The sequence below is a fragment of the Dermacoccus sp. PE3 genome (assembly GCF_001021715.1).
Classification (GTDB): domain Bacteria; phylum Actinomycetota; class Actinomycetes; order Actinomycetales; family Dermatophilaceae; genus Dermacoccus; species Dermacoccus abyssi.
In genome coordinates, this window is record NZ_LDCM01000001.1 from 515,478 (window position 1) to 630,201 (window position 114,724).

At 69.3% G+C, this 114,724-nt stretch carries 101 protein-coding genes, 2 tRNA genes and 1 pseudogene (1 of these 104 running past the window's edge); 46 read left to right on the forward strand and 58 right to left on the reverse strand.

Features of this window, described 5'->3' with window-relative positions; translation table 11 throughout:
- Positions 1-298, forward strand: the 3' end of a protein-coding gene (locus tag AA983_RS14560; protein WP_052946791.1) for an FAD-linked oxidase C-terminal domain-containing protein. 359 nt of this gene lie to the left of the window's left edge; 298 of the gene's 657 nt are visible here — the last part of the coding sequence; its start codon lies beyond the left edge, outside the window; the stop codon is at positions 296-298.
- On the forward strand, positions 295-1,191 hold the full coding sequence (locus AA983_RS02390; RefSeq protein ID WP_047310588.1) for a diacylglycerol kinase family protein: 897 nt from the start codon (positions 295-297) through the stop codon (positions 1,189-1,191). Before AA983_RS14560 ends, AA983_RS02390 begins: the two co-directional genes overlap by 4 nt.
- Positions 1,192-1,211: 20 nt before the next feature.
- Here AA983_RS02390 and crtI read toward each other — a convergent pair whose 3' ends face one another.
- The 8 genes from crtI to AA983_RS02430 form a co-directional block, all read right to left on the reverse strand.
- Complete coding sequence (gene crtI, locus AA983_RS02395) at positions 1,212-2,693, reverse strand: phytoene desaturase family protein (protein ID WP_047310589.1); 1,482 nt, start codon at positions 2,691-2,693, stop codon at positions 1,212-1,214.
- Complete coding sequence (gene idi / locus AA983_RS02400) at positions 2,690-3,409, reverse strand: isopentenyl-diphosphate Delta-isomerase (protein ID WP_231579502.1); 720 nt, start codon at positions 3,407-3,409, stop codon at positions 2,690-2,692. Before idi ends, crtI begins: the two co-directional genes overlap by 4 nt.
- A 55-nt stretch (positions 3,410-3,464) precedes the next feature.
- Positions 3,465-4,673 carry a polyprenyl synthetase family protein gene (locus tag AA983_RS15075; RefSeq protein WP_156170130.1) on the reverse strand — a complete coding sequence of 403 codons (1,209 nt, stop codon included), beginning with the start codon at positions 4,671-4,673 and terminating at the stop codon, positions 3,465-3,467.
- Entirely contained in the window at positions 4,670-6,409 is a 1,740-nt protein-coding gene (locus AA983_RS02410; RefSeq protein ID WP_047310590.1) for an FAD-dependent oxidoreductase, read from the reverse strand. The genes AA983_RS15075 and AA983_RS02410 overlap by 4 nt, the downstream gene beginning before the upstream one ends.
- Positions 6,406-6,723, reverse strand: a complete 318-nt coding sequence (locus AA983_RS02415; protein ID WP_255352605.1) for a lycopene cyclase domain-containing protein — start codon at positions 6,721-6,723, stop codon at positions 6,406-6,408. The genes AA983_RS02410 and AA983_RS02415 overlap by 4 nt, the downstream gene beginning before the upstream one ends.
- 1 nt (position 6,724) lies before the next feature.
- Positions 6,725-7,195 carry a lycopene cyclase domain-containing protein gene (locus tag AA983_RS02420; RefSeq protein WP_047311128.1) on the reverse strand — a complete coding sequence of 157 codons (471 nt, stop codon included), beginning with the start codon at positions 7,193-7,195 and terminating at the stop codon, positions 6,725-6,727.
- 31 nt (positions 7,196-7,226) lie between these two features.
- Entirely contained in the window at positions 7,227-8,252 is a 1,026-nt protein-coding gene (locus tag AA983_RS02425; protein ID WP_197078920.1) for a DUF5914 domain-containing protein, read from the reverse strand.
- Between the two features lie 80 nt (positions 8,253-8,332).
- Entirely contained in the window at positions 8,333-9,292 is a 960-nt protein-coding gene (locus AA983_RS02430) for a phytoene/squalene synthase family protein (RefSeq protein WP_052946908.1), read from the reverse strand.
- 327 nt (positions 9,293-9,619) lie between these two features.
- On the opposite strand from AA983_RS02430, the gene AA983_RS14565 reads away from it, so the two are divergent.
- Together AA983_RS14565 and AA983_RS02440 are read left to right on the forward strand one after the other, a co-directional pair.
- Entirely contained in the window at positions 9,620-10,834 is a 1,215-nt protein-coding gene (locus tag AA983_RS14565; protein ID WP_052946792.1) for a glycosyltransferase, read from the forward strand.
- 37 nt (positions 10,835-10,871) lie between these two features.
- Complete coding sequence (locus tag AA983_RS02440; RefSeq protein ID WP_047310593.1) at positions 10,872-12,500, forward strand: glycosyltransferase family 39 protein; 1,629 nt, start codon at positions 10,872-10,874, stop codon at positions 12,498-12,500.
- 115 nt (positions 12,501-12,615) lie between these two features.
- On the opposite strand, the gene AA983_RS02445 is transcribed toward AA983_RS02440, so the two are convergent.
- Complete coding sequence (locus AA983_RS02445) at positions 12,616-13,338, reverse strand: DUF998 domain-containing protein (RefSeq protein WP_047310594.1); 723 nt, start codon at positions 13,336-13,338, stop codon at positions 12,616-12,618.
- Positions 13,339-13,573: 235 nt separating this feature from the next.
- Between AA983_RS02445 and AA983_RS02450 the strand changes: the two genes are divergently transcribed.
- Together AA983_RS02450 and AA983_RS02455 are read left to right on the forward strand one after the other, a co-directional pair.
- A complete protein-coding gene (locus AA983_RS02450) occupies positions 13,574-14,989 on the forward strand; it encodes a tryptophan-rich sensory protein (RefSeq protein ID WP_047311131.1) in 1,416 nt (471 codons plus the stop codon).
- Positions 14,989-15,711, forward strand: a complete 723-nt coding sequence (locus AA983_RS02455) for a CPBP family intramembrane glutamic endopeptidase (RefSeq protein WP_047310595.1) — start codon at positions 14,989-14,991, stop codon at positions 15,709-15,711. Before AA983_RS02450 ends, AA983_RS02455 begins: the two co-directional genes overlap by 1 nt.
- A 205-nt stretch (positions 15,712-15,916) precedes the next feature.
- On the opposite strand, the gene AA983_RS15745 is transcribed toward AA983_RS02455, so the two are convergent.
- A complete protein-coding gene (locus AA983_RS15745) occupies positions 15,917-16,558 on the reverse strand; it encodes a DUF3253 domain-containing protein (protein ID WP_231579503.1) in 642 nt (213 codons plus the stop codon).
- 322 nt (positions 16,559-16,880) lie between these two features.
- Between AA983_RS15745 and AA983_RS02465 the strand changes: the two genes are divergently transcribed.
- Positions 16,881-18,065, forward strand: coding sequence for a glycosyltransferase (locus AA983_RS02465; RefSeq protein WP_052946793.1), 1,185 nt, complete (start codon positions 16,881-16,883; stop codon positions 18,063-18,065).
- Positions 18,066-18,273: 208 nt separating this feature from the next.
- Here AA983_RS02465 and AA983_RS02470 read toward each other — a convergent pair whose 3' ends face one another.
- Complete coding sequence (locus AA983_RS02470) at positions 18,274-19,323, reverse strand: GNAT family N-acetyltransferase (protein WP_052946794.1); 1,050 nt, start codon at positions 19,321-19,323, stop codon at positions 18,274-18,276.
- A 168-nt stretch (positions 19,324-19,491) separates the two neighbouring features.
- On the opposite strand from AA983_RS02470, the gene AA983_RS02475 reads away from it, so the two are divergent.
- The gene (locus AA983_RS02475) at positions 19,492-20,079 is read left to right on the forward strand and encodes a GNAT family N-acetyltransferase (protein ID WP_047310597.1); all 588 of its coding nucleotides are present in this window, start codon (positions 19,492-19,494) and stop codon (positions 20,077-20,079) included.
- A 229-nt stretch (positions 20,080-20,308) separates the two neighbouring features.
- On the opposite strand, the gene AA983_RS02480 is transcribed toward AA983_RS02475, so the two are convergent.
- The 10 genes from AA983_RS02480 to AA983_RS02525 form a co-directional block, all read right to left on the reverse strand.
- A complete protein-coding gene (locus AA983_RS02480; protein WP_052946795.1) occupies positions 20,309-21,181 on the reverse strand; it encodes a glycosyltransferase family 2 protein in 873 nt (290 codons plus the stop codon).
- Complete coding sequence (locus AA983_RS15750) at positions 21,181-22,704, reverse strand: glycosyltransferase (RefSeq protein WP_052946796.1); 1,524 nt, start codon at positions 22,702-22,704, stop codon at positions 21,181-21,183. Before AA983_RS15750 ends, AA983_RS02480 begins: the two co-directional genes overlap by 1 nt.
- The gene (locus AA983_RS02490) at positions 22,704-24,098 is read right to left on the reverse strand and encodes a glycosyltransferase (RefSeq protein WP_052946797.1); all 1,395 of its coding nucleotides are present in this window, start codon (positions 24,096-24,098) and stop codon (positions 22,704-22,706) included. Before AA983_RS02490 ends, AA983_RS15750 begins: the two co-directional genes overlap by 1 nt.
- On the reverse strand, positions 24,095-24,898 hold the full coding sequence (locus AA983_RS02495) for a glycosyltransferase family 2 protein (RefSeq protein WP_047311137.1): 804 nt from the start codon (positions 24,896-24,898) through the stop codon (positions 24,095-24,097). The genes AA983_RS02490 and AA983_RS02495 overlap by 4 nt, the downstream gene beginning before the upstream one ends.
- Positions 24,895-26,157 (reverse strand): glycosyltransferase family 2 protein, encoded by a 1,263-nt coding sequence (locus AA983_RS14575; RefSeq protein ID WP_197078921.1) that lies wholly within the window; start codon positions 26,155-26,157, stop codon positions 24,895-24,897. Before AA983_RS14575 ends, AA983_RS02495 begins: the two co-directional genes overlap by 4 nt.
- A 41-nt stretch (positions 26,158-26,198) precedes the next feature.
- Positions 26,199-27,380 carry a hypothetical protein gene (locus tag AA983_RS02505; protein WP_052946799.1) on the reverse strand — a complete coding sequence of 394 codons (1,182 nt, stop codon included), beginning with the start codon at positions 27,378-27,380 and terminating at the stop codon, positions 26,199-26,201.
- An 83-nt stretch (positions 27,381-27,463) separates the two neighbouring features.
- Positions 27,464-28,435 carry a WcbI family polysaccharide biosynthesis putative acetyltransferase gene (locus AA983_RS02510; RefSeq protein WP_047310598.1) on the reverse strand — a complete coding sequence of 324 codons (972 nt, stop codon included), beginning with the start codon at positions 28,433-28,435 and terminating at the stop codon, positions 27,464-27,466.
- Positions 28,432-30,141, reverse strand: coding sequence for a PIG-L family deacetylase (locus AA983_RS02515; RefSeq protein WP_047310599.1), 1,710 nt, complete (start codon positions 30,139-30,141; stop codon positions 28,432-28,434). Before AA983_RS02515 ends, AA983_RS02510 begins: the two co-directional genes overlap by 4 nt.
- Positions 30,141-31,127, reverse strand: a complete 987-nt coding sequence (locus tag AA983_RS02520; protein ID WP_227484355.1) for an acyl-CoA dehydrogenase family protein — start codon at positions 31,125-31,127, stop codon at positions 30,141-30,143. Before AA983_RS02520 ends, AA983_RS02515 begins: the two co-directional genes overlap by 1 nt.
- Positions 31,124-33,205, reverse strand: coding sequence for a catalase (locus AA983_RS02525; protein WP_047310601.1), 2,082 nt, complete (start codon positions 33,203-33,205; stop codon positions 31,124-31,126). The genes AA983_RS02520 and AA983_RS02525 overlap by 4 nt, the downstream gene beginning before the upstream one ends.
- A 245-nt stretch (positions 33,206-33,450) precedes the next feature.
- Between AA983_RS02525 and AA983_RS02530 the strand changes: the two genes are divergently transcribed.
- From AA983_RS02530 to AA983_RS02545, 4 genes are all read left to right on the forward strand, one after another.
- Entirely contained in the window at positions 33,451-34,461 is a 1,011-nt protein-coding gene (locus AA983_RS02530) for an SDR family oxidoreductase (protein WP_052946801.1), read from the forward strand.
- 78 nt (positions 34,462-34,539) lie between these two features.
- Complete coding sequence (locus AA983_RS02535; RefSeq protein ID WP_006946673.1) at positions 34,540-35,034, forward strand: pyridoxamine 5'-phosphate oxidase family protein; 495 nt, start codon at positions 34,540-34,542, stop codon at positions 35,032-35,034.
- A 112-nt stretch (positions 35,035-35,146) separates the two neighbouring features.
- Positions 35,147-36,343 (forward strand): zinc-dependent alcohol dehydrogenase, encoded by a 1,197-nt coding sequence (locus AA983_RS02540; RefSeq protein ID WP_047310602.1) that lies wholly within the window; start codon positions 35,147-35,149, stop codon positions 36,341-36,343.
- Between the two features lie 209 nt (positions 36,344-36,552).
- Complete coding sequence (locus AA983_RS02545) at positions 36,553-37,194, forward strand: HEAT repeat domain-containing protein (protein ID WP_047310603.1); 642 nt, start codon at positions 36,553-36,555, stop codon at positions 37,192-37,194.
- Between the two features lie 489 nt (positions 37,195-37,683).
- Here the strand turns inward: AA983_RS02545 and AA983_RS02550 are convergent, their stop codons facing one another.
- The gene (locus AA983_RS02550; RefSeq protein ID WP_047310604.1) at positions 37,684-38,166 is read right to left on the reverse strand and encodes a hypothetical protein; all 483 of its coding nucleotides are present in this window, start codon (positions 38,164-38,166) and stop codon (positions 37,684-37,686) included.
- A gap of 146 nt (positions 38,167-38,312) precedes the next feature.
- Between AA983_RS02550 and AA983_RS02555 the strand changes: the two genes are divergently transcribed.
- From AA983_RS02555 to AA983_RS02565, 3 genes are all read left to right on the forward strand, one after another.
- Complete coding sequence (locus tag AA983_RS02555) at positions 38,313-39,008, forward strand: response regulator transcription factor (RefSeq protein ID WP_156170132.1); 696 nt, start codon at positions 38,313-38,315, stop codon at positions 39,006-39,008.
- Positions 39,009-39,171: 163 nt separating this feature from the next.
- Positions 39,172-40,602, forward strand: a complete 1,431-nt coding sequence (gene gntA, locus AA983_RS15080; RefSeq protein ID WP_082128634.1) for a guanitoxin biosynthesis heme-dependent pre-guanitoxin N-hydroxylase GntA — start codon at positions 39,172-39,174, stop codon at positions 40,600-40,602.
- Positions 40,595-41,263 carry a DUF1989 domain-containing protein gene (locus tag AA983_RS02565; RefSeq protein WP_082128635.1) on the forward strand — a complete coding sequence of 223 codons (669 nt, stop codon included), beginning with the start codon at positions 40,595-40,597 and terminating at the stop codon, positions 41,261-41,263. Before gntA ends, AA983_RS02565 begins: the two co-directional genes overlap by 8 nt.
- A gap of 283 nt (positions 41,264-41,546) precedes the next feature.
- On the opposite strand, the gene AA983_RS02570 is transcribed toward AA983_RS02565, so the two are convergent.
- From AA983_RS02570 to AA983_RS02580, 3 genes and pseudogenes are all read right to left on the reverse strand, one after another.
- Positions 41,547-41,858, reverse strand: a complete 312-nt coding sequence (locus AA983_RS02570) for a hypothetical protein (protein WP_047310605.1) — start codon at positions 41,856-41,858, stop codon at positions 41,547-41,549.
- A 20-nt stretch (positions 41,859-41,878) separates the two neighbouring features.
- Positions 41,879-42,342: pseudogene (locus AA983_RS02575) on the reverse strand (pirin family protein); the annotation flags it as partial.
- Between the two features lie 516 nt (positions 42,343-42,858).
- Positions 42,859-42,943, reverse strand: a tRNA-Ser gene (locus AA983_RS02580).
- A 195-nt stretch (positions 42,944-43,138) separates the two neighbouring features.
- On the opposite strand from AA983_RS02580, the gene AA983_RS14580 reads away from it, so the two are divergent.
- Both AA983_RS14580 and AA983_RS02590 read left to right on the forward strand, forming a co-directional pair.
- Positions 43,139-43,513 carry a YtxH domain-containing protein gene (locus AA983_RS14580; RefSeq protein ID WP_052946805.1) on the forward strand — a complete coding sequence of 125 codons (375 nt, stop codon included), beginning with the start codon at positions 43,139-43,141 and terminating at the stop codon, positions 43,511-43,513.
- Positions 43,514-43,695: 182 nt separating this feature from the next.
- The gene (locus AA983_RS02590) at positions 43,696-43,971 is read left to right on the forward strand and encodes an HU family DNA-binding protein (protein WP_047310606.1); all 276 of its coding nucleotides are present in this window, start codon (positions 43,696-43,698) and stop codon (positions 43,969-43,971) included.
- An 88-nt stretch (positions 43,972-44,059) separates the two neighbouring features.
- Here the strand turns inward: AA983_RS02590 and AA983_RS02595 are convergent, their stop codons facing one another.
- The 3 genes from AA983_RS02595 to cysK all read right to left on the reverse strand — a co-directional run bounded on the left by AA983_RS02595 (position 44,060) and on the right by cysK (position 47,101).
- Positions 44,060-45,421, reverse strand: a complete 1,362-nt coding sequence (locus tag AA983_RS02595; protein ID WP_047310607.1) for an FAD-dependent oxidoreductase — start codon at positions 45,419-45,421, stop codon at positions 44,060-44,062.
- 63 nt (positions 45,422-45,484) lie between these two features.
- Positions 45,485-46,036 (reverse strand): serine O-acetyltransferase EpsC, encoded by a 552-nt coding sequence (gene epsC / locus AA983_RS02600; protein ID WP_047311146.1) that lies wholly within the window; start codon positions 46,034-46,036, stop codon positions 45,485-45,487.
- Positions 46,037-46,171: 135 nt separating this feature from the next.
- Positions 46,172-47,101, reverse strand: a complete 930-nt coding sequence (gene cysK / locus AA983_RS02605) for a cysteine synthase A (RefSeq protein ID WP_047310608.1) — start codon at positions 47,099-47,101, stop codon at positions 46,172-46,174.
- 198 nt (positions 47,102-47,299) lie between these two features.
- On the opposite strand from cysK, the gene AA983_RS02610 reads away from it, so the two are divergent.
- The 4 genes from AA983_RS02610 (at position 47,300) to AA983_RS02625 (ending at position 52,024) form a co-directional block, all read left to right on the forward strand.
- Positions 47,300-49,624: a (Fe-S)-binding protein gene (locus tag AA983_RS02610; protein WP_047310609.1), complete on the forward strand. Its 2,325-nt coding sequence runs from the start codon at positions 47,300-47,302 to the stop codon at positions 49,622-49,624.
- 188 nt (positions 49,625-49,812) lie between these two features.
- Positions 49,813-50,175 carry a hypothetical protein gene (locus AA983_RS02615; RefSeq protein WP_047310610.1) on the forward strand — a complete coding sequence of 121 codons (363 nt, stop codon included), beginning with the start codon at positions 49,813-49,815 and terminating at the stop codon, positions 50,173-50,175.
- Positions 50,172-50,558 (forward strand): hypothetical protein, encoded by a 387-nt coding sequence (locus AA983_RS02620; protein ID WP_047310611.1) that lies wholly within the window; start codon positions 50,172-50,174, stop codon positions 50,556-50,558. The genes AA983_RS02615 and AA983_RS02620 overlap by 4 nt, the downstream gene beginning before the upstream one ends.
- Positions 50,555-52,024, forward strand: coding sequence for an alpha/beta fold hydrolase (locus AA983_RS02625; RefSeq protein WP_047310612.1), 1,470 nt, complete (start codon positions 50,555-50,557; stop codon positions 52,022-52,024). The genes AA983_RS02620 and AA983_RS02625 overlap by 4 nt, the downstream gene beginning before the upstream one ends.
- Here the strand turns inward: AA983_RS02625 and AA983_RS02630 are convergent.
- The gene (locus AA983_RS02630) at positions 51,982-52,893 is read right to left on the reverse strand and encodes a dienelactone hydrolase family protein (RefSeq protein WP_052946806.1); all 912 of its coding nucleotides are present in this window, start codon (positions 52,891-52,893) and stop codon (positions 51,982-51,984) included. The genes AA983_RS02625 and AA983_RS02630 overlap by 43 nt on opposite strands.
- 3 nt (positions 52,894-52,896) lie before the next feature.
- On the reverse strand, positions 52,897-53,472 hold the full coding sequence (gene dcd / locus AA983_RS02635; RefSeq protein WP_047310613.1) for a dCTP deaminase: 576 nt from the start codon (positions 53,470-53,472) through the stop codon (positions 52,897-52,899).
- A gap of 150 nt (positions 53,473-53,622) precedes the next feature.
- Between dcd and AA983_RS02640 the strand changes: the two genes are divergently transcribed.
- Positions 53,623-53,696 (forward strand) — tRNA-Gly (locus AA983_RS02640).
- Here AA983_RS02640 and AA983_RS02645 read toward each other — a convergent pair.
- Positions 53,697-54,215: a Fur family transcriptional regulator gene (locus AA983_RS02645; protein WP_047310614.1), complete on the reverse strand. Its 519-nt coding sequence runs from the start codon at positions 54,213-54,215 to the stop codon at positions 53,697-53,699.
- 111 nt (positions 54,216-54,326) lie between these two features.
- Here AA983_RS02645 and AA983_RS02650 point away from each other — a divergent pair, with 111 nt between their 5' ends.
- Positions 54,327-56,174 (forward strand): acyl-CoA dehydrogenase, encoded by a 1,848-nt coding sequence (locus AA983_RS02650; RefSeq protein WP_047310615.1) that lies wholly within the window; start codon positions 54,327-54,329, stop codon positions 56,172-56,174.
- A gap of 68 nt (positions 56,175-56,242) precedes the next feature.
- On the opposite strand, the gene AA983_RS02655 is transcribed toward AA983_RS02650, so the two are convergent.
- The 6 genes from AA983_RS02655 to aroQ all read right to left on the reverse strand — a co-directional run bounded on the left by AA983_RS02655 (position 56,243) and on the right by aroQ (position 62,002).
- Complete coding sequence (locus AA983_RS02655) at positions 56,243-56,788, reverse strand: GNAT family N-acetyltransferase (RefSeq protein ID WP_047310616.1); 546 nt, start codon at positions 56,786-56,788, stop codon at positions 56,243-56,245.
- 28 nt (positions 56,789-56,816) lie between these two features.
- Positions 56,817-56,999: a hypothetical protein gene (locus tag AA983_RS02660; protein WP_047310617.1), complete on the reverse strand. Its 183-nt coding sequence runs from the start codon at positions 56,997-56,999 to the stop codon at positions 56,817-56,819.
- Positions 56,983-58,116: a hypothetical protein gene (locus tag AA983_RS15365; protein ID WP_047310618.1), complete on the reverse strand. Its 1,134-nt coding sequence runs from the start codon at positions 58,114-58,116 to the stop codon at positions 56,983-56,985. Before AA983_RS15365 ends, AA983_RS02660 begins: the two co-directional genes overlap by 17 nt.
- A 119-nt stretch (positions 58,117-58,235) precedes the next feature.
- On the reverse strand, positions 58,236-59,444 hold the full coding sequence (locus tag AA983_RS02670) for an acetate/propionate family kinase (RefSeq protein ID WP_047310619.1): 1,209 nt from the start codon (positions 59,442-59,444) through the stop codon (positions 58,236-58,238).
- Positions 59,441-61,516: a phosphate acetyltransferase gene (pta, locus tag AA983_RS02675; RefSeq protein ID WP_047310620.1), complete on the reverse strand. Its 2,076-nt coding sequence runs from the start codon at positions 61,514-61,516 to the stop codon at positions 59,441-59,443. Before pta ends, AA983_RS02670 begins: the two co-directional genes overlap by 4 nt.
- 27 nt (positions 61,517-61,543) lie before the next feature.
- Entirely contained in the window at positions 61,544-62,002 is a 459-nt protein-coding gene (gene aroQ / locus AA983_RS02680; RefSeq protein ID WP_047311148.1) for a type II 3-dehydroquinate dehydratase, read from the reverse strand.
- 173 nt (positions 62,003-62,175) lie between these two features.
- Here aroQ and AA983_RS02685 point away from each other — a divergent pair, with 173 nt between their 5' ends.
- Complete coding sequence (locus AA983_RS02685; protein ID WP_047310621.1) at positions 62,176-63,357, forward strand: hypothetical protein; 1,182 nt, start codon at positions 62,176-62,178, stop codon at positions 63,355-63,357.
- 135 nt (positions 63,358-63,492) lie between these two features.
- Positions 63,493-63,852: a nuclear transport factor 2 family protein gene (locus AA983_RS02690; protein ID WP_047310622.1), complete on the forward strand. Its 360-nt coding sequence runs from the start codon at positions 63,493-63,495 to the stop codon at positions 63,850-63,852.
- Between the two features lie 96 nt (positions 63,853-63,948).
- On the opposite strand, the gene AA983_RS02695 is transcribed toward AA983_RS02690, so the two are convergent.
- Positions 63,949-65,775 (reverse strand): NHL domain-containing thioredoxin family protein, encoded by a 1,827-nt coding sequence (locus AA983_RS02695; protein WP_047310623.1) that lies wholly within the window; start codon positions 65,773-65,775, stop codon positions 63,949-63,951.
- A gap of 125 nt (positions 65,776-65,900) precedes the next feature.
- On the opposite strand from AA983_RS02695, the gene AA983_RS02700 reads away from it, so the two are divergent.
- Positions 65,901-66,824, forward strand: coding sequence for a DUF559 domain-containing protein (locus AA983_RS02700; RefSeq protein WP_052946809.1), 924 nt, complete (start codon positions 65,901-65,903; stop codon positions 66,822-66,824).
- A 28-nt stretch (positions 66,825-66,852) separates the two neighbouring features.
- Here the strand turns inward: AA983_RS02700 and AA983_RS02705 are convergent, their stop codons facing one another.
- The gene (locus AA983_RS02705; RefSeq protein ID WP_047310624.1) at positions 66,853-67,674 is read right to left on the reverse strand and encodes a carbon-nitrogen family hydrolase; all 822 of its coding nucleotides are present in this window, start codon (positions 67,672-67,674) and stop codon (positions 66,853-66,855) included.
- A 4-nt stretch (positions 67,675-67,678) separates the two neighbouring features.
- Positions 67,679-69,790, reverse strand: coding sequence for a cytochrome c oxidase assembly protein (locus AA983_RS02710; protein ID WP_082128640.1), 2,112 nt, complete (start codon positions 69,788-69,790; stop codon positions 67,679-67,681).
- Positions 69,791-69,939: 149 nt separating this feature from the next.
- Between AA983_RS02710 and AA983_RS02715 the strand changes: the two genes are divergently transcribed.
- From AA983_RS02715 to AA983_RS02725, 3 genes are all read left to right on the forward strand, one after another.
- Positions 69,940-70,437: a MarR family winged helix-turn-helix transcriptional regulator gene (locus tag AA983_RS02715; RefSeq protein WP_047310625.1), complete on the forward strand. Its 498-nt coding sequence runs from the start codon at positions 69,940-69,942 to the stop codon at positions 70,435-70,437.
- The gene (locus tag AA983_RS02720) at positions 70,434-72,407 is read left to right on the forward strand and encodes an MDR family MFS transporter (protein WP_047310626.1); all 1,974 of its coding nucleotides are present in this window, start codon (positions 70,434-70,436) and stop codon (positions 72,405-72,407) included. Before AA983_RS02715 ends, AA983_RS02720 begins: the two co-directional genes overlap by 4 nt.
- A gap of 105 nt (positions 72,408-72,512) precedes the next feature.
- On the forward strand, positions 72,513-73,463 hold the full coding sequence (locus AA983_RS02725) for a hypothetical protein (protein ID WP_052946810.1): 951 nt from the start codon (positions 72,513-72,515) through the stop codon (positions 73,461-73,463).
- A 19-nt stretch (positions 73,464-73,482) separates the two neighbouring features.
- Here the strand turns inward: AA983_RS02725 and AA983_RS02730 are convergent, their stop codons facing one another.
- The 5 genes from AA983_RS02730 to hisC all read right to left on the reverse strand — a co-directional run bounded on the left by AA983_RS02730 (position 73,483) and on the right by hisC (position 79,934).
- On the reverse strand, positions 73,483-74,829 hold the full coding sequence (locus tag AA983_RS02730) for a TrkH family potassium uptake protein (RefSeq protein WP_047310627.1): 1,347 nt from the start codon (positions 74,827-74,829) through the stop codon (positions 73,483-73,485).
- 80 nt (positions 74,830-74,909) lie between these two features.
- Positions 74,910-76,385 carry a dihydrolipoamide acetyltransferase family protein gene (locus AA983_RS02735; RefSeq protein WP_047310628.1) on the reverse strand — a complete coding sequence of 492 codons (1,476 nt, stop codon included), beginning with the start codon at positions 76,383-76,385 and terminating at the stop codon, positions 74,910-74,912.
- 11 nt (positions 76,386-76,396) lie between these two features.
- Positions 76,397-77,425 (reverse strand): alpha-ketoacid dehydrogenase subunit beta, encoded by a 1,029-nt coding sequence (locus AA983_RS02740; RefSeq protein ID WP_082128641.1) that lies wholly within the window; start codon positions 77,423-77,425, stop codon positions 76,397-76,399.
- The gene (locus AA983_RS02745; RefSeq protein WP_082128642.1) at positions 77,422-78,624 is read right to left on the reverse strand and encodes a thiamine pyrophosphate-dependent dehydrogenase E1 component subunit alpha; all 1,203 of its coding nucleotides are present in this window, start codon (positions 78,622-78,624) and stop codon (positions 77,422-77,424) included. The genes AA983_RS02740 and AA983_RS02745 overlap by 4 nt, the downstream gene beginning before the upstream one ends.
- A 215-nt stretch (positions 78,625-78,839) precedes the next feature.
- Positions 78,840-79,934 carry a histidinol-phosphate transaminase gene (hisC, locus tag AA983_RS02750; RefSeq protein ID WP_047310629.1) on the reverse strand — a complete coding sequence of 365 codons (1,095 nt, stop codon included), beginning with the start codon at positions 79,932-79,934 and terminating at the stop codon, positions 78,840-78,842.
- Positions 79,935-80,680: 746 nt separating this feature from the next.
- Between hisC and AA983_RS02755 the strand changes: the two genes are divergently transcribed.
- Positions 80,681-81,142 (forward strand): phage holin family protein, encoded by a 462-nt coding sequence (locus AA983_RS02755; RefSeq protein WP_082128643.1) that lies wholly within the window; start codon positions 80,681-80,683, stop codon positions 81,140-81,142.
- Between the two features lie 7 nt (positions 81,143-81,149).
- Here the strand turns inward: AA983_RS02755 and AA983_RS02760 are convergent, their stop codons facing one another.
- Genes AA983_RS02760 through AA983_RS02775 form a run of 4 tightly spaced genes read right to left on the reverse strand, consistent with a single transcriptional unit; the run spans position 81,150 to position 84,016 of the window.
- Positions 81,150-81,749 (reverse strand): NUDIX hydrolase, encoded by a 600-nt coding sequence (locus AA983_RS02760; RefSeq protein WP_052946811.1) that lies wholly within the window; start codon positions 81,747-81,749, stop codon positions 81,150-81,152.
- Positions 81,749-82,330, reverse strand: a complete 582-nt coding sequence (locus AA983_RS02765; RefSeq protein ID WP_047310630.1) for a DivIVA domain-containing protein — start codon at positions 82,328-82,330, stop codon at positions 81,749-81,751. Before AA983_RS02765 ends, AA983_RS02760 begins: the two co-directional genes overlap by 1 nt.
- A 37-nt stretch (positions 82,331-82,367) precedes the next feature.
- Complete coding sequence (locus AA983_RS02770; RefSeq protein ID WP_047310631.1) at positions 82,368-83,333, reverse strand: NADPH:quinone oxidoreductase family protein; 966 nt, start codon at positions 83,331-83,333, stop codon at positions 82,368-82,370.
- Between the two features lie 41 nt (positions 83,334-83,374).
- Positions 83,375-84,016 carry a TetR/AcrR family transcriptional regulator gene (locus AA983_RS02775; protein ID WP_197078922.1) on the reverse strand — a complete coding sequence of 214 codons (642 nt, stop codon included), beginning with the start codon at positions 84,014-84,016 and terminating at the stop codon, positions 83,375-83,377.
- A gap of 40 nt (positions 84,017-84,056) precedes the next feature.
- On the opposite strand from AA983_RS02775, the gene AA983_RS02780 reads away from it, so the two are divergent.
- The 6 genes from AA983_RS02780 (at position 84,057) to AA983_RS02805 (ending at position 89,773) form a co-directional block, all read left to right on the forward strand.
- Positions 84,057-85,334, forward strand: coding sequence for an acyl-CoA dehydrogenase family protein (locus AA983_RS02780; protein ID WP_047310633.1), 1,278 nt, complete (start codon positions 84,057-84,059; stop codon positions 85,332-85,334).
- Positions 85,331-86,449, forward strand: a complete 1,119-nt coding sequence (locus AA983_RS02785) for a phosphotransferase family protein (protein WP_231579505.1) — start codon at positions 85,331-85,333, stop codon at positions 86,447-86,449. Before AA983_RS02780 ends, AA983_RS02785 begins: the two co-directional genes overlap by 4 nt.
- On the forward strand, positions 86,446-87,183 hold the full coding sequence (locus tag AA983_RS02790; RefSeq protein ID WP_047310634.1) for a histidine phosphatase family protein: 738 nt from the start codon (positions 86,446-86,448) through the stop codon (positions 87,181-87,183). The genes AA983_RS02785 and AA983_RS02790 overlap by 4 nt, the downstream gene beginning before the upstream one ends.
- A gap of 99 nt (positions 87,184-87,282) precedes the next feature.
- Positions 87,283-88,098, forward strand: a complete 816-nt coding sequence (locus AA983_RS02795; protein WP_047310635.1) for an alpha/beta fold hydrolase — start codon at positions 87,283-87,285, stop codon at positions 88,096-88,098.
- Positions 88,099-88,143: 45 nt separating this feature from the next.
- The gene (galE, locus tag AA983_RS02800; protein WP_047310636.1) at positions 88,144-89,163 is read left to right on the forward strand and encodes a UDP-glucose 4-epimerase GalE; all 1,020 of its coding nucleotides are present in this window, start codon (positions 88,144-88,146) and stop codon (positions 89,161-89,163) included.
- A gap of 7 nt (positions 89,164-89,170) precedes the next feature.
- A complete protein-coding gene (locus tag AA983_RS02805; RefSeq protein WP_047310637.1) occupies positions 89,171-89,773 on the forward strand; it encodes a bifunctional 2-polyprenyl-6-hydroxyphenol methylase/3-demethylubiquinol 3-O-methyltransferase UbiG in 603 nt (200 codons plus the stop codon).
- Positions 89,774-89,893: 120 nt separating this feature from the next.
- Here the strand turns inward: AA983_RS02805 and AA983_RS02810 are convergent, their stop codons facing one another.
- Both AA983_RS02810 and argS read right to left on the reverse strand, forming a co-directional pair.
- Positions 89,894-91,510: an HNH endonuclease signature motif containing protein gene (locus AA983_RS02810; RefSeq protein WP_047310638.1), complete on the reverse strand. Its 1,617-nt coding sequence runs from the start codon at positions 91,508-91,510 to the stop codon at positions 89,894-89,896.
- Positions 91,511-91,708: 198 nt separating this feature from the next.
- Complete coding sequence (gene argS / locus AA983_RS02815; RefSeq protein WP_047310639.1) at positions 91,709-93,496, reverse strand: arginine--tRNA ligase; 1,788 nt, start codon at positions 93,494-93,496, stop codon at positions 91,709-91,711.
- A 165-nt stretch (positions 93,497-93,661) separates the two neighbouring features.
- Between argS and AA983_RS02820 the strand changes: the two genes are divergently transcribed.
- The 8 genes from AA983_RS02820 (at position 93,662) to AA983_RS02855 (ending at position 102,542) form a co-directional block, all read left to right on the forward strand.
- The gene (locus tag AA983_RS02820) at positions 93,662-94,393 is read left to right on the forward strand and encodes a hypothetical protein (protein ID WP_047310640.1); all 732 of its coding nucleotides are present in this window, start codon (positions 93,662-93,664) and stop codon (positions 94,391-94,393) included.
- Positions 94,394-94,400: 7 nt separating this feature from the next.
- The gene (locus tag AA983_RS02825) at positions 94,401-95,237 is read left to right on the forward strand and encodes a hypothetical protein (protein ID WP_047310641.1); all 837 of its coding nucleotides are present in this window, start codon (positions 94,401-94,403) and stop codon (positions 95,235-95,237) included.
- Positions 95,238-95,326: 89 nt separating this feature from the next.
- Positions 95,327-96,145, forward strand: a complete 819-nt coding sequence (locus tag AA983_RS02830; RefSeq protein ID WP_156170133.1) for a hypothetical protein — start codon at positions 95,327-95,329, stop codon at positions 96,143-96,145.
- 100 nt (positions 96,146-96,245) lie between these two features.
- On the forward strand, positions 96,246-96,986 hold the full coding sequence (locus AA983_RS02835; RefSeq protein WP_047310643.1) for a hypothetical protein: 741 nt from the start codon (positions 96,246-96,248) through the stop codon (positions 96,984-96,986).
- A gap of 114 nt (positions 96,987-97,100) precedes the next feature.
- Positions 97,101-98,609, forward strand: coding sequence for a cytochrome ubiquinol oxidase subunit I (locus AA983_RS02840; protein ID WP_047310644.1), 1,509 nt, complete (start codon positions 97,101-97,103; stop codon positions 98,607-98,609).
- Positions 98,610-98,624: 15 nt separating this feature from the next.
- A complete protein-coding gene (gene cydB / locus AA983_RS02845) occupies positions 98,625-99,716 on the forward strand; it encodes a cytochrome d ubiquinol oxidase subunit II (protein ID WP_047310645.1) in 1,092 nt (363 codons plus the stop codon).
- A gap of 170 nt (positions 99,717-99,886) precedes the next feature.
- Positions 99,887-100,726, forward strand: a complete 840-nt coding sequence (locus AA983_RS02850) for a FitA-like ribbon-helix-helix domain-containing protein (protein WP_047310646.1) — start codon at positions 99,887-99,889, stop codon at positions 100,724-100,726.
- Positions 100,727-100,880: 154 nt separating this feature from the next.
- Positions 100,881-102,542 (forward strand): dihydroxyacetone kinase family protein, encoded by a 1,662-nt coding sequence (locus AA983_RS02855; protein ID WP_047310647.1) that lies wholly within the window; start codon positions 100,881-100,883, stop codon positions 102,540-102,542.
- Positions 102,543-102,605: 63 nt separating this feature from the next.
- Here AA983_RS02855 and AA983_RS02860 read toward each other — a convergent pair whose 3' ends face one another.
- The 5 genes from AA983_RS02860 to AA983_RS02885 all read right to left on the reverse strand — a co-directional run bounded on the left by AA983_RS02860 (position 102,606) and on the right by AA983_RS02885 (position 107,853).
- Entirely contained in the window at positions 102,606-103,229 is a 624-nt protein-coding gene (locus AA983_RS02860; RefSeq protein WP_047310648.1) for a hypothetical protein, read from the reverse strand.
- Positions 103,230-103,697: 468 nt separating this feature from the next.
- The gene (locus AA983_RS02870) at positions 103,698-104,381 is read right to left on the reverse strand and encodes a type 1 glutamine amidotransferase domain-containing protein (protein WP_047310650.1); all 684 of its coding nucleotides are present in this window, start codon (positions 104,379-104,381) and stop codon (positions 103,698-103,700) included.
- Between the two features lie 107 nt (positions 104,382-104,488).
- Positions 104,489-104,947 (reverse strand): hypothetical protein, encoded by a 459-nt coding sequence (locus AA983_RS02875; protein ID WP_187036279.1) that lies wholly within the window; start codon positions 104,945-104,947, stop codon positions 104,489-104,491.
- 39 nt (positions 104,948-104,986) lie between these two features.
- Positions 104,987-106,357: an NAD-dependent succinate-semialdehyde dehydrogenase gene (locus tag AA983_RS02880; RefSeq protein WP_047310651.1), complete on the reverse strand. Its 1,371-nt coding sequence runs from the start codon at positions 106,355-106,357 to the stop codon at positions 104,987-104,989.
- Positions 106,358-106,530: 173 nt separating this feature from the next.
- Complete coding sequence (locus AA983_RS02885; protein WP_197078923.1) at positions 106,531-107,853, reverse strand: sodium:proton antiporter; 1,323 nt, start codon at positions 107,851-107,853, stop codon at positions 106,531-106,533.
- 120 nt (positions 107,854-107,973) lie between these two features.
- Between AA983_RS02885 and cydD the strand changes: the two genes are divergently transcribed.
- Complete coding sequence (gene cydD, locus AA983_RS02890) at positions 107,974-109,569, forward strand: thiol reductant ABC exporter subunit CydD (protein WP_047310652.1); 1,596 nt, start codon at positions 107,974-107,976, stop codon at positions 109,567-109,569.
- A complete protein-coding gene (cydC, locus tag AA983_RS02895; RefSeq protein WP_047310653.1) occupies positions 109,566-111,257 on the forward strand; it encodes a thiol reductant ABC exporter subunit CydC in 1,692 nt (563 codons plus the stop codon). Before cydD ends, cydC begins: the two co-directional genes overlap by 4 nt.
- Positions 111,258-111,348: 91 nt before the next feature.
- Here the strand turns inward: cydC and AA983_RS14590 are convergent, their stop codons facing one another.
- Complete coding sequence (locus AA983_RS14590) at positions 111,349-111,750, reverse strand: DivIVA domain-containing protein (RefSeq protein WP_052946812.1); 402 nt, start codon at positions 111,748-111,750, stop codon at positions 111,349-111,351.
- Position 111,751: 1 nt separating this feature from the next.
- On the reverse strand, positions 111,752-114,376 hold the full coding sequence (locus tag AA983_RS02905) for a DivIVA domain-containing protein (protein ID WP_197078924.1): 2,625 nt from the start codon (positions 114,374-114,376) through the stop codon (positions 111,752-111,754).
- Between the last annotated feature and the right edge of the window lie 348 nt (positions 114,377-114,724).

Here is a 114,724-nt window from a genome sequence, read left to right on the forward strand (position 1 = left end):
CGGCGCCTCGCTCTACTACACGTTCTTCTGCCGCGAGGAGAGCGACCCGCTCGCCCAGTGGCGCCGCGTCAAGACGGCCGCGAGCGACGTCATCGCGGCACACGGTGGCACGATCACGCACCACCACGCCGTCGGCACCGACCACCGCGCCTGGGCCGCTGACGAGATGGGCGAGCTCGGCGCGCGCATCCTGCGCGCGGTGAAGAACGAGCTCGACCCGGCCGGAATCCTCAACCCCGGCAAGCTCGTTCCGCCGGTCGACGACGCCCCCGACGCGTGCGAGGCCGGGGCCTCATGACGCGGCCCGTCACCCTGGTCGTCAACCCGGCTGCGCGCAAGGGTGCGACGCTGCGCATGATCGATCCGGTGACGGACATCCTGCGCGCGCACGGTTGGCGCGTCGACGTCGTGGTCACGCGGTCGGCGGACCACGCGTCGCAGGTCGCCGCCGACGCGAGCGTCGACGACCTGCTCGTCACGCTCGGCGGCGACGGGCTCTACGGGCGGGTGGCCGCGGGCGCCGTCGTCAGCGGCTGCCTCATGGCGCCGTTGCCCGCGGGGCGTGGGCACGACCTCGTCCGCGCGCTCGGGGGCCCGGGCGACGTGCGGCGCGCCGCGCAGCTGCTCGCCGTCGCGCGCGAACGCCGCCTCGACGTCGGACTGGCCGGCGACGGCGGCCCGTCGACCGCCCCGGTCTTCCTCGGCGTGGCGACGCTCGGCTACGACTCGATGGCGAACACGTACGCCAACGACGCTCCGCGCGCGGTGCCGAGTTCGCTCGTCTACGCCTACGGCGGCGCTCGAACGCTCGTGCACGCGCTGCCGCGACCGTTGACGCTCGTCGTCGACGGGGTGACGCACGAGTTCACCGGGTGGAACGTCGCGATCGGCAACTCGGGGCGATTCGGCGCCGGGATGCGCGTCAACCCCGACGCGTCGATGAGCGACGGGTTGCTCGAAGTCACCGTCGTCACCGACATCCCACGCTGGCGCTACCCTGCGATGCTGCCGCGCCTGTTTCGCGGCACCCATGTCGACGGGGTACGTGTTCGAGCGCTGCGCGGACGCGACATCCGCGTCATCACGCCCCACGTCGGGGATGTCTATGCCGACGGCGACCTGCTCGAGGCGTCGCCGACGACGTTCCGTGCGCTGCCCGACGCCCTGCGCGTCATCGTGCCAGCGCCCTGAGACGCCTGAGCGTCGAACCGTCAGCGCCCGACGTAGGCCTCGACGCGCGCCGCGGCGAGTTTGCCGCTGACGAGCACCATCGGCACGCCGACACCCGGCACGGTGCCGGAACCGGCGAAGAATACGCCGGGGCGGCGGCGTTCGACGTTCGGCGGGCGGAACGGGCCGGTCTGCAGGAACGTGTGGCTGAGCGCGAACGGCGTTCCCGCGGCCATACCCTGCGCCTGCCAGCCGGTGGGATCGACGAACTCGTCGGTGACGATCGTCGTCGGGTAGCCGGCGTCATCGAGGAAAGCGAGCAGCTCCTCCTTCATGCGCGGCCGCTCGGCCGCCCAGTCGACACGCCCGACGGCGAGGTTGGGTGCGGGCTCGAGGACGTACAACGTCGAACAACCCTCCGGCGCGGCGGTGGCGTCGTCACGAGACGGAATGGTGACGAGCCGCGACGGATCCTGCATCCGCGTGCCGCGCACGAGCAGATCGTCGAACGACTCCTCCCACGCCGTGCCGAAGTGGATGTTGTGGTGCGCGACGTCGCTCGGCACACCCTCGACCCCGAGGTGCCAGACGACCGCGGACGGCGAGTACGTCGCACGCTTCAGGACGGCCGGCGGTTCGAGGTCGTCGAGCAGCGTCCGGTAGGCGATGGGCAGGTCGGTCGTGCAGACGATCGCGTCACACGGCAGGCGCTCGTCACCACTCGGGCCGGACATCTCGACCCCGGCGACGGCGCCGTCAGCGCGGGTGAGGATGCGCGTCACCGTCGTGTTGTAGCGCTGCTCGACGCCTGTGCGCCCGAGCGCACGCGCCATCGCCTCGGGCACCTCGCGCATGCCGCCGGCCGGGAACCAGACACCCTCGATCGAGTCCATGTACGTGATGACGGCGTACAGCGCGAGCGCCTTCTCCGGCGCGAGACCTGCATACATCGCCTGGAACGAGAAGATGCGGTGCAGGCGTTCGTCGTCGAAGCGCTCGCGGATGACGGGCCCGAGGTGACGGAACCCGCCGAGCCTCACGAGCCGCGCGGCTGCAGCCGGGTTGCGCAGCAGGTCGAGCGGTGAGTCGAAGTTCGCGTCGATGAAGTGCGGCATCTCGACCTCGTACAGCCGCCGCAGCCACGCGACGAAGTCGTCGAACGCCGCCGCGTCCTTCGCGCCGCACTCGCGCGCGATCTCCTCGCGCATCGCCTCGTGGCCGTGGCGGACGAAGATCGTCGAACCGTCCGCGTAGCAGGCGCGGTAGGCGGGGTCGAGCAGCGTCAGGTCGAGCACATCGTGCACGCCCACGCCGATCTGCGCGAGGGCTTCGTCGACGAGGTCGATCATCGTCAGGACGGTCGGGCCGGTGTCGAACGTGAACCCGTCCCGCTCGAGGCGGATACCGCGCCCACCCGCCTGCGTCTGCTTCTCGACGATGACGACGTCGTGCCCGGCGCCGCGCAGATGACAGGCTGCGGCCAGGCCGGCGAGGCCGGCTCCGATGACGACGACGCGACTCATGCGAGATCCTTCTCATCGAGGGGTTCGTGTTCTTCATGCTGCGTGTGCTCGTGCGCGGTCTCATCGTGCGGGAGCGCGAGCGGCGAGAGTCCGTTCTCCCCCAGCTGCTCGGCGAGCAGCACGATCTGCTCGGCCGCCCACGGGCTGAGCAGCGCCGGAGTGCGACGCGCGAGGTGGACCGCGTCGGGCCAGGCGATCCAGGCCCACTCGCATACCTCGTCGGGGTGCGGTTCGAGCTGCACCGGGTCGATGCGCCCGACGAGCACCGGGCAGATCTCGTGCTCGACGATGCCGGACGCGTCGACCGCGCGGTAACGGTAGCTCGGCAGGACGACACGCAACTGCGTCACATCCAGCCCGAGCTCTTCACGCACGCGCCGGCTCACCGCGTCCTGCGTGGGTTCGTCGGGGCGCGGATGCCCGCAACAGGTGTTCGTCCACACACCCGGCCACGCGACCTTCGTCAGCGCGCGACGGGTGAGCAGCAGGCGACCCGCGTCGTCGAGCAGGTAGCTCGAGAAGGCGCGATGCAGCGGCGTGTCACGGGTGTGCACCTCGGCGCGCGGGCACGTGCCGATCGCGGCGCCGTCATCGTCGAGCAGGACGACGACGTCGTCGGTCGCGGCCGGCACACCCGTAGTAGGAGCGGCGGGCGCGGCACCGAACGTCGCTTCCGCTGGCTTGTCGGGTGCGTCGATCATCGGCGTCTCGCGCATCGGGGGTGCTTCTTTCGAGTCGTCGGCGTGAGGTGCTGGATGATCCTGATGACGTTCACGCATCGCGCACCGCCAGTTCGTCCGCGAAACGCGTGAGTTCGTCACGCACCGCGCCCTGCGGCAGCGCCGCGAGAGCATCGAGGGCGTCAGCGTGGCGCTCGGCGATGCGGGCGACGGCCTGCGCGCGCACGCCCGCCGCGTCGAGGCGCTGCAACCAGGCGTGTGTCTCGGCCTCGTCGAGTGGTTCGCGACCCGGCGCCAGGCGTCGCGTCAGCTCGCCGTCGAGGGCCGAGTCGGCGAGGCCGAGGACGGTCGTCGGCTTGCGTTCGCGCAGATCCTCGCCCGCCGGTTTGCCCGTGACGGCGGGTTCGCCCCACAGGCCGATGATGTCGTCGGCGAGCGCGAACGCCTCACCGAGCGCGGCGCCGAATCGGCTCAGCCACGCCGGTGGCGCGCTCTCGCCGGCGAGCAACGCGCCGATCTCGAGGGGGCGCTGCACCGTGTACGCGCCCGACTTTGCGTGCGCGACGCGGCGTGTGCTCACCTCGTCGAGGCGTGCCTCGGCGGCGAAGACGAGGTCGAGCCGCTGCCCGGTGACGAGCTCGACGACCGCTGCGTCCCACGCGTCGGCCACGTGCTCCGGCAGAGCGCGGACGAGGCGGTTCGCGAGCGCGAACGCGAGATCACCGGCGAGGACGGCGACGCTGTCGCCGAGGCGCGCAGCGTCGGGGCCGTCGGGCTGAGCTGCGGCGGCTCTCACCCGGCGGTGCGCGGTCGGAGCGCCGCGTCGCGTGTCGGAGGCATCCATGACGTCGTCCTGCAGCAACCCGAACAGGTGCAACAACTCGAACGCCGCAGCGACACGAACGACAGCGTCGGTGGTCGCGGGGTCGTCGTCGGGGTTGGTGCACTCGCGCGCCGCGAGGTACCCGAGGCGGACGAGCCGGGGCCGCACGAGTTTGCCGCCGGCTGCGAGAAGATCACGCACGAGCGTCTCGAGCGACGATGCCTCGACCAGCGCTGACGAGGGCAGTCCGGCCGTCACCACACCGCCGGCGTCGGCCGCGAAGGCAAGGCTCTCGGCCACGCGTGCCTGCACGGCGTCGAGAAAGCTGGCGGCATCGGTGAGACGGCACGCGTCGCTGCGGCGTCCTCCATCTCGATTCTCGGTGTCGCAGCGTCCCGCGGCGCGCCGCTCACGCCCGAGTCCTTCGAGCCCGGAACGTCCGGCGTCGAGGGCGACGTCGTTCTGCCGTCCGCTCATCGGCCACGCCCTGACGAATCGCGACCTACCGTCGCGAGGCCACGCTCGCGCAGGCGCAGCGCCGCACGGGCGGCGCGCAGCGAGCGCGGGAACCGCGCCCGCGTCGGCACGCTCCACAGCTCGTGCCCGGGCAGCCCCCAGTGGCGCAGCAACGCGTTCGCGGCCTGGAAACCGGTCGTCGCCGCCCGCTCCATGAGCGCGACGGGCAGCTCGCAGCGCACGCCGTCACCGGCGAGGACGAGCTTCGGCTGCGGCGTGACGACGCCCGGGCGCGCGGCCCACTCGTCCGTACCGGCGAGGGGGCAGTCGGCCTCGACGAGCACCTCCTCGTGCACCGGCTCGCACCCGGTGAGCTCAGGGTGCAGGCGGTCGAGCTGATGTCGTAGGTCGGCGAGCACTTCGTCATCGGTGACGTCGTTGGGCACCGCGTAAGCATGCAGTTCGACGACGCTGCCGCCGCACCGCTTGGCCCACTGCGCGGCGCCGTCCTCGAGGTCGTGGACGAGCGAGACATTGTCGAGATGGCCGTACGCGGCCGTGCCGACGAACGGCGCGCTGCCCGCCGCGACGGGGCGGTCGAACCACAGTCGCTGCACGATGAAACGAGGCGCCATCTCCCCGGTCAGCACCGACGCACGCCAGGCCTCGTCGCCGAGGTCGGTGCCGTCGACGAGACGCTGCAGCACGTCACGGCTCGTCGCGATGACGACGGCGTCGGCGCGGAGCGAGCCATGGGCATCGTCACGGTCAATGGCGAAGTCAATGCGGCCGCGACTCGCGTCGTCGGCACCCGCAGCAGCCGCGCCGGCGCTGACACGGAAACCCTCGCCGTCGCGCTCGATCGACTCGACGCGACAACCCGTCACGGCGTGCGCGCCGAGGCCTTCGAGATAGGAGCGCAGCGGTCGCCACATCGTCGTGTCGAAGTCGTCGCGGCTGACGTCGAACAGCAGCCCCTCGCCGGAACCGAGGAAGTACATGTGGAACATGGCGACGAGTTCGCCGGCGGAGAAGTCGCGCGGGTCGGCGAAGAAGCTGCGTGCGAACACCTCGAGCGCGAGCGAGCGCATGCGTTCGGGGAATCGCAGCGCGTCGAGGGCGTCGGCGGCGCTCACCCCGTCGTAGCGCGAATACGTGGCGGGGAAATCGACGTCGAGCAGGTCGAGGGCGCGGTGGGCGTCGACGCGCGTGAGGTCGCGCAGACCGAACGAGGGGCTGCGGGCGACGAATGACAGGAAGTTGAGCGGCGGCCGCGTCGCGATCTGCGTGAACGAATCCTGCGTACCGTCCGCGTGACGTAGCGGGTAGTCCGCGACGGGGCGCAAGCATTCGAGGCTCGGGTCGACGCGGCGCAGCAGCGCGCGCAGGTTGTAGTACTGGCGGAAGAACGCGTGAAACCCGCGGCTCATCGTCGCTCGATCGTCCGGGGCGCCCGACGCGTCAGCGCCCGGGGTCGGCACGTCGACGGGCCAGCTGCGCACTCGGCCACCGAGGCTGCTCTCTGCCTCGATGAGCGTGACGCGCACGCCGCGCTCGGCCAGCCCGACGGCAGCGCTGATGCCGGCGATCCCACCACCCACGACGACGACGTGGGGGGCCGCGGCGTCCGGCACCCTCGACGCAGCAGGGCCGCCCCGACCGTCAGGCTCATGCCGTTCGGCCGCCGCATCACGTCCGGGGCGCCACGGCGGCACTCGTCGCAGCCCTGCCGTGAAGGCCTCGATCGTCGCGCTCATCGTGCGTTCTCCTTTCGACGACGGCCGTGGTGTTCCCACAGCAGGATCGTCAGCGTCACCATCGAGAAACCGAAGCCGAAGTCCTCGATCGGGATGTCCCACGGAAAGCGGATGCCGAGGAACTGATCACGCCCGTAGAGGACGATCGGGTCGCTCAACTTCGTCAGCCAGCCGTCGACGAGGATCTGGAACGTGAACACGATGACCATCGAGCACCAGTAGCGCGCCGAGGTGAAGATGCCGGTGCGCCAACGCCCTTCGAGAGCGACGACGCCGATCATCGACGCGACGGTCAGCACGGTGTACTCGGGCACGTCACACCTCCCCCGACGGGCGATGATCGCCTCGTGCGGACGAGCCATCAGCCGCCACATGGCGTCCCTCGCCCGCCCGCCCGTCCGAATCGACCCGGGCGAGAGCACTTCTCGCGCTCCCGCTCGAGCGCCACGCGGCGAGCAGGCGCAGGCAGAACCCGACGGCTCCGTACGTCAGCAACCCGCAGATCGGGATGACGACGAAGAAGACGAGTTCCTCGATGGGCATGGGTGTCAGCGGCACATCCCAACCCGACGTGAACCGCGGCGAGTACGACCAGTGATCGCGCACGATCCCGACGATGTCCCACGCACTGAACAGCACGATGACGGGCAGCAGCGCCGCGAGCAACCGTCGCGGGCGTGAGTACACGCGGGCGCGCAGGACGAGTTCGAGCGGCAGCGTGATGAGCAGGCATCCACCCATGAGCAGCAGGTACTGATAGGGATCCCAGGACGCGGGCAGGCTCATGTCGCCCACCCCACCACGACGTCGGCCGCCGTCACGACTGCCCGTCCCGCGCGAAACCCGAACGCAGTTCGTAGCGACGCTCCGCGTACTCGAGGTCGTCGACCCACAACTGGCCCTGCGTGCGCAGCACGAGCGGGCGGATGAGCGGCGCGAACGCCCGCGCTGCACGGAAACCGGGGCGCTCGGAGTGCGCGATCGTCGCCTCGTGAATGACGCTGTGAGCCGGCTGCTCGGCGCTCGCCGGCTGCACGCACGTCGCGTGAGTCTCGACGGTGCTGCCGACGCCCTCGCCGTCGATGATCGTCATCGTGATCGTGCGGCTGTCGGCGCACGTGAACGCCGCGCGCACCGGCACGCCGTAGGTGTGGTTGAGGCGGAACGTCACGTCGGTGACCAGGCAGTCGTCGTCGCTCGCGTCCTCGTCGACGACGAGGTGGCTGAACGCGTAAGGGTGGAACCAGGCCCCGTGCCACGGGTCGAGACGGTTCGCGATGACGTCGGACGTCTCGCACCGCGCTTCACGCGTGTAGACCGCGACGAGCGCCTCGTCGAGTGGAGCGCGCGCGGGCAGCACCGGCGCGGCGCTCGGCGTCTCACCGTCGCTGGGCAACCGCACCCAGAACAGGACGCCGTCGTCGTGCGCGGGGTAGGTGAGCCATTCGCCCGGCCACTCGCTCGGCAGCCGCAGCCCGTGCCAGCGGCACAGCACGTCGCCGTCATCGGTGTGGCAGTTCTCCAGCAGCGCACCCATGTGCGGGCACGCGCCCGGTCCCGCGAGCGCCGAGCCGTCGTCGTCGCGCCACAACGCGATCTCGCGTCCGAGGATCGTGCGCACCGTCGAACGCCCCGCGACGACGTCCGTGCTCGCCGCCGCGACGTGCCAGCCACCCGCGTCCTGGGCGAGGGCGCGCGCCAGCATCCGCTCGATGCGGGGCACCGCAGCCTGACGCCACGTCGAGCGGATCTGCTCCTCCGGCGGCTGGGGGACGCGTCGGATCGGGTTGCGCCGCGCGATCTCGGCACGCAGCTCGGCGCGGTTGCGGGGCGGGCGTCTCAACTGCGGCTCCTTCGGCGAGTTTGGGTGGGCGAGGGGGGTGCGGTGGGTCGAGTCGGTCTCCATCGTCGGGTGCGCCTCGCTCATGACGCGGACGACGTCACGCCTGTCCTGTCGACCGCGGCCGGTGACGAGGGCACGACCGGCGCCGCGGTCCGAGCGCGTCCGGTGACGACTACGGCGCCCGCGATGGCGCTCTTGCGTGCGGCGGAGACGCGGTGGCGCGTGCTGAACACGTCGTAGTCGGCCGCCTCGATGAGGCACAGGATGCGTGAGTACATCGCGAGCGCCGCGCCGACGCACCGTCGCGACGAGGCCGGCAGGTGCGGCAGACCGGCTTCGGCGTCGTGGAACAGCGCGCGGTTTCGGGCGATCTGCTCGGCCATGAACGAGCGCCACTGCGGGGTGACGCGGCGCAGCCACGGGTCGGCGCCGTGCGCGGCGAGTTCGTCGGCGGGCAGGTAGACGCGACCGCGTTCGAGGTCTTCGCCGACATCGCGCAGGAAGTTCGTCAGCTGGAACGCGAGCCCCAGCGCGCGGGCCGGAGCGAACGCGGCCTCCCGCGAGCGCGGGCGCAGCACAGGCAGCATCATCTCGCCGATGACGGCTGCCGAGCCCTCCATGTACTCGTCGCGCAGCTGAGGCCACGACGCCCACGACGTGCGGACGAGATCGAGCTGCATGGCGCCGAAGAAGCGGTCGTAGCAACCGGAATCGAGGTCGAGACGCCGGGCGGTGTCGACGATGGCGGCGAACAACGGGTCGTCGCTGCGCCCGGCGGCGAGGTCGGCCTGGAAGCGCTGTTCGAACTGCGCGAGACGCTCCCCCGGCGGCAACGATGCGTCGAGGCCGTGCCCGGTGGCCTTCTCGGGCTCGTCGACGATGTCGTCGGCCAGGCGGCACAGGGCGTACAGGCCGTAGACGTCGCGGCGCTGCTGCGGCGGCAGGAACAGCGTCCCCCAGTAGTACGTCGTGCCGTGCATGCGGGTGATGTCGCGCGCCTGGCGGTAGCCATGCGTGAGGAGGGCCTCGGGGTCTGTCACGAGTGCCTCCACGGGTGGCGGGGTGTGAACGTCCATCGGCCGGTCGCAGGTGAGGGGGGCCTGCCCGCGGGTCCGAACCATGAGCATAGCCGCCGACGCGCCGATGCGAGCGCCCCGGAGGCGCTGGAAAATCACGGAATTCGACCATGGGGGTTGGCGTTCGCGACCGTGCCGCGGCGACTCTGCGGGCCCGTTCGTGCCGTCGTGGCGGCACTACGATGAGGGCACCCGTCCGGCTATTCGAAGGTGTGCCATGCGATTCCGACGCCCGCGCGAACGCGACGCGAGCACCGAAACCCCGTGCGTTCACCCGTCGGAGCGGGCTGCATGAGGGTCGTCATCGCCGCCGCCGGCAGCCGCGGCGACGCCGTCCCGTTCGGGGTGCTCGCCGCGCGACTCGTCGCCCGCGGGCACGACGTCACCGTCGTCACCCACGCGTCGCTCGCGCACGTCATGCCGGACGGCCCGCGCGTCGTGACGGTGGCGAGCGATCCGGGTGCCCTCCTCGCCGGCCCGGCGGGCACCGCACTGCGGCGTGGTGATCTGCGCGCGCTCAACCGCACGCGCAACCTGTTCGCCGAGTTCCTGCAGTCGTTCGGGCCGACCACGCGTGAGGCGCTCGCGGGCGCCGACGTCCTCGTCGCCTCAAGCTTCGCCATCGCCGCCGTCGACGAGGCGATGCGCGCCGACGTCCCCGTCGTCCGCGCGCACCTGTGGCCCGAGTTCGACACGCTCGACGGGCCGATGCCGCTGCTGCCTTACGCGTGGACGCTGCCCACCGGTGTGCGGCGTCGCGCGCGTGGAGCGCTGCGGCGCGTCGAACCGTACTTCGCGGGCGTCGACGGCGGATGGGCCGACGGCCGACTCGACCTGCGCGCCGCCCACCCCACGGGCCTGACGACGGCGACTCTTGGCTCGCTGCACGCGTACAGCCCGCTGCTTGCCGAGCCAGTGGACGACTCCCGCACTGTCGTCACGGGGTGGTGGCGCGAGGCGCCGCACGAGGGCTTGTCGGAGCGCACCCGGGCGCTGCTCGCCTCCGGCGACGAGTGGATCGCCGTCGGGTTCGGCTCGATGCACCAGAACTCACCGGGCCGCGTCGTCGACGTCGTCACCGAGGCGTGCCGGCGACTCGGCGTGCGCGCTCTCGTTCAGCTCGACGGTGCGCCGCGCGAGGCGGATGGCGTCGTCGTCGGCATCGATGACGAGCCGCACCACGCGCTGTTCGCACAGGTGCGCACCGTCGTCCACCACGGCGGATCGGGCACGACGGGTACCGCGCTCGCCGCGGGCGCGCCCAGCGTCGTCGTCCCGCACTTCGCCGACCAGTACCACTGGGCGAACCGCCTCCACACGCTCGACCTCGCACCCGCGCCGCTGCCGCGCCGACTGCTTACCGCGGGGTTGCTGACGCGCCGGCTGCGCGGGGCGATGAGTGCTGGAATGCGCGAGCGTGCAGCGGATCTCGGACGTCAGGTGGCGACCGAGGACGGCGCGGGCGTGGCCGTCGCCGCCATCGAACAGTTCGTCGGCGGGGCATGACGTGACGCTGTCCGCGTCGAGTTCATCGAGGTGGCGTGTGTCGGCGCGGTTCGTCGAGGCGCAACCGTGGTGGCGCCCCGGTGCTCCGGCAGCGCTGGCCGTCATGATCGTGCTGCTCGCGACGGCTTCGCGCCACGGTTTTCACGGCGACGAGCTGTACTTTCGCATGTTGCCGCCCGCGTGGTGGTACGACGATCAGCCGCCGCTCACCGTCTGGCTCGCGCACGCAGCGGCGTCGGTGAGTGACGCGGTGTGGGTGCAACGGCTGCCGGCCGCGCTCGCGGCGGGGGCGGGCGCGCTCGTCGCGGGGCTGTTCCCGCGGCTTCTCGGCGCTGATGTGAGGGTGCAGCGCATCGCCGCGTGGGCGCATGCGTTCACCGTCTATCCGCTGCTCATGGGGCACGTCATGCTGACGGCGAGCCTCGATCTGCTCGCGTGGCAGCTCGTCGTGCTCGGTGTCGTCGCTGCGCTGACGGGGCGTCGCCATGCGCTGACGTGGGCCGGCGCGGCGGCTGGGGTGGCATGTTGGAACAAGCTGCTCGTCCTCGTGCTCGTCGCCGCGGCCTTCGTCGCGCTCGCCGCGTGCGCCCGGTGGGTGCTGCGCACCCGTGACGCCTGGTGCGGCGCCGCGTTGCTCGTCGCGGTAGGCGGGTTCCAGGTGGGGGCGCAGATCGTTCACGGCGTGCCGATGCTCGACGTCTCGGCCGACCTCGTCGCCCGCCATGGCGCGCTCAACCGATGGCTCGTCGTGCCACTGCTCGTCGTGTTCGTCGGACCGCCGTTCGTCCGGGTCGCATGGCGAGGGTTGTGGTGGCACCCGGGAAGTCGTCGCGCCGCCCACCCCGGAGCTGACGACGGCCACGACGACGGTCGGCACGTCGAGGCGGACGGCTGGCGCAGCGCTCCCGCTGACGACGCCCGCGTCAAGGCGTTCGGCGGCGTCACGAACGCTCCATTCCCCACCGACGACGGACACGCTGGTCGCATCGCCCCGGACCCACCACAACAGCGCACCGGGCCGGTGCTCGCCGTCATGGCCGCGATCGTCCTTGTGTTCGCGCTCGTCTCCCCTGCACAGCCCTACTACGCGGTCGCGGTGTTCTTGCCGCTTGTCGCGGTCGGCTGGGCGCGGGCGGCTGCGGACGAGGAGCACGTGTGGCGACGCGCGCCCATCGTCGTGACGGCGAACGCCGTCGTCGCAGCCCTCATCTGCCTACCGATCGCGCCCGTTTCGTCACCGGCGTTTTCCATCGTCTCCGCCCTCGACCCCATGCAGCGCGACCAGACCGACTGGCCGTCACTCGCCGCTCAGATGGCGACAGCCCGTCCGACGGGTGCGGCCATCGTCACCGATTCGTATGCCCTCGCCGGAGCTGCACATCAGTACGGCCCTGCGCTCGGGGTGCCGCGTGCCGACGTCGCCTCGTGGCACAACGCGCTCTGGAGCCTCGGGCCGCCACGCAGCGGCGGGGGCACGCGTGACGTCCTCGCCGTCGGCGGGGACGAGCACCGTATCCGTGCGGCGTTCACGCGCTGCGACCCCGCCGGGCGGCTCATCGCGCCGCACGACTCGTTCGGCCTCGACGGCACGACGATGCTGCGATGTTCCGACCCTCGAGGAGGATGGGGCGCCGTCTGGCCGACGTTGCGCCGCCTCGGCGGTTGAGGCGCACTCCCCTGCTCCTCGTGTCGCGCGGCGCGCGTCCAAGGCCGCGATGTTGCCCGCTTCTTGGGGCGCGAGCGCCGTGACACCCGGGCAACATCGAGGGAGGCGGGGTGTGTCAGGGTGCGGTGATGTCGCGCGGGCGTCGCAGCAGGTCGAACGCCACGACGACGAGGGCAACTGCGAGCGCCAGCAACGAGATGCCCTCCGCCACCCCGCGCGGGATGGGCGCCGGCGCCGGCATGACGTGGTCGAGACTCATGAGCGACGACACGGCACCCAGCGCCCCGAGCACGCGCGTCAGCGTGTGACGGGGCTCGCGCCCGCTCGCGAACCGCTCGTGATCCCCTCGTGAGCCGGCCGACCGCACCCCCACCAGCCCATGTGCGAGCAACAGGACGGACGGCGCCGGCAGCGCGAGCACGCCGCCCACCATGTGCACCCCGATGGCTCCGTCAGCGGGAAAGACCGCGACCCACACGAGTCCGACACCGAGGCAGACGAGCGCCGCCGTCACGAATCGTCCGAGTCGATCGCGCGTCAGAACGCCCGCCGCCAGGATGCAGGCTCCTGCGACGCCGACGGCGACGTTGAAGAGGTCGGCGCGCGGCGAGCAGACCCAGAATCCGTGCCAGTCGCGGCAGATCGTGCGTCCGAGGTCGCTGATCATCGCGCGCCGCCAGGAGAACGACGCGCCCCGAGCATGCACCGCCGCGACGTACGCGCCCACGCACAGCACGAGCCCGAGGACGAGCAACCCAGCCGCGAAACGCTCGAGCCGAGCGCAACGGCGCTCGACTCGGAGCGGCGGGTGCGAGGGCTCGCCCTGAGGTTCGGACACGTCGAGGAGTGTAGGCCGCAGCCGCCCAGCCCCCTCTGGGCGCCGGCAGGCTGGAATGACGGCGAGCCGTTCCCCACGCACCGCGGCGCTCAGGTGCGCCCGCATGAGGGGCGCAGCTGACGCCCGCGCTGAGCGACCCCGCTGTGACCGGCGCCGCTGACGCCGACGTCAGGTACGACTATCCTGGAATTCCAACGTGATCCACGCGCATTCCTCGATGAAACGGATGGACTTCATGACCTCTCGCCTCGCCCTCGTCACCGGGGCCACCGGATACGTCGGCGGCCAGGTGGCCGCTGAACTCGTCGAGCGGGGATGGCGCGTGCGCGTGCTCAGCCGCAGCGAGAAGAAGGTGCGTGCGCTGCCGTGCGGCGAGCACGTCGAGGTCGTCGAGGGTGACGCGTCCGAGGCCTCCGACGTCGCGCGCGCCATGGAGGACGTCGACGTCGCCTGGTACCTGCTGCACTCGATGAGCACGTCCGACGACTTCGTCTCCGAGGAGAAGGAGATGGCCTCGACGTTCGCCGACGCCGCCCGCGACGCCGGCGTCTCGCGCATCGTCTACCTCGGTGGCCTGCACCCGGACGACGAGGACGTCGAGCAGTTGTCCGACCACCTGCGCTCGCGCGTCGAGGTGGGCCACGTGCTCATCGACTCCGGCGTTCCGACGGCGGCGCTGCAGGCGGGCGTCGTCATCGGTGACGAGTCGTCGTCATTCATCATGCTGCGCAACCTCAGCGAGCGGCTGCCCGGCGCGATCGCGCCGAAGTGGATCAAGAACCGCATCCAGCCGATCGCCGTCGCCGACGCCGTGCACTATCTCGTCGGTGCCGCCGACCTGCCCGCCGACGTCAGCCGCACCTTCGACATCGGCGGCCCCGAACCGATGCCGTACGGCGACATGATGAAGCGCTACGCGAAGGCGACGAAGCGCTGGCTGCCGCGCATCGTGGGCACGGCGCCGGTGACGACGGCCGGACTCGCCGGGCACTGGATCGGCCTCGTGACGCCCGTCTCCAGCAGCCTGGCGGCGCCGCTCATCGGCAGCCTGCAGCACGACACCGTCGTCCACGAACGCGACCTCGACGACCTCGTCGGCGCACCTCCGGGCGGTCACACGTCGTTCGAGGATGCCGTGCGCGCGGCCGTGAAGGACCTCGACACCTCGCGCTGGGTACGCACGCTCGGGCTGACGTCAGCCGCCGTCGCCGCGACCGCCGTCGCCGGCTCGCTGCTGACCGACCCGAAGTCGACGTGGTACCGCACGCTGCGCAAGCCGGCGATCCAGCCGCCGCCCGCCGCGTTCCCGATCGTGTGGAGCGCGCTCTACACCGATCTCGCGCTCATCTCGAGCCTGACGATCGCCGACCTCGCCGAGACGGGCCGCACCAAGGAACAGCGCGCGTACATCGCGGCGCTCGCCGCGAACCTGGCCCTCAACGTCGGCTGGAACGGCACGTTCTTCGCCGCGAAGAAGCTGCGTCCGGCGGTGCTGGAGGCTGCGGTGCTCGCCGCCAGTTCGGCCGACCTCGTGCGCCGCGCGCACAAGGCGTCGCCGGAGAAGGGCGTCGTGCTCGCGCCGTACGCGGCGTGGACGGGGTTCGCCACCGTCCTCAGCGCCGTCATCGCCCGTCGTAACCCGGGACGCTGATGGCGACATCGCACCGCTCACCTCGCCACGTCTTCGGCGCCGCGCTCGCAGGGGCACGCGACGTCGAACTACGTGACGCCGGGGCCGATCCCGTGCCCGAGCATCGTCTCGGGGCGACGCGGGTCATCATCGGCGCGACGGGCGTCGCGGCCGCCGTCGCCCTCTCGTGGTCGCTCAATCTCGAGCCGGGGCAGGCCCTGTTCTACCCGGCGACGTTCCTCGTCTCCGTCATCTACGGAGCGGGGATCTTCGCGGCCGGCCGGGTCGGCGCGACCAGGCTGCGCTGGCGCGCTGACGGACGCGAACTGCTCGAGGCGTTCGGCATCGGCATCGCGCTGGCGCTGTTGTTCGTCGTCGGCGCGTTTCTCGTGCGCTTCATCCCGGCGCTGCGCGACCCCGTCTCGCACCTGCTCGACCATGCCCGGAAGGGCAGCCTGCCGATCGTCGCACTGACGACGGCCGTCAACGGCATCGCCGAGGAGGCGTTCTACCGAGGCGGGCTCTGGCGCGTGCTGTCGCCGAGGAAGCGCGTGCTGTGGACGACGGTCGCCTACACGGCCGTCACGGCCCTGACCGGCATTCCGCTGCTCGCACTCGCCGCGGCGATGCTCGGCTTCGTCGTCGCCGTGCTGCGTCAGCAGTCGGGCTCGCTCGCGGGGCCGATCGTCACGCACCTGACGTGGTCGATGCTCATGCTGTTCGTCCTGCCGCACGTCGTGTAGTGAGATCGGCAGCCCGACGCCCTTGACGTGGGGTGTCCCCCCGCTGCGATCTACGGTGGAAATCAACCTGTGGTGCCAGGCTGGCACTCAGGGCGGCGTCGGGGGACGGTCGCGGCGGATCTCGAGCGATACGCCCCCGTCGTCAGACTGAGCGTCAGCGATTTTCGCCGACATCGCGTCGGCAGCGACGCGATGTCGGGGAACATCACGACGAGGGGCGCTCCCCAGCGTCAGCACGAATGTCATCGTCAGCGCCACCGTCGGCAAAGATGATCCTGACGGGCCCGCGAGCTGTCTCGTCGACGGCCTTGCCCTTCTGGGTGACGAGCACCTCGCCGGCCGCTCGCATTCGATGCGCCACGGCGCGGACGGCGGGCATGAGGTCGCGCCACCCGTCATCGCCGTTCGTCGCATCGCTGCCCCCGGTGGTGGTCGACTCGCCTCCGACTTGGGTCTCCGTCTCGTGGCCACTCGCCTTCGAAGTACCGTCGCCATGGATGTCAGTGTGCGCGCCGCTGCCGACCACGCGCGCGACGTCGCTGGGGCAGATGCTCTTGCCGGCGCGATGACGCAGCAGCGCGCGGATCGTCGCTTCGATGCGGACGTCGCGTTCGTCGTCGGACGGAGTAGTCCACCATTCGTAGCCCCGCTCGCCGAGAGCGATCTTGGCCTCCTGCACGCGCGGTCGGGCGTGCTCGGCGTCCGTGCGCACGAGGCGACGGGCGGCCATCAGTTCGTCGACGAGTTCTTGCCGTAGCTTCGGCGGGATGCCGGGGTCGGACGCGCGCCAGCGTCGACCGTTCACGACGATGTAGCGACCGTCCGGGGTGCGCTCGGGTTCACTCACCCACCCACTGTGACGGCCCACGCCGCCGCGTGTCCACCGGAGCACGTCTGACATGCCCGAGCCGACGAAGACGGGTCTGCCTCGCTCCGCCTCCCCGGGGCCTGGCTCCTGTCGGCGGCACCGTCTGACTGCACATGCGCGATGCACTTGTCAGGCCGAGGGACGATCGTTGCCCGGATTCGCGTCGAACATGACGCGAATCCGGGCAACGACGATCCGTCAACGGGCGAGCCTGCGGGTAGGGTGACGGCGCCCGCCCTCGGTCGCGTTCACTGTGTCGTGCTCAGTGTCGTAGCCGATGAGATCGCGTCCAGGAGAAGCCATGATTCGTGTCGCGTCGGTTCCGGCCGATCACCCCTACGTCGCGCACCTCTCCCCGACCGGCGAGACACCAGGCGACGGGTGCGACGAGGTGATCTGCCTGACCGACCCGCCCGTCATCGCTGACGACGGCTCGACGCGCTGGTGGCCGCCGCGCATCCTCGATCCGGCCTGGCTACGCGAGCATGCCGGCGAGTTCGACGTGCTGCACGTCCACTTCGGGTTCGAGTCGTTCAGCCCTGAGCACCTGCGCGAGGTCGTCGACGTGGCGCACGAGCTGGGCAAGGGCGTCGTCGTCACGGTGCACGACCTGCGCAACCCGCACATCAAGGACCCGGCGGCGCAGCTCAGCCGACTCGACGCGCTCGTGCCGGCGGCTGACGCCGTCATCACGCTGACGCAGGGCGCGGCTGATGCGATCCAGGCTCGCTGGGGTCGCGACGCCGTCGTCGTGCGCCACCCGCACATCGTGCCGCTGGACGTCATGGCCGCGCTCCTGCTCGATGACACTTCCTCTCGGACGAACCGCGCCGACGCGCGGTCGAGTGATGACAGCACAGCGGCGCCCGCGCGAAATGATCGTCGGCGAATCGGCTTGCACCTCAAGAGTCTTCGCACGAACGTCGACGCAGCGGGAGCGCTCGACGCGCTCGCCCTCGTCGCCGATGAGCGGCCTGACGTCGAGATCGTCGTGACGATGCACCGCGACGTGGCGGACCCAACCGATCGCGGTCACGACGCCTGCGTCGTCGAGCGCGCCGAGGCGCTGGCGGCGCGCGGCGCCATCACGCTCGTCCTGCACGAGCCGATGGATGACGCGACGCTGTTCGCGTTCGTCGGCGGCCTCGACGTCAGCGTCATGGCGAACGTCTGGGGCACCCACTCGGGGTGGATCGAGATGTGTCACGACCTCGGCGTGCGCGTCGTGGCACCGAACATCGGGTTCTACGGCGAACAGCACGCGCCCGTCCTCTACGATCTCGCGGGCCGGGACGATGAGGCCGAGGACGGTGCGGCCGCGAGTGAGGACGCCACCGTCGACGCTCGCAGGCTTGCCGACACGATCCTGGTCGCCGTCGACCAAGGGAGCGCCGCCCCGGCCGACGTCGCTGAACGCCGCGACGAACGCGATGCCGGAGCACGCGTTCACTCCGAGATCTACCGCGCCAGCATTCCCACTCGTTGAAGCGACGTCGCCCCTGGCGCGTCTGTGAGCGACATACGTCGTGTGCCTGAATGTGCACGAAATTCGCGATCTTCGTCCACCTCTGCGAGCCGCGTCCCGGTCTGCGAATCCTCGTCACATCGGCGATGTCGTGGTCACCACCGCTGCCCCGTCGCCCCCCGCGGACCCTACGACGCCCCAGTCGCGCCGTTGACCCGTCGGCCAATCGTCAGTGCGGCACCGAGCTGTTCTCCGCTGACGCCGTCGTCGCCACGGGCGCCGACGAGTCCGTGGTGGCCTCCGGGCCTCGAGCCCGCTGCGTCTGACGACGTTCCGCGAGATGCTCGCGGGCTTCGAGGGCACGTCGCGCTCCGGGCACGATGTCGCGTTCCCAGGTGCCGAGGTGGGTGACGTCCTCGCCACCGAAGGAACGCTTGAAGGCGCTGAATCCCGCCCAGGGATGGTTCGGCTCGTCCGGTGGTGCGAGGCCGAACAGGTCAGCGGTCCGAATGCCTGCGTCGTGGGCGTCGAGCAGCGCGCGCGTGATGAGGGGCTGGTTCGGACGCAGTTTTCGATGCTCCACGGGCATCGCGGCGTGGGCGAAGAGCCGCTGGGTGGGGCTGTCGTAGACGAGGGTGGCGCACAGCGGGGCGCCGTCCTTCCACGTCGAATAGAGGGTCGCCGCGTCCACCGGCATCATCGCGGAAGCCACCGCATGCAGGTAGCTGGTCGAGCGGACGACGATGTGCTTGTGCCCAGCAGCCTGCGACAGGAACGCGGCGAGGATGGTGACGTCGTCCGGGTTGCGGCTCGTCCGCACCTCCAGGCCCTTCTTCGCGTGGTTGCGGTGAATCGTGCGGATGCTGCCCGTCGCCGCGGCGAGGATGGCGTCCGGGCCCGCAGTCAGGTCGATGAGGCGAGTGTGCTTCGGTTGGTGATCGTGCAGCGCCGGGTGGAATCTGTCGGCCTCGAGCACGTCCCGCCACAGCGGCAGGTCCGACCAGAGGGCCTCGCGTTCGCTGCTGCGCGGCTCGACGCGAACCCACCAGGCTCGCCGTCGACGAGCATGGGCGTGGATGGCACGCAAGGCGTCGTCGAGTGCGCCCGCGTCACGGCAGATCGGCCCGTACGGCACGTACAGGTAGGAGCCGACCGCGCGCTTCTCCTCGACGCACAGTGCCGACCACCCGTCACCCTGCAGTGTCGACGTCGGCTTGCCGAGCTTGCGTTGGACCTTGGCCCATGCGTCGGTCTGCAGTGGCGATTCGAGCGAGAACATTCGAGGTTCCGATCATCGGGGCGATAACGCTCAGGCGATGTGCAGCACGGACGAAGACCGCGAGGCAACTTCCCAACCGTATCGCGAGACTCACCCCCTGACCGCGCATCCTGAGCCTTCGCATGTCACCCGGTTGCCGCTGATCGCCGATGGGGAGAGAGTGAGACCATGCTCCCCGCCGAACTGCCGAACCTGGGGGACGGACGTGTCACCCTTCGCGCTTTCGTGAACGATGACGTGGATCTGGTTCGCAGCGTTGCCCGCGACCCGCGGATTCCCCTCATCACGACCGTCCCCGCGAGCGGTTCCCATGACGACGCGCTGAGTTACACAACGCGTCAGCACGAGCGACTACGGACCGGCGCCGGGTACTCCTTCGCCATCACCGACCAGCACGATCAGTGCATCGGCAACATCGGCCTGTGGCTCAGCTCCATCCACCAGGGGCGTGCCTCGACGGGGTACTGGCTGGCGCCGGCGTTCCGGGGACGCGGCTACGCGAAGCGCGCACTCGCCATCCTGAGCGGTTGGGCCGAGACGCTCGAAGATGTGGCCCGCCTCGAGCTCTACGTCGAGCCGTGGAATGAGGCGTCATGGCGTTGCGCCGAGGCCTGTGGTTTCGAACGCGAGGGGCTGCTGCGTTCCTGGCAGCAGGTGGGCGATTCGCGCAAGGACATGTTCATGTACAGCCGCATCCGCGTCGATGAAAGCGCCCAGGCTGAGGCCTCCCCGCCCAGCGGCGGCGACGTCGCGTAGCCGGCCCGTCCGCGCTCTTCGTCTCGGTGGCGCTGCGCCACCCCGCGGTACGAATATGGACGGGGTTCGCGAAGGTGGACGGGGTTCGCGAAGGTGGACGGGATTCGCAGATGGGGACGTAGATCGCAGGATGGCCCCGGCGCGCCGTGTACAACTGCAATTTTCGTCCACATTCGCGATTCTTGGACACGCCTGCGAATCCTGTCCACATTCGGGCACACCGCAAGGCTCAATGCGGCGACGCCAGGGACAACGACGTAGGGGTCCACTCGACGAGGCCTTCGTCGGCGAACGCCTGCAACCAGCCCTCCATCGGCCAGGTGCCCCACCGCTCGCGGTAGAGGTTCGCGTTGCGCACGATGTCGACGACGTGATGGCGCGGCGGGTTCGCGCTCGGATGCCACTGATGCAACGCGTGCGCGCCGCCGACCCACGCCATCCGCAGGCCCGCGTCACGGGCCCGCATGCCGAAGTCGGTGTCCTCCGCGCCGTACCCGACGTACCGCTCGTCGAAACCGCCGCACGCGCGCCAGGCGTCGGCATCGAGCGCAAACGCGAGCGACCACAGGAGACGATGGTCGTCGTCGACCTCGACCGCACCCGACGACGGCGCGGGGCGCGCAGCATGCGGAGCGACGAAACGTCTCGCAGCCGCCGGGAATTCACCGTCGAGACGATCGTCCTCCCCCAGATACGTGACGATGCCGTTGAGCACGGCACGCTCGCCGCGAGCATCGAGCTGACACTGCGCGTCACGCGACGCATCGACGAAACCGGGCAGGGGGACGCAGTCGACATCGAGGAAGACGATGAGTTCCGTGCCATCATCGAGTGCCGCCGTCGCGCCGACGTTGCGGGCCCGCGCGGTCGGCATGCCCAGCGGGTGATCGTCGAGGGGCACGATGCTGACGCTCTCACCCATGACGCCCGCCGCGCGCAGGTCGTCACCCAGATCAGGCATGTCGACGGCGACGATGACGTGTCGTACGTCGGGCGCCACCTCGTCGAGGAACCGTCGCTGATTGACGAGGTGCTCCAGACGCCCCCGCACCGGAGTGACGACGGCGACGGGCAGCGTCCGGCCCGACCCCATGTCGGTCATCACTGCAGCGTCCCATCTCCGAGTGCGGGCGCCTCGGCGCCGGTAGCGGCTGGCCAGCCGGAGCCGCCCTCGACGACTCCACGCGCCGCGCCGCCGGCTTCGCGGACGCCTCGCTCTGCGACACCTGCGCGCGCAACATCGTCGATGCCGTGCCTGCTCCCACGCACAGCACCTTCCAGATCGTCGGCGTCAGTTCCAGCAGCTAGGTCAGCGACGCCCCCGCGCGCTGCGGCTTCGATGACGTCAGCCGCGCGGTCAACAGCGCCGTCGACGCACCAGCGCGCCCACGCACGTCCTGTCGATCGCTCGTCGTCCCCGGCGAGGAGTTCACGGATGCCGGCAGCGACCTCGTCAGCGGTCGCACCCAGAGTCAGCCCGCGCGCGATGCCGGCGTCGTCAAGAGCACGAGCCATGTCGGCCTGCTCGTCGAACGGACGCTCCTGCGGCACGACGACGGCAGGAACACCGAAGGCAGCGACGTCCGCAAGAGCGTTCTGCCCCGCGTGGGTGACGACGACGTCAGCCGTCGCGAGCAGAACCTCGACGGGGTGGTCGGCGTCGGGCGTCCGCCAATGGATCTGCGGCACAGCGCGTTCGACGGCGCCCGGAAGCTCAGCGTCGTCCCAGCCCTCGCCGCCGACGAGGAGCACGCCACGCAACCTTGGTATCTCTTGCGCGACCCGCGATCTCGCGTCCGAGAAGGCCCCTCTCGGCATGCCCGCCGAAAGGCCATCCGGAACGTTCACCGCAGCACCGTCAGAATCGGTGCCCGCCAAGGCATCTGACGAGGCCCCTCGCCGTGCGCCCAGCGAAGGGCCTCCCGCAGCGTCTATTGCTGCACCGCCGGATCCGGCGCCCGGTGCAGTGCTCTGCGAGACGTCCGCCGCGACGCCGCAGCCGCCGGCATCGCGGGAACCGGCCGCCCGCGGGCCTGACGCAACACTTTCCGAGGAGTTCGGGGAGGGACATGCCGACGAACCACCGCCCGCAGCGTTCGGCCCCGCAGCATGACCCGCGAAGCGCGACAGGCCACCGACTTCGACCGTCTTGTCGCGATGGCGTTCGAGGTGCGGCGCGACGTCGAGCCGCGCCGGCCAGGGCGCCAGCACAGCCGCCGCCAGGTCGAACGCCAGCGCATGCGGTGCGTCGTCGCGTCGCCCGGGCTGAGCCACGACGACGACGGGGACGCCGAGCAGCCGCACGAGAGCGGTCACCTCGACGGAGACGTCGACGACGACGACGTCCGGGCGCGCCTGCGTCACCCACGCCGCGATCTGCGCCGAACGCTCGGCGTAGCCACCGCCGAGCGGAGCCCAGTGCAGACGCCCACCCGCATCGGGGTCGACGAACGGTGCATCCGCTTCATCGGCATCCGACGCGAGCGCGACCTGATCCCCGTCGGGCAGTGCGCCGCTGCCGAGATAGGTGATGACGTGCCCGCGCCGCGTCAGTTCGGCGCCGATGACGCCCGCCCGCGTCGCGTGCCCCCGCCCGTGATGGTGCACGTAGTAACCGATGCGCATCACGACATCGCCCCTGTCGCGTCCGGTTGGGCGCCGCCTGAGACGCTGTCGCCCGAAAGGCTCCCCGGGAGCAACGGACGGTCCGCAACGTCACTGCCCGTGCCGTTCTGCGCGCTCACGCCCGGACGAACCCCGGCTGAAGGCTTCATGTCCTCACGGATGACGAGCCGCCGCGCGTCGGCGTCGCTCGGGAGCGGGTCCAGCGGTGTGTAACGTTCGACAAGTCGCGCGCCCGACGCAGGCTGCGAACGGCGCGCCGCGTCAGCCGCCTCCGTCAGCACCGCGAGATGCCCGTCGATGCAGGCATCGAGAGAGAAATGGCGGACGGCGCACTCGCGCACCGCCGCGCGGTCGAGAGCGTCGAGTTCGGTGACGGCAGAGGCCAGTCGGGCGACGAGCACGTCGTCGGGCGCCGCCGTCATGGCTCCTGCCGGGAGCTCAGACGAATCCACGACCGGATTCGTCGACGCGTCGACGAGGACACCCATGTCCGGTCGCACCACCTCGACGAGACCACCTCGTGCGAGGGCGATGACGGGCGTCCCGCACATCGCGCCCTCGACGGCGACGAGGCCGAACGGCTCATCCCATGCCGGTGTGACGAACAACGCGTCGCTCCGCCCGACGACCTTCGCGACCTCATCTGGCCGCACCGCGCCGAGATGCTCGACGTCACCCCCGAGCCGCGGCGCGATCTGCGCCTCGAAGTACGCCGCATCGCTGACCGGCCCGATGAGAGCCAGCCGTCGCCCGGCCATCCGCGCCGCATCGATCGCGAGATGCGGCGCCTTCTCCGGCGTGATCCGACCGACCCAGGCGAGACGGCCGTCGTCAGCGCCCGGCCCGAGGACGAAACGCGACTCGTCGACACCGTTCGCCACGACCTGCCGCGTCACCGTCGACCATTGCGCCGCGAGGGCTTTCGACACCGCGACGAACCGCGACGCCGGCGAGGCGAGGGCAGCGCCGAGCTCCATCCACGGAAACGGCGGCGTATGCAACGTCGTGACGACCGGCGCGTCGTAAGCGCGCGACAGCGACATCGGCAGGTGGTGCAGGCTGTGGTTGGCGACGACGTCGAGCTCACCGGCACGATCCCGGCGCGCCAGTTCGGCGGCCGCGAACGTGAACGCGTGATGGTCGTCGAGAAACGGCTTCTCCGGCAGCTGCGGGTCGAGCGCGGCAACCGCCGAGAACCGCGGCAGCGCCGGGTACGCCACGACCTCGTCGGCCACATCGGCCGGCGTCCCCTCGGCCGCGAACAGCACGACGTGGTGGCCGCGCCGACGGAACCCGGCGACGAGCGCCGCCGTCAGCGATTCCTGGCCGCCGGCGAACGGCTCGCTCAACGGGTTGCGGTTCGTGGCGAGCACGGCGATGCGCAGCGACGTCATGCGACTCCTCCTCGCAGGTTGGCCAGATACGTCGCGAACCCGCCGACAGCTCGCCCGTCGAGACGGCTCGACGTGACGACGCGCGCGTCATCGGCCGCCCGCACGAGGCGCTCGTCCTCGGCGCGCAGCCGCTCGACGAGGTCTACGTCCTCGTGCAGCGACAGCGGCGCGAACCCACCGACCCGCAGGTACGCAGAAGCGCGCACACCGAGATTCGCGCCGTGCACGTGAGGATGCCCCTCCCGCAGATGGTGCCGCTCCATCCACTCTGCGCGCCGCGCGCCGGTGAGAGCCGCGTCCGGTTCGACGGTGCCGACGTACGCGTCGGCGCCGGCGTTGGCCGTCGCGATGTGGGCGCTCAGCCAGTGCGGCGGGACGTGCGTGTCGGCGTCGGTCGACGCGAGCCACAGCGCGTCGGCATCGATTCCGTCACGTTCCGCCCATTCGAGCGCGCAGCGCACTCCCGCGGCACGCGCTCGCCCGACGCTCCCCGCCGTGACGACGAGCGGCTCCACGCTGAACTGCCCGCGGTGCGCCGCCGCGCCCGCGAAGGCACGCACGATGGCCTCGCTGTCGTCGGTGCACGTGTCGAGGACGATGCACGCACGCAACGTCATCGCCGGCGCGAGATGAGCAACCTCGACGAGCGCTCGTTCGAGCGCCGTGAGGCAGTGCGGAAGCGCCTGCTCTTCGTCACGCGCAGGCACGATGACGGTGGCGCCGGCGAGAGCAGGGCGAGGCGAACCGTCACGGCTGCGAGTGAGCGCACGTGTCACGCACGGATAGGTGCGCTCGCTCATGACCACCTCCGTCGGCCCCAGGCCTCGAGGTCGAGGGGCCCGCCTGCGGGCACGGTTTCGACGATCGGTGACGCATCCGCGGGCGATTCGACCGGCCCAGCGACCCTGTCACTTCTGCGATTTTCGTCCACATTCGTCCGATGACGGGTGCGCGCCGCCGTCACGCCGCCGCCCACCCATGGCGCGCCGTCGCACGCTGCGAGCAGACCCTCGGCATCGCGCAGAACGCACGGCTGCATGACGTCGACGATGAACTCAGCGCGCTGCAGAACGTCGTCGGACGGTTCGCCGGCGCACACGCGAGGGTCATCGGCGAGCACGTCGGGTCGGCGTTCACCGCACCAGATCCCGACGTCCGCGAGCGCGAGCCACGACTCGAGGGCGGCGTACTCGCCGCTCGGTGCCACCGTTCGCGCCGGCCGCCAGAACACGACGACGCGCGGGGCGCGCCAGATACCGTGGCGCCCCCGCACGTCTGGCTGTGGAATGCGGGCAGCGAGCGCGAGTTGCTCGCCCTCCTTGAGCTGCGCGAGATCGGCTCGCTCCCCCGCGTCGGGGCCGTCGTGCCAGCCCACCGCGGCCGGCGCATGACGCAGGGCGACGCCGGTGTTCCAGGCGCGATAGGCGAGATCCCAGTCTTCACCGCCGTACCCGACGAGGCTCTCGTCGAACCCGTCGAGTCGTTCGAACGCGTCGCGCGTCATGCCCATGACGGCGCTGATGACGAGTCGCCAGTCGCCGTCGCCGGCGTCACGCAGGTCGTTCGTGCGCGCGTAGCCGTCGCGCAGCCACTGGGGTGCGGCGAGGACGTCACCGTCGGCCGGCGCCTCAGGATCGGTTGCCGCACACCAGGACACGACGTCGTCACCCCGCGCAGCGACGGCACTGAGATCGGCATGCCGACGGGCTCCGACGACGAGGGCGCCGGCGCCCGGCGCCTCTCGCAAGGCGTCGACCATCGCGGCACAGTAGCCGGGCGTCGGCACGGTGTCGCCGTCGAGGAAGAGGACGACCGGTGACGACCCGGCGCGCGCGCCGAGATTGCGCACCGCCGCGGCGCGGAAGCCCTCGTTCGCCTGTCGCAGGAGCGTGACGCCGTCGGGGACGCTCGGCGGGGTGGCTGAACCGTCATCCGCGACGACGATGTGGAGGCGCAGCGACGAATCATCCTGCGCCGCCAGGGAATCCAGAACCCATCGCAGACGCTGTGGGTCCTCGAAATGCGTGACGACGACGTCGACGTCGTGTCCGTCACCCACGCTCAGGTCAGCCCCTTGCTCGCCCGCGCGAGCGTTCGCGTTCACCCGACACCACCCAGGGGCGTCAGGTGCGCGGCTAGCAGTTCGCTCTGGCGACGCGCGGCGTCCGGCGTCGTGAGCAAGCCGGGATGCGACGGGTTCGTCACGGTCACCATCGGGTCGCTCAGCGCCGCCCGGGCGGCATCGACGAGCACATCGATCACACCATCACGATCGCCCGATTCGCCTGCACCAGTAGAAGCTTCGACGACCGCCACCGACCCGGGTGCCGTCGTCGACAGTTCGGCGACCCACGGCGTGGCCAGCGTGATCGGCCGGCGACCGGCGGCGATCCATCGGCCGATCGAACCCGACGCGGAGATGTGACGGTAGGCCGCGAGCGGCACGGCGATCGTCGCGATCGCGGCGTCCATCTCGTCCTCGCTCAGGTGCCCGAGAACGCGCAGTTCGATTCCGCGCGCGTTCGCGGCGCGGCGCAAGTCATCGACGAAGTCCTCGTGCCCCTCGACCACCGCGCCGAGCATGACGAGGTCGCGACCCAGCGCCGCGGCAACATCGAGCGCCAACTGCGGATCCTTGCCCGGATGGACGAACCCGAGGACGCCGACGGGCGCGTCATCGCGCAGGGCGAGCACCGCGTCGCCCGCCGCAGTTGCACTCGGTCGTGCATCGACCGGCAACGTGGCGACACCGACGCCAGCGACATCGGCGTCGCCGAAACTCCGAGCGGCGCTGTCAGCGTCACCGGCAGGCGCCGCGACGACGTCACCCAGCATCGCGCGCTCGGCCTCGCTGCACACCTGAACAGACGCGGCGGCCGCGACGATGCGCGCATACAGCGCAGCGCGACGTTCGTAGCGCGCCTGCCCCTCGGCGGGCTGCGGAATGTCGTGAAGCGTGACGTGCACGGGCCGTGCGGCGCCCTCGATCGCGCGCACCCCGGCTTCGATCGCCCGGTGGTCGGCGCCGAGCAGCGCGTCGGTGAGGTGAACATGCACGGGCCCGGCATCGTCCGCGAGGTACGCCGCGAGGTCACGCGCGCCGGTCCCCACGTCGAGCATCGACGTGCGGCGCGCACCGGCGAGAGCCGCCCCGTGGCGCGTCACCCCGTGCTCGGGCGGGCCGAGCAGGAGGTGGTCGACGGTTGCAGCCGCATCACCCGATGCAACGTGCGCGCTGCGGGGGTCCTCAGCGGCAGTGCTCGCCGGGCGCGTCGTCGTCATCCTCGTATTGTCATGTGCGACGGCGCTTCTCGTCATCTTGACGTCTGTCGGATGTTCGAACGCATCGCCGCTCGGTGCGGCGCTCACACGTCACCGTCCACGATCTCGAGCAACGTCGCATGTCGACGCACCGCGTCCGCGAGTGCCTGCGGGTGCTCGGCGTACCACGCGGCGTGGGCGGCGACGAGCTCGTCCTCGCCCACCGCCTGACCGCGCACCTGCCACACGCGGGCGACGTCGTCATCGCTCATCGGCACCTGCGCGAGCGCGGCGGCGCGCTCGTCCATCGGCGCGACGAGGGCGCCGAGCAGCGACCGGCCAGGGTCGTACTCGCGGGGTGCGCCGAGGTCGAGGGCGGCCGCGATGCGGTCGGCGACCTCGACGAGGACGTCGTTCGTCGGGTGGTTGATGACGTGGACGCTGCGCCGTCCAGGGCGCGTGAGGGCATCACGAATGTCGACGGCGCCGTGCGCCTCGATGCGCCGCGTCAGCTCGGCGAGGGATGCGTCGCGCAGGGCACCGACGGCGCGCTCGTCGAGCTGCGGCAGGTCGGCGCTCGTCACACGAGCCGCGTGGTCACCCGCTCGGCGGCACGCCGCGATGACGCGCAGATCGTGATACGGCACGATCGGCGGCTCGCCCGCGGGCGTGCGGACGATGACCTGCGCCGGGTGCAGCCCCGCCCACCGCATGACGGGCACGATCGTCGACCTGACGTGCGGCGCCGCCGTGAGCAGTTCTTCCGTGCCGACGGGCAGGCCGCGATACCCGGGGGCGACGGGTTGTGTGACGAGGTACTGGGCCTGCGCGAGGGTGCGATGCAGGTGCGGCACGTCATCGGCGACCAGTTCGTGCGCCGGGACGAGGCGGATCGTGCGGATGCGATCGCCGTACCGACCGTCGAGAAGTACGCGCAGCGACTCCGCCTGGCAGTTGCCGTGGACGACGAGCACCGGGCGGCCGTCAGGATCGGCCGTAGGCACGGGGTCGGTGAGACCGTAGAACTCGCCGTAGTGCAGGTTGCGAGGCGTCGCCTCGACGGCAGGCACTGTCATGAGGCCTCTCCTTCGACGTCATCTCTGGCACTTTCGCCGCTGACGACGCCAATGCCGCGCTCGCCGTCAGTCGACGAATGTGGACGAAAATCGCCGATGTGGACAGGATTCGCCGATGTGGACGGGATTCGCAGGACGGCGCGGGTGTCGCGCGACACGGGGGCCGTTGCGGCGGTTGGGGCATCGCCGTTGCTCGGGCGAGCGACCACGATGGCGACGTCGTCGTCTTCGTAACGCGCGAGCGTCGGCCACACGAGGCGCACCTGCTCATCGACGAGACGCCCGTCGAGGGGGATGTCACGCGTCGGGTGCAGCCAGTTCGCCACGACGACGACACCGTCATCGCGCAGCAGTGCGTCGATGCCGGCGAGGGTCGCCAGCAGCGTCGCGCCGTCGAGGAAGTAGCCGATCTCGCTCAGCACGACGGTGTCGAACCGCTGCCCTTCGTCGGCGAGTTCATCGAGCACAGAAGGCAGTTCGGCGTGGCGCCAGTCGACGCCGTCGACGTCACGTCGACGAGCGCGCACCAGCGCCTGGGCGCTCCCGTCGACCGCGACCACGCCGTCGGCGCGCTCGGCGAGCACCTGCGTCAGGACGCCCGTGGAGCATCCGAGATCGAGCACGCGCCCGAGATGCTCTTCAGGCAGCATCGCCTCGATGAGGGCACGGCGACGCCGCTCGTACCAGCGCGTCTCGACACCCCACGGGTCGTCGCTGCCCTCGAACATCGCGTCGAAGGATGCCGCCGGCGTGCGTCCATCATCGGACGAGGCGACGCGGGGCAGCGCGCCGTCGGGGTCGAAGAGTGTCTCGACGAGACGTTCGAAGTGGGCGAGGACGCCGGCGTCGAGCATCGCAGGCTCGGCTGCGGGGCGCGCGAACGTCCCGATCTGTGACGAGTACGCCGCGATGGCTGCGCGTTTGCGCTGGAGCGAGGCGACGTCGGGGACAGCGAGAACGCTTCTCTCCCAGACTGTTTCGGCAACCGACGATGGGTCGCCCCAGTGCCACCACCACAACGGATAGCTGACGCACGCCGCCCCGAGCTGCGCCGCGACGTCACGCGCCACGGCTCCGCACGTGTCGTGGTCAATGTGCGCATCGGCCTCCGCCGGGGCGACGACGAGCACCCGCTCAGTTCCCGACCCACGCACCGGCGTCATCGACGGCGCCACCGTCGAGGTCACATCGGTGGCTGCGTCATCGCAGCCGACCGCTCTCGAGGGCGACTGGTCCGACACCGTGGATGCCTCCGCCGCAGTTACCCGCACGACGCGCTCCAGCGCAGCGGCCAGCTCGGCACGGTGGTCAGCGACGCGGCCGTCAGGTAGCGCAAGGCGCTCAACCCGCCCGAGCGCGCCGCCGAGCAGCACACCGAGAGCGTCGTCGAACTCGCGACGACGGACTTCGCGGACGACCTCGAATGTCAATCCCGTTGCCGCAGAGTGCGATCCCTCGCCGTCGGTGACGAGGGCGACGTCTACGGCCAACCCCGCGTCCGCGAACATCGCCAAGAATGCGCCGACGGCGAGGGTCTCGTCGTCGGGGTGAGCCGCGACGACGACGACGCGGCTGTACCGGGCAGCGAGGGCTTCGACGTCGAGGTGCCCGAGCGACGCCCATGGCGTCCCTCGCAACCACGTGCGTTCGCTCGTGCCGGGCTCCCGCGACGACCACGAGGCCGGCGCGGCGGGCATCCCGCGCATCAGTGACGCTCCAGCGTGGCGGCGCCGATGGCGGCGAGGTCGCGTTCGGCGTGGTGCTGACGCACATAGACGCCGAGGTCGGCAACGCGCCGCGCGTGGGTCTCGTCGCTCGTCAACGGGCCGGGGCCGAGCGCGTGGCCACAGATCGTCAGCGCCTGCTCCACCGCATCGGCGACGACTGCTCGCACGCGCGACGACAACGCGAGACCCGCTGCACCGCAAGCGTTTCCACCGTCGATCGCGCGGGCTGCGTCGGCGAGCACCGCGTCGAGCAGATACGCGATGACCTCGAACCGGCCCAGATGCATGAGCGCGATCTGATCGGGTTCACGCCGCCCCGCAGCCGCACGAACCGCTGTGACGAGGCCGTCCACGCCGCCCGCCCAGACGGCGGCGACACCGATGCCACCCCACGCGAAACCGTCACGGCCGAGATAAAAACCTGGCTCCCCGACGGGCGTCGCGGGCATCGCGTCAAATGTCAGCGACGTCGAACGGATCGCGACGAGCCCACGCGACACCCAAGGCTCCTCGGCGCCACGCACCCGCGCATCCGTGAGGTCGACGGCGAACAACCGCTGTCCTTCAGGCGTACCGGCCGTCACGAGCGCATGCGACAACTGCTCACCGAGCGAGCACCACGGCTTCACCCCGTCGAGCACCCAGCCGTCACCCTCGCGACGCGCGGCGAGGCCCGGCGCCCGCGCCGCGAACACACCCCAGGCGCCGTCCTCACCGCCGGGCAGCACGTCACCCGGCGCAACCCCCGCCTCGGCGAGGATCGCAAGCGCGTCGAGGTGCGGTTCGATGACGCGCGCCGTCGTCAGGTCGAAGGCGCCGAGCGATCGGAGCGTGTCGAGATACACCGCGCTGTCGCGGCCCAACGCCGCTGCGGCGGAGGCGAACTCACCGGCAGCGGCAAGCGCCGCCCCGACGTCCCCAGCAGGGATATCGGGGCGGCACAGCACGCGAGAGGGTTCGCTCAAGCGGAGAGCTCCCGCTTCCAGAAGCGCAGCGCACGGCACGTCTCCACGAAGCCCTTTGCGCCGGCCGCGTCGCTGACGTCGACGAACCCGTCGTCCTTCTTCGACGCCACACCCGCGGCTTCGATGAGACCCGACGCGTCCGGGCCGAGGGCCAGGAACTTGTTGTGCGCGACGGCGTCCGTCACGAAGTCACGAGCCTCGGCGACCTTGCCGAGCGTCGCCGCACCGTCAGCCGACGGCAGCAGCGCGACGGCGTCGAACAGCACCGACGGCGCACCGGCGATGGCGTGATCGGCGGCGAGCTTCTCACCGTTCGACAGCGTGACGCCACCGACGGCCTTCGCGACGATCTCGACGACCGTGCCCTCGGCCTCGGCGGCCGAACGCACCGCGGCGAGCAGGTCGGCGTCGGTTCCGTCGCTGACGACGACGCCGATCTTGCGGCCGGCGAAGCTGTCGGGTCCGTTCTTCACGATGCTCAGCGCGTTGGAGACGGGCAGGTCGTGACGCGGCGCCACCTTCGCGGGCGAGGCCTCCGGCAGCTCCATCGCGAGCTCGTCGGCGACGCGCTGCGCGAGCGACTCGTCGACGTTGCGCAGGTTGCCGAGCATGCGCGTGCGGATCTCGGGGATCTCGCACTTGCCGAGCTCGAACGCGAATGCGTCGACGATGTGCTTCTGCTCGACCTCCGTCTGGCTCTTCCAGAACTGGTTGGCCTGGCTGTAGTGGTCGGCGAACGACTCCGCACGCAGACGGCGCGCCTCACCCTCGACCTTCGTCGGGTACGTGTCCGGCTGGAACGTCGTCAGCGCACGCGGGCCACGGTCGTCACCCGAGAAACCGTTCGGCTCATAGTTGGCGCGGCCCCTCTGGTGCGCGAACTGCATGTGACCGTCACGCTGGAAGTGCGCGACGGGGCACTTCGGCGCGTTGACGGGCAGCTGCGTGTGGTTGGTCGAGCCGAGGCGCGACAGCTGCGTGTCGAGGTAGCTGAAGTTGCGGCCCTGCAGCAGCGGGTCGTTCGTGAAGTCGATGCCGGGCACGACGTTCTGCGTCATGAACGCGACCTGCTCCGTCTCGGAGAAGACGTTGTCGACGACGCGGTTGAGCGTCATCTTGCCGAGCGGGCGGATCGGGACGATCTCCTCGGGGATGATCTTCGTCGAGTCGAGCACGTCGAAGTCGAAGCTGTCGGCGAACGCGTCGTCGAACACCTGGACACCGAGCTCGTACTCGGGGAAGTCGCCGCTCTGGATCGCGTTCCACAGGTCACGACGGTGGAAGTCGGCGTCGGCGCCGTTGATCTTGACGGCCTCGTTCCAGACCACCGACTGCATGCCCTGCGCGGGCTTCCAATGGAACTTGACGAACGAGCTCTTGCCGTCGGCCGTCACGAAGCGGAAGGTGTGGACACCGAAGCCCTCCATGAAGCGGAAGCTGCGCGGAATCGCGCGGTCGCTCATCGCCCACAGGGCCATGTGCGTCGACTCGGGCATGAGGGAGATGAAGTCCCAGAACGTGTCGTGCGCGCTCGCCGCCTGCGGCCAACCGCGGTCCTGCTCCTCCTTGACCGAGTGCACGAGGTCGGGGAACTTGATCGCGTCCTGGATGAAGAAGACGGGGATGTTGTTGCCGACGAGGTCCCAGTTGCCCTCCTCGGTGTAGAACTTCGTCGCGAAGCCACGGACGTCGCGCGCGAGGTCGGCGGAGCCCATGTTGCCGGCGACCGTCGAGAAACGAACGAACGTCTCCGTCTGACGGCCCTTCTTGCCGAACAGGTAGGCGGCCGTGAGGTCGCTGTGGTCGTCGTAGCTCTCGAACACGCCGTGCGCGCCGTAGCCGCGGGCATGGACGACACGCTCCGGGATGCGCTCGTGGTCGAAGTGCATGATCTTGTCGCGGAACGCGGCGTCCTGCAGCAGCGACGGGCCGCGGTCGCCCGCACGCAGCTGGTTCTGGTCGTCGGTCATCGGAATACCCTGCGACGTCGTCATGGCGTTGCCACCGCTCACCCCCTGGTGCAGCTCGTCCCCGGTGCCGCGCGTGTCGGGGCTCGTGGTGCGCTCGTTGTCGCTCATGGCTCTCCTCATGCTGGTGGTCGTTCGATCATGGCCTCTCGACCCTATGTCGGAGAGTAAGGCCACCGCCCCCCTCTCACCACGCCCCTACGGATGTGGACGAAAATCGCAGATGTGGACAACAATCGTAGGGAGGCCCAGGGCGCTGACGGGACATGAGCGGCCGGGCACCCGTGTGGGTGACGACTCGGTGTGAGAGGCGAAACCCATGGGAAAAATTAGGGATCGACTCTAGGGTGAGACTCATGGAGACGTCGCGCAGCCAGTCGGATCACCCGGTCAGTTTGCCGAGCCAGAATGCATCGGCTTCGTCAGAGAAGCCCTTGGCACTCGTCGCGGGAGCCTCGCGCGGGCTGGGTTTTCTCGTCGCCACCGCCCTCGCCGACGCCGGGCACCGCGTCGTCCTCGCATCTCGCTCCGCGGACGCCCTGACGAAGGCCGCCGACACGCTTGTCTCCCACGGCCACGCGCGCAGTGCCGTCTCGACGATCGTCATGGACGTGAGCGATCGCGACGGGGTGGCTCGAGCCGTCGCCCAGGTCGAGGGCGAGCACGGCCCGATCGACGTCGCCATCCACGTCGCCGGTGTCATAGAGGTCGGCCCGGCCGAGAACACGACGCACGAGCACATCGAACGCGCGATGAGCATCATGGCGTGGGGGCCGATCAACCTCTCCGACGCCGTCATCCCCGGCATGCGCGAACGCGGGCGCGGGCGCTTCGGCGTCGTCACCTCCATCGGCGGCCTGCTGAGCGCACCGCACCTGCTCGCGTACTCGACGGCGAAGTTCGCGGCCATCGGCTACACCGAGGGCCTCGCCGCGTCGCTCGCCGGCACGGGTGTGAGCGCCACCGTCATCGCCCCGGGGTTGATGCGCACCGGCTCGCACACGGCCGCACAGTTCTACGGCAACGCGCAGGCCGAATACGCGTGGTTTGCGCCCGCCGCGTCGCTGCCGTTCGTCAGCATGGACGCCACGAAGGCCGCGCGACGCATGGTCGACGGCGTCCTCGCCGGCAAGCCGTACGTCATCCTCACGCCCGCCGCGAAGCTCGGCGCGCGCGTCCACGGCGTCATGCCGGGTGTGACGACGCGCGTCATGGGCCTCGTCGGGCGTGCGCTGCCCGGGCCCGTTCCCGGTGCGACGACGCCTGTCCCCGGATCCAAGCTCGCACCTAGGGCCGGACGATTCGTCAAGCTCCTCACGACCCTCGGTGATCGCGCGTCGCGCAGCAACCTCGAACCCGAGGGTTGAGCGGCCCCGGGTCGCGCCACCCGAAGATTTGAACCCAACCACCCGACCATCCGAGGCCCCCGACGAAAGGTACGCACCATGTCTGCTGGAACCCCGAAGTCCGACATCTCGCAGGAGCAGGTCGTCGAGATCATGCGTGGTGAGCGCTTCGTCATGCTCACCTCGATCGCAGTAGACGGGGCCCTGCACAGCCACCCGATGACGCCGCAGGAGGTGACGGACGACGCCGACGTGTGGTTCTTCGTCGGCCTCGGCACCGAGCAGGCGCAGGCGCTGCAGAGCAACCCGCAGGTCAACCTGTCGTTCGCGCACCTCGGTTCGTGGCTGTCCGTCGCGGGACGCGTCGAGTTCGTCGACGACCGCGCTAAGATCGACGAGCTGTGGGGCGACGACGTCGCCGCTTGGTACGACGGCGGCAAGGACGACCCGGACCTCGGTCTCGTCCGCGTCGTCAGCGAGTCCGCGCAGTTCTGGGGCCAGCCCGGAGGCAAGGCCTCCGCGCTCGCGAGCATTGTCAAGGCGCGCGTCAGCGGCGAGCGTCCGAAGGGCCAGAGCGCCACGACCGAGCTGTGACGAACCCGGGAGCCGAACCGACGCGCGGCGGCTCCCGGCGCCACGCTCCCCACCACCCCATCCCCACCACCCGATCGCCGCACGTCGCGGTGATCCTCTCGAGGAGAAACTGATGCGAGCACTCACCTGGCAGGGCCAGGGCAAGGTCTCGGTCGAGCAGGTCGCCGGCCCGAGCATCCAGGAGCCCACCGACGCGATCGTGCGCGTCACCTCGACCGCGATCTGCGGTTCGGACATGCACCTCTACACCGTCCTCGCGCCGTTCCTGACGAAGGGCGACATCCTCGGCCACGAGTTCATGGGCATCGTCGAGGAGGTCGGCTCGGGCGTCACGAACCTCAAGCCCGGCGACCGCGTCGTCGTGCCGTTCAACATCTCCTGCGGCCACTGCTGGATGTGCAGCCGAGGCTTGTTCGCGCAGTGCGAGACGACGCAGAACGTCGACCAGGGCACCGGCGCGAGCCTGTTCGGCTTCACGAGCCTGTATGGTGCGGTGCCCGGCGGCCAGGCGGACTACGTCCGCGTGCCGCACGCCGATTTCGGCCCCATCAAGGTGCCTGAGGCCGGCGAGGACGAGCGCTACCTCTACCTGTCCGACATCCTGCCGACCGCATGGCAGGGCGTGCAATGGGCGAACGTGCGCCCCGGCGACACGCTCGCCGTCATGGGTGCCGGCCCCGTCGGTCAGCTCGCCGTCGCGAGCGCGCAGTACCTGGGGATCGAGGACGTCATCGTCGTCGACCGCGTGCCGGAGCGCCTCGAGCGCATGAAGGCCCGCGGCGCCCGCACGATCAACCTCGACGACCTCGACGGCTCGCAGGTCAGCGCCGTCGGCGACGCGGTGCGCGACCTGACGGACGGGCGCGGTGCGGACGGCGTCGTCGAGGCCGTCGGCATGGAGGCACACGGCAACCCGGTTGCCGCTGCGGGCCTGTCGGCCGTGAGCAAGCTGCCGTCGGCGATCTCGGAGCCGCTCGCGAAGAATGCCGGCATCGACCGTCTCGCCGCGCTGCACGCCGCGATCGACAGCGTCCGCCGCGGCGGCACCGTCTCCGTCTCCGGTGTCTACGGCGGCGCGCTCGACCCGATGCCGATGATGCAGATGTTCGACAAGGGCATCGCGATGCGCATGGGCCAGTGCCACGTCAAGCAGTGGACCGGCGAGCTGCGCGACGTGCTCGTCGACGCCGACCCGTTCGGCGTCGAGCAACTCGCGACTCACCGCGTCAGGCTCGACGAGGCGGCGACGATGTACGACGTGTTCCAGAAGAAGCAGGACGGCTGCCAGAAGGTCGTCCTCAAGCCCTGACGCACTGACGGCCTGGGATCGGGTCGGCGTCCACCGAGACGCTGGGCCACCCGGCCGCCCGGCCACCACAGGATGGCGGGTAACTCACTGGTAGGCGCGCGGTTAGGCGCCGACCTGTGAGTTACCCGCCATCGTGCGTTCTACGTCCAGGCGGCGCCGCCTGGAATGGTGCGCGGAATAGTGCGGGCGCGACGGGCGCTGCAGTGAGCATGACGCCCGAGCAGTACGCCGCGAACATCGCCCGCGCCCTCGACGTGCAGGATCAGTCGGTGCGGTTGCAGGCCGCGATGGCGGCGGGCACACATCCGCATCCCGATCTGTTGGAGACGCTCGTGCGTCGCTGCGGCGTCGAGCCCGACTTCTTCGTCCGCGAGACCCTCGCCTGGGCGCTGACGCGCCTGCCGGCTGACGACGTCCTGCCGCGCGTTCAGCGCGAGCTGGCGTCGAAGAACATCCAGGCGCGCACGCAGGCGTTGCACGTGCTGTCGAAGGTCGGCGACGAGCGCGCATGGCCCTGGATCACGCCCGAGTTCCTGCACGACGCCGACGACGATCTCGCCCGCACCGCCTGGCGCGCGGCCGCCGCGCTGGCCCCGGAGAGTCAACATGGCTCTCTCGCTGACGAATTGGTCAAGGAGTTCGGCCGTGGTGACGCCGGCACGCAGATGGCGTTGAGCGTCGCATTGCTTGGTCTCGGCGACGCCGCCGTCCCAGCGGTCACGTCGGCAATCCGGAGCCAAGACGCGGCCGTCACCGAACATGCTCGCGCGACCGACCTGCTGCGCGCCCGCCCCGAGCTCGCGTTCGACGGCGCCGTCGAGGAAGCCAAGCGCATCGTCGCGATGGGTTGAGCGCGTCGGCCCCGCCCCCGGCCATGCGACGGGAGAGCGGGTAACTCACGGGTAGGCACGCAACGACGCGCCGACCCGTGAGTCACCCGCCCTCCCATCGACGAAGGTGACGCAGCGGCCGCCCCATCCCCCAGAGCTTGCAATCACAACGCCTGGGGCCGCTCAGCACCAGGCCGGCCTGTCGCCGTCGGTGCGGTGCCTCGCCGTCGATGACATTGCACAGCAGGGTGCTGATGAACTTCACCTCGAATGTCGCGGCGGCATGCAGTGTAGTGAGCGCCACACGTGAATGATCCTTGTTCTTTTTGGCCCGTAGGTGGCGCCCATGAAAGCGCCTCGGGAGGGACGCCACACATGGCGGACACCACCGACCAACCTGGACAGCTGGGGTCAGGCCGCGTCAGGGCGATCAGGCAAGGCGAGGCGCCCGAGCGGTCCAGCGGGGCGACTCGTCCGACGGCTCACCAGCGGAGCGCAGCGAATGTCAGTTCAGCGCAGCGTCGCGGCCGCTTCGGCGTGGGCGGCGACGAGGCGTTCGAGCTGGCTGTCAGCGCGCACGATGAGGTCGTCGAGTTCGGCGACGTCGATGCGCGCATCGTCGGTCGCGAGCACGCGCAGGCCCTCCCAGCCGGCCCGCTTGCCACGAACGGCCGACAGCAGCGCCTCGAGTTCGAGCACGTCGCTCAGCGGGGAGCGGCGCACGAAGCGGCCGTTGAGTTTCACGCGGCTGACGGTCTCGCCGACGCTCAGCGCGAGCTGCGCGAGCCGCGCCTCACCCACCCCGAGCGCGTCGGCCATGACGCGCAGGCGTGCGCGGTCCTCGGCGATCTCCCGCGTCAGCGTCGCGAGCACCTTCCGCGTGCGCGCCGAACTCTGCGAGCGCGACGCGCGCTCGAACAGGTCGAGCCCACCCTTCGATGCGGCCCAGTGATGAGCGACGTAGCTGGTGACGAACTTGTCGCGCGATTCCATGATCTACCTCCTGCAGGTCTGCGAGAACGGGTGCCACCGTCAGCCTAGGAGGTCACCGTGCGCGACCAGCCCCACGCAACACGGTCGATGTCGGAATTTCGTCATGGTTGATTTCCTTGTTCGCGACATGTTGGCAAGGTATCCGCATGTCGTCCCACCCGAGCACCGATGGAGCCGCACACCTCCGTCTGGCGACGGGTGAGGAGTCGAGGGGCGCGCCCGCACCCCGCGCATTGCGCGTCACCCTCGTCGACGACGACGCCCTCGTCATGGCCGGTTTTCAGGCACTCCTCTCGCCCTACACTGCACGCGTCGAGGCGACGTGCAGCCGCGGCGTACCCACCGAACTCACCGACGTCGCGCTCTTCGACTGCTTCGCCGCCCCCGAGCCGGGGTGGGCGACGCTGGCGCGCCTGCGCGACACAGCCACCGTCACGCGCCTCGTCGTCTACACCAACGACCCTCCGCAGGCGCACGTCGGCGCGCTCACCGACTTCGGCGTCGCGGGCATACTGACGAAGCACGCGACGGCCGACGAGCTCGTCACCGCACTCGAACGCGTCGCCCGCGGCGAGCGCGTCGTCGACCCCGCGTTCCCCGTCGAGCTGGGTGACGACTGGTGGCCCGGGCGCGCCGAGGGGCTCACCGAGCGAGAGGCGCAGGCCGTCACGCTCATCTGCCGCGGCCTGCCCAACGGCGCGATCGCGAACGAACTCAACGTCTCCCTCAACACGCTCAAGAGCTACATCCGCTCCGCCTACCGCACCATGGGCGTCGCCTCCCGCAGCGAGGCGGTGCTGTGGGGCGTCGCGCGCGGACTGCACGTCGACGGCCGGTCCTGACGCGCTCACAACTTTCCAGCATGGCGCCGCGCACCGGCGGTCCATCAGGCAGCCGACGCTTCACCTCCTTGCGGGTGTGGCGCGAAACACGGTGAGCGACAACACTTTTCATCACCACCGACACCTCACGACCCTTGATCGTCGGATCGCTCGAAGGAGAGCTGTGCCCCGCCTCACGGTCGCCGTCGTCGCACGTAGCGAGCTGTTCGGATGCGGCGCGATGGCGGCTCTCGACGCGTTCGGCGTCGCGACACGCCTCGTGCTCGTGCGTGGCCCGGGCCTGCGCGCCGATTTCGCGCTCGATGCCGACGTCGCCGTGCTCGAGTGGAACGAACCCAACCGCAACGCCTGGGATCAACTGCGCGCGCTGCACGCCGCGAACCCGACGACGAAGCTGCTCGTGTCGTCGCTGCACACCGACGATGCCGCCATCAGCCGGCTCCTCGCGCGCGGCGCGTCGGGAGTCGTCGGACGGTCGGCGAGCGCCGCCGATCTGCGCGCCGGGGTCGATGACGTGGTCGCGGGTCGAATCGTCCGCCCCGCGGTGCTTCGACCCTCTCCCACGGACGCGCGGCCGACCGTCCCCTCCGACGGGCTGACCGCACGTCAGGCGCAGATCGTCGATCTCATCTGCTCGGGCATGCCGAACGCGCAGATCGCCGAGCGCCTGCACCTGAGCGTCAACAGCATCGAGTCGCACATCAGAGGCGCCTACCGCGCGATGGACGTGCAGACGCGCCCTCAAGCCGTGTTGTGGGGTCTGGCGCGCGGCTACGGTGGTCATGTGTCTGACCATCACTGGCCGCCAGCCGCGGCCCCCACCTCATCATCCGGCTCGTCGACGCACCCAACCGATGACGACGAGTCGCAGGCCCGTGACCTCGCCGAGTGGCTCGCCGAACAAGCCGACGCGGGCCTCGAGGGCGCGGACGAGGCAACCATCCGCGACGTCATCGGCGCGATGATCGAGCACCCTCGGTTTCCGTGCCTCGGAGCGCGTTCGGCGCTGAAACGCGACGGCGCGCTCGTCCGCGTCTTCGACGACATGACCGATGACGCGTGTCTCTCAACGCTCAGCGCTGAGCTGGCTGACTTCGCCGCGATCGAGCGTGGCCCGCGCGAGTTCGGCTCGTTCATCGCCGTCTTCCGTCGCCCGCGGGCGGGTGACGAGCGGGAGTTCGAGAACCTCCTGTGGGGCATGCTGCAGCGATTGCACGATCGTGACGACGCGCCGTGGGCCGAGCGCGTGTCGCCCGACACGACGTCACCGCACTTCAGTTTCAGCCTCGGCGGCGTGCCGTTCTTCCTCGTCGGGTTGCATCCGCAGGCCTCGCGCATCGCGCGCCGTGCTCCGCTGACGACGGTCGTGTTCAACCTGCACGATCAGTTCGAGCAGCTGCGAGCTGACGGCGGCTTCGACCGGATGCGCGACGCGATCCGCCGCCGCGATGCTGCGTTGCAGGGTTCGATCAATCCGGTCGTCACCGATCATGGACGCTCGTCGGAGGCGCGTCAGTACTCTGGGCGGCACGTGGAGGACGACTGGCGTGCCCCGTTCACCGCGCACCCTTCGAAGGAGAATCCTGATGACTGACCCGCGACGCCCGCGCTCCCCCCACCCGCCGACGCCGCGGCCGCCGTACGCGGGCGGCCCCGAAGCTTCCGCCGACGGTTGGTCGCGCATCGCCCCGCAGACGGGGGTGCTCGTGCCGCTGGCGGCCGGTCAGGTGCTCGAGGTCGTCGACCCGTGCGGTGAGCAGGTGAGCGACTTCTACGCCGTCATGCAGGGCGACATCGCCGAGTGCTTCTCGGCGGGGCGCACCGTCGACTACAACAACACGTTGTACCCATCGACGGGGCACCGGTTGTGGAGCAACCGCAGCAGCGTCATGGCGACGATCGTCGCGGACTCGGTGGGCATCCACGACATGACGGTGACGCCGTGCAGCCAGCAGACGTTCGACATCCTCTACCCCGAGTTCGACGGCGCCCCGCACCCGAGTTGCTTCGCGAACCTGTGCGGCGCGCTCGAACCCGTCGGCGTCGCGCCCGACCACATCGGCACGACGCTCAACATCTTCATGGACGTGTGGACGAGCCCCGACGGTGAACTGCACATCGACCCGCCGCCGACGCAGGCGGGTGACGTCTTCGCCATCCGCGCCGAAGCCGACCTGTTCGTCGGGCTGACGGCCTGCTCGGCCGAGAAATCGAACGCCGGCGTCTGCAAACCCATCGACTACCGGGTGCGCTGAGGCGCTGACGTCGCACCGGCCCGGTCAGCGAAAGTGGTGAAACAGGCGGCCGTTCAGGCCCCGTCGGGGCTCAGGCGCTCCGAGCAGAATGAGCATCGAGATGGCCCATGGTGTGTCACGACCACGCGAAATAGCGCGCGTTCATGACGCAACATCCTTGGGTGGGGAGGCGTTGTGCGCCGACACTGCGCTCCGATGGTCAGGAGAACGTGACGCCCGACCCCGCCCATTTGGTGCCGTCCTTGATAAAGGACGCGACGTTGAGCGTCACGGTTGTCGTGCCCTAGCCGTCGACAGTCACGAGGTCACTGAGCGACACGGGGGCCGGGTTGGCGCTGCTCGTGCCGGAGGAGTTCGTGAGTGAGATGCCGATGTACGTGTTGCAGTCCTGGGCTGTTGAACTGGCAGGACCACTGCAGCCGCCGTTCGGCGTGCCGGCAGTACCGGAGCCCGCGACGCCGGTGCCGCCCGTCAACGCGTAGCTCTTGCCGTTCGTCAGGTTCATCGTGCCACCGGCGCTCGTGTTAAACGCGAAGAACGCCGAAGCAGGCAGCGGACGGCCCTTGATGATCTGCGAACACGGGTTCGCCGCCATTGCCGGAGCCGCGCTAGCGGCACGCACTCGGGCGCGTGATGCTCGAACGCGCGGGCGCCGTCGCGGTCACGTCGGGCAGTGCCACCCAGAGCTGGACGCCGTGCAGCGTCTCGGTGCCGGGCGTCGAGACCTCGGAGTGGACGATGCCGCGGCCGCTCGTCATGAGGTTGACCTCGCCGGGGCGGACGACGGCGTGCGCACCACCAGAATCATGGTGTTCGATGGCGCCCTCGAACAACCACGAGACCGTCTGCAGCCCGGTGTGGGGGTGCGGCGGCACGTCCATGCCGACGCCGCGTTCCGGGCCGTAGTGGTCAACGAAGCACCACGCCCCGACGAACGAGCGGTCGCGGTGCGGCAGGGTGCGTCGCACCTCGAGGGCACGCAGCCCGCCGAGCGGAACCTGGCGGGGTGAGAGAACCTGAACGACGCCCTCGACGGGGCGTTCTGCGGTGGGCGCCTCGTTCGCCTGGGCGACGATCACACCTGCAGGGTCGAGTCCACCGGCGGCCCTGACGTCGGCGTCGGCGCCTGACGTGCGGGCACCGGCGTCGCGGGTAGTGGTCCGACGAGCGCCGTCGCGTGGGTATGGCGGGTGGGTGTTGTCGTGAACACCGTCGCCCTGGATGGCGGACGGTTAGGCGCCGGCGCCGGCGCCAGCGTGATGCGTGGTGTTGGTGCGGGCGCCTGTGTCCTGGGTGTCGTCGAGCATTTCAGCGGTCCCTGATGTCGACCGTCAGCCCCGACGAATGGGGCCCTCATGCCACCCAAGCACCCACGGTGTGCAGGAGCAACAGTCGGCCGATCGTTGTGGACGAAAATCGCAGTTGGGTCGCTCTGCACCGTTAGGAGGGAGGGCGTGGGAACCGTCGCGCCGCGCGGGCTCGCTACCGCTCACTCGCGCGTCGCCCCTCCCAAATCCCCAACCTGTCATGCCGCAGAGAAGTAGGACCCCCGCCGGGCGACTTCATCGCTGATCCGGCGGGGTCCTACTCATCTGCGGAGGGCGTGGGATTTGAACCCACGGTTGGTTTCCCAACTCCGGTTTTCAAGACCGGTGCACTCGGCCACTATGCGAGCCCTCCTCGTCGCTGCACCAACCGCGAACACCACGGGCAACGACCCGTCGAGCGCATCGTCGTCGACGCTCCCAGCAGGGCCGAACCCAGGCGTCGCACGGCAACCGCGCAACGAGAAACCATCGTAAGGCACTGGCGCGCCAACGCAGATTGGGTAGGCTCGACGGCAAGTTGTCCGTTCACATGACATGGAGCCACATCATGGGCAAGATCTCCTTCCTCGCCGGCGGCGTCGTCGGCTACGTCCTCGGTACGCGCGCTGGGGAGAAGCGCTACGAGCAGATCAAGAAGCAGGCCGACAAGGCCTGGCAGAACCCGGCGGTCCAGGAGAAGGTCACCGCCGCAACCGAGCAGGTCAAGACGAAGGCCCCCGCCGTCGCTGCTGCCGTCGGCCAGAAGGCTGCCGACGCAGGCAAGAACGCGGGCCAGGCTGCTGCCGCCAAGGCCGGCGACGCGAAGGACGCCGTCGCGAACCGCGGCGACAAGGACCTGCCGGAGACCATCCACCGCGGCGAGGACGGCGAACTCCACGCCGACACGAGCGGTTTCGGCCCGGGCGGCGAGAAGCTTCCCTGACCTTCCGGGTCGTACGCCCAAATTCCGACTGTGACGCGTCGTGAAGCACTCCGAGCCGGTCTTTCACCCCTTCGGGCGCGACATTTCGCGGCGCATCGCGTAGATTCGCAGACAACGCGGCCTAACGCGGGGCCTTCGGGGCACCGTTCTGGCTGCGACAGGTTAGAGAAGAGGATTCATCCATGAACCGCAGTGATCTTGCCAGCACCATCGCCCAGCGCACCGGCGTCAGCGTCAAGGACGCCTCCGCCGTCATCGCTGGCCTGAACGACGTCATCATCGAGGCCGTCGGCCGCGGCGAGAAGATCCAGCTCCCGGGTCTGCTCACGATCGAGCGCGTCGAGCGCGCCGCCCGCACGGGCCGCAACCCGCAGACGGGCGCCGAGATCGAGATCCCGGCCGGCTACGCCGCCAAGGTCACGGCAGGCTCCAAGCTCAAGGCTGCTGCCAAGGGCTGACCCAACGCCTGACACACGAAGGGGCCCGCGCCGACACGGCGCGGGCCCTTCGTCATGCTCGAACGTCGGACCTGACGATGAGCTCGGGTCAAGAAGCCACCTGCTCCGCGTGCGCGCGACCGGCCGCGATCATGTCCTCGCGCGAAACGATCTTCACGCGCTCGCGGCCCGCGCCCGCGCCGAGCGCGATCTCCTGCGCGTCCAAGCGCTCCCAGTCGTCCCACAGCGTCACGTCGACACCGCTGTCGAGCAGGTGACGCAGCAGCGCCTCCTCGTCCTCGACGGTCGGCGCCGCGAGCGACGGCAGGTCCTCGAGCAGGCAACGGATCGTCTCCGAGGCGTCCGACTTCGTGTGGCCGATGAGACCCACAGGGCCGCGCTTGATCCAGCCCGTCACGTACGTCGCCGCGATCGGCTCTCCGGACTCGTCGAGCACGCGACCGGCCTCGTTCGGCACGACGCCGCGGGCGTCGTCGAAGGGCAGGTTCTGCAGCGGCGACGAGTAGTACCCGACGGCGCGGTACACGGCCTGCACGTCCCAGTCGATCGTCTCCCCCGTGCCGCGCACGTTGCCGTCGCCGACGAACTCGGTGCGCTCGGTGCGCAACCCCGTCACGGCATCCTCACCGAGCACCTCGACCGGCGCCTGGCAGAGGTGGATGTGGATGCGGTGCGGCGCCCCGGTGGGCTCGGTGTCGAGGTACTTGAGCAATGTGTTGACGACGAGCTTCGTCGACTTGCTCGCGTTGATCGCCGCCTGGCCAGCCTCGTCGATCTCGAAGCCCTCCGGCTCGACGATGACGTCGACGCTCGGCGAGTGCGACAGCTCGCGGAACTCCATCGGCGTGAACTTCAGCTGCGCCGGGCCACGGCGAGCGAACACGTGGACGTCCGTCGCCTCGTTCAGCGAGAGGCCCTGGTAGACGTTGTCCGGGATCTCCGTGGTGAGCTGCTCGTCCGCGGGCTTGGCGAGCATGCGGGCGACGTCGAGGGCCACGTTGCCGGCACCGATGACGGCGACGCTCTTCGCCGTGAGCGGCCAATCGCGCGGGGCGTCCGGGTGACCGTCGTACCAGCTGACGAAGTCCGCGGCGCCGTAGCTGCCCGGAAGGTCGATTCCCGGGATCTCGAGCGGGCGGTCCGAGGACGCACCGGTGGAGAAGATCACCGCGTCGTAGTGCTGCTGCAGACGCTCGAGGTCGACGTCCGTGCCGTAGTCGACGTTGCCGATGAAGCGGATGCGATCCCCCGAGAGCACCCGTCGCAGCGCCTTGACGATCTCCTTGATCCGCGGGTGATCGGGCGCCACCCCGTAGCGCACGAGCCCGTACGGAGCCGGAAGTCGGTCGAAGATGTCGACCGTCGCACTCTCGTGCTCCTTGGTGAGGATGTCGGCCGCGTAGATTCCTGCGGGGCCGGCACCGATGATCGCTACGCGTGGTGCGCGCACATGACCTCCTTGGTCGGGAGGTTCACCCCAAGGTGACGGGGTGAACCGTCGGATGGGGTGCGTTCAGATGTAGAGCGCGGGGTCCGTGAACGGGTCGACGGCAGGCGCCTGGGGCACCCGAACCTTCGCCGGAACACCCACCGCGACGCCCGTGGCCGGGACGTCCTTGACGACGACGGCGTTGGCGCCCACCTGAGCGCCGTTGCCGACGACGACGGGCCCGAGGATGCGGGCACCCGCGCCGACCGTGACGCCGTCACCGAGCGTGGGATGACGCTTGACCTTGGCCAGCGTGCGCCCACCGAGGTTGACCCCGTTGTAGAGCATGCAGTCATCGCCGACCTCGCTCGTCTCACCGATGACGACGCCCATGCCGTGATCGATGAAGAAGCGGCGACCGATCGTCGCGCCCGGGTGGATCTCGACGCCGGTGACGGCGCGCGTCACCTGCGAGCCGAGGCGCGCGGGCAGCTTCCAGCGCCCGCCGCGCCGCCACATGGCGTGTGTGACGCGGTGGCTCCACACGGCGTGCAGACCGGGCGACGCGAGCGCCATCTCGAGGCGCGAGCCGCCCGCGGGGTCGCGCGCCAGCGCAGCGTCGACGTCCTCGGCCATGGTTCGGGCCACGGCCTTGCCTGCGTCACGCACGCGCGTGAGTGGGTTCTTCGCCACCGTTCCTCCTCGTCAGGTCACCAGTGAAGCGACCGGCCTTGAGGGGCAACCCCTCGAAGGCCGGTCGTCTTCCCCACATCAGTCGTCGAGGACGCCCTCGAACAGGATGGTCGACAGGTAGCGCTCACCGAAGCTCGGGATGATGACGACGATCGTCTTGCCCTCGTTCTCGGGACGAGCGGCGACCTGCGAGGCGGCGTAGAGCGCAGCGCCCGAGGAGATACCCGTGAGGAGGCCTTCCTCGGTGGCGGCCTTGCGCGCCCATTCGACGGAGGTGGCGGCGTCGACGTCGATGACCTCGTCGTAGATCTCACGGTTGAGGATCTCGGGCACGAAGTTGGCGCCGAGGCCCTGGATCTTGTGCGGGCCGGCCTGACCACCGTTGAGGATGGCCGACTCGGCCGGCTCGACGGCGATCATCTGCACCTCGGGCTTGCGCTCCTTGAGCACCTCGCCGACGCCCGTGATCGTGCCGCCCGTGCCGATGCCCGCGACCACGATGTCGACGGCGCCGTCGGTGTCGCGCCAGATCTCCTCGGCCGTCGTGCGGCGGTGCACCTCGGGGTTGGCCGTGTTGGCGAACTGACGGGCGAGGACGGCGCCCCGCTCCTCGGCGATGGCCTCGGCCTTCGCGACGGCACCCTTCATGCCCTCCGAGCCCGGGGTGAGCACGAGCTCGGCGCCGAAGCCCTTGAGCAGCGCGCGGCGCTCCTTCGACATCGTCTCCGGCATCGCGAGGACGACGTCGTAGCCCTTCGCAGCGCCGACCATCGCGAGCGCGATACCCGTGTTGCCCGAGGTGGCCTCGACGATCGTGCCGCCCGGCTTCAGCTCACCGGAGGCCTCCGCGGCCTCGATGATCGCCTTGCCGATGCGGTCCTTGACGGACGCGCCGGGGTTGTTGAACTCAAGCTTCGCGGCCACCGTGGCGCCCGAGTCGATGATGCGGTTGATCCGCACGAGCGGCGTGTTGCCGATGGCCTGGGTGACGTCGTCGAGGATGGGCATGCGGGCTGACCTCCGTGTGATCCGAGTGAGCGGGATGATTAGAACTGCTTATGAGCATACCAACGTGTGGTTATCGCGAAACCTTCCCCCGAGAGCTTCACTTCCTTTAGCACACGAGGGCGTTGACTAATTCCCGGGTGACATGTGATGGGGCATCCCAGCAGTTACGCGCCGGTAACGCCGTTTAGACTGAGGCGCATGTCAGCCCTTCAGATCGTCGCCGCAGTGATCTGCGTCGTCATCACCGTCGTGGGCGTCGCGCTGCTGGTGCGAGCGGTCATGCGGATGGCGTCGCTGTTCCGACTCGGCGCCCCCGAAAAGCGCACCGATTCACCGGGTGCCCGCACCGCCACGCTCCTTCGCGAATTCCTCGGCCACACGCGCATGGCGCGCCTGCCGATCGTCGCGATCGCCCACTGGTTCACGATGATCAGCTTCGGCGTGCTGTTCTTCACGCTGGTCAACGCCTACGGCCAGATCTTCGACCCGGCCTACGCCCTGCCGCTCATCGGCCACTTCCCGCCGTACGAGTGGCTCACCGAGTTCATGGCGTGGACGGGCTTCGCCGGCATCCTGTGGCTCATCTGGAACCGCCGCAAGCACCACCCGGCGCGTTCGGCGGGTAAGGACGGACGCAAGTCGCGCTTCTTCGGTTCGACGTTCTGGCAGGCCTACTACGTCGAGTTCACGATCTTCGGCGTCGGCGCCTGCATCCTGACGCTGCGTGCCCTCGAGTACGCCCTCGCCGCAGTCACGGACAACGACCACGCGAGCGCCCTGCACTTCCCGCTCACCTTCTTCCTCGGCATGCCGCTGGAGTCGATGGGCCGTGAGGGCATCGAGCAGTTCATCGTCGCCGTCGCCGCCATCAAGATCCTCATCTCGATGGCCTGGATGATCACGATCTCCCTCAACACGACGATGGGTGTCGCCTGGCACCGCTTCCTCGCCTTCTTCAACATCTGGTTCAAGCGCAACGCCGACGGCCGCACGTCGCTCGGCGCGCTGCAGCCGATGAAGGTCGACGGCGAGCCGGTGACGAACGTCGAGGAGCTCGACTTCGACGAGGACACGAGCTTCGGCGTCGGCAAGGTCGAGGACTTCACCTGGAAGGGCCTGCTCGACTTCTCCACCTGCACCGAGTGCGGCCGCTGCCAGAGCCAGTGCCCCGCCTGGAACACCGAGAAGCCGCTGTCGCCCAAGCTGCTCATGATGACGCTGCGCGACCACTCGTCGGCCAAGGCGCCGTTCCTGCAGGCCGCTGCGGCCGGCAAGAGCGCCCCCGCGACGACGGACGGCGAGGCACCCAAGGGTGACTACAGCAACGTCAACCTCCTCGAGACGGCCCTCATCGGCGACACGGGTTACGACATCGAGAACCCGCTGACGGCGTACAACCCGCACGGCCCCGACGCCGTCATCGATCAGGACGTCCTGTGGTCGTGCACCACCTGTGGCGCCTGCGTCGAGCAGTGCCCCGTCGACATCGAGCACGTCGACCACATCGTCGACATGCGTCGCTACCAGACCCTCATCGAGTCCGCCTTCCCGCAGGAGCTCGCCGGCCTGTTCAAGAACCTCGAGAACAAGCAGAACCCCTGGGGCATGTCGGCGCGTGCGCGCCTCGACTGGGCCAAGGGTCTGCCGTTCGACGTCAAGGTCATCGGCTCCGACGTCGAGTCGGCCGACGACGTCGAGTGGCTGTTCTGGGTCGGCTGCGCCGGCGCCTACGAGGACCGCGCGAAGAAGACGACGCGTGCCGTCGCCGAGTTGCTGCACACCGCGGGCGTTGACTTCGCCGTCCTCGGTGACGGCGAGAGCTGCACCGGTGACCCGGCTCGTCGCGCCGGTAACGAGATCCTGTTCCAGATGCTCGCGGGCCAGAACGTCGAGACGCTCAACGATGCGAACGTCAAGAAGATCGTCGTCACCTGCGCACACTGCTTCAACACGATCAAGAACGAGTACCCGCAGATCGGCGGCGAGTTCGAGGTCGTCCACCACACGCAGCTGCTCAACCGCCTCGTGCGCGAGAAGAAGCTGACGCCGGTGGCTGCTCCGGAGGAGTTCGCGAAGCAGCCGAAGGACAAGTCGGGTGCTGCCTCCACGGGCAAGAGCGTCACGTACCACGACCCGTGCTACCTCGGCCGTCACAACAACGTGTACGCGCCGCCGCGTGAGCTCATCGGGGCTCTGCCGGGTGTGGAGTACAAGGAGATGGAACGTTCGGGCATGACCTCGTTCTGCTGCGGCGCCGGTGGCGCGCGCATGTGGATGGAGGAGAAGCTCGGCCAGCGCATCAACGTCAACCGCACGAAGGAAGCCGTCGCAACCGGCGCCGACCGCATCGCCATCGGCTGCCCGTTCTGCCGCGTCATGATGACGGACGGTCTCACCGCCGAGCAGAGCAACGGCGACGCCCGCGAAGAGGTCGAGGTCGTCGACGTCGCCAACATGCTCCTTGCGGCTGTGCGCCGCGGCGAGGAGCAGAAGGAGAACGGCGAGGCGGAGCAGACCGTCTGATCGCTCCAGCACGGCTGACATGAAGCGTGGCACCCACCGATTCGGTGGGTGCCACGCCTCGTTGTTGCCGGTGTTCGTTCACAGGAGGTGACGGCTGTGGGCTCCTTCACTCGGGCCGGGCGGGCCCTTCCACAGGCCGCTCGAGGCGGCACATGACGAGGCGGTGAGCGCTTCGTAACGTCGCGGGCATGAGCAGCCTCGCAGACGACATCAGGGCCCAGGCGCGGGTGGCCCGTACGGTCGGCACCTCTTTGTCGACGACCGCATCGAACACCCGCACGAAGATCACGACGATGCACTGGAAGTCGACGTCGGCCGACTTCTGCCGTCAGAAGCTGACGGAGTTCACGCGGATCATGGATCAGCGCAGCGCTGACGCACATGCCCTCGCCATCACGATCGATAAGCACGCCGCGAGCGTCGAATCCCGCGTCGACACGCTCGAGACGATCGTCGGGTTGCCCGGCCGTGCGGTGGACGCCGTCACTGGCCCGCCCACGCATTCGCGCCCCATCCCCACCGAGGCCATCCGGGGTGGTGCGGCCCGATGAACGTCGAGACGAGCACCCGCCCGCAGTTGTCGGTGAGGGTGGATGTCGGTGACGAGTCGACGACGCGCACGTGTCACGTCGCAGAGGGAACGTTTGACGTCGGCACGGCGCGCGGAACCTACGAGAGCGTCGCGGTCGAGGAGATCATCGCGCACCTGACGTGCGACATCACGGCGGCTGGGCCGGACGCGACGTGCGCCGTGGCGGCCGTCGTCACCGCGGGCGAGGACCTGCACGTCTACGCCCTCGCCGAGCGGTGCGAGGGCACCTGGACCGACCGGCGTCAGCCGCTGGAGCCCGTCCCCACCACCTGGGAGGACGTGCGCAGCGGCATCGTCATGGCCGCCCTCGATCTCCTCGCAGCCGCGGGGGTGTCGTCATGAGAGCGCCCGACGGGTCGTCGTCCGTCGCGTTCGCGACCTACGGCCCGAGCGCTTCGCACGTCGACGCGAAGCTGTCCGACCTGCGGCTCACCGCCGCAACCTTCCGCACGGTCGCCGACGAGTGTGACGGTCATTTCTCCACCGTCTTCACCATCGAGTGGAACCTGCCCTTCCGCGGCGATGTCCTGTCGCCGGGCACGAGCGCGGCGTGTGCGAAGGCCATCCTCGGCCTGACCATCGGCAAGCAGGGCCTGATGGCCGCGCAGGTGCGCGCCAGCATCATGGCGGCGTTCCTCGACTACTCGGTCAAGACCTACGAGGACGCAGAGCTGATCGCGGGTCAGTTCGTCGACCGGCTAGCCCTCCCCGCCGACCTCGTCATGACCGGCCTGAAGCTCAACCACGTCATCGCGGATGCCATCTCGGGCAAGGACGTCGATCTGGCCACGATCCAACGCGAGGCACCCGATGCCATCGACATGGTCGTCCAGGTCGTCTCCGATGTGCTGCCCGGCCCCTACGCCCAGGACATCACGGCCCTGCACGCCGCCACGATCGTTCTCACAGGCGTCCCGAAACGCGTGGGCACCCGACTGACGTCCGACCCGAACTCGGCGACCAAGGCACCGGAGGTGCGGAGCGTGAGCGAGGCGGCCGGGCGTATCCCGGAGCTCTACAAGAACCCCGAGAACGCCGGGCACATCCAGGTGCAACGCGTCGTCGATCCGACAACGGGTCAGGGGGCGTGGACGCTCATCCTGCCGGGCACCTCGACGTTCGCCCCGAACGGCAAGAACGGTTTCAACGGCAACGGCAACCTCTACGCCGCAGCCGGCCGCCAGAGTCCGGTCGAAGCTGCGGCGCTGACGGCCCTGCGTCAGGCCATGGCGAAGGAAGGCGTGGCAGGCAAGGGCGAGCCGGTCATCGTCCTCGGCCACTCGCAGGGTGGCATGGTGGCCACGAACATGGCGCGCCACCAGCAGAAGGGTGACATCAACATCACGCACGTCGTCACGTACGGCTCGCCGGTGGGACACCTCAAGGTGCCGCACAAGACCTCCGTGCTCAACGTCGAGAACTCGGCCGACCCCGTGCACCGGATCGACGGGCGCGCCAACGGAACCGGTGAACCGAACCGCACCCGGGTCGTGTTCACGGATCCAGGCTCGCTCACCGCGCCGGACGGCTCGACGGACAACCTCGAGGCGCACAGCATGGCGCGCTACAAGGACAACTACCAGGCCATCTCGGAGCAGGTTCGCAGCCACCCCGAATCGCCGGTGGCCGCCTACGAACGCTCCACCGCGAAGTTCTTCGTCGGCGATGCCCGCACCTACACGTTCGATCTCGCGACGGTGGATCCGTCGGCCGAGACGCCGGCCGCGGCACACCCTCCCGAGCGTTCCGCCCCCGAGCCGAAGCCCTATCGCCCGTCGGGCGCGCCGCTTCCCCTGCGCAGCAGGTGATCGATGAGGAACTGTGACGACTCCTTGTGCCAGCGCATCGGCCGCCACAACATGGCGTGCCAGCCGGGCAGGTCGACGAAGCGCGCGTTCCCGCCGGCGGCCTCGATGCGCTCGACGAGGTCGGCGGTCGCCGCCGGATCGGTGACGGTGTCCTGGCGTCCGTGGATACCGAGGAACGGCGTCGTGCCGAACGGCTCGGCCTCGTATTCGTCACTCGCCCAGGGCGCGAGCCCGACGACGGCCGCGAGGTCGTCGCCCTCGTCGCTCGTGGCGAGGTCGAGGGCCACGCGTCCGCCCATCGAGTGGCCGACGACGGCGAGGGGCAGCCCCGGGTACTGGCGGCGCAGCTCACGCAGCGCCCACCGGGCGTCCTGAACGGCCGGCTTCTCGGGCTCGTTCCAACCGCGCACCGCGAGGCGCAGCACGGCTCCCCCGATCCGTCCGTGACTGCGGCGCTCCACGTCGCGGGCGAAGGGGATGACGCGTAGGTAGGCCGGGTCGCCGCGGTACATGGCGATGCTGGCGTTGACCTCCCCGCCGTGGATGAACAGGGCGACGGCCTCGGGATGCTTGGCTCGCGGCAACGACAGCACCGGACTCGCGGTGACCGGCTTGCCGGAGCGCTTCGTCGTCGCGGGCCGACTGGGCGCCTCGACGGTGACGGCTTCGTCGTCGAGGGAGGCAACGTCGTCGTCCACGACCGAGCCGTCGGTGAGCAGGGAATCGGCCACGTCGTCGAGGGTGTCAGCCACGCGGTCGCCGAACTCGCTCTCGTCGACCGTTCGGGCCGGCGCGTCGGGCACCGGTTCGGAGCGCGGCGCTTCCGCAGCGCCCGACGACTTCGCGCTACTCGCCTCGGCGCCCGTCACGGCTCAGACCGTGGTGTGGTGGAAGTTGGCGAAGCTGCGGCTGGCGGTGGGGCCACGCTGGCCCTGATAGTGCGAGCCGTACTGCGCGCTGCCGTAGGGGTGCTCGGCGGGCGAGGTGAGCTGGAAGAAGCACAGCTGGCCGATCTTCATGCCCGGCCACAGCTTGATCGGCAAGGTGGCGACGTTGCTCAACTCGAGGGTCACGTGCCCCGAGAAGCCCGGGTCGACGAAGCCGGCGGTCGCGTGCGTGAGCAGACCGAGGCGGCCCAGCGACGACTTTCCTTCGACGCGCGCCGCGACGTCGTCCGGCAGCGTGATCGTCTCGTACGTGGAGCCGAGCACGAACTCGCCGGGGTGAAGGATGAACGGCTCGTCGGGCTCGACCTCGACGAGGCGCGTGAGCTCGGGCTGCTCCTCGGCCGGGTCGATGAAGGGGTACTTGTGGTTGTCGAACAGGCGGAACAACCGGTCGAGACGAACGTCGATGCTCGACGGCTGGATCATCGACGGGTCGAAGGGGTCGAGCACGACCCGCTCGTCGTCGATCTGTCGCTTGATGTCCCGGTCAGAAAGCAGCACGTCTCACACCGTAGTCGACCGGCGTTCCGGGAGCAGGCGCCCGAGGCAGTCTGCTCGAAGAACGGCAACGGTTCACTGCGCGGAGGGTCGGCGTGCACGCGTCCCCGCGACCCGCTAAAGTAGCGAAACGCCCCGGAAATCCGGGGCCGTGCGGGCGTAGCTCAATGGTAGAGCGCCAGCTTCCCAAGCTGGACACGCGGGTTCGATTCCCGTCGCCCGCTCCATCACACGTCGTCCTCGTCCGCCTTTCGAGCGGCACATTCGGCGCACACCCCGAGCAATGCCGCGTGTTGCGCGTCCACCGAGAAGCCGGTGAGCTCCCGAATCCGCGCCACGAGTGGCGTGAACTCCTCCACGTCGACATCCGTGAAGCGCTCGCAGCGCACACACTGCAGATGCGCGTGACCGTGCCCGGCGTGACCCGAATGGGCATCTTCAGCGGCATCATCGCCCGCCGCGGACAGCTGCTCGAGGCTCGCGAGGTGGTAGATCGTGGCTCCGCCGGGCACGTGCGTGTGCCGCACGATTCCTCCGTCGACGAGAGCCTGGAGCGAGCGGTAGATCGTCGCCCGGTGCACCCCCGGCTCGAGATCGGCCACCGCCGTCGCGATCGCCTCCGCGTCGAGGTGGCGCGAATCGGCGTCCAACACCTCGATGACGGCACGGCGCCCCGGCGTCAACCGCTCCCCCGCAGCGCGCAGACGCTCCACCGCAGCTTCGACCCGACTCTTCGCTTCGCCCACGCCTCCATCGTCACCCGAGGCCCCGGGACGGGCAAGCGCACCCCCGTGTTGCGAGCATTACTCGCGAGTAGCACAATGCAGGAGACCCATTTTTCACGCTGCGGAGGATCCGTGACTCACTACAAGAGCAACGTTCGCGACATCGAGTTCAACCTCTTCGAGGTGTTCAACCGCCAGGACGTCCTGGGCACCGGCATCTACGAAGACGTCGACGAGGACGTGGCCCGCGACATCGTCCACCAGGTGGCGAAGCTCGCCGAGGGCGATCTGAGCGCCAGCCTCGTCGACTCCGACCGCAACCCGCCGGTCTACGACCCGGCGACGAAGTCGGTCACGATGCCCGAGTCGTTCAAGAAGTCCTACTCCGCATACATCGACGCAGGCTGGGGCATGCTCGACGCCCCCGTCGAGCTCGAGGGCATGAAGGTTCCGCCGTCGGTGCGTTGGTCGCTCGCCGAGCTCGTCTGCGGCGCCAACCCGGCCGTCCACATGTTCTCCGCCAGTTACGCGTTCGCCTCCCTCCTGTACTACATGGGTAACGACGAGCAGAAGAAGCTCGCCAAGCACATCGTCGACGGCGCCTGGCACTGCACCATGGTGCTCACCGAGCCCGACGCCGGTTCGGACGTCGGCGCCGGCCGCACCAAGGCCACGCAGAACGACGACGGCACGTGGAACATCACGGGCGTCAAGCGCTTCATCACCTCGGCCGAGTCGGACATGGTCGACAACGTCGTCCACTTCGTCCTGGCCCGCCCCGAGGGCGCAGGCCCCGGCACGAAGGGCCTGTCGCTCTTCATCGTCCCGAAGTACCACGTCGACCTCGAGACCGGTGAGCTCGGCGAGCGCAACGGCGCCTACGTGACGAACGTCGAGGACAAGATGGGCCTCAAGGTCTCCACGACCTGCGAGGTCACCTTCGGTGACGAGCACCCGGCCGTCGGCACGCTGCTCGGCGATGTCCACGACGGCATCGCGCAGATGTTCAAGGTCATCGAGAACGCCCGCATGTTCGTCGGCACGAAGGCCATCGCGACGCTCTCGACCGGTTACCTCAACGCGCTCGAGTACGCCAAGGAGCGCGTCCAGGGCGCCGACATGACGACGCCGGCCAAGGACGCCCCGCGCGTCACGATCACCCACCACCCGGACGTTCGTCGCAGCCTCATGCTGCAGAAGGCATACGCCGAGGGTCTGCGCTCGCTCGTCGTCTACACGGCGTGCCAGCAGGACATCGTCGACCAGGCGCAGAAGGGCAACCCGGCCGTCGAGCTCGAAGAGGGCACCGAGGCAGAGCTGGCAGCTCGCCTCAACGACCTGCTGCTGCCCATCGTCAAGGGCGTCGGCTCGGAGCGCGCCTGGGTCCTGCTCGGCACCGAGTCGCTGCAGACGTACGGCGGTTCGGGCTTCCTCAAGGAGTACCCCGTCGAGCAGTACGTGCGTGACGCGAAGATCGACACGCTGTACGAAGGCACAACCGCCATTCAGGGCCTCGACTTCTTCTTCCGCAAGATCGTCAAGGACCAGGGCGTCGCACTCGGTGAGCTGCAGAAGCAGATCATGGCCACGATCTCCGAGGCTCCGGCCTCGCTGCAGCGTGAGGCCGGCCTGCTCGGCCAGGCCGCGACCGACCTCAAGGACATGGGCGAGTTCATGTTCGGCGCTGCGATCAACTCGCTCGAGAAGCCGACGGACGCCTACAAGGTCGGCCTGACGTCGACGCGCCTGCTGCTGGCTGCGGGCGACGTCGTCATCGGCTGGCTGCTGCTCAAGGCCGCCGTCGTCGCGCAGGCCCGTCTCGACGCGGGTGACGCCGGCAAGGACGAGGACTTCTACACCGGCAAGGTGGCCGCCGCGCAGTTCTTCGCGCGCACCGTGCTGCCGCGCATGGCGTCGGAGAAGGCCATCACCCTCGCCGAGGACGGCGCCCTCATGGACGTCCCCGAAGCTGCGTTCTGATCCGAACGCTCCACGCGAGTGGCCCGACACCCCCACCCCGGGTGCCGGGCCACTCGGCTTTTCTGCGGCTACTTCGTCCGGTCGGAGGCGAGCAATCCGTACTTGATCGTGTCGGTCCATTCGCCCTTCGACCAGAAGTCCTCGCGCAGGTACGCCTCCCGCGTCATCCCGAGGCGCTCACACAGGCGCGCGGAGGCATCGTTGCGACCGTCCATCTGCGCTTCGAGGCGGTGCAGCGGGAAGTGTGCGAAGACGGCGTCGATGAAGGCCGCCACAGCCTCGGTCGCCAACCCCTTCCCTGCCACCTCCGGGGAGAACACCCACCCGATCTCGGCCCGTTCGTTCGTCTCGTCGAGAAGCCAGATGCCGACGTCACCGACGACGGAGCCTTCGTACTCGACGGCGACGGCCACGGCTCGGGCGTCCGTGTCGAGCCCGATCTGAGTCTTGTGCCGCTCGATCTTCGCGATCACGCCGGCGCGATCGAGCGGCCCCGCGAGCAGATAGCGGGCCACGCCGGGGCGCGCGTGATAGTCGAGCAGGTCGTCGACGTCGTTGTCGGTGAACGGACGAAGGGTCGTGCGCGCGGTAGCGATCGGCAGGAGAAGCGGCATGGCGCCCAGGCTAACGAGCGTTTCGAACTCAGCCGATCCAGTTGTAGTGCCAGTACTCGGGGTTCGATCCGTTCTGGTCCAGGTGCTCGGGGCGGTCCCACCCGTAGGCCTTGCCGTTGTTGCTCAGCCACCTATCAGCCGCGGTACCGAACTTGAACGGAGAAGCACCGCGCCCTTCAGCCAGCGCACTCGTGTTACCGAGGAGATCCATCGCTCGCCCGTAGCCGTGGTTGGACGTGCCCGGGTTGGCCGCGCGTGGGAAACCGTAGACCTTCGCGTACATGTTCTGCCTGGGCGTATTTCGCACTCGGGCACCACCGGGTGTCGCCCATCGCGTATCCCGCGCCCTTCTCCGTCAGGATCGCCGCACCACCGCACCGCGTGGTCGGGATCCCCTTGGGCCACCCGTGGGCATACATGCCGTCCCAGGCGAACTTCGTCGTGCCGGGCACCCGCGTGTTCGGCTTGAACGACGCCGGCACCACGGCCTTCGCACCTGAGTTGGCCACCGTCACCCAGCCGCTGGCGAAGGGATGAACGGTGCCTCCGCCGACTCGCGTCCAGGCCTTCACCGCGGACGACGACGCCGTCGCGCTCCCCACCATCTGTCGAACGGCGGGATTCGAGACGTAGTAGTCGTAGACCCGTGACTCGACCCCGTGGATCGGGGCGGAGGCCGAGGCGCGCATGAGCGCGCCCCGGTACGCGTGGTTCGGCGAGTCGAACCGCTGCCAGAGACCCTTCGCGTCCGACATCTGAGGGCTCACCGGCCAGCCGGTGTTCGGATGCGCCTTGTAGTACTCCGCAAAGCCGTCGAGCACCACACCACCCATCGTCGGAATCGGCCGTCCCGAAGCGTCCACGGCGATCAGGGCGAGGCCCCTCTCGAAGGGTTGCGCATAACCACCACCGGCTCGGTACCACCGTTGCTCGGTGCTCGTCGGCTTGCCGAGGGCGTCGATGCCGGTGACGGTGGCGACGTGCGGACCCACGGGGATCGGCGCCGGGGTGGGAGAGGTGCTCGTCGGCTCCGTAGGCGTCGGCGTGGGCGGTGACGAAGTCGTGCTGCTGCTCGTCGCCGGGGAGGACGCCGAGGGTTCGGACGACGACGGTGTGGGCGTCGGCGGTGTGCTCGAAGCGTTACCGGGCACCGTCGTGGTGGGCTCGGCGCCGGGTACCACCTGCGGTGCCGAGGGCGACGTGGATGCGACGGTTCCGGCTCCCGGCGACGGATGGGGTTCCGCACCCGCCGCGCCGACTCCCCACGCGGCGAACGGCGCCGCGACCGCGCCCGACAGAACGGTCGAGAAGATCGATCGAATCTTCATGTGCGCCCCTGGTACTGCGTTCCCTTGTGCGACGTCAAGGCTAGGAGAGGCGGGGTGACGTCGGGGCGGAGGATAGGTGAAAATTCGCTGACATCGCTGTGCACGACTCCGGTCGGGCACTACGGTGCTGAGTCGATGACGGCCACGGTGTGCTGAGCGATGGCGAGTTCCTCGTTCGTCGGCACGACGCAGACGGCCACCTTCGAGGCGGGAGTCGAGACGACGCGCGGGTTGTCGCTGCGCACCTCGTTCGCGGCCTCGCCGAGCTCGACGCCGAGCCATGCGAGACGCTCGCAGACGGCGGCCCGGACCGCGGCGTTGTTCTCGCCGACGCCGGCGGTGAACGTCACGGCGTCGACGCCACCGAGAACCGATGTGTAGGCGCCGATGTACTTGACGAGGCGGTGCACGTAAACGTCGAACGCGAGCGTCGCCGTCTCGTCACCCGCCTCGACGCGCTCCATGAGGTCGCGGAAGTCGGTCGCACCGGCCATGCCGAGGATGCCCGAGCCCCTGTTGAGGAGGGTGTCGATCTCGTCGACGCCGAGCCCCGCGACGCGGTTGAGGTGCAACACGGCACCGGGGTCGATGTCGCCGCCGCGCGTGCCCATGACGAGGCCCTCCAGCGGCGTCACACCCATCGACGTCTCCACGGCACGACCGCCGTCGATGGCCGACATCGAGGCACCGTTGCCGAGGTGGCAGACGATCTGCTTGAGGGAGGCCGGATCGGCGCCGAGCAGTTCCGGCACCCGCGCCGACACGTACTCGTGCGACGTGCCGTGGAAGCCGTACCGACGCAGGGCGTGCTCCTTGGCGAGCGCGGCGTCGATGGCGTAGGTGTACGCCGCGGGCGGTAGCGTCGCGAAGAAGCCGGTGTCGAACACGGCGACGTGGGCGTGGTCGGGAAGGATGCGCTGTGCCGCCTCGATTCCCGTCGCGTTCGCGGGGTTGTGCAGCGGCGCGAGGGTGCCGAGGCGCTTGATCTCGGCGAGCACCCGCTCGTCGACGAGCACGGGGTCGGAGAAGTTGCGCCCGCCGTGGACGACGCGGTGACCGACGGCGACGACGCCCGCGTCCGCCAGTGCGAGACCGGTCTCGCTCATGACGTCCGTCATCTGCTCGAGCGCGACGGCGTGGTCGGCGATCGCCACCTCGCGGTGGGTCTTCTCTCCGTCGTACTCGTGCGTGATCGTCGCGTTGTCGTGCCCGATCCGCTCGACGAGGCCCTTGACGAGGTGCTCGCCGGTGGTGGGATCGACGATCTGGTACTTGAGCGAACTGGATCCGGCGTTGAGAACGAGGACGTTGCCGTCGCGCTGGGTCATCGTGCTTCCTCCTGCGCCTGGACGGCGGTGATGGCGATCGTGTTGACGATGTCCTCGACGAGCGCACCACGCGACAGGTCGTTGACCGGCTTGTTGAGCCCCTGCAACACCGGTCCGATGGCGACGGCGCCCGCGGAGCGCTGCACGGCCTTGTACGTGTTGTTGCCCGTGTTGAGGTCGGGGAAGACGAGCACCGTCGCGCGTCCGGCCACTGGCGAATCGGGCATCTTCGAGCGCGCGACGCTCGGTTCGACGGCCGCGTCGTACTGAATGGGGCCGTCGACGAGCAGCTTCGGCGCCCGCTCACGCACGAGTTCTGTTGCGCTGCGTACCTTCTCGACGTCGGCACCGCTACCGGACGTGCCGGTGGAGTAGGACAGCATCGCAACGCGCGGATCGACGCCGAACGCCTCGGCGGTACGCGCCGAACTGATGGCGATGTCGGCGAGTTCCTCGGCGCTCGGGTCGGGGTTGACCGCGCAGTCGCCGTAGACGAGCACGCGATCGGCGAGCGCCATGAGGAAGACGCTCGAGACGATCTTCGCGTCCGGAGCCGTCTTGATGATCTCGAAGCTCGGCTTGATCGTGTGCGCCGTCGTGTGCGCGGCACCCGAGACCATGCCGTCGGCGAGCCCGAGGTGCACCATCATGGTGCCGAAGTACGACACGTCCTGAACGATCTCGCGGGCCTTCTCGAGCTCCAGCCCCTTGTGTTTGCGAAGCTCCGCGTACTCGGTGGCGAACTTCTCGACGAGTTCCTCGTCCTGCGGCGAGACGATGCGCGCCCCGCGGATGTCGAGGCCCTTGCTGCTCGCGAGGCCGCGCACCCGGTTCTCGTCGCCGAGGATCGTGAGGTCGGCGATGCCGGCGCGCAGCACCTCGTCGGCGGCCTGCAGGATGCGGATGTCGTCCCCCTCGGGCAGAACGATGTGCTTGCGGTCGCCGCGCGCGCGGTCGAGCAGGCGGTGGCCGAACATGAGCGGCGTGACGACGGCCGCCTCGTCGACCTCGATGGCGGTGAGCAGTCGCTCGGCGTCGATCGACTCGCTGAACACGCGCAGCGCCGTCTGCTTCTTCGCGAGGCTCCCCGAGGACAGGGCACTGCGCGTGCCCGCGAGCGCCGCTGTCGTCTCGAAGGTGCCGTCGTTCGTCACGAGGATCGGCACGTCGAGCTCGGTGCCGTCGAGCAGTTGCTGGACGCTCTCGGGCGGGCGGTAGCCGCCGGTCAGGACGACCGAGGCGAGGCCCGGGAAGGTGCCCGACTGGTGGGCGAGCACGAGACCAGGAAGCACGTCGTAGCGGTCACCAGGGGCGATGACGGTGACGTCCTCGACGAGGCGCGTCAGCACGTTGGGCAGCGACATGGCGGCGACGACGAACCCACGCGACTCGCGCTGCAGCCACTCGGGGTTGCCGCGCCACAGCGTCGCGTTGCACGCGTCCGCGAGCGCCTGGATCGTCGGGGCGACGAGGAGGGGCACCTCGGGCACGACGCCGGCCACGGGCACGCTCTCGGTCTCGGGGTCCTGCGCCAGCGCGGCGCGGATGGCGTCGGTGTCACCGCTCGTGGCGCGGTTGACGACGAGCGCCACGGGCACCGCGTGCTGGGCGCGAAGCTGCGCGCAGCCCATGACAGCGACCTGCTCGATCTCCTCGGGCGTGCGCTCACGCCCGTGGACGACGAGAACGACCGGTGCGCCGAGGTTCGCGGCGATCTTCGCGTTGAACTCGGCCTCCCGACCGGTGGAGACGTCGGCGAAGTCACTGCCGAGGGCGAGCACGACGTCGGCGTTCTGGGCCACGGCGTCCCGACGCTGCAGGATCGTGCCGAGTGCGGCCTGCTCGTCGTCGTGCAGGGCGTCGTACGTGACGCCGATGGCGTCCTCGTAGCTCTGGTCGACGGCCGGGTGCGACAGGAGGAGGTCGACGACCTTGTCCCTGCGCGCAGCCGTGACGGGCCGGAAGACGGCGATGCGGCCCGCTTGGCGGGAGAGGAGGTCGAGGAGGCCGTAGGCGACGGTCGACTTACCCGTCTCGCCTTCGGCCGAGGTCACAAAGACGGTGCGCGACATGCCTCCACCCTAGCGAGGACGCCCGTCTCAGACCGCGATCTCCCCACCCGGAACGAGGGCGTCGAGACGACGTACCGCGAATTCGTACCCCTGCACGCCACAGCCGACGATGACGGCGGCGGCCTTGTCGCTCAGGTACGAGTGGTGACGGAACGGCTCCCGCGCGTGGACGTTCGAGATGTGCACCTCGACGAACGGTGCCTGCAGGTTCGCGAGGGCGTCTCGGATGGCCACGCTCGTGTGCGTGTACGCGCCTGCATTGATGACGACGCCGACGCTCGTGCGGCTGATGCGCTGGATCTCGTCGACGAGGGCACCCTCGTGGTTGCTCTGGAAGCACTCGACCTCGAACCCGAGCTCAGCGCCCGTGCGGCGGGCCAGTTCCTCGACGTCGTCGAGCGTCTCGACACCGTAGATCTCGGGCTCGCGCTCGCCGAGCAGGTTGAGGTTCGGGCCGTTGAGGACGTGCAGGGTGCCGCGGGTCATGTCTCCCATTGTGACCCTGCCCCACCCCACTCGCCGAGAACTCACCGGATGGCGGAACCGATCGCCTGTGCGCGTCGTCACAACGACAGCGAAGGCGAGCACGACGCAGAAGGCGCCACCCGCTCGCAAGCCCTCGCCGTCTCAACACACACATCTCGCACGAGGAGGCCGTCATGGCTCGTTCGACCCGCACCCGTCTCACCCGTTCTCTCGCCTTGGCGCTCGCGACCGCGAGCAGCGTCGGTGTGGCCGCCACATCGGCCGCTTCCGCCAATGCCGACGTGTCCACCACGTCGAGCGTCAAGACCCGCGCCCAGGTGCCGTGGGCATCCGTCGGAACCGGCTGGGTGGCCGCCGACGTCGTGCGTGGCGGGGTGAATCACCTCGTGCTCGCTTCGCCCGGCGGCCAGGCCTACGAGATCGCGACGCTGGCGAAGAACGAGGTCGTCGTCGCCATCTCGCACGACGGTAAGCATGTGGCGACGCAGCGCCCGAACTCCTCGGACGGCCTTCCGCACCCCCGCGTGTGGGACATGCGCACCGGCAAGGCCTCGAACCTGCCGATCAACCTCTCGAACCTCACGTTCACCCGTCCCAACGGCACCGCCGTCATGGGATTCAACGAGGTCAACTCCTACGGCCGCTACTCGACCTCCGGCACGCAGCAGCGGGTCGTGACGGCCGGCCGCAGCGGCGTCGGCGACTACCCGGTCATCACACCCAACCCGAACGGCCTCACCGACGCGGTCACCTCGACGCGGGCCGGCCGGTCCTCGGTGTCGCTCTACAACCACGCCGGTTTCACCAAGGCTCGGACGTTCTCCCAGCCGACCGGTTCACAGGGTTGCACGGCCACTGGCTGGAAGAACACGACCACCCTCATCGAGACCTGCGACATCAGGGGCAAGAACGGCGTCGCGGCCCCGCAGGTGTTCGCGCAGAACATCGCCGGCGGAGCACCCAAGGCCCTGACGTCGGGCACCTACCCCGGCGGCGACGCCTACTCGGGCTTCTCCGACGCCGCAGACACGTCGATCGGCACACTGGCCATGACTGCCTCGCCGTACGGCGGTGACTTCGGCGGAACGGTCTTCCGTCTCAGCGGCACCAAGGCGACGACGAAGGTCGGGCCGTCTTCGGTCAACCCCAATGGCGGCGCATACGCGGGCGGCTACGCGACGAAGATCGTCGGCGACAAGATCCTCTACGCGAGCAGCCCGATGGGTGGCCGCTCGACGAAGCGCATGGTGGCGGAGTACGACGTGCGCACGAAGAAGCTCACCTACCTCGTCGGCAACAACTCGAAGTACACCGGTGAGGTCAACGGGTACGCGGTGATCGACCCGCGCGCCTGACCCGCTGCCCGCAGTACGCGGGCAGTCACCAGGGGCGGCCTCGTTCTCGAGGCCGCCCCTCCTCGCGTGTTAGGGCGTTGTTCCACCTGCGTAGGGTGTGACTCAGGACACCCGCAACCGTCGCGAGGAGATGCCATGAGCCAGGCGAAGAAGGACCACATCCACCGCTACTACGAGGTCGTCGACGCGAACGACGTCGACGGTGTGATCGCCATCTTCACGCCCGACGCCACCTACCGCCGCCCCGGTTACCCGGACATGGTCGGCGCCGACGCTCTGCGCGCCTTCTACGAGGGCGATCGCGTCATCGAGAGCGGACGTCACAGCGTGCACACGCTCGTGCTCGAGGGGGACGAGGGCTTCGTCGGCGGTTCGTTCGAGGGCGTGCTGAAGAACGGCGGTCAAGCGTCGTTGGAGTTCGCCGACCTCTTCCGGTTCGCCCCTGACGGCAAGGTTTCCTTCCGTCAGAGCTACTTCTACGCACCGCTGGTCTGAGCCGACACGCTCACCACTGCGAGAGGACCCGTCGCAGCCCCCGGTTGCGACGGGTCACCCCTTTTTCGGTTCGGCAACACGCCCGCTGCGAGAACGTCAGACGCCGCGCAGGTCGAGTTCGAGGCGGGCCGGGGCGCCGTCCGCGATGACGACCGGGATGCCCCAGTCCTGCTGATAGAGGTGGCATGCCGCGTGCTCGGGCACCTCGCCCGTCGCCGGGTCGCCGTCGCAGGCGGCCGCACGCACGCTGACGTGGAGGATGGCCGAACCGACGCTCGCGTCGATGGCCAGCTGCCGCGTGAGCCCCTGGCCCTTGCCCGAGCCCTGGCGAAGGAACGCCTCGGGCGAGCTGCCGACCTGCAACATCGTGGGGTCGCCCCAGCGCATGTCGAGCTTCTGACCGGCAGGCGGCTCGAAGTTGACGACGAGTTCCACTGCGCCTGCGGCGATCTCGGTGACGGGTCGTTGCGTCTGGTGCGCCTCGCCGCGCACGTGCTGTGCTTCCTGCGTCAGCGCGACGGGCGTCAGGCGGTGGGCGTTCGCCTCGACGACGAGCAGATAGGCGCGGTCGTCGCCTGTCGCCGGAACGACGGTGACGTCGCTCGGCTCCGCGAGGCCGGTCGTGAGCGTTGAGACCTCGCCCTTCGCAGGGTCGAAGCGGCGCAGTGCGCCGTTGTAGGTGTCGGCGACGACGACGGAGCCGTCCGGCAGTTCCGCGACGCCGAGCGGGTGCTGGAGGAGCGCTTCGCCGGCCGGTCCGTCGACGTGCCCGAAGTCGAACAAGCCCTGCCCGACGTGGGTCGTCACCTCGAAACCGTCGTCGGTGACGGCGATGCTGCGCAGCGCCGATGTCTCCGAATCGGCGATCCACACGCGCGAACCGTCGGCCGAAGTGGCGAGGCCGCTCGGCTGGGCGAACCAGGCGTCGTGGGCAGCACCGTCGCGGATGCCCTCGTTCGACGTTCCGGCGAGGACGGCAACCGTGTTGTCCGCCGGGTCCTCGGCGAGGTGAAGCACCCACAGCTGATGTGTGCCCGCCATGGCGACGACGACACGGTCGTACCACCACGCGAGGTCCCACGGCGTCGACAACGCCTGCCTGAGCGCCGGCCCTGAGCCTTCGCGCTCGCGCAGCTGTTCACCCGTTCCGGCGAGGGGGCGCACGCGCCCGTCGCTCAGGCGGATGCCCTTGATCTCGTGGTTGACGCTGTCGGCGACGAGCACGTCGTCACCGGTGCGCTCGGCCGCCTCCGGCGGGAGGACGAGCAGGCCCTGGGGTTCGTTGAAGACGCCCTCACCACCGAAGCGTGCGAGCTCGCTCTCACCGTCGGCCGCGAGGTGGACGACCTCGTGATGCGCGGTGTCGCTCACGACAAAGGTGCCGTCGGCGAGGCGCCCCACCTTGCCGGGGAAACGCAGCGCCGTGCTCGGCGCGGGCGGCGGAACGTACGGGCCATTGCCGGAGCGCAGGGTGCCCTTGGCCTCGTGCTCGACGAGCAGTTCCTCGACGAGCGTCGTGAGACCGTGGCCGTGACCTTCGCCGGACATCGACGCGACGATGTAGCCCTCCGGGTCGATGACGACGAGCGTCGGCCACGCGCGGGCGGCGTACGCCTGCCACGTCACGAGGTCCGGGTCGTCGAGCACCGGGTGGTGCACGGCGTACCGCTCGACGGCGGCCACGAGCGCCTCCGGGTCGGCCTCGTGCTCGAACTTCGGCGAGTGCACCCCGACGATGACGAGCTTGTCGCCGAACCTCTCCTCGAGGGGGCGCAGCTCGTCTAGGACGTGGAGGCAGTTGACGCAGCAAAAAGTCCAGAAGTCGAGAACGACGACCTTGCCGCGCAGGTCCGCCAGGCGCACGTCGTCGCCTCCGGTGTTGAGCCAGCCGCGTCCGGTCAGTTCGGGGGCGCGAAGTTTCATGCGAGACACCCTAACGGTCGATGTTTGGGTATCAGCGAGACTGCCCGGTCACGCTGATACTCGAACATTCGCGTTGTCCACAGGGCTCCTGCAGCACTCCACCGGTTTCTTCGACAGTGGGGCGTATGACTCACAGACATCGGGACGTCTCCGCCCTGGGCCGAGAGCTCGCTTCGTCCTCCTACGGCGTCCTGTCGAGGCGACGTCTCGCCCTCGTGGGTGTCGACCGCTTCGATGTGCGCACCCAGATCCACCTCGGTCGGTGGGAACCCCTCGGGCACCACTCGCTGCGCGTCGTCGACGTGGCATGGAACGACGTCCGCTCGCCCATCGTCGCCGCAGCCTTCGACGCCGCTCCAACAGCCTGGGCAGACGGGGTGAGTGCACTTCTCCTCGCCGGCTTGAGCGGGTGGCGGTCGAACTGCATCGACCTGGCCATGCCCGCCACCGCCTCGGCTCGCTCCACGCCAGAGGTTCGACACCACCGCGTCACCGTCACGCCGTTGCGCTGGCCCCACCCCGTACCGCGCGCCCACGAAGCCATCGCAGCCGTGCGCGCGGCGGCGTGGGCCGAGACAGACCGTCAGGCCGCGGCACTTCTGTCCATGAGCGTCCAGCAACGGCTGGTTCACGCACCCCGGATGACGCAGGCGCTGGACCTGCTTCCCAAACTTCGACGCCGCGCTTTCATCCGCGACGTGATTGCGGACATCAGCGGAGGTAGCGAATCGATGGGTGAACTGGACTTTGTCGCCGAATGTCGGCGCCGCGGCCTTCCGATACCTGATCGGCAAGTGCTGGGGCCCGGCCCCCTCGGGCGGATGTACCTCGATGTCTTGTGGGAAGCGGCACGTTTGTGTGTCGAGATCGACGGCGCGCACCACTACGTCGGCGACGTACCCATGGCCGACGCGCTGCGTCAGAACGAGATAGCGATGGGCGGACTCACCGTGATGCGTATCCCTCGGTTGGCCCCACGTGTCAGCCCGGAGCCCTTCTTCGCGCAGATCCAGCGCTATCTCTCCGCTCATGGTTGTGTACGAGCGTGACTCAGGCATCCCGCTCGTACACAACCATTCACAGGCGTCGGTCGGACAGAACGGGGAAGCTCTCGCGGGCCGCGCGCACCTCGTCCACGTCGATGTCGAGCGTGAGCACGCGCTCACCGCGGCCCGCCTCGGCGAGCACCTCACCGCTCGGGGAGATGACGGCCGAGTTGCCACCCATCTCCGTCTTCGCGTGCGTGCCCGCAGTGTTGCAGGCGATGACGAAGACCTGGTTCTCGATGGCCCGTGCCTGCAGAAGCGTGCGCCAGGCTGCGATGCGTGCCGCCGGCCACGCGGCGGGGATGACAAAGATCTCGGCGCCCTCGTCGACCTGCTTGCGGAACAGCTCCGGGAAGCGCAGGTCGTAACAGGTGGCGAGGCCCACCTTGACGCTGTTGCTGCCGCTTTCGTCCCCCGACGACGGCTCGTCGAGGTCGAGCACGACGACATCCTCGCCCGCCTCGAGAAGCTTGGGCTCGCCGTTGCCGAACCCGAAGCGGTGGATCTTGCGGTAAGTGCCGACGAGTTCACCGTCGGGGTCGAACACCATCGACGTGTTCCACAGTCCACGCCCCTCGGGGCCGGGTTCGCCCGACTTCTCGATGATCGAACCGGCGTGCACGTACGCCCCGAGGTTCGCAGCGGCCTCGGAGAGCGCCTGCGCGACCGGACCCTCGACGTCCTGGGTCTTGTCGGGCCACGCCGGGTAGTCGAAACCTCCGGCGCTCCACAGCTCGGGCAGCACGACGAGGTCGGCGCCCTCCTGCGACTCGACGAGCGAGGCAACGCGGTGGATGCGCTCGGCCATCGGCTCCGAGTCGGTGTAGGCGAGCTGAATGACGGCGACGCGCATGTTCTCAGTCCTTCGTGGTCGACGAGTTCGAACGGGCCTCTTCGTTCTCGACGGTAGTCGACGAGGCGCCGTCACGCTCCACCCCCGAAGCGGGGCGTCCACCGCGCGCCGCGAGGTACTCGTTGTAGGCGCGAAGTTCGGCGTCGTCGTCCCTTTCGGCCTGACGCTCGGCACGCTCACCCTCGATGCGGTCGGAGCGGTACCACTGGGACGCCACGATCATGGCCAGCAGGAACGTCGGGCCCTCACCCGAACCCCACGTGATGGTTCCCGCGGCCTGCTGGTCGCGTAGCGGGTTGTCGACGAAGCCGAGCTGCTCGAAGAACCCCGGGGCGAGCAGCGTGTCGCCGGTCATCATCGCGACACCGAAGAACGCGTGGAACGTGATGGTGATGAGGAGCACGAGCAGGCGCAGCGGTGCGGGCCACTTCTTGGGGCCCGGGTCGATGCCGATGAGCGACCACGCGAAGAGATAACCGCTCACGAGGAAGTGGACGTTCATGAGGATGTGGCCGGTGTGCGTCGTGAGCGCCAGTTCGAACAGCGGCGTGTAGTAGAACGCCAACAGGCTGACGAAGAACAGCGCCGCCGCGACGGCCGGGTTCGCCACCACGTTGAGGTAGCGGCTGTGGACGACCGAAAGCAGCACCTCACGCGGGCCACGCGTGCCGTCCTTGCGCCTCGCCCAGGCGCGCAGCATGAGCGTCACGGGAGCAGCCATGACGAGGAGGACGGGCACCGTCATCGAGATGACCATGTGGCCGGCCATGTGGACGCTCATCATGACGCGCCCGTAGACGCCGGCTCCGCCGTTGACCGTGACGAGGAAGACGAGCCAGGCGACCACCCACAGGATGGTGCGGTGGATCGGCCAGGCGTCACCGCGGCGGCGCAGGCGCTCGGCCCACCGCACGTACTGGACGATGGCGACGACCGCGACGACCGTGAACAGCCACTCGATGCGCCACTGGCCGAAGAAGTTCTCGACCGAGAGCGGCGGCGGTGCCGCGTAGCCCGTGAGGTTGACGATGCGGTCGGAGCTCTCCGTCACCTCACCGACCGGCGGGGCGGAGCGGGCCAGGGCAGCGGCGAGGCCCAACGCGCCACCCATGACGAGAGCCTCGACGAACGCGAGGCGTGCGAACAGGGCCTTGCTCGGCTTGTCCGAGGCGTCACGTTCGAGGACGGCGACGACGCGGCGGCGCTGCTGCCAACCGATGATGCCGAGCACGAGAAGACACGCGGCCTTGGCCACGATGACGAGACCGTAGCGCGTCGAGAAGTACTCGCCGATCTCGTGCACGCGCAGGGTCGAAGCGAGAACACCCGACAGACCGACGAGGCCGATGCACCACGTGGCGACGGCCGAGAAACGGCGCACCGACGCCGCGGCTCCCTTGCCGAGGCGCGGCCACATCACGCCGAGCGCGATGATGCCGCCGACCCACGCGGCGACCGGCGCGATGTGCAGGATGAGCGAGTCGACGGCCGTCTCGTGATCGGTCGATCCGGCCGCGTGCCCGCTGAGCGCAATGGGCCACAGCGCGAGGAAACCGAGCCCCGTCATCCAGGCGAGCGTGACGCGGGTGGCGCTCCACCAACACACGAGCGCGATGACGAGGGCCGCGAGCGCTGTCAGGGCGGGGTTGCGCAGCAGCTCGATCTGCCAGGTGTTGCTCCACCACTGCCCCACGTACCCGGGGCTGCTCACGGGCAAACCGGCGAGGTCGCCATAGGAGAGGAAGCTGACGACGACGAGCGACGCGAACCACAGCGTGGCGCTGATGGCGGCCCAGCGTCCGGCTCGAGCAACACGAGCGGTCTTGCTGCCCTCGGGCACGACGAAGGCACCGAGCGCGGCGAATCCGATCGTGGCCGCCATCGCGACGTCCGCGACCGGCTTGAACACGGCGATGCCCCAGCGCACGAGCGCACCCGAGTCGAGAAGCTGCTGGGCCTTGCTCGCGCCGGTGAAGACGATGGTGGCCGCAGCCACGACGACCGCGACGCAGAGGACGACGAGGAGAACCTGAGGGCCGCTGACCCCCGAAGCCGACCCCCGCGACGTGGACGCAGCAGAGCCGGCACGGGGCGTTTCGGGGGCGTTCGTCGACATGGTTCCAAGCCTACGGTCCGGCCCCGACAAGCCGATCACGGCCACGCGGGCGCCACGGTTTGCTTGTATGGCACAACCAAACATATAGTTGTTCGCGCCAAGGAACGCCCGTCGTCCGACGCGGCACCACCCACCCCGCGAAGGACACCATGACCGTCGACCGAGCCGTGGCGCGCGAAATCGCCACGTCGCTCGTGGGCACGTTCAAGGCGCTCAGCGCGCACAAGCGTCGCCTCCCACGCCCCCACCCCCACGCCGAACAAGGGTCGATCCCGCTGCTCTACGCCCTCGCGGCCGAGCCGCTGCGCGTCTCCGCACTCGCCGAGGTCATCCACTCGGATGTCTCGACCGTCAGCCGTCAGGTGAGCGCCCTCTCCGGAGGCGGCCTCGTGGCCAAGATCCAGGATCCCGAGGACGGGCGAGCCCAGCTCGTCAGCCTCACCGACGAAGGCACCGCCCTCATCGAGGACATGCGAGAGCGCCGCGCCCGCTGGGTGCAGTCGCTCCTGTCCGACTGGAGCAGCGACGAAGCGCTCGAGTTCGAACGGCTCCTCACCAAGTTCTCGGACTCGCTCGACGCCTACGTGGCGCCCGCGGCCGACACCGCCTCCCCCACCACCGACTCCTCACGAAGGAACGACACGTGACGTCACCCGCAGCGCCGCCGGCCCCCGCGCCCGCAGCCGGCGAATTCACCCACGCGCAGATCATGCGCATCCTCTACGGGCTGCTCATGGGCATGTTCCTCGCCGCCCTCGACCAGACCATCGTCTCCACCGCGATACGCACCATCGGTGACGACCTGCACGGGCTGTCCGCGCAGGCGTGGGTGACGACGGCCTACCTCATCACCTCGACGATCGCGACGCCGCTCTACGGCAAGCTGTCGGACATGTTCGGGCGTCGTCCGTTCTACCTGTTCGCCATCGTCACGTTCATCATCGGCTCGCTCGCCTGTTCGTTCGCGGACACGATGTACCAGCTCGCCGCGTTCCGTGCGATCCAGGGCATCGGCGCCGGCGGCCTCATGTCGCTGGCTCTCGCCATCATCGGCGACATCCTGCCGCCGCGTGAGCGCGCCAAGTACCAGGGCTACTTCCTCGCCGTCTTCGGTACGACGTCGGTGCTCGGCCCAGTCATCGGCGGCTTCTTCGCCGAGCAGAGCTCCATCCTCGGCCTGACGGGCTGGCGCTGGGTCTTCCTCATCAACGTGCCGCTCGGCGTCGTCGCGTTCTTGCTCGTGGCGCGCACGCTGCACCTGCACCACGAGCGCCGCGAGGCTCGCGTCGACTACCTGGGCGCGGCTGCGCTCGTCATCGGCCTCGTGCCGCTCCTGACGGTGGCCGAGCAGGGCCGCACGTGGGGCTGGGACTCGACGAAGTCGATCGCCTGCTTCGTCATCGGCATCATCGGCATCCTGCTGTTCATCGCCGTCGAGGCGCGCATGAAGGACGACGCGCTCATCCCGCTGCGCATCTTCAAGAGCCGCGCCATCTCGGTGACGATCGTCGGTTCGATCATCATCGGCATGGCGATGTTCGGCGCCATGATGATGCTGCCGCTCTACATGCAGATCGTGCACGGCGCGTCGCCGATGAAGTCCGGCCTCATGATGCTTCCGCTCGTGCTCGGCATGATGTCGGCCTCGATCATTTCGGGTCAGATCACGGCGCGCACCGGCGTCATCCGCATCTTCCCGATCATCGGTACGGCCCTGCTGTCGATCGGCATGTTCGCGCTGTCGCACATCACCGCCGACTCCGAGCTGTGGGTCGTCATGGCGTTCATGCTCCTCGTCGGCCTCGGCCTCGGTAACTGCATGCAGGCGCTGACGCTCATCGTGCAGAACGCCGTGTCGCCGCGCGAGATCGGTATGGCCACGTCGTCCGCGACGTTCTTCCGCCAGATGGGTGGAACCATCGGTGTCGCCGTCTTCCTGTCGATGCTGTTCTCGACGGTCGGCGACCGCATCAAGGAGAACATGACGGCGGCCGCCGCGACGCCGGAGTTCAAGCAGGCTCTGCAGACCGCGCTCGGCGACAAGACGCTCATGGCCGACAAGGAGGCCTACGGCATCGTCCAGGGTCTCGCGAACCCGAAGGGTGGTGGCGCTGCGCTCAACTCGGTGAGTGAGGACTCGTCCGTCATCTCGCGTCTGCCGAAGGCCATCGCGCACCCGTTCGAGGCGGGCTTCGCGGACGCCATGGACCACGTCTTCCTCACGGCGATGGGCATTTCCGTCCTCGGCTTCCTCGTGCTGCTGCTCCTGCCGAAGATCGAGCTGCGCACGCAGTCCGGCATGGCGGCCGCTGCTGCGGCCAAGTCGAAGGCCGAGGGCGAGGCCGCCGCTGCTGCTGCGAGCGTGGGCGGCGTCGACGATAGCGAGGCTCCCGCCACCACTCGCGCTGCCGACGGTCACGTCAGTGGCACCTCGCCGGCCGAGGAGGTCGTCGGTACGGGCTCCGCGTGGTGCGCAGCGCCGACGATGGAGGAGATCGCCGCGGACGGTCAGCCCGTCCCGGAGGCCGTCCACGACGCCGAGGTTCGTGTGGAACTTCGCGAGCAGGGCGAGGACGTCGCGCACAAGACCCCGCGTCACCGTCGATCGGACGACTGAACGACGTCACCTGAAATGCCCGCTCCGGCTCTGCCGGGGCGGGCATTTGCGTGTGATGGAATGTCGGCGCACGCCGACCACTCGTGAGCGCGATGAGGATCGAAGATGGAGAACGGGAGCCTGGACCATCCGGGCCTCGGCCACTTCGAGGCGTACGTCGGATGGCATGACGAACTGCGCCAGATCGACCCGAGTTACCCCGAACCCGACGAGGACGATTCGCCCGAAGCGCTCGCGCAGACTGCGGCGGCGAAGAAGGCCGACGGACGGCTGGGGCGCATTGCCGGTCGGGTGCGCCCGATGCTCGGCATGAACGAGCAGTGGCAGCGCCAGGGGCTCGTCATCACCCGTGACGGGCGCACGATCTCGCGCCACCAGAGCATCGGTTCGCGCAAGGCACCGATGGCGCGCTCGCTGCCGGACGGCAAGTTCACCTCGAGTTCGTCCGCGACGAAGCCGTACTTCGACATCACGGCCGGCCCGCTGGGGCGTCACCTCACCGACATCCACCTCAAGACCGAGGACGAGGTCGTCGCCTTCGAGCCGCCCGAGGACTCCCCAGCTGCCCGTCGTCAGGACGCGATGGACGCGTCCCCGTGGAAGCGCGTCGTGTACCCGCTGCTCGGCGGGCTCGGCAAGAGCGGGTGGGCCATCGTGACGCTCCTGCTCGCGCCGGTCATCACGGAGATCATCGCCACCGTCATCGCGTGGATCGTCGAGTTGCTCGCGCCGCTCGTGCCCGACATCGACTGGCCCAACATCTCGCTGCCGAGCATCCCGTGGCCCGATCTTCCCAACATCAACTGGCCCGACATTCCGTGGCCGAGTCTGCCGAGCATCCCGTGGCCGGACTGGACTCCGCCCGGCTGGGTGGTGTGGCTGCTCGACCATCCGAAGGTCTGGTTCCCCATCGTCCTGGCCGTCGTCTGGGGTGTGGGGGCGCGCCGCAATGCGAAGAAGTCGCAGGCCAAGAAGGCCGAGTGGGCCAAGCGCCACCAGTACGCCCGCCTGGCCGGAGCGATGCGCGAGCTGGCCGCCCGGGAGACTGACGACTGACGTCCGGCGCGTGGGTCGCTCAGCCGATGAGCGGGCGCCCCTCCGGGTAGGTGTAGCGGCGTGTGCTCTCGCGCAGCGCCAACGCAGAGACGAGGGTGATCGGCCCGAGGCGCCCCAGAAACATGAGCGCGACGAGCAGCAGCTGACCGGCATCCGGCAGCTTGGCCGTGACACCGGTCGACAACCCGACCGTCGCGAACGCTGACGTCGACTCGAACAGCAACTCGGCGAGGCGAATGTCGGATATCTGCGTGAGGATCAGGGTCGAGGCGACGACGGCCGCGATGCCGATGAGGGCGACGTTGAGCGCCTGACGCATCGTGCGATCGGCGATGCGCCGTTCGAAGATCGTCGCATGCGTCTCCCCGCGCATCTCGGCGACGATGCCGACGAGCAGGAGGAAGAACGTCGTCACCTTGATGCCGCCCGCAGTACCGGCGGATCCTCCACCGATGAACATCAGGATGATCGTCGACAAGAGGGTGCCCTCGTCGACCTGGCCGTAATCCCACGCGTTGAATCCCGCGGTGCGCGGCGAGACGCTGTGGAACGTGCCCACGAGGAGCTTCTCGCCGAGGCCCATCTGGCCGAGCGTTTTCGGGTTACTCCACTCCACTGCGGTGATCACGACGGCGCCGACGAGCAGCAACGACGTCGACATCATGAGGGTGATCTTCGTGTGCAGGCTCCAACGGCGCCGCCTGCGGACCCGGATCACCTCCATAATGACCGGGAACCCGAGCCCACCGAGGATTATCGCGGCGCTGATGGGCGCAATGATCCACACGTCACGCGCGTAACTCATGAGATTGTCGCTGAACAGCGCGAAACCGGCGTTGTTGAACGCCGAAACGGCGTGGAAGACGCCGAGGTACGCGGCACGGCCGAACGAATGGCCGTAGCCGAGCCACCATCGCAGAGTCAGGGCTGTCGCGACGAGGATCTCGACGGTGCACGTCACGCGCACGACGCCGAACAGCACGTTGCGGATGTCGCCCAGACCCTCGGCCTTCGTCTCGCTGGCAGCTGTGAGGCGGCTGCGCAGCCCGAGCTTCTTCGTCAGCACGATGGCGAGCAGCGACGCGAGCGTCATGACGCCGAAGCCGCCGATCTGGATGAGGACGAGGATGACGACCTGGCCGAACGGCGTCCAGTAGTTCGGCGTGTCAACGGTCGACAGGCCGGTGACGCATACGGCGCTCGTCGCGTGGAACACAGCGGTGACGACGGGCGCAGAGCCTGGCGCCGTGGTGGCGATCGGCAGCATGAGCAACGCCGTGCCGACCGCGACCGCTGCCGCGAATGCGGCGACAACGACCTGCCCCGCGTGCCGGAACCTCAGCTGCTTGACCCACTGATCACGCATCGGCTTCCCATCTCCGCCCTGCGGGCCGCCTGACTGCGGCCCGCCCCGAGCGTAGTCCCCGCCCTGCCACACGGGCGGCGTCAGGCCCAGGCAATGCCCTTCGCGGGGTTCTCGAGGATCTGGCCGACCGTCGAGAGGAAGCGCGAGCCGACGTCGCCGTCGATGAGGCGGTGGTCGAAGCTCAGCGAGAGCTGGGCCACCTGGCGGATCGCGATGTCCTGCTCACCGGCGTCGTTCGTGACGACCCACGGCATCGGACGCACCGCGCCGATGGCCAGGATGCCGCTCTCACCGGGCTTGATGATCGGCGTTCCGGCGTCGACTCCGAAGACGCCGATGTTGCTGATCGTGAACGTGCCGCCGTTGAGGATGGCCGGGCTCGGCTTGCCGTGACGGGCGATGTCGATGAGCTTCGCCATCTCCCGCGCCAGGTCGAGCAGCCCGAAGCGTCCGGCGTCCTTGATGTTCGGCACGAGCAGGCCACGGTCGGTGGCCGCCGCGATGCCGAGGTTCACCTCGGAGCGCATGACGATCTCGGCGTTCGCCTCGTCCCACAGCGCGTTCATCATCGGCTCGCGCTTCATCGCGATGAGGCACGCCTTCGCGACGATGAGGTTCGGCGTCACCTTGACGTCGCGGAACTCGCGGTCGCGCTGCAACTCCTTGACGAATTCCATCGTGCGCGTCATGTCGACGGTGTAGAACTCGCTGACGTGCGGCGCGGTGAACGCGCTGCTCACCATCGCCTGGGCCGTCACCTTGCGCACACCCTTGATCGGCAGACGCTCGTCCGTCAGGCCACCCGAAGCAGCCGGGGCCGCTGCCGGAACGACCGGACGCTCGGGGGCCGTCGAGCGAGCCGCCGCAGCGGCGTCGACCGCGCTCGGGGCAGCCGGCGCCGTAGGCGCGTCGGGACGCATGTGGCGGGGAGTCGACGCTCCTGCCGCAGCCGACACATCGTCACGGCTGACGACGCCGTCGTCGCGCGAGGCCTTGACCTCGTCGATGTCGACGCCCTGCGCCTTCGCGAAACCGCGCGTCGCCGGGGCGGCGAGCGCACGCTCACCTGCGTCCGGGCGGTTGCGACGGGCGCGGCGGCTCGTGCTGGACGCCGTCGGGCCGTACCCGACGAGGGTCTTCTGCTGCGGCTCCTCGTCGCCCTCGGCTGCCGTGGCCGCCGGAGCGTCGTTTGCCGGGGGCGCGACCTCGGCGGAGGCCTGCATGTCGTCAGCCGCTTCTTCGGCCGGCGACTCGGACGTCGAGGCGTCGACCTCGGCAGCACCGTCGACGGCGGCCTCGGCTTCGTCGACGTCGCCGCCGACCTCGATCGTCACGATCGGCGTACCGACCTCGACGGTCTCACCCTCGGGAACGAGGATCTCGACGACCTTGCCCTCCCACGGGATGGGCAGCTCTACGAGCGACTTGGCCGTCTCGATCTCGAGGACGGGCTGGTTGACCTCCACGGTGTCGCCCGCGGCGACGTGCCACGTGACGATCTCGGCCTCGACGAGGCCCTCACCGGGATCGGGCAGGGGGAACTGCAGAACAGGCACTGGCGTGTCTCCTAGAAGCTGAAGGCTGCGTCGACGGCATCGAGGATGCGGTCGAGGCCGGGAAGGTACTCGCGCTCGTGGCGGCTCGGCGGGTACGGGATGTCGTATCCCGTGACGCGCTGCACCGGCGCTTCGAGCGAGTAGAAGCACTTCTCCTGGATGATGGCGGCGATCTCGGCGCCCATACCGAGCGTGCGGGCGGCCTCGTGGACGACGACCGCGCGACCGGTCTTGCGAACCGACTCGCAGATCGTCTCCTCGTCGAGCGGCGAGAGCGTGCGCAGGTCGATGACCTCCAGGGATCGTCCCTCCTCCTCGGCGGCCTTGGCCACGTCGAGGCAGGTGCGCACCATCGGGCCGTAGGCCAGGAGCGTGAGGTCGGTGCCCTCGCGCAGAACCTCGGCCTCGTACAGGTCGCGCTGCGGGCCGGCTGCGAGATCGAGCTGGTCGGGGCTCGGCTCGTGGTAGCGACGCTTGGGCTCGTAGAACACGACCGGGTCGTCGGAGTCGATGGCCTGGCGCATCATCCAGTACGCGTCGACGGGCCGCGAGCAGACGACAACGCGCAGGCCGGCGGTGTGCACGAAGTACGACTCGTTCGACTCGCTGTGGTGCTCGACGGCGCCGATGCCGCCACCGAACGGGATGCGGATGACCATCGGCAGCTTCACCGCGCCACCGGTGCGGTTGTGCAGCTTGCTCACCTGACTGACGATCTGGTCGAAGGCCGGGTAGACGAAGCCGTCGAACTGGATCTCGACGATCGGGCGGTAGCCGCGCATCGCAAGACCGACGGCCGAACCGACGATGCCGGACTCGGCCAGCGGTGGGTCGATGACGCGCTCGCCGAACTCGCGCTTGAGGCCGTCAGTGAGGCGGAAGACGCCGCCGAGGTCACCGACGTCCTCACCGATGACGACGACCTTGTCGTCGGCCACCATCGCGTCGTGCATCGCCGCGTTGAGAGCGCGGGCGAGCGAGAGCTTCGGCGGCTTCTTGGCGCGAACGGGAGCCTTCTCAGCGGTCTCCGACGTGCTCACGCGCTCGCCTCCTCGAAGGACGCGAGGTACTCGGCGAACTCCTCGCGCTGCGCGCGCAGCTGCGGGTCGAGGTCGATGTAGGCGTGGTCGAACATCGCCGTCATCTCCGGGTCGGCCATCTCGACGCAGGAGCGGCGCCAACCGGCGGCCAGATCCTTCGCCTCGGCGTCGACATCGTCGAAGAACGACGCGTCAGCGTGGTTCTCACGCTCAAGCAGGGCGCGCAGACGCGCGATCGGGTCCTTGGCCTTCCACGCCTCGACGTGCGCGTCCTCGCGGTAGCGCGTCGGGTCGTCGGACGTCGTGTGGGCGCCCATGCGATAGGTGAAGGCCTCGATGAGCGTCGGGCCGAGCCCGCTGCGTGCGTTGTCGAGGCTGCGGCGCGTGACGGCCCAGGTGGCGAGCACGTCGTTGCCGTCGGTGCGCACACCGGGGAAGCCGAAGCCGTCCGCGCGCTTGTACGGCGGAATGATGAACTGACGCGTGTTGGGCTCGCTGATCGCCCAACCGTTGTTCTGGATGAAGAAGACCATCGGCGAGTGGTTGACGGCCGCGTAGACCATGGCCTCGTTGAAGTCACCCTGGCTCGTGCCGCCGTCACCCGTGAACGCGATGACGGCCGTGTCCTTCGTGTCGTCTCCGGTGCCCACGAGGCCGTCGAGGCGCACGCCCATGGCGTAGCCGGCGGCGTTGAGCATCTGGTTGCCGATGACGATGGTGAACGTGGCGAAGTTGTGGTCGGCCGGGTTCCAGCCACCGTGGCTCACACCGCGGTAGGTGGCGAAGACCTGCGCGGGCGTGATGCCGCGGCAGAACGCGACGCCGTGCTCGCGGTAGCCCGGGTAGGCGAAGTCCTGCTCACGCATGGCGTGGCCGGCGGCGACCTGCGCGGCCTCCTGGCCGAGGAGCTGCGGCCACAGGCCCAGCTCACCCTGGCGCTGGAGGCTGTAGCCCTCGATGTCGAACCGGCGCACGAGCACCATGTCGCGGTACATGGCGCGCACCTCTTCGGCCGTGATGGCCTTGAGCGCTTCCATGTACGGCTCGTTGACGCTCGACATCGGCGTGCGCGAACCGTCGGGTGCAATGAGCTGCACCATGTCCGGGCCGCCGTCCGTGACGTCGGGCAAACCGTCGAGCTTGTGGCCTGCGACGTGCGTGACGCCGTCGATGCCTTCCGATGCTCCGGAGATCGTCATCGTTCCTCCTCGGCGGAGGCGAACGATGCGTCACCCCCGCGTTCGGTGGTGGACGGTTGATGCGCCGTACCACCTCGTCGGGATCTTGTGACGCAGGTCACGCCACAGATGATGACGGTACCCGACCAAACGACCTGCGAAGCACTACCCGCGCGTCACTTTTTCCTTGCGCCGCCGCGGATTTCGAGGGGTGGGCGGCGAGTCTCACCATGTGGTCAGCGAGTGCCGACGAAACCCTTCACAACGTCGACAAGGCGGTCGTTGGCCTCCGGCTCCGCGATGGTGGCGCGCACGCCCTCCCCCGCGAACGGACGCACGACGAGTCCGGCGTCCTTCGCGACGCCGGCGAACTCCTCCGTGCGCTCGCCGAGCGGCAGCCAGACGAAGTTGGCCTGCGTGTCGGGGATGTCGAGGTCGGCGTCGGCGAGCGCCTCGACGACGCGTCGGCGCTCGGCGACGAGGGCCTGCACGCGCTCATCGAGTTCGTCGTACGCAGCGAGGCTGGCGACAGCCGCCTTCTGTGCCATGTCGTTGACGCCGAACGGCGTGGCCGCCTTGCGCAGGGCCTCGGTGATGCGCGGGCGCGCCACGGCGTAGCCGACGCGCAGCCCCGCCAGGCCGTAGGCCTTGGAGAACGTGCGCAGCACGACGACGTTGGGGAAATCCCGGTAGAACGCGAGCGCGTCCGGAGCGTCGTCGGCCTCGACGAACTCGAGGTAGGCCTCGTCGAGAACGACGAGCAGATCCTTCGGAAGCTTCTCGATGAAGGCCCGAAGTTCGTCGGTACGAACGCTGGGGCCGGTGGGGTTGTTCGGGGTGCACACGATGAGCAGGCGGGTGCGGTCGGTGACGGCGGCTGCCATGGCGTCGAGGTCGTGGCGGGCATCGGCGTCGAGGGGCACCTGAACCGAGCGTGCGCCGGTCAGCGCGGTGACGATGGGGTAGGCCTCGAACGAGCGCCACGCGTAGACGACCTCGTCACCCGGCTCGCACGTGATGGCGATGAGCGCGGCGAGGATGCCGACCGATCCGGTGCCGAAGCTGACCTCGTCGTCACTGACACCGAGCTTTTGCGCGAGAGCGTGCGTGAGCTCCGAGGAGGCCATGTCGGGGTAGCGGTTCATCGTCGCGACGGCCTCGTGGACGGCCTCGACGACGGACGGCAGCGGCGGGTACGGGTTCTCGTTGCTCGAGATCTTGTAGACGACCGTGTCCCCCTCAGCTGCGGCCGGTTTGCCGGGCTTGTAGCCGGGCACCGAGTCGAGCGTCGTACGCAGTCGGACGGGGGTGGCGAGGGCATCGTCGGTCATATCCACCACCTTAGATCTGCCCCGGCGCCCTCCCAGCCGGGCGCGGGCTCGGACCCAATCGGCCAGTTCGACCCGGCGGGTCGCGACCACGTGCCAGTCGGTATTGAGTTTGCTACTGGGCGTATGAGTGGGTCCGTCAACTTCGGCGACGGAGACATCAACTATTCTGCCGGGACAGGCATTGGAACCCCAGGCGTAGGCATTAACGCTCAGCGAAAAACTGGAGATCTTCCGAGTGGTCCGCAGACTCAGCTCCTCCTCTCTGGTCTGGGCTACACGGATTCAGATTCGGCAGGAGACTATGGCGGTTTCGGTGCCGATGCGCACGTCGCCATTGTCAGCCAAGCTGAGAATTAGGGTGACCCCTTCGTGGTCTTTTGGGTGAATGGAGCACACATGTTTGTATCCCTCGGAGGCTCGTCCGTGACTCCCCTCGGCGTTCTTTCTTCGTCATTCTTATGGTTGGAGCTGTGCTCTACATCCTTTTTGAGTTTGGATCCTGGGGGAGCGATAACTGGAAAGCCAGCAAGGGTTCTGGCCCTCTTTGGAAGCGGAAAATTCCGCATGATGATGAGAGCGACGAGTGACCTTTGAGTGACCTTGGAACCCGGACCTCCACCTGTATCTGACGCGGCCCGACCGCGCCTTCGGTGGCCACAACTACGCCACCTACCAGCCGCACCTCGACGAGATGACGCTCTGGGCCCTCACGGCTCCGCCACAGGCTTGAGGGTCACACTGGAGACATGCGCACTCTGCTCAAGATCGCCATCAACGGCCTCGCACTCTGGGCCGCCGCAGCGCTCGTCGACGGCATCACGCTGGCCGACGGCGCGAGCACCACGACCTCCAAGGTGCTCACCATCGCCGTCGTCGCGGCGGTGTTCGGCCTCGTCAACGCCGTCGTCCGGCCCGTCGCGAAGTTCTTCGGTTTCCCGTTCCTCATCGTGACGCTCGGGCTGTTCATCTTCGTCATCAACGCGGCCATGCTGGCCTTGACGTCGTGGCTCGCGGGAGTGTTCGGTCTCGACTTCCACGTCGACCAGTTCTGGCCGACGGCAGTGCTCGGCGCCCTCGTCGTGACGTTCGTGTCGTGGGTGCTGGGCCTCTTCTTCGACACCGACGACGACACCCGCCGTCCTGCGCCGCGCGGCTACGACCGCCGCGGCCCCGGTCGCCCGGGCGGGCCGACGATGTCGCGCTACTGAGCCTCGATCACGCCCAGTCGGGCGCTTCGCCGTTCTCGAGGTAGACGCCGAAGCGTCCGGCGTCGGCGGCCGCGATCGCCTGGCGGATCACCTTGGCCGTGTACGCCGCGACGTGGTCGTCGAGGTCGCCGGGCGCCACGTGGTGGATGCCGGCGATCTCCTTGCGCTGCAGGGTGAAGTCGTCACTCGAGCGGTCGAGCGTGGCCTCGAAGACGTAGAGCATCGCGTCGTCCCAGCCGCGCCACGGCGGCAGCCACGACACGACGCGCAGCCCGGTGAGGGTGGCCTTGACGCCGAGTTCCTCGTCGAGTTCGCGCACCACCGCGTGTGCGGGCGACTCGTGGGGGTCGACGACGCCGCCGGGCAGATCCCAGAAGCGCTTGTACGAGAGCTCGCACAGCATGACGCCGCCCGCTTCGTCGCGCACGAGTGCCTGCGCGATGGTGCGGGTCTTGGGCAGCTTCGTGTTGAGGTAGACGGCCGCCTTGGAGACGGTGTTCTCGTCGGGCAACTCCTCGGCCGAGGCCTCGGCCACCGTCGCCTCGCGCAGTTCGGCGGCCACCTTGGCCTTGATCTCGCGCTCCTGCTCGTGCGTCTGGTCGCTCATCAGCCCTCCGGTTGCATGTGGGCGATCTCGTCGAGGAAGTCGTCGACCTCCTTGGGGTCGTACCCTCGGCGCAGCCCCGCCGAGTCGAACCGCGCGTACTGCGGATCGGGCAGTTCGATGCCACGGCGCATCGCGATGACGACCGAGTCGAGGTAGTCGTCGACGTCGTGTTCGTCGTAGCTCGTCGAGGCGCGCCCGACGAGGGTGAACTTCTTCTCCCGCACGAGGTCCATCTGCTCGTGCGTCCAGCGCAGCGTCGTGTCGTCGTCCCGTGTCGTCAGCGCGGCGATCTCGGCGTCGCGCTCGCGGCGCGCCACCTCGTCGGGGTGCTCGACGACGGTGGTGGCCGACCACACCGACATGAGGGTGAGGAAGCCCGCGATCTGCGTCCGCGACACGCCTCCGCGCGGCGTACGGCGCAGCGCCATGGCGTCGAGGTCGGGCAGGGGCTTCGCCTTGCGCATCGCCGTCAGGGCGCGCACACGCAGGCGTTCGACGTCGTCCGCGTGGTACCCGCCGGCGGCGACCGACGCGAACCTCGCGGACTCGACGACGGCGATCTGCTCAGGACTCCACGACATGACTCCACCTTTTCACGAGGCGGCGGCCGCTCGCGCGTCAGAGCGTGAGGACGAGCTTGCCCTCGGCGCGGCGCTCCTCCATCTCGGCGATGGCCTCGCCGGCTTTCTCGAGCGGACGCACGGGGCCGAGCACCGGCTTGAGCGCGCCGCTCGCGACGAGGGGCTCGATGGCCTTCCACTGCTCGGGCACCGTCTCGGGCCGGGGCATCCAGAACGCGCCCCAGCCGACGCCGACGACGTCGATGTTGTTGAGGAGCAGGCGGTTGACCTTGACCTCGGGGATCGAGCCGCCGGTGAAGCCGAGCACGAGCATGCGGCCCTCGACGCCGAGGCTGCGCAGGGAGTCGGTGAAGCGGTCGCCGCCGACCGGGTCGACGACGATGTCGACGCCGCGGCCCTCGGTGATTTCCATGACGGCGTCCTTGAAACCCTCCGGCGCGATGGCGTGGTCGGCGCCCGCAGCCGTCGCGATCTCGCGCTTGGCTTCGCTCGACGCGACGGCGACGACCTTGGCCCCGCGCGCCTTCGCGTGCTGGATCGCCGCGATGCCGATGCCGCCGGCGGCTCCGTGGACGAGCACGGTCTCCCCCTCGGCGAGACGTCCGCGGCGGTCGAGCGCGAACTGCACGGTGAGGTAGTTCATCGGCAGGGCCGCGCCCTCCTCGAAGGAGACGCCGTCGGGCAGCACGAAGACGAACGGCGCGGGCACGGCCACGCGCTCGGCGAGGCCACCGAAGCCGGGGAACGCGACGACGCGGTCACCCTCGCTGAAACCCGAACCCTCGGGCGCGCTCACGACGACGCCGGCCACCTCGGAGCCGAGAACGAACGGCGGCTCGGGCTTCATCTGGTAGAGCCCTCGGGTCAGCAGCGAGTCGGGGTAGCACAGTCCTGCCGCCCGCACCTCGACGAGCACATCCCCCTTGCCGGGCGTGGGCTCGTCGATGTCGTTGATCTCGACGGCTGCGGGGCCGTCGAGCGTGGTCACCTGTACTGCACGCATGGGTCTTCTCCTTGGTGAGGTTCGCCGGATGTCGGTTCGGATCAGAGCGAGGAGTTCTCGCCCCACGGAAGGGGGTTGGCCTGGTTCACGGCGAGCAGGGCGTCGAGCGCGGCCTCGCAGTGCTCGACGAGTTCGTCACGGCCGGGGCGTTCGCCCTCGGCCTCGCCGCTCGTCCACGACAGGGCCAGGTCTTCAACGTAGGCGAGCCAGCCGCGGATCGTGACGGGGCTGGCGCTCACGCCGTCGTCGGCAAGGGCGTCGAGGACGAAGTCGGTGACGCGACCGCGCCACGTGTCCGCGGCCTCCGCGCCGCCGAAGTCGCTGAGGTTGCCGCGCACGAGGGCGATGTAGATCTCTCGTCGTCGCGCAATGCGTGCGATGTAGCGGGTGATGACCTGGCGCAGCGCTTCACGCCCGGTGGCGTCGGCGTCCGGTTGTACCGTGTGAACGACCCGGCGCCCGGCGGCGTGCACGACAGCCTCGTAGTACGCGGCCTTCGTCGGGAAGTAGTGGAAGAGCAGAGCCCGGGAGATGCCCGCCTCCGCTGCCACCTCGTCGAGCGACACCTCCTGGATGGGGCGGTACGCCAGCTTCTTGAGGCCGATGATGACGAGTTGCCGGCTGCGCTCGTCCTTCGTCAACCGCACCCTCTTGGCGGGTGCTGGAGAAATCTGCTCGTTCACACTATTGAGCATTGCTCAATAGTGTGACTACAGTCAAGACATGGACCTCACACTCTCACCCCTCGCCCAGGAACTCGCCGATGAAGTGGACGCCTTCGTCCGCGAGAAGATCGAGCCCGCCGAAGTCGAGATTCAACGCTTCTACGCCGACCTCAAGGCCAAGGGCGAGAACTCGTTCGTCGTCCACCCGAAGATCGAGGAGCTCAAGGCCGAGGCCCGAGCCGCCGGTCTGTGGAACATGTTCTTGCCCGTGGGCGAGGGCGACGAGTGGGCCGAGCGCTTCGGCACCCGGGGCGGCAAGGGCTTCTCGAACGTCGACTACGCAGCCATCGCCGAGAAGACGGGGCGCACGGCACTGTCGCCGATGATCTTAAACTGCAACGCACCGGACACGGGCAACATGGAGGTGCTGCTCAAGTACGGCACGCGCGAGCAGCAGGAGGAGTGGCTCGTGCCGCTGCTCGAGGGCAAGATCCGCTCGGCGTTCCTCATGACGGAGCCGGCGGTCGCCTCCTCGGACGCCACGAACATGGACGCGCGGGCCGTCATCGACGGCGACGAGGTCGTCATCAACGGTCGCAAGTGGTGGAGCTCGGGCGCCGCGCACCCCGACTGCAAGGTCTTCGTCTTCATGGGTCTGAGCGACCCCGACGCCGACCGCTACGGACGTCACTCGATGGTGCTCGTTCCGGCCGACGCTCCGGGCGTCACGATCAAGCGCGCCCTGCCCGTCATGGGTCAGCTCGACGAGCCGTTCGGCCACTGCGAGGTCGAACTCAAGGACGTTCGCGTTCCCCTCTCCAACGTCCTCGCGGGGCCGGGCAAGGCCTTCGCCATCGCACAGGGCCGTCTCGGCCCGGGCCGCATCCACCACTGCATGCGTCTCATCGGCCTGTCGGAGATGGCCCTCGAACTCGCGTGCAAGCGCGGCACCGAGCGTGTCGCGTTCGGCAAGCCGCTCATGCTGCTCGGCGGCAACCGCGAGCGCCTCGCGAAGGCGCGCATCGAGCTCGACATGGCGCGCCTGCTCGTGCAGCAGGCCGCGTGGAAGCTCGACGACGGCGGCACCCAGGCGGCGCGCGTCGACGTCAGCGCCATCAAGGCGATCGTGCCGTCGATCGCGTGCGACATCATCGACTTCGCCATCCAGATCCACGGCGGCGGCGGCATGTCGGACGACTTCCCGCTCACGGCCGCCTACGCGAACGCCCGCTCGCTGCGCCTGGCCGATGGCCCGGACGAGGTGCACCTTGGCATGGTGGCCCGTGAGGAGCTCAAGCCCTACCTCGCCGCCACCTCCGGGGGTGCAGGGAAGTGACGACGCTCGACGACGTCGAGGCCAACGCGGGAGCGATGCGCGAGGAGGACGCGTTCGACGTGGCCGCCGTCGCGCAGTGGCTGCGCGAGAACGCGCACCCCGAGGCCGACACGAGCGGTCTCGACGGCACGCCCGAGGTGCGACAGTTCACGGGCGGGGCGAGCAACCTCACCTACCTCCTGCGCTACCCGGAGCACGACCTCATCCTGCGCCGCCCGCCCTCGGGCACCAAGGCCAAGGGTGCACACGACATGCGCCGCGAGCACGACATCCAGCGCGCCCTCGCGCCGCACTTTCCCGCCGTCGCGCCGATGGTGGCCTTCTGTGACGACGAGTCGGTCATCGGCAGCGAGTTCTACGTCATGGAGCGCCTCGACGGCATCATCCTGCGTCAGGAGATTCCGCCGGAGATGGGCCTCGACGAGGACGGCGTGCGCAAGCTGTGCGAGACGGCGATCGACGAGCTCACCGCGTTGCACTCGGTCGACATCCAGGCCGCGGGGCTGGAGTCGTTCGGCAAGGGCGAGGGCTACGTGCGTCGTCAGGTCGAGGGGTGGTCCGCGCGCTACCGCAAGGCCCGCACGCACGGCGAGGAGCACGGCACCGGCTCGTTCGAGACGGTCATGGCGTGGCTCGACGAGCACCAGCCGCAGGACGTCGCGAACTGCCTCATCCACAACGACTACCGCTTCGACAACTTCGTGCTCGACAAGGACGACCCGACGCGCATCCTGGGCATCCTCGACTGGGAGATGGCAACCCTCGGCGATCCGCTCATGGATCTCGGCGGGGCCCTCGCCTACTGGGTGCAGGCCGACGACGACGAATTCATGCGCGGCTCACGCCGTCAGCCGACGCACACGCCGGGCATGATGACGCGCGACGAGGTGTGGAGCTACTACGCCGAGAAGTCCGGGCGCACGATCGACCCGAAGGATCAGCTGTTCTACGAGGTGTTCGGGCTGTTCCGCCTGGCCGTCATCGCGCAGCAGATCTACTACCGCTACGCGAACGGGCAGACGCACAACCCCGTCTTCAAGCAGTTCCGACCGATGGTCAACTACCTCGAGTGGCGCTGCGAGAAGCTGATCGCCGCGAACGGGGACGGGGCGTGAGCATTGTCTACCTCGTGCGTCACGGCCAGGCCAGCTTCGGGCGCAGCGACTACGACAAGCTGTCGCCGCTCGGTGAGGAGCAGGCGCGCATGACGGGCGCCGCCCTCGCCGGGTGCGGCGTGAAGCCCGCCCTGCTGGTCACGGGTTCGCTTCAGCGCCAGCGCGTCACGGGTTCGCGCATGTGGGAGGAGGCCGGCTGGGAGGCTCCCGTCGACATCGACGAGGGGTGGAACGAGTACGACCACGACGCCATCGTCTACACGCACAAACCGGCGTACACGAACCAGGCCGTCATGCAGGCCGACCTCGCGCGCCGCGGCAACCCGCGCCGGGCGTTCCAGGAGATGTTCGTCGAGGCCACCGGTCGGTGGACGTCGGGTGAGCACGACGACTACGACGAGACGTTCGCCCAGTTCGCCGACCGCATCATGCTCGCGCTGGGGCGCGTGACGTCGCGGCTCTCCTCGGGGCAGGACGCCGTCGTCGTGTCGTCCGGCGGGCCGATCTCCTGGGTGGCCTCGCACCTGCTCACGAGCTCGGCGAAGGAACGCGCCGTCTCGAGTGCGGGCGCCGCGGGCGTCAGTGACGCCGCGGTGGCCGTCTGGCACAATCTCAGCGCCACGACGGTCAACGCGTCCGTGACGAAGATCCTCGTCGGGCGCACACTCACGGCACTCACGGTGAACGACCACAGCCATCTCCAAGGTCGCGAGGGGTACGTCACCTACCGTTGAGTCGCCCGTCCCCAGCCGACTTCTCACCCTCTCGGGCAGGGTTCCGAGTCGCCCGTCCGACTAGCGGCCGGCGATTCACCCCGTGAGGAAGGAGTGCCCGTGACCGAGTTGAAGCGCCCTGGTGCGGCCCTCCACTTCATCGAGTCCGGCCCGCGGAACGCCCCCGTGGTCGTGCTGGGGCACGGGTTGTTCTTCACGGGGTCTCTCTTCCACCATCAACTCGACGCACTCGGACAGCAGTACCGTTGTGTGAGTTTCGACTGGCGCGGGCACGGGCTGACGTCGGCCCGCGGCCCGTTCGCGATGAACGACCTCGTCGACGACCTCGAGGCGCTTCTTTCGACGATCAACCGGCCAGTGCACTACGTCGGGCACGGCTTGGGCGGTTCGGCGGCCTTGCCGCTCGCGGCCCGGCGCGGTGAACTCTTCCGTTCCCTCACCTTGCTCGGGGCGTCGGCGAACGCGGAGGATCCCGACGACGCGTACTGGTACCTGCGCCTGGCCAATCGCTATCGGCGCCTCGGCGGGTGGGCGGTTCGCCCGAAACTCAGGCAGGCGCTCTTCTGCGAGACGAGCCTGCGCAGCGGGCAGGTGCGGCGAGAGGTCGACCACTGGGCCGAGGAGTTCGGGCAGCCGTCGCGAGCCGAGTTGCGCCACGCGATCCGCGCGTTCGCGAACCGCCGCGGCACACAGCCAGAGGCCCACAGCCTCCGAGTTCCGACACAGCTCATCGTCGGCGAGGACGACGCCGTCAATCCGCCGTATCGCAGCAGGCGGCTCGAGGAGCTCATTTCGGGCGCCGAGGTGCACACGGTCGAAGGCGCCGGACACGCGGTACCGCTCGAATCGCCGCAGACGGTGACTCATCTGGTGCGCTCGTTCGTCGAACGCGTGGAGCACCTCCCCCGCCTCTGACGCCGCCTCCCCCGACCTGTCACGTGGGGGCCGTATCCTGGCGGCATGCGCGTTCTCGTCACCGGCGGTGCCGGTTTCATCGGCTCCCACACCGTGCTCGCCCTGCTCGAGGCGGGCCACGAACCCGTCATCGGCGACAACTTCGCGAACTCGAGCCCCAAGGTGCTTGAGCGCTTGGAGCAGATCGCCGGGCAGCCGGTGACGTGTCACGAGGTCGACCTCACCGACGTCGCAGCCACGGACGCCCTCGTCGCGGACGTGAAGCCCGACGCGGTCATCCACTTCGCCGGCTACAAAGCCGTCGGCGAGAGCGTCGAAAAGCCGCTCATGTACTACACGAACAACCTCGACTCGACGTTCGCGGTGCTCGCGGCGATGACCGAACACGGCGTGGAGAAGTTCGTGTTCTCGTCGTCGGCGACGGTGTACGGCCCGGATGCGCCGCTGCCGTACCACGAGGAGTACGAGCCGCTTCGGGCGACGAACCCGTACGGCTGGACGAAGGCGATGATCGAGCAGATCGTCACGGACGTCGCGGCCGCGAGCCCCGGTTTCAAGGCGGCGCTCCTGCGTTACTTCAACCCCATCGGCGCGCACGAGAGCGGGCTCATCGGTGAGGACCCGAGCGGCATCCCGAACAACCTGATGCCGTACATCGCGCAGGTGGCCGTGGGGCGGCGCGAGAAGCTGGGCGTCTTCGGTGACGACTACGACACGAAGGACGGCACGGGTGAGCGCGACTACATCCACGTCGTCGACCTCGCGGCCGGGCACGTTGCGGCGCTCGACCACCTCGACGCGATGAGCGAGTCGGCGCGCGCCTTCAACCTCGGCACCGGGCAGGGCACGAGCGTTTTCGAGCTGCTCCACGCGTTCGAGCGGGCGTGCGGCAAGGAGTTGCCGTACGAGGTGGGTCCGCGGCGTGCGGGCGATCTGCCGGTGACGTACGCCGACCCGACGCGCGCGCGTGAGGAGCTCGGCTGGAAGGCCGAGAAGACGATCGACGACATGTGCGTCGACACGTGGCGTTGGCAGTCGGCCAACCCGAACGGGTTCGGCGGCTGAAGCGCCGATGACGAGTTGGGCGCGCACGATCGCGGACGACCCGAACCACTCGACCTGGTACGTCGAGCGGATGCGTGGGCTGGCCGCCGACGGTGAGGATCTCGCAGGCGAGGCGCGTTTCGTCGCGGCGCTCGTCGGGCCGGGTTCGCGGGTGCTCGACGCCGGATGCGGACCAGGGCGAGTCAGCGGCGCGATGAAGGCGCTGGGGCTCTCGCCGGTCGGCGTGGACCTCGACCCCGTGCTGCTCGACGCGGCGCGTGAGGACTGGCCGGGTATCCGCTTCGAACAAGGCGACCTCGGCGCATTGCCGTCGGGCCTGCTCGAGTCTCTCGGGGCCCCGTTCGACGCCGTCGTGTGCGCGGGCAACGTGTTGCCGTTCATGGAGGACGGCGCGCAGGCGCGGGCGCTTGCTGCGTTGTTCGCGGCGGTGCGCGACGGCGGCCGCTTGGCCGTCGGGTTCGGCACGAACCGCGGGTACACGCTGGAACAGTTCGTGGCCGACGCCGAAGGCGCCGGCTGGCGCCGCGACGCGCTGTTCTCGACGTGGGAGATGCACGCACGTGACGACGAGTCCGACTTCGTCGTCGGGGTGTTCACCCGGGCGAGCTGACGCTTCGCTGCACGGCGCCGCCGAGACGGTTGACGCAGTGTGACGCACCTGACGCAGTTTGAGCCAGCTCAAACCGCGTCAACTGCACCGAAGTGCGTCACGTGCCTGCGGTCGGCCCTCTCAGGCGATGAGTGCGTAACCCTCGCGCGAGGTGATTTCGTACGCTGTAGGGTCGGCGGGGTCGGTGCGGTACCAGGCGCCGGTCGGCGAGTTCCAGACGCACACTCCATCGGTGCGCATGGCCACGGCCCACCCGCCGAACGTCTTGGCACGGTGGTGGTGGCGGCACAGCAGCTGCAGGTTCGCAGCCGACGTGGCGCCCCCGTCGGCGTACGGCACGACGTGGTCGGCATCGCAGAACTCGCCCGGGCGCATGCAACCGGGGAAGCGGCAGTGCTCGTCACGCTGCTCGACGAACCGGCGCGTGGTGATCGACGGGCGGTAGGTGAATCGCGACGTCCACCGCGTCACGCCTCGCTTCTCGTCGACGAGTGCGACTGTGAAGGCGGAACCGACCGTCCCTGCGAGGCGCTCCACGCAGGCCGCCGACACGACACCGACGCCGGGCACGTGAAGGTCGGCGACTCGCGTCGTCGGACGCTGGCCGGTTGCGACGCGTCGCCGACTTGCCGAGGCGCCGACCCCGACGCCATCACCGTTCTGCCCCGCACCGAGCGGAGCAGCGCACCCCTGACTGCGGACGACGGCACCGAATGAAACGGGCACACCGCTCCCCTGACCGGCGAAGGGCATGGTTGTGCCTGGGGTGGTGCCGTCCTCGAAACAGCGCACGGGCACGGTGAGCCGCACGATGGGGTCGAATCTCACGGAGCCGAGGAGCAGGTCGACGAAGGCATCGACCCGCGCCCGGTTCATCCGGTACCGCGTCGCGCCGCCGTGCAGACGCTCGTGTTCCTGCGCCAGCTGGCGCGCACGCGCATCGATGGCGGCCTGGACCTGCCACGCCTGGTCGGCGTCCATGACAACGGTCATCTGCGTGAGCCTGGGCTGATCGGGGTGCTCGCGGAACGAGACCTCGACGAGCGCCTCCGACGCGTCCTCATCCGCCGGCGCCGACAGCCCGAGCGAGGCAAGGAGCCGCCGCACACGACGCTTCACCGCCGCCGACCCGCCCAACAGCGCCCGGCCAGACACGAGCATCCCCTCGACGCTCTCCCGCTCGGCCGGCGCAAGGTGTTCGAGTTCGCGAAGCACCGTCTCGCAAGTCGTCATGCGTATCTCGCCCGCGCCGGCCATGACGAACATGCGAGGCAACGAGGCTCGCACGGCGTCACCCGCTTCAGCCCACGCCTCCGCCGTACCGACACGGATTCCGAGCCGGGCCGCCAGATCGTCGGCAGTGAACTCGCCGGGCACGAACTGACGCGGGTCGCTCTCCCACTGGTCGACCTCGAGAACGTCGTGTCGCGTGACGACGCGAGCGTGGGCCGCCGCGAAGGCGTGCATCGTGGCGTCGGTGCTGCGCGAGACGTACGCGGCCGTGACGGTGAGCTCTTCGAGGGCGCGTCGCTCGGCGTCGAGTTGGGCGAGTTCCTCATCAACGGTTACCGCGTCCACCGCGAGCGCCGACGACTCACCCCAGTCGATCGTCGGACGCGATGCGACCTCGAAGAGTTCGACGCCCACCGCGTGCCACGCCTCGACCCGCGCTTCGAGAGGCAGCGCACGAACGGCGGCCAGCACCTCGGCCACGTCGTCACGCTGTGTTGTCTCCACGCCTCATCTTATCGAACTTATGTTCGATTATCGAGCGAAAAGTCCGCCCAAATTTACCGGAGAGAAGCGGTCAGACACCGCCGCCAGCAGCTGACGCAGTTCGGTGCACCTGACGCACTCTGAGCCTGCTCAAACCGCATCAGCTGCACCGAAGTGCGTCAGCTGCACCAAGGCCCCCAACGCAAACGCCGCTGGGCGTCACATCTTCTCGGGCGTCTCGATGCCGAGGAGGCCGAGGCCGTCGCTGAGCACCTGCAGCGTCAGGGCGCACAGGGCGAGGCGCGAGTCGCGCACGGCGTCGTCGTCGGCCTTGAGCACCGGGCACTTCTCGTAGAAGGCCGTGAACGCCGTCGCGAGTTCGAAGAGGTACGCGGCGAGCCGGTGCGGTTCGAGCGTCTCGCCGACGAGCGCGACGACGGCGCCGTAGTCGAGCAGCTTCAGCGCGAGCGCGCGCTCGGCGTCCTCACCGATCGTGATGGCGGACGCAGGCGTCGCACCCGCGTCGGCGGCCTTGGCGAGGATCGAGCGGATACGCGTGGCGGCGTACTGCAGGTACGGGCCCGTGTTGCCGGTGAGCGCGAGCATGCGGTCGAAGTCGAACGTGTACTCGCTGTCGTGGGAGACCGACAGGTCCGAGTACTTCACCGCGCCGATGCCGACTTGGCGCGCGACGACGGCGCGCTCGGCGTCCGTCATGTCGGCCTTCGACTCCGCGACGACCTTCTCGGCGCGCTCGATGGCCTCGTCGAGCAGCTCCATGAGCCGCACCGAGTCACCCGAACGCGTCTTGAGCATCTTGCCGTCCGCGCCGAGCACCGAACCGATCTGCACGTGGATCGGCGTCGACTCCGGCCGGATGTAGCCCGCCTTGTCGGCCGCCGACCACGTCATGCGGAAGTGCAGGTTCTGCGGCGCGCCGACGACGTAGACGAGCCGGTCGCCGAGCAGATCCTGCGAGCGGTGCCGGACGGTGGCGAGGTCGGTCGTCGCGTAGCCGTAGCCGCCGTCGCTCTTGCGGATGATGAGCGGCACGGGAGCGTCGTCACGGCCGGTGAACTCGTCCTGGAAGATGCACAGCGCGCCGTCGGAGATCCGCGCGATACCGCGCGACTCGAGGTCCTCACAGATGCCCGCGAGTTCGTCGTTGTACGTCGACTCGCCCGCGAGGTCGGCGTCCGTCAGCGTCACGCCGAGCGTCGAGTACACCCGGTTGAAGTACGCCTTGGAGCGGTCCATGAGCTTGTTCCAGTGCGCCAGCGTCTCGGGGTCGCCGCCCTGCAGCAGCGTCACTCGCTTGCGGGCCCGCATGTTGAAGTCGCCCTTCGAGCCGGCCGGCTCGGCCTTCTCGGCGGTGTCGAACTTGACGCGCGCAGCCTGGTAGAAGGCGTTGGGGTCGGTCTCGAGGAGCTCCGCCTCGGGGCTGTTCTCGCCGACCTCGAGCAGGTGCTCGATGAGCATGCCGAACGGCGTGCCCCAGTCGCCGACGTGGTTCTGGCGCACGACGGTGTGCCCGAGGCGCTCGAGCACGCGCGCGAGCGAGTCACCGACGACCGTCGTGCGCAGGTGACCGACGTGCATCTCCTTCGCGACGTTCGGCGAGGAGTAGTCGAGCGGAATGACCTCGAGCTTGCTCGGGGGCAGGACACCGAGCGTGCCGTCGGCCAGGATCGTGGAGGCCTGCGCGGCCACCCAGTCCGTCGACAGCGTGATGTTAAGGAAGCCCGGGCCGGCGATCTCGACGTCCGAGATGAGCTGCATTGCAGCGGAGTCCGCCTTGAGCGCCTCGACGATGGCCGTCGCCACCTCGCGCGGGTTCTTGCCCACCTTCTTGGCGAGCGCCATCGCCGCGTTGACCTGGACGTCGGCGCTCGTCTGCTTCTTGTTGGCAGGTCGGATGACAGGGTCCGCGTCTCGCCACTCCTCGCCGAACGACGTGGCGATGGCGTTCTGAACGAAACCGGTCAACGAAGCGATGGGATCTGCCATACGTCAAGGTTAGAGCGGCGGCGCAAATCAGTTCTGCTGCGTCGCACGGCCCCGCCGGCCCACTGCGTGAGAACTCGGGCGGAACCTCAGCGAGGGCGGCGGCGTCGGACTCCCCGAGTCTGTAAGACTGACGACGAAGAATTGCACCCCACGGGAGGAAACACCATGAAGCTCCGCAGCACGGCTGCCGCCGTCGCGATCGCCGCCACCGCCACGATGGGCCTGGCGGCCTGCGGCGGCGAAGAAGCCCCCAAGGCCAAGGACGCCTGGAACGCCTCCCAGGAGTCGGCCGGCAAGTACAAGAGCATGGAGGTCAAGGCCTCGGGCAAGAGCAACGGCAAGCCGGCGAGCTTCACGATCAAGGGTGACGTCGACGGCGACCCGCAGACGCTCTCGGGCGAGATGGAGGGCGGCAAGATGGAGGCCGTCATCGTGGGCAGCAAGTCCTACATCAAGGCCGACTCCGCCTACTGGAAGTCCGCGATGGGCAACAGCGGCGCCTCGAGCGCGATGACGTCGATGATGGCCGACAAGTGGGTCGAGTCCCCCGAGAGCAACAGCGAGGACGCGAGCGACACGCTCAAGGACCTCGTCAAGGAGCTCAAGGACGACAACAACGCGTCCAACAAGAAGCTGCTGTCGGACAAGGCCACCGTCACCGACGAGAAGGTCGACGGCAAGGACGCGTGGAAGATCGAGAGCGAGGACAAGAAGGTCAAGGCCTGGGTCTCGAAGGAGGACTCGCGCGACGTCCTCAAGGTCGAGGGCTGGGAGGCCAAGACCTCGTCCTCCTCCAACGACGAGATGACGACCGTCAACTTCCTCTCGCACGACAAGGACTACGGCATCAAGGCGCCGAGCGGCGCCAAGAAGATGACCGACCTCATCAAGGGCTGACGCTCCGATGACGACGACGGCGCCGCTGCGTCCCCTCAGCGTGGCCTCGACCGTCTCCGCGCTTCTCGCGGTGACGCTTTCGGGGTGCACGATGGGCTCGGACGCGGCGGCGCCGTCGCGTCCGGGCGCGGCGACGCCGGCGTCGTCCTCGAGTTCGTCCAGCTCATCGAGCACGACACTGCCCTCCGCCACGGCTGCGTGGAGCAAGACGCAGGACCGCATCGACGCCTACACCTCGCTGCGGGTCGACGGTCGTGACGCGATGGACGAGAAGTCTCCACGGGCGATCATCACCGGAGACCTCGACACCGACCCGAGCGACATCGTTTTCACGAGCGACGAGATCGGCAACTTCACGTTGCGGCGCATTGGCTCCGACATCTACCTCAAGGGCGACGACGCCTACTGGAAGGCCGTCGCGCAGGACGACCCCACGCTCCCGGACGCGTCGTCGTTCGCCGACCGCTGGGTCAAGGCACCTGCGTCGACCTGGGAGGACAACGATCTCGACGACATGTCGATCAAGCCGATCTTCGACGCGATGACCGACGACAGCGACCCTAAGTGGAAGACGCTCGCCTCCGACGACGCCGAGCTCACCCGAGACACCGTCGACGGGGTGGAGGCGTACAAGATCACTGGCGCCGACGGTGACACCGTCGTCTGGGCGAGCGCCGACGGCAAGTACAACCTGCTCAAGATCGAGGACGCCTCACCCGGTGAGGACGAGTTCGCCCTGGCCTCCTTCTCGCGCTGGAACGAGAAGTTCGAGGTCACCGCCCCCAAGGGCGCGCTCGACCTGGGTTCTGCCGACCCCGAATCCGGCACCGAGAAGACGACCTGACGCTCTGGTGGCGCGCCGAACCCGCGTGCCATGATGAGCGCGCAGTCGAGCGCTCGCTCCGATTGACGACCCCTCGGAGACGAACCGCCTTGACAACCACCCCTCGCGCTCGCCGCGTGCAGGCTCTCGTCAGCGCGCCGCTCGCCCTCGCCGTTCTCGGTGGATGCAGCGTCGCCGGCAAGAGCGTCGCGCCGGCGAAGACCACCTTGAACTCGAGCACCACGTCGACCACCCCGGCCGCCACACCGAGCACGGACAATCTGCCGAGCACCGACAACCTGCCGACCGCGTCCGTCCTCATCTCGCGAGCCCAGGACGTGCTCGTCCGGACGAAGACTCTCACCATCCGCACGACGATCACCGTGCCCGGCGGCGAAATGTCCACCACGACGAGACGGGGCCGAATCATCGGTACGCCCCAAGCACTGACCTACACGCAACTCGACCACGGCACAGAAGAACTGCGCCTCATCGGCGCGACGCTCTACGTCAAGGGAGATGCGACGTACTGGGGCGAGTACGCCACTGACTACGCGAACCGTTGGACGCGTTCGCCCGACGACGAATGGACACGCACCGCCATCGAGGACATGACAATCGTGCCTCACGTCGACGAACTCCTCGAGGAGGACAGCGAGATCGTCCAGGCGCTCACCGGCAAGGCCGCCTCGGTCACCATGGAGACACTGGACGGGCAGCGGATGTACTGCGTGGAGAACGAAAACGGTGTGCTGAGGGCCTGGATCGATCCCAAGAGCAATCAGATCCGCAAGGTCGAGGGGTACGGGACCGACGGCGATGGCACCGGCATCGACGAGCTCTCCGGTTACGACGGTGACTACTCCGACATCGTGGCCCCGAAGACCACCCTGACGCGTCCGCCCGTCGAAGCCTCCTCCACGACCTGATCCCACCCACCCGACACGCCGGGCACTTTGGGCGCGCCACGCGCGTTTGGCACAGTGGCTCACCGCCGAGCCTCCCCGACGCGATACGGAGTCACCCCTCATGACGCTGCGCACCACGGCTGCCGCCACGCTGACGACGGGCGCCGCCCTCCTCGCCCTGAGCGCCTGCGGCGGAACCCCGAGCGCCGCTGACCTCACGAAGGACGCCAAGTCCTCGTCGACGTCCGCCAAGTCGACCTCCGTCGACATCGTCGGCTCCGTCAACGGCACGCGCACGACGTTCAGCGCCTACGGCGCGACGAACGGCTCCAACCAGAAGCAGATCCAGACGCAGGGCAAGGCCTCCTCCGAGGGGCTCGTCATCGGCAAGCAGGCCTACCTCAAGGCCAACACCGACTTCTGGCAGCAGATCGGCGCCAACGCCACCGACGCGAAGAAGCTCAACGGCAAGTGGTGGAAGGGCGCGGCCAACGATCCCGCCTCCAACCCGGCGCTCGACGTCAAGCAGATGCTCACCGAGTTCTTCGACTCCGAGGACGGTAAGAAGCTTGCGTCGAAGGACGCCAAGGTCGCCGAGACGAAGACCGCGGGCAAGGACACGTACACCGTCAGCGCCTCCGACGCAAAGGACGCGGTCAAGCTCGTCGTCACCCGTGACGACAAGCCGCAGGTCGTCAAGATCGAGAACTACAGCTCGAAGCTGACGAACACGAAGGCGAACTACACGTTCTCGAAGTGGAACTCCGTCGAGACGTACAAGGCCCCCTCGGGAGCGAAGCCGATCACGTCCGTGCTGGGCGGCCAGTCCGGTTCCGGCGCATCGGGTTCCACGGGCAAGTGAGGCCCGTGACACATCCCACCCGCAAGTGAGGACCTAGGTCCTCTGGAGATCGGAAACTCCTGAGTAGCCTTTCTTGTGAAAGTCTTCACAAGTCTCGTCGAGGGGTCACAACCGATGGATGTCCTGGAACTGGCGCGGTGGCAGTTCGCCATCACGACCGTTTACCACTTCCTGTTCGTGCCGATCACGATCGGCCTTTCGGCCCTGGTCGCCGGCTACCACACCGCATGGCTGCGCACGGGTAACACCCAGCACCTGCGCCTCGCCAAGTTCCTCGGCAAGTTGTTCACCATCAACTTTGCCCTGGGCCTCGTCACCGGCATCGTGCAGGAGTTTCAGTTCGGCATGAACTGGAGCGACTACTCGCGCTTCGTCGGTGACATCTTCGGTGCGCCGCTCGCGATCGAGGCGCTGCTCGCGTTCTTCCTCGAGTCGACGTTCCTCGGCCTGTGGATCTTCGGCTGGGGCCGCCTGCCGCGCAAGATTCACGCCGCCTGCATCTGGCTCGTGCACATCGGCACGTTGCTGTCGGCGTACTTCATCCTCGCCGCCAACTCGTTCATGCAGAACCCGGTCGGCTACCGCTTCAACCCGGAGACCCAGCGCGCCGAGCTCGTCGACTTCGGCGCCGTGCTGCTCAACAAGGTGCAGCTCGTCACCTTCCCCCACGTCGCGTTCAGCTCGTACATGGTCGGCGGCGCCGTCGCCATGGGCGTCATGCTCTGGAACCTGCGCAAGCGCACCCTCGAGGCCCGCGCGGCCGCTGACGCCGTCGAGACGGGCGGCGCGACGAAGGTCGCCCCCACCGCCGACGACCTCACGATGTACCGCAAGGCCTCGCGCGTCGGCGCCATCGTCATGCTCGTCGCGAGCCTCGGCGTCGTCGTCACCGGAGACCTCCAGGGCAAGGTGATGACCGAGGTGCAGCCGATGAAGATGGCCGCCGCGGAAGCCCTCTACGACACATACGAGAAGGACGCCCCGTTCTCGATCTTCACCGTCGGCACCCGCGACGGCAAGGAGGAGAAGTTCGCCGTCACCGTGCCGAACCTGCTCAGCTTCCTCGCCACGGGCGACTTCCACGGCAAGGTCGAGGGCGTCAACGACCTCGAACCGGAACTGCAGAAGAAGTTCAACGAGGGCAAGCTCACCTCCGCGGACAGCTACACGCCCAACATGATGTGGTCGTACTGGAGCTTCCGCTGGATGATGGGCTGGGGCGGCATCTGCATGGCCATCGGCGTGTGGGTCCTGTGGATCACCCGTAAGGGTCGCAACCCCGTCAACCGCTGGATGGGCCCCGCCGCCCTCGTCGGCGCCCTGTCCCCCGTCTTCGCCATGAGCATCGGTTGGATCTTCACCGAGATCGGCCGCCAGCCGTGGGTCGTCTACGGCGTCATGACGACGAAGCAGGGCGTCAGCCCGAGCGTCTCCGCCGGCGAGGTGCTCACCTCGATGATCGTCTACACGCTCCTCTACGGAGCACTCGCCGTGGTCGAGGTGAAGCTCTTCATGGACTACATGAGGAAGGGCGCCGAACCCGTCGCCGACGACGGGGAAGACCTGCCCGGTGGGCACTCCGACGGTTCGAAGAACGACGACGAACTCTCGTTCGCGTACTGACAGGGAAGTTGAACGATGGAACTCACCACCTTCTGGTTCATCATCATCGGCGTCCTGTGGACGGGCTACTTCGTCCTCGAGGGCTTCGACTTCGGCGTCGGCATGCTCCTGCCGGTGCTCGGCAAGGGCAAGGCGGACTCGACGGATCAGGTGACGGACCCCGTCACCGACCACATCGGCGAGAACGAGAAGCGCCGCCGCGTGCTGCTCAACACGATCGGCCCGGTGTGGGACGGCAACGAGGTGTGGCTGCTCACCGCCGGTGGCGCGACGTTCGCGGCGTTCCCGAACTGGTACGCGACGCTGTTCTCCGCGGCCTATCTGCCGCTGCTCATCATCCTCGTCGGCCTCATCGTGCGGAACATGGGCTTCGAGTACCGCCACAAGCGTGACTCGGTGGCGTGGCGCAAGGGCTGGGACACGGCAATCATCGTCGGCTCGTTCATCCCCGCGATCCTGTGGGGTGTCGCCCTGACGAACATGGTGCGCGGCCTGCCGATCAACGCCGACATGGAGTTCACCGGCAACCTCTTCACGCTGCTCAACCCGCTGTCGCTGCTCGGCGGTGTCGTGACGATGCTCGTGTTCATGACGCACGGCTGCTTCTTCGTCGCGCTCAAGACGGACGGCGCCATCCGCCACGACGCCCGTGCGCTCGCGACGAAGACGGGGCTTGCCGCTGCCGTGCTCGCCGTCGTGCTGCTCGTGTGGCTCGGCATCGAGGTCGGAACTGTGACCTCGTGGGTGACGTCGGTGCTCGTGGCTCTGTTCTTCCTCGCGGCTCTCGCGTTCAACCTGCGCGGCAAGGAGGGCGCAGCCTTCGCGGGCACGTTCGTGGCCATCGCGCTGTTCGTGCTGACGTATTTCGTCATGCTGTTCCCGAACGTCATGCCGAGCACGACGAACGCGGCCTGGTCGCTCACCACGGAGAACGCGTCGAGCTCGCACCACACGCTCGTCATCATGACGTGGGTGGCGCTCATCTTCACGCCGCTCGTGGTGCTCTACCAAAGCTGGACGTACTGGGTCTTCCGCAAGCGCATCACGACCAAGCACATTCCGGAGGCCGTCGACCCGAGCAGGCCCGACCCGATCAAGGTGCACTGAGGCTCGCCCGGTCGCACGAGGACGCCGCCGCCCGATTCGGGCGGCGGCGTTCTGATGTTCCCTGCTGGTTGCGCTGCGAAGTCGAACTGAGCGGCATCTCGAAACGGCGCACTCGGGCGCCCTCCTCCTGACAAGCTGACGCCATAGAACAGCCGGGCAACGGAGGAAAGATGACAACCAACGTCGAAGAGATCGTCGCGGCGATACGCGGTGGAAAGGGCCTGCCGTGGTCCGACGAGAAGGTCTACGAGCAGAAGGAACACTTCTTCCCTGCTACCTGGCGCGCCAAGTGGCCCGAAGGGACGCCCCTCGCGCCGTACCTGCGTTCTGCCGAGGCGGGTTCACCGGCACGGCGAGACGTGACCCGCCGCGAGATCTTCAACGCCGCCGAGAAGGTTGCAACGCCCGAGGACGCACTGGATCTCTACGTGCTCATGTGCGGCTGGGGCGCCGGTTTCCAAGGTCTGACTAGTTACCGCTGCCAGCGGCCCCTTTCCGACCCGGGGATCACGACCAAGCTGTTCGACTCCTACCAGGCCATTCGCGGCGGCGCCGACCCTGTCGACGTCTACCGCGACCTCCAGTCCGGTGGCTTCAAGATCAAGTACTTCGGCCCGGCGTTCTTCACGAAGTGGATCTACTTCCTCGGGTACGAGCTGCCTGACACAACCCACCCGAAGCCGCTGATTCTCGACTCCCGCGTTGCCACCACCCTGGGGTGGAAGTCGTGGGGGTGGACCCCCGAGGAGTACAGACAATACCTCTGCCTCGCGGCCGAAGTCGCGGAGCGTCTCGGCGTCGAGCCGCACGTCGTCGAACACGCCCTCTACGCCCTGCGTGGTGACGTCGTTATCGACGAGCCCGAGGCGGGACTGCGCTCCATCGTGGTCAACGGTGTGCCCGAGGAGGTGCGCACCCAGCTCGAACGGCAGGCAGCGGCGCATGGGCGGACCTTCGAAGACTACGTTCTGAAGGTACTCATCGACGCAACCGAACAGCCGTCGCGGTAACGCTCTGCGAGAGCAGCCGCACGCCGTCGGCAAACTCGCCACCCGCGAGGGCGCCAAAAGTGTGAAGGGGATGGTGTCCGGGCCTTGGCCCCGGCCCACCGCACAGGCGATCTCATCCCGACCGTTCGGGCCCTGTTCGTGCTTGCATGAACGTATGAAGAAACTCATCAACGACGCGGACGCCGTGGTTCGGGAATCGCTCGAGGGACGCGTGCTGCTTCAGCCGAACGTCAGCCTGCTCGGCTCGAGCCAGACGGTCGTTCGCACCGACCGGGTCGTGAACGATGACAACCGCGCGACGGTGCCGGTGGCGTTGATCTCCGGCGGCGGCGCGGGTCACGAGCCGGCGCACGCCGGATACGTGGCACACGGCATGCTGACGGCCGCCGTCAGTGGCGGCGTGTTCGCCTCGCCCAGCGTCGACGCGGTGCTCGACGCCATCCGCGCCGTCACCGGTGACGCCGGCTGCCTGTTGATCGTCAAGAGCTATACCGGCGACCGCCTCAACTTCGGAATGGCCGCCGAACTCGCCCGCCATGACGGCCTCGACGTCGAAATGGTCGTCGTCGGAGACGACGTGGCGCTCAGCGACGACGACACACACGCAGGACGGCGCGGTCTCGCGGGTACCGTCCTCGTCCACAAGGTAGCGGGAGCCGCTGCGGAATCCGGGAGCACACTGCGAGAGGTGCACGACGTGGCCACACGGGTGACCGGACACCTCGGCACCATGGGCGTCGCCCTCGCCCCCTGCACCACCCCCGGCGCGGACGCACCGAGCTTCGAACTCGGTGACGACGAGATCGAGCTCGGCCTCGGCATCCACGGTGAACCCGGCGTCGAGCGCACGCGCCTCACCAGCGCCGACGACATCGCACAGACGCTCGTCGGGCGGATCCTCGACGACCGCGAGATCGTCGACGGTGACCGCGTCGTCGCCCTCGTCGGCACCGCCGGCGCCACCCCGCCGAGCGAACTCGACATCGTCGCGCGGGGTGCGCACACCGCCCTGACGAATCGGGGCGTCGTCGTCGAGCGTCTCTGGGCCGGCCCGGTACTCACCTCCCTCGACATGTCCGGTGCGCACGTGTCACTCCTGCCCGTTGACGACGGTCTTCTCGACCTGCTCGACACACCCACCGCGTCGCCCGCGTGGCCGGGGTTCCCGGACGCTCGGCGCCCGGCCCTCAGCGTCGTGACGACCCCTGAATCCGCCGACCGCGCTGGGGGCCCGGCGGGCGAGGCCGACCCGTTCGTGCGCCAGGTCATCGACGCTGCCTGCGAGCGCCTTCTGCGCGCACGCACCGAACTCGATGCGGCCGACCAGCACGTCGGCGACGGCGACCTCGGATCGGCGCTCGCTCGCGGCGCCCGGGCCTGGCTCGACGACCCCGGCGAAGGCGACGCGGCCTCGTTGCTCCAGGAACTCTCCGCGCGATGCCGACGGGCGATCGGCGGCACGTCGGGCCCGCCGTACGGGATGCTTCTTCTGCGCGCCGCGCAGGCACTCGCGGACGGGGCGTCGTGGGGTGACGCTTTGCGTGCTGGCGTCACGGGCGTCCGGGAACTCGGCGGCGCCCAGCCCGGTGACGGCACGATGGTCGACGCCCTGGAGCCTGCCGCGGACGCGGCCGATTCGGGCATCGACGCCGTCGTGACGGCTGCTCGGGAGGGTGCCGCCCGAACTTCGGACGCCGTCGCCACCAAGGGGCGCGCCAGCTATCTCGGTGAGCGCGCGAAGGGGTACGAAGACCCGGGCGCCACTGCCGTCGTCATGTGGCTGGAGGCCGTGCGAGAAGCAATGTCACAGCAGTGACACGCGGTTCTTTCGTCTGAGCACGGTCGCGGAGCGTCCGCTCGCGCCGGCGCTGTTCACCGACTACCGCGGCACCTCGACGAACGTCGTCACGCGGGTGACGGCGGGGCGGCGCGGGGTGGAACTGAACCCGAAGTTCGGCTCGGGCGCGACGTCGGCCAGCGCTCCCACCGGCTCGCCCGCCCACGTGCCCTCGATGTGCTCGACGGCATGCAGATCCTGGGCGAGATAGTGCTCGCGCCGCCCGTTGCCCGCCGTACCCGAGGTGCGCACGCCCGTCATCACCCGGCGCGCCACGGGGTCGATGAGGCGGGCCGTGAGCGGGTGGACGAGCGGCCCGCGCACCGGCAGCAACGGCGCAGCCAGGAGCAGTCGCCCTCCCACTGCGAGCGACAGCTGCAGCTCACCTGCCTGGACCACCCAACGCTCACCCCCGTCACGAACCGAGCGATCCACCACGACATCGACGAGCGTCACCCCATCGAACTGGTAGGTGCCCGAGACGTACTCGGCCACCTGCTCGCTCGGGGCCAGCAACTCCCGGCACCCGTCGGGGTGCGCCACCATGACGTCGGCGAACGCACCGAGGGGCGAACGCTCCCACACCCCGACGACGAAGCGCCGCCCGGACGTCGAGCCTGCGCCCGCGATGTAGCCGTCGAAGCGGTCGCGTCGGTACGTCGTCATGCCGTTCCTCCCTCAGCGAGAGCCGTGGCGCCTTCGCGCTCACGCGCCGAGCGACCCTCCCGGTCTCGCTCGAGCCATCCCATCACGGATGTCACGGCGATGCCGTGCACGACGACGCAAGTCGACGCTGCTCAAGCTGCCCGCCGGCGCTCGTCGGCCGACGTCCGGGCGCATCGAGGTGCCGAGCACACACCTCGTCTCGCAGCGGGGTTGCTCACGACACGCCTGTCCATCAGCGCGAGCCCGGCTCTCTTCTGCGCGCTCACCTCGCTGGTCGTCCTCGTCGCGAGAATCCCCCTGATGCGCGGGGCAGCGGACTGAGCCCGTTCATCTCGCACGACGAGGCGCCACGCCACGTGAGAGCCGAGCCCAATCGGCCGTCCGCCGGCCGCCCGTGAACACCGAAGGCGCCTGGACCCCACGGGGATCCAGGCGCCTTCGGCATGTTCGCGCGTCGCGCAGCCAGGCTCAGCTCAGGCGCTCGAGCAGCTTCTTGGCGAGCGCCTCGGACGATGCCGGGTTCTGACCCGTCAGCAGGTCACCGTCGACGACGGTGAACGGCTGCCAGGCGGGGCCGGTCGAGACGTCAGCGCCGAGTTCGCGCAGCCGGTCCTCCAGCAACCACTTGGCCTTGTCAGCCTTGCCGGCGGCCTTCTCCTCCTCATTCGAGAAGCCGGTGATCTTGCGTCCGGCGACGACGGGCTCGCCCGCCGACGTCCGCGCCGGAAGCAGCGCCGCCGGGCCGTGGCACACGATCGCGACAGGCTTGCTGCCCTCGAGCGCGTCCGCGATGAGCTTGCCGGACGTGGCGTCCTGCGCAAGGTCTTCCATCGGGCCGTGCCCACCCGGGTAGAACACCGCGTCATAGTCGCCGAGGACGACGTCCTCGAGCTTCATGGGGTGCTGCAGGCCGTCGATCGCGTCGAGGTCAGGACGCACGTCCGCGCCGCCGTTCGCGTCGGGGGCGAGGCTGACCTCATCGGCCACCGGCGTCACACCACCGGGCGTGGCAAACGTGACCGAGTGACCTGCCCCGGTGATCAGACGGTAGGGGGTGAGAAGTTCTTCCGCCCAGTATCCCGTCGGGACGCTCGAACCGTCGGCCAGGGTCCAGGAGCGGGCGCCGGTGACGACGAAGAGAACGTTGGACATGTCAATCTCCTTGGTGATTCAGTGCGCAGCAGCGCGTGGCGTTCGCGTCGGGGCGAGTCGGCACTTGTTGTAGGTGAGGCACTTCTCTTGGGTGCGAAGCGGTGAGATCAGCGACGCGAACCGCGTCGGGGGAACCCAGCCGCCGACAGCGCCGCAGCGATGAGGGCGGGCTGGCCGAACAGGCGGACGAGGCGCTTGGTGTCGGTGTCGAGGCCGAATGCGTCGTGCCGCTCGGCGTACTGGCTGATGTTGCCGGGGAAGATCGCGGCGTAGAAGGCGGCGAGCGCCACCCCCACCGCGGCGCGACGCTGCGGCAGGGTGAGCATCGCCGCACCGAGCGCGACCTCGACGACACCGGAGGCGAGGACGACGACGTCCTTGTCCATCGGAAACCAGTCCGGCACCTGCGCCTGGAAGTCCTTGCGGGCAAACGTGAGGTGCGAGACACCGGCGAACGACATGAAGGTTCCGAGGCCGAGACGGGCCACCTCCTGCCCACGGGTCGCCGGCGGGGCCGGCTCGGCAAGTGATCGGACGGATTCGATCAGTCGGGTGAAACGAGTCATGGTTGTTCCCTCCTCGCGTCGCGGGTCACGACGCATCGATCACTTGGCGACGCGGACGAGCTTCGTGTTGGCGAATTCGCCGAAGCCCCAGCGTCCGAGCTCACGCCCATAACCGGAGCGGCGCACACCACCGAATGGCAGGCCGGCCTTCGTCGTGCCGTGCTCGTTGACATAGGTCATGCCCACCTCGAGGCGTCGGGCGATCTGCTCCGCCTTGTCGGTGTCCTTGCCCCAGACGGAGCCGGACAGGCCGAAGGAGGAGTCGTTGGCGAGCTCGACGGCTTCGTCGATCGAGTCGTAGGAGTAGACGACGGCGACGGGCCCGAAGATCTCCTCCTTGAAGGCGTCCATCTCACGCGTGACACCGGTGAGCACGGCGGGGGCCATCCAGGCGCCGTCCTGCTCGAGCGCCGTGCCACCCGTGCGCAGGGTCGCACCCTGCTCGACGGCGCGCTCGACCTGAGCGATCGCGTCGTCGCGAGCCTCGACCGACGAAAGCGGGCCCATGTCCGTGCCCTCGTCGTCCGGGTTGCCGACCTTTATGCCCTCGACGGTGGCGACAACGCCGTTGACGAAGTCGTCGAACATCGTCGACGGCACGAAGATGCGCTTCGGGGAGTTGCAGGCCTGCCCGGCGTTGCTCATGCGCGCGGTGGCGACGGCCTTCGCCGTCTCGGCGACGTCGACGTCGTCGAGGACGATGAGCGCGTCCGAGCCACCGAGTTCGAGGACGCTCTTCTTGAGGTTCTGCGACGCGGTCTCGGCGACGGCCTTGCCGGCGCCCTCGCTACCGGTCAGGGAGACGCCGCGCACGCGCGGGTCCTCGATGATCGACGTGATCTGCTCGTTGCTGACGAACAGGTTGATGTAGGCATCCTGCGGCACACCCGCGGCGTGGAGGATCTCTTCGATCAGTTCGGCCGTGCGCGCGCAGATCGAGGCGTGCTTGAGCAGGATCGTGTTGCCGAGCATGAGGTTCGGCGCGACGAACCGCGCGACCTGGTAGTGCGGGAAGTTCCAGGGCATGACGCCCATGAGCACACCGATCGGGTCGGTGACGACGAGCGACTTCGCGTCGTCGCCGATGTTCAGCTGCTCCTCGACGAGCAGCTCCTCACCGTGCTCGGCGTACCAGCGGAAGATCGACGACGCGAGCGCGACCTCACCCTGCGCCTGCGCGAGCGGCTTGCCCATCTCGGCGCCGATGACACGGGCGAGCTCGTCGGCGCGCTCGTCGTAGAGGTCGGCGACCTTGGCGAGGACGGAGGCGCGCTCGGACGCGTCCGTCGTGCGCCACGTGCCGAACGCGGCGTCGGCGCGCTCGATGGCGCGGGTGACGTCAGCATCCGTCGCGGAGTTGTACTCCTTCTCGACGACGCCGGTGGCGGGGTTTTCGGTGCGGTAGGCCATGAGGTCTCTCCTTCAGATCGATGAGCTCTCTCATCGACCACAACACCACCGGCCCCCAGAAGCATTCCTGCACGCAGTTTTTCACCTCGAGGGGTGAAGAAACGCGCCCGCGTGTGCGGCCCTGCCAGCCCGGCGCCGGGGTGCAGCGCAGGCGCCCTCGGGGCGCAGGTGGATCAAGCGTCCGCGAGCGCCCGACGGTGGTTCGTGCGGTGACGTTCGAGCCAGTTCATCGCGGGCGTGACGGCGATGCCGTGGACGACGACACTCGCGATCATGACGACGGCGACCGTCGACCAGAGCCACTCCGCGCCGTCGAAGGACGCCTTCCCCGTCGCGTAGGCGACGTAGAAGACCGTGCCGATGCCGCGGACGCCGAAGAACGCCGTCACCCACCGCTCCTGCGACGTGAGGCCGACGGCGCGGTCGGTGTCGTCACGGCGACCTGCGAGGCTGATCCAGCCCGAAGCCGGGCGGATGAGGAAGATCAGCACGAGTGCGATGACGACGCTGCGCCAATCCGCGTGCGCAAGAAGCCCGTTCGTCGCCGACGCGCCGAGCAACAGAAGCATGAGCAGCGTGAGGATCTGCTCGAGCCGCTCGATGAACGAGTGCATGTCCGCGTGATAGCTGTGGCCGCGCTCGCTGGCGCGGAGCACGAGACCGCAGACGAACACGGCGAGGAATCCGTAGCCGCCGGCCACCTCCGTGAGGCCGTACGCCGTCATGATGGCCGCGAGCGCCGCGAGCGGCTCCCCCGCGTCGGCGAGCCGGTACTGCTTGTGCGGCAGCCGGAAGAACAGCTTGCCGAGCACCCACCCGACGAGGGCGCCGCCGGCGGCACCGATGGCAACCTTGCCGATGAGATCCCACCCGACCCACGTGAGGGCCCAGTGCGACGGTGCGCCCTCCATCGTCCACGCGATCGCGGCGTAGATGAACGGGAACGCGAGGCCGTCGTTGAGGCCGGCCTCGGAGGTGAGGGCGAAGCGCACCTCGTCGGACTCGTCGATCTCCTCGTCGCCGACACCCATCTCCTGCGTCTCGGGGCCGGCGACCTGGACGTCGGAGGCGAGCACCGGATCGGTCGGTGCAAGTGCAGCGCCGAGGAGCAGCGCCGTCGGCGCCGCAATGCCCATGCCCCACCCGAGCAGCGCCACCGCCGCGATGCACAGCGGCATCGCGACGCCGAGCAGACGCCACGTCGCTGCCCACGCGCGCCAGGACGAGCCGTGACGCAGGCGCAGCGGGCGGTCGAGCGCGAGCCCGACGCCCATGAGCGCGACGAGGACGGTGGCCTCGGCGGCGTGGACGAGGAACGTGTTGTGCATGGCCGGGTCGAGCGAGAAGCCCTCCGGCAGCGGCATGAGACCGAACAGCACACCGACGCCGAGCAGCACAAGCGGTGTCGAGATCGGCACGCTGCGCACGAGCGTCGGGAGGAAGACGGCGAGCAGCAGCGCCACTCCGCCGAGCAGCCAGGTCATGTCGACAGCCACGCCGCCACCTCTCGTTGTTCGTCCGTGCCTCCCTGAGATTAAGGCGTGCCACATGACGACGGCCACCGTTCGCCCCATCCCGTGCCCGCGAACGCCGGCGGGTGCGGGACAATGAGACCCATGCGCCCGTTCGACCCCGCCCTGCTGCGCGCCGTGCCTGCCACCCGGCTGCCGGTCGTGCTGCTCGCCCTCATCGGAGGGCTCAGCGGAGCCGTCGCGATCGCCCAGGCCGTCGCCGTGGCGCACCTCGTCGTCGCCGTCGTCGAGGGCCACTCGTTCTGGACGCCCGGCCTGTGGGTCCTGGGCCTCTTCACCCTGCGCGGGGTACTCAACGCATCGACCGAGACGGTGGCCGCCCACGCCGGCGCACGCATCTCCGGGGCGCTGCGCGAGGGCGCGATGCGCCGCTGGATGACGCAGACGGCGGACGAACGCCCCGGCCCCAGCGCCATGCTCACCATGGCCACGAAGGGCGCGGCCGCCGTCGAACCGTACGTCGCGCGCTACCTTCCGGCCCTCGTGACGGCTGGCGTCGTGCCGGTGCTCGCCATCGCCGCGATGCTCGTCGTCGACTGGCCGAGCGCCCTCATCGTCATCGTCACGCTGCCGCTCCTGCCGGTCTTCGCAGCGCTCATCGGCCGCTACACCCAGCGCGCCACGGCGGAACGCTGGGTCGAGACGACGATGCTTGCCGGCCACTTCTCCGACGTCGTCGCGGGCCTTCCGACGCTCGTGGCCTACGGACGGGGCGAGCACCAGGTCGCGCAGATCCACCGCGTCGGCGAACGTCACCGCTCGGCCACGATGCGCACGCTGCGCATCGCCTTCCTCTCCTCCGCAGCGCTCGATCTGCTCGCGACGATCTCCGTCGCCATGGTCGCCGTCGCCGTCGGCCTGCGCATGGCCCACGGCGACGTCTCGCTGCTCACCGGCCTCATGGCCATCCTCATCGCGCCCGAGGCGTACTGGCCGATCCGCCGCGTCGGGCAGGAGTTCCACGCGGCGGCCGACGGCGTCGAGGCCATCGACTCACTCCTCGCGGGCAGCGACGCCCGGCCGTGGCACGCGCCCGCCCCCGAACAGGCCGGCGGCCTCGCGCGCGCCATGCTGAGCGGCGTCTCCTACACCTACCCCGGCCAGCAGAGCCCGGCCGTCAGCGGTGTCACCTCCGTCGTGCGCGACGGCCTCACCGCCCTCACCGGCCCGAGTGGATGCGGCAAGTCGACGCTGCTCGAAGTGCTCGCCGGCGCGCGCCGCCCGACGGCGGGGCGCCTCGAGGTGCCGAGCACGCACCTCGTCTCGCAGCGTCCGTTCATCGCGCCGATGTCAGTGCGCGCCAACCTGACGCTGGGCAACGACGCGAGCGTCGACGAGATCCGCGAGGCCATGGCCGCCACCGGCTTCGACGACGTCGTCCTCGGCATGCCCGACGGCGTCAACACCTCCCTCGGCGACGAAGGGTTCGGCCTCTCCGCGGGCCAGCGCGCCCGCCTCGTCCTGACGCGCGCGTGGCTCTCCGACGCCGCCATCGTCCTGCTCGACGAGCCCACCGCTCACCTCGACCCGGCGAGTGCTGCGGACATCCGTGAGTCGATCGTCGCGCTCGCCGCGCGCAAGCCCGTCGTCGTCGTGACGCACGACGAGGAACTCGCGGCCCGCGCCGACAACCAGTGGCGTCTCACGGCCCGCCCGATCCGCGACGAGGTGACGGCATGACCTCCGAAACGCAGGAGCGACGCCCGCTGTTCAAGCCGGTGCGCGGCGTGACGCTCGCCGGGCTCATCGGTGCGCTCGCGTTCGCGTGTGGCGTTGCGCTGACGGCTACGTCGGGCTGGCTCATCGTGCGCGCCAGCGAGCGCCCCGTCGTCCTCACCCTGCTCACCGCCATCGTCGCCGTGCGTGCGTTCGGTATCGGACGCCCGGTGTTCCGCTACGTCGAGCGACTCGTCTCCCACAACGCCGCGCTGGCCGACCTCACGGATCGTCGAACCGCGGCCTACCGCCAGCTCGTGCCGCTCACCCCGGCACGCCTGGGCACGAAGCGCCGCGCCGACCTTCTCTCCGGCGTCGTGCGCGACCTGGACGACGAGGTCGACATCCAGGTGCGCGTCGTCGTCCCGCTCATCACGACGGTCGGTGCCGCGCTCGTTGCCGTCGTCACGACGTTCGTCGTCCATCCGCCCGCGGGCTTCGTCGTGCTCGGCTCGGTCGTCGCGGCGGCCCTCGTGGGCTGGATCGACCTCGCGCTCGAACGCCGCGGCCAGGCGGCGTCGCTCGCGGCGCGCGGCCAGGTCGACCGGGTGGCGCACCTCGTGGCGTCCGGAGCGAACGAGCTCGGCGCCATCCGCGCCACTGACGAGCCGATGACGTGGCTCGCGTACGCGCAGAAGAACGTCGAGAAGGCCGCGTTCGCCCAGTCGCGCGGCCGCGCCGCCGGAGTGGCTCTCGCGCTCGCCGTCACGGGAGTGGCAACCCTCGCCATGGCGTGGGTTCTCGACGGCGAGGTCGAGGCCGGAACGATCAACGGACCCTTCGCTGCGCTGCTGCTCCTCACCCCACTCGCCCTCGGCGACGTCGTCGGCCTCATCCCCGACGCCGTGGGCTCGCTCGCCCGCTCGTCCGCCGCCCGCGACCGTCTCGAAGCGCTGCTCACGCAGGAGCCGGCGGTGCGGGATTCGGGCTCGGAGGCTGCGCCGGACGAGACGGTGCCGCACCTGCGCGTGCGTGACCTGACGGCTTCGTGGGCCGGCGAGAAGACCGACCTCGGGCCTGTCACCCTCGATGTCGCACCCGGTGAGCACATCGCCGTCACCGGCCCCAACGGGTGCGGCAAGTCGACACTTCTCGCCGTCCTCGCGCGCCACCTCGACCCGACCGGCGGAACGTACGCCTGGGGCGAGCGTGACGTCCGCGACCTCCCGCTGGACGCCGTGCGCGACGGCATAGCCTTCGTCGACGACGACCCGCACCTGTTCGCCGGCTCGCTGCGCGCCAACCTCCTGCTCGCCCGCCCTGACGCGGACGACGCGGACGTGCTTCGCGCGCTCGAGCGTGCCGGCCTCGGGCCGTGGATCGCGGAACTCGGCGAGGGACTCGACACGCACCTCGGCGAATACCTCGTGAGCGCCGGACGTTCGGGGGCCGAGTCGGTGGCCACCGCCACCGAGCGCTCGATCAGCGGCGGCGAGAGGGCGCGCCTCGGCATTGCGCGGGCGCTGCTCTCCGAGCGTCCCGTCATCCTGCTCGACGAGCCCGTCGCCCACCTCGACGGACCGACCGCCGACGCCGTCGTCCGCGACCTGCTCACCGCGAGCACCGGACGCACCGTCGTCATGGTGAGCCACCACCCCATCGCGTTCGACGCGCTCGACCGCGTGATCGACCTGCCCGCCGTCACGAGCTGAGCTTCGACGGTTCCTGCGCACGAACCGCATGGCCGTACGCCACGAGCCCCACACCGCGTTGGTGTGGGGCTCGTTTGTCGTTCAGTTCGGTTCAGCCACCGAAGAGCTTGCCGAAGATGCCTTTCTTCGGCTCGCTCACGGCCGAGCGTTGCGCCGTCGAGGGCGCCTGTCGCGGGGCGGACACGACCTCAGGTGCCTGCGTCGAAACGCCCCCGCGCGATTCGTACGCGCGTAGCGTCTCGCGGGCCTTGACGAGGAAAGCATCGACGCTCGCGGCGTCGTACCCTCTGCGCCCGAAACCACGCGCCCGCGTGAACGCCACGTCGTCGATCGAACGAGACGTGACCACGCCCTGACGCGGCGCGCCCTGCTCGTAGCCGCGAAGGGTGATCACAAGGGAATCGAGGAAGTCATCGACCTCGATCTCGTCGTAACCAGCCCCGCCGCGCCCTTGCTCGAACTCGACCTTGACGACGTCGTCCGACGCCAGCACGTCAGCCCTTGAAGATGCGACGCAGCAGGCCCTTGCGCGATGTGTCGTCACGCTCCGGCAGCGGCTCGGCCTGGTCGATGGGCTGCGGACGGTCGATCGACTCCGGGCGTTTCACGTCGGACGCCCGACGGTCGTCGGCGACCGGGCTCGACGCCTCGAACGACTGCTGCTCGCGCACGTCGTCGCCACCACCGGCAACGTCGAACGAACCGTCACGACGGGCGTCGTCGGCGAACGGGTCACGGTTGCCGACGCCGGGCTGCTCGAAGCCACCCTCGCGCGGCTCACGCACGCGAGCGGTCTCCTCGTTCATCGGCGCCACACGCTGCGGGCCGTCCGTGCCGCGCCCACCGAACGTTTCGGCCCGGGCCGGCTGCTCGGGGCGCTCGAAGGAGTCCCGACCAGCGTCGTCCGCGAACGGGTCACGCTCGAAGCCACCGGTCTGCGGCGGGGCAGCCTGCGGCGCCTCGCCCCCTTCGTTCGGCTGCGTCGGCAGCGGACGCTCGGTCACAGCGCTCGGCTCGGAGAACGGGTCGAACTCCCCATCGCGACGGGCGTCCTGTGCCACGGGGGCCTCGGGCGCCACCGGGCGGTCATCGACGAGCGGCGCCTGCTCGGTCGGCAGAACGCCGGCGTCCGGCCCACGATCGAGATCGCTCGCCGGCCTGCTCGCGCTCTCGTCGTAGGCGCCGCCCGTGCTGCGACGCGGGGAGTCACCGGCCCCGTCCTCGGGCGAGGAGTATGCGCTGTACTCGGGGTGGTACTGAGCCTCCGCCTCGCGGTCCTCATCGCTCATCGAACGGCGAGCCTCACTGCGGGGCAGCGGAACTCGACGGTCGGTGGCGCGGTAGGAGACGATCTCGGGCTGCGTGGCGATCGGGCGCTCGTCGGCGACGGCGTCACCGCCGGCCACTGCGTCGCCTTCGTACGCGTTGCTGCCCTGGAAGCGCTCGTCGGCGCGGGGGCCCTCATCCTCACCCTGGAGAAGGATCGCGCCTTCGTCGGGGTCGCGGGGGGCGCGGTCGCGGCGAAGACCGTTGTCCTCGAAGGCCCAGTTGTCACCCTGCTCGGCTGCGGCGACCGGGCGGGCCTCCTCGGCACTCACCTGCTGCGGCGGCACCGGCTCGGCGAACGTCTCGCTGTGGGCTGCAGCCGGGTCGTGGTAGTCGGCGGCGTCGTGCTCACGACGCACCGGGTCGCCGGCAGAGTCACCGACGGGCTCGCCGTCGATACGCACGGCGTCGCGCTCGTCACGCGGGGCCCACTCGTTGCGCTCAACCTGCTCGCCCTCGAAGCCACGCTCGTCACGCAGGTCTGCGTCACGACGCTCGTCCGCGAAGGGCTCGTTGCGCAGCTGCTCGTCACGTACGACGTCATCGCGGCGCTCGGCGTCGAAGCGCTCCTCAGGCGTGACCGCGGAGTCGTTCGCCAACGTGTCGCGCTCGGCCGGCGGCGCGTACGCGGCGTCGTGGGAGGTGTTCACGTCGGAACGGTCGTCCGAGCGCAGCTCACGGTTGCGGCCCGACTCGTCCGGGGCCACGATCGGCGCCTCGTCGACCGGGTCGGATCCGACCATGTTGACACCGCCCTGACGGCCGGCCCCTGCATCACCGGCGCGGTCGTCACGCACGTCATCACGCGTGTCGGAAGCGAAGGCGTCGTCACGGCGCTCGTCGCGCTGACCGTGCGCAGCCGCGGCACCTCCGGCGGCGACAGCGCCGCCACCTGCCACCAGGCCCGCGTCGCGACCGTCGAAGCCACGCTCGTCTCGGCGCTCACGACCGTCGAAAGCGCGCTCATCGGCGACGTTCTCGTCGCGGCGGCCGTCGAACGCTGCGGCGTCCGAGACCTCGTCGACACGGACGCCGGGCTCACCGAAGCCACCCCGACGCTCGTCGGCGGGCTCGAAGCCGCGCTCGTCGTCGAAGCGCTCCTCACGCCGCGGCGCACCGCCAGCGACCGCGAGGGCCTCACCGTCACGCACGCCCCCGTCGTCGGCGAAGGCGCTGCGCGGCGAGTCCTGAAGCTCAGGCGCCGCAGGCTCTGCGTAGGCCTCCGGGCGACGCTCGTCGCGCAGGTCACGCTCGTCGACGAAACCGCGCTCGTCGTAGCGATCGTCGCGGACCTCGCCGCGCGGATCGACGTCCGCACGGTCCTCGCAGCGCTCGTATGCAGCAGCACCCGCGACACCGGCGCCGGCGGCACCTGCCGCAGCGACACCGTGACCGCCGTGTTCACGCTCGTCTGCGCCGTCCGTTCGCTCGTCGCGGACGACACCACGGTCGTCGGCCTCGACGTCACTGGGGAGTCCTGCGTCGACAGGCGCGGACGCCCGACGCACGCCGTCCTCGTAGGCACGGATGCGCTGGGCGACCCGGTCGAGCAGGTCGTCGACGTCGTCGAGGTCGTATCCACCGGCAGACTGCGGGCCGCGCTCGGAGAACACCACCTCGACGACGTCGTTGGCGCTCACGGCGTGCGACGGCATCTGGCCGCCGCGCTCGATGGCTTCGAGCGTGTCGGCGACGCGGTCGAGGTAGTCGTCGACACCGACCTCGTCATAGCCGACCTTGCCGGCGTCGGCGCGGTGGAACTGCGCCGTCCTGACCTCATGCGCGGTGATCATCTTCATATCCCCTCGGTTACGGATGCGCTGCGGGGGCAGCGGTTCTTGGTTGAGCCTAACCACGGGCGCACCTGGCCGATACCCCCTTGTTCGGAGTGTCGTCTCCCGGTGACGCGCCAAAGCGGCCCGAGCCCCGAGGCGGCGGCGCCACAGGTGTAGTTGCACTTCATAGCTCATTCGTGCAAAATTGCACTCGCATATTTGACAGTGCAAAGGAGTGGCCGTGGGTTTCATGTGGGATTGCAGCACTGACGACCCCCGAGCCCAGCGCGCCCACAAGCGGCTCCAGGAGATCCGCTCGGCGGCGTGCATCCTCGTCATCGAGCGCGGGTACGACGGCTTCACCAT

Coding starts and splice junctions, on each gene's coding strand:
- AA983_RS02710 (WP_082128640.1), bottom strand. CDS start 69,790: ATGTCGACGAACGCCCCCGAAACGCCCCGTGCCGGCTCTGCTGCGTCC.
- AA983_RS02545 (WP_047310603.1), top strand. CDS start 36,553: ATGACGCCCGAGCAGTACGCCGCGAACATCGCCCGCGCCCTCGACGTG.
- AA983_RS02870 (WP_047310650.1), bottom strand. CDS start 104,381: ATGTCCAACGTTCTCTTCGTCGTCACCGGCGCCCGCTCCTGGACCCTG.
- AA983_RS02555 (WP_156170132.1), top strand. CDS start 38,313: ATGTCGTCCCACCCGAGCACCGATGGAGCCGCACACCTCCGTCTGGCG.
- AA983_RS02410 (WP_047310590.1), bottom strand. CDS start 6,409: ATGAGCGCGACGATCGAGGCCTTCACGGCAGGGCTGCGACGAGTGCCG.
- AA983_RS14580 (WP_052946805.1), top strand. CDS start 43,139: ATGGGCAAGATCTCCTTCCTCGCCGGCGGCGTCGTCGGCTACGTCCTC.
- AA983_RS02535 (WP_006946673.1), top strand. CDS start 34,540: ATGTCTGCTGGAACCCCGAAGTCCGACATCTCGCAGGAGCAGGTCGTC.
- AA983_RS02505 (WP_052946799.1), bottom strand. CDS start 27,380: ATGACGACGACGCGCCCGGCGAGCACTGCCGCTGAGGACCCCCGCAGC.
- argS (WP_047310639.1), bottom strand. CDS start 93,496: ATGGCAGATCCCATCGCTTCGTTGACCGGTTTCGTTCAGAACGCCATC.
- AA983_RS02570 (WP_047310605.1), bottom strand. CDS start 41,858: ATGGCGGCGAACCCGTGTTCGCAGATCATCAAGGGCCGTCCGCTGCCT.
- AA983_RS02840 (WP_047310644.1), top strand. CDS start 97,101: ATGGATGTCCTGGAACTGGCGCGGTGGCAGTTCGCCATCACGACCGTT.
- AA983_RS02835 (WP_047310643.1), top strand. CDS start 96,246: ATGACGCTGCGCACCACGGCTGCCGCCACGCTGACGACGGGCGCCGCC.
- AA983_RS02780 (WP_047310633.1), top strand. CDS start 84,057: ATGGACCTCACACTCTCACCCCTCGCCCAGGAACTCGCCGATGAAGTG.
- AA983_RS15075 (WP_156170130.1), bottom strand. CDS start 4,673: ATGAGCGGACGGCAGAACGACGTCGCCCTCGACGCCGGACGTTCCGGG.
- AA983_RS02805 (WP_047310637.1), top strand. CDS start 89,171: ATGACGAGTTGGGCGCGCACGATCGCGGACGACCCGAACCACTCGACC.
- AA983_RS02420 (WP_047311128.1), bottom strand. CDS start 7,195: ATGAGCCTGCCCGCGTCCTGGGATCCCTATCAGTACCTGCTGCTCATG.
- aroQ (WP_047311148.1), bottom strand. CDS start 62,002: ATGACCCGCGGCACCCTGCACGTCCTCAACGGCCCGAACCTCAACCTG.
- AA983_RS02490 (WP_052946797.1), bottom strand. CDS start 24,098: ATGACGTCGCTGCGCATCGCCGTGCTCGCCACGAACCGCAACCCGTTG.
- AA983_RS02525 (WP_047310601.1), bottom strand. CDS start 33,205: ATGAGCGACAACGAGCGCACCACGAGCCCCGACACGCGCGGCACCGGG.
- AA983_RS02480 (WP_052946795.1), bottom strand. CDS start 21,181: ATGACCGACATGGGGTCGGGCCGGACGCTGCCCGTCGCCGTCGTCACT.
- AA983_RS02855 (WP_047310647.1), top strand. CDS start 100,881: ATGAAGAAACTCATCAACGACGCGGACGCCGTGGTTCGGGAATCGCTC.
- AA983_RS02465 (WP_052946793.1), top strand. CDS start 16,881: ATGATTCGTGTCGCGTCGGTTCCGGCCGATCACCCCTACGTCGCGCAC.
- AA983_RS02880 (WP_047310651.1), bottom strand. CDS start 106,357: ATGGCCTACCGCACCGAAAACCCCGCCACCGGCGTCGTCGAGAAGGAG.
- AA983_RS02850 (WP_047310646.1), top strand. CDS start 99,887: ATGACAACCAACGTCGAAGAGATCGTCGCGGCGATACGCGGTGGAAAG.
- AA983_RS02620 (WP_047310611.1), top strand. CDS start 50,172: ATGAACGTCGAGACGAGCACCCGCCCGCAGTTGTCGGTGAGGGTGGAT.
- galE (WP_047310636.1), top strand. CDS start 88,144: ATGCGCGTTCTCGTCACCGGCGGTGCCGGTTTCATCGGCTCCCACACC.
- AA983_RS02820 (WP_047310640.1), top strand. CDS start 93,662: ATGAAGCTCCGCAGCACGGCTGCCGCCGTCGCGATCGCCGCCACCGCC.
- AA983_RS02390 (WP_047310588.1), top strand. CDS start 295: ATGACGCGGCCCGTCACCCTGGTCGTCAACCCGGCTGCGCGCAAGGGT.
- AA983_RS02755 (WP_082128643.1), top strand. CDS start 80,681: ATGCGCACTCTGCTCAAGATCGCCATCAACGGCCTCGCACTCTGGGCC.
- idi (WP_231579502.1), bottom strand. CDS start 3,409: ATGCGCGAGACGCCGATGATCGACGCACCCGACAAGCCAGCGGAAGCG.
- pta (WP_047310620.1), bottom strand. CDS start 61,516: ATGTCGCGCACCGTCTTTGTGACCTCGGCCGAAGGCGAGACGGGTAAG.
- AA983_RS02770 (WP_047310631.1), bottom strand. CDS start 83,333: ATGCGTGCAGTACAGGTGACCACGCTCGACGGCCCCGCAGCCGTCGAG.
- cydD (WP_047310652.1), top strand. CDS start 107,974: ATGCGCCCGTTCGACCCCGCCCTGCTGCGCGCCGTGCCTGCCACCCGG.
- cysK (WP_047310608.1), bottom strand. CDS start 47,101: ATGCCCATCCTCGACGACGTCACCCAGGCCATCGGCAACACGCCGCTC.
- hisC (WP_047310629.1), bottom strand. CDS start 79,934: ATGACCGACGATGCCCTCGCCACCCCCGTCCGACTGCGTACGACGCTC.
- AA983_RS02610 (WP_047310609.1), top strand. CDS start 47,300: ATGTCAGCCCTTCAGATCGTCGCCGCAGTGATCTGCGTCGTCATCACC.
- AA983_RS02745 (WP_082128642.1), bottom strand. CDS start 78,624: ATGACGATCTCCGGAGCATCGGAAGGCATCGACGGCGTCACGCACGTC.
- AA983_RS02725 (WP_052946810.1), top strand. CDS start 72,513: ATGGAGAACGGGAGCCTGGACCATCCGGGCCTCGGCCACTTCGAGGCG.
- AA983_RS02670 (WP_047310619.1), bottom strand. CDS start 59,444: ATGACCCAGCGCGACGGCAACGTCCTCGTTCTCAACGCCGGATCCAGT.
- AA983_RS02510 (WP_047310598.1), bottom strand. CDS start 28,435: ATGACAGTGCCTGCCGTCGAGGCGACGCCTCGCAACCTGCACTACGGC.
- AA983_RS02450 (WP_047311131.1), top strand. CDS start 13,574: ATGACCTCTCGCCTCGCCCTCGTCACCGGGGCCACCGGATACGTCGGC.
- AA983_RS15365 (WP_047310618.1), bottom strand. CDS start 58,116: ATGAAGATTCGATCGATCTTCTCGACCGTTCTGTCGGGCGCGGTCGCG.
- AA983_RS02590 (WP_047310606.1), top strand. CDS start 43,696: ATGAACCGCAGTGATCTTGCCAGCACCATCGCCCAGCGCACCGGCGTC.
- AA983_RS02625 (WP_047310612.1), top strand. CDS start 50,555: ATGAGAGCGCCCGACGGGTCGTCGTCCGTCGCGTTCGCGACCTACGGC.
- AA983_RS02540 (WP_047310602.1), top strand. CDS start 35,147: ATGCGAGCACTCACCTGGCAGGGCCAGGGCAAGGTCTCGGTCGAGCAG.
- AA983_RS02685 (WP_047310621.1), top strand. CDS start 62,176: ATGGCTCGTTCGACCCGCACCCGTCTCACCCGTTCTCTCGCCTTGGCG.
- AA983_RS02715 (WP_047310625.1), top strand. CDS start 69,940: ATGACCGTCGACCGAGCCGTGGCGCGCGAAATCGCCACGTCGCTCGTG.
- AA983_RS02875 (WP_187036279.1), bottom strand. CDS start 104,947: ATGACTCGTTTCACCCGACTGATCGAATCCGTCCGATCACTTGCCGAG.
- AA983_RS02565 (WP_082128635.1), top strand. CDS start 40,595: ATGACTGACCCGCGACGCCCGCGCTCCCCCCACCCGCCGACGCCGCGG.
- AA983_RS02515 (WP_047310599.1), bottom strand. CDS start 30,141: ATGCGCGGGATGCCCGCCGCGCCGGCCTCGTGGTCGTCGCGGGAGCCC.
- AA983_RS02690 (WP_047310622.1), top strand. CDS start 63,493: ATGAGCCAGGCGAAGAAGGACCACATCCACCGCTACTACGAGGTCGTC.
- epsC (WP_047311146.1), bottom strand. CDS start 46,036: ATGGCCGAGGACGTCGACGCTGCGCTGGCGCGCGACCCCGCGGGCGGC.
- AA983_RS02470 (WP_052946794.1), bottom strand. CDS start 19,323: ATGTTCTCGCTCGAATCGCCACTGCAGACCGACGCATGGGCCAAGGTC.
- AA983_RS02760 (WP_052946811.1), bottom strand. CDS start 81,749: ATGAGCGACCAGACGCACGAGCAGGAGCGCGAGATCAAGGCCAAGGTG.
- AA983_RS02495 (WP_047311137.1), bottom strand. CDS start 24,898: ATGAGCGAGCGCACCTATCCGTGCGTGACACGTGCGCTCACTCGCAGC.
- AA983_RS02530 (WP_052946801.1), top strand. CDS start 33,451: ATGGAGACGTCGCGCAGCCAGTCGGATCACCCGGTCAGTTTGCCGAGC.
- AA983_RS02905 (WP_197078924.1), bottom strand. CDS start 114,376: ATGATCACCGCGCATGAGGTCAGGACGGCGCAGTTCCACCGCGCCGAC.
- AA983_RS02655 (WP_047310616.1), bottom strand. CDS start 56,788: ATGCCGCTTCTCCTGCCGATCGCTACCGCGCGCACGACCCTTCGTCCG.
- cydB (WP_047310645.1), top strand. CDS start 98,625: ATGGAACTCACCACCTTCTGGTTCATCATCATCGGCGTCCTGTGGACG.
- AA983_RS02550 (WP_047310604.1), bottom strand. CDS start 38,166: ATGGAATCGCGCGACAAGTTCGTCACCAGCTACGTCGCTCATCACTGG.
- AA983_RS02700 (WP_052946809.1), top strand. CDS start 65,901: ATGACTCACAGACATCGGGACGTCTCCGCCCTGGGCCGAGAGCTCGCT.
- AA983_RS02615 (WP_047310610.1), top strand. CDS start 49,813: ATGAGCAGCCTCGCAGACGACATCAGGGCCCAGGCGCGGGTGGCCCGT.
- AA983_RS02660 (WP_047310617.1), bottom strand. CDS start 56,999: ATGGATCTCCTCGGTAACACGAGTGCGCTGGCTGAAGGGCGCGGTGCT.
- cydC (WP_047310653.1), top strand. CDS start 109,566: ATGACCTCCGAAACGCAGGAGCGACGCCCGCTGTTCAAGCCGGTGCGC.
- AA983_RS02730 (WP_047310627.1), bottom strand. CDS start 74,829: ATGCGTGATCAGTGGGTCAAGCAGCTGAGGTTCCGGCACGCGGGGCAG.
- AA983_RS02860 (WP_047310648.1), bottom strand. CDS start 103,229: ATGACGACGTACCGACGCGACCGCTTCGACGGCTACATCGCGGGCGCA.
- AA983_RS02825 (WP_047310641.1), top strand. CDS start 94,401: ATGACGACGACGGCGCCGCTGCGTCCCCTCAGCGTGGCCTCGACCGTC.
- AA983_RS02455 (WP_047310595.1), top strand. CDS start 14,989: ATGGCGACATCGCACCGCTCACCTCGCCACGTCTTCGGCGCCGCGCTC.
- AA983_RS15750 (WP_052946796.1), bottom strand. CDS start 22,704: ATGCGCATCGGTTACTACGTGCACCATCACGGGCGGGGGCACGCGACG.
- crtI (WP_047310589.1), bottom strand. CDS start 2,693: ATGAGTCGCGTCGTCGTCATCGGAGCCGGCCTCGCCGGCCTGGCCGCA.
- AA983_RS02475 (WP_047310597.1), top strand. CDS start 19,492: ATGCTCCCCGCCGAACTGCCGAACCTGGGGGACGGACGTGTCACCCTT.
- AA983_RS02705 (WP_047310624.1), bottom strand. CDS start 67,674: ATGCGCGTCGCCGTCATTCAGCTCGCCTACACCGACTCGGAGCCGATG.
- AA983_RS14565 (WP_052946792.1), top strand. CDS start 9,620: ATGAGGGTCGTCATCGCCGCCGCCGGCAGCCGCGGCGACGCCGTCCCG.
- AA983_RS02765 (WP_047310630.1), bottom strand. CDS start 82,330: ATGTCGTGGAGTCCTGAGCAGATCGCCGTCGTCGAGTCCGCGAGGTTC.
- AA983_RS02695 (WP_047310623.1), bottom strand. CDS start 65,775: ATGAAACTTCGCGCCCCCGAACTGACCGGACGCGGCTGGCTCAACACC.